General features: G+C 58.9%; 109 protein-coding genes and 1 tRNA gene (2 of these 110 cut by a window edge). 60 read left to right on the top strand and 50 right to left on the bottom strand.

From position 1 onward, the window contains the following. The 26 genes from BK659_RS26145 to recX form a co-directional block, all read left to right on the top strand. Nucleotides 1–416, top strand: the 3' portion of a protein-coding gene (locus BK659_RS26145; protein ID WP_123428433.1) for a phage tail assembly protein. It extends 172 nt beyond the left edge of the window; the window shows 416 of its 588 coding nt (coding positions 173–588); its start codon lies beyond the left edge, outside the window; the stop codon is at nucleotides 414–416. A gap of 128 nt (nucleotides 417–544) precedes the next feature. Next, nucleotides 545–2,746 (top strand): phage tail tape measure protein, encoded by a 2,202-nt coding sequence (locus tag BK659_RS26140; protein ID WP_123428431.1) that lies wholly within the window; start codon nucleotides 545–547, stop codon nucleotides 2,744–2,746. Continuing rightward, nucleotides 2,746–3,129 (top strand): phage tail protein, encoded by a 384-nt coding sequence (locus BK659_RS26135; protein WP_123428429.1) that lies wholly within the window; start codon nucleotides 2,746–2,748, stop codon nucleotides 3,127–3,129. The genes BK659_RS26140 and BK659_RS26135 overlap by 1 nt, the downstream gene beginning before the upstream one ends. Then, nucleotides 3,122–3,334, top strand: coding sequence for a tail protein X (locus tag BK659_RS26130; protein ID WP_123428427.1), 213 nt, complete (start codon nucleotides 3,122–3,124; stop codon nucleotides 3,332–3,334). The genes BK659_RS26135 and BK659_RS26130 overlap by 8 nt, the downstream gene beginning before the upstream one ends. Nucleotides 3,335–3,343: 9 nt before the next feature. Next, nucleotides 3,344–4,360 (top strand): contractile injection system protein, VgrG/Pvc8 family, encoded by a 1,017-nt coding sequence (locus tag BK659_RS26125; protein WP_123428424.1) that lies wholly within the window; start codon nucleotides 3,344–3,346, stop codon nucleotides 4,358–4,360. A 204-nt stretch (nucleotides 4,361–4,564) separates the two neighbouring features. Continuing rightward, entirely contained in the window at nucleotides 4,565–5,149 is a 585-nt protein-coding gene (locus tag BK659_RS26115; RefSeq protein WP_123428423.1) for a phage tail terminator protein, read from the top strand. Then, nucleotides 5,146–5,328 (top strand): DUF2635 domain-containing protein, encoded by a 183-nt coding sequence (locus BK659_RS26110; protein WP_054595951.1) that lies wholly within the window; start codon nucleotides 5,146–5,148, stop codon nucleotides 5,326–5,328. Before BK659_RS26115 ends, BK659_RS26110 begins: the two co-directional genes overlap by 4 nt. Continuing rightward, complete coding sequence (locus BK659_RS26105; protein WP_123428421.1) at nucleotides 5,328–6,824, top strand: phage tail sheath subtilisin-like domain-containing protein; 1,497 nt, start codon at nucleotides 5,328–5,330, stop codon at nucleotides 6,822–6,824. Before BK659_RS26110 ends, BK659_RS26105 begins: the two co-directional genes overlap by 1 nt. 66 nt (nucleotides 6,825–6,890) lie before the next feature. Beyond that, nucleotides 6,891–7,238 carry a phage tail tube protein gene (locus tag BK659_RS26100; RefSeq protein ID WP_123428419.1) on the top strand — a complete coding sequence of 116 codons (348 nt, stop codon included), beginning with the start codon at nucleotides 6,891–6,893 and terminating at the stop codon, nucleotides 7,236–7,238. After that, nucleotides 7,235–7,531, top strand: coding sequence for a phage tail assembly protein (locus BK659_RS26095; RefSeq protein ID WP_054595954.1), 297 nt, complete (start codon nucleotides 7,235–7,237; stop codon nucleotides 7,529–7,531). The genes BK659_RS26100 and BK659_RS26095 overlap by 4 nt, the downstream gene beginning before the upstream one ends. 130 nt (nucleotides 7,532–7,661) lie before the next feature. Then, the gene (locus BK659_RS26090) at nucleotides 7,662–9,425 is read left to right on the top strand and encodes a phage tail tape measure protein (RefSeq protein WP_123428417.1); all 1,764 of its coding nucleotides are present in this window, start codon (nucleotides 7,662–7,664) and stop codon (nucleotides 9,423–9,425) included. Beyond that, a complete protein-coding gene (locus BK659_RS26085; RefSeq protein WP_123428415.1) occupies nucleotides 9,412–10,650 on the top strand; it encodes a DNA circularization protein in 1,239 nt (412 codons plus the stop codon). Before BK659_RS26090 ends, BK659_RS26085 begins: the two co-directional genes overlap by 14 nt. 3 nt (nucleotides 10,651–10,653) lie before the next feature. Beyond that, nucleotides 10,654–11,694 carry a phage baseplate assembly protein gene (locus BK659_RS26080; RefSeq protein WP_123428413.1) on the top strand — a complete coding sequence of 347 codons (1,041 nt, stop codon included), beginning with the start codon at nucleotides 10,654–10,656 and terminating at the stop codon, nucleotides 11,692–11,694. Nucleotides 11,695–11,882: 188 nt separating this feature from the next. Beyond that, the gene (locus BK659_RS26075; RefSeq protein WP_123428411.1) at nucleotides 11,883–12,392 is read left to right on the top strand and encodes a phage baseplate assembly protein V; all 510 of its coding nucleotides are present in this window, start codon (nucleotides 11,883–11,885) and stop codon (nucleotides 12,390–12,392) included. Then, a complete protein-coding gene (locus BK659_RS26070) occupies nucleotides 12,392–12,790 on the top strand; it encodes a phage GP46 family protein (RefSeq protein WP_123428409.1) in 399 nt (132 codons plus the stop codon). Before BK659_RS26075 ends, BK659_RS26070 begins: the two co-directional genes overlap by 1 nt. Then, complete coding sequence (locus BK659_RS26065; RefSeq protein ID WP_123428407.1) at nucleotides 12,780–13,820, top strand: baseplate J/gp47 family protein; 1,041 nt, start codon at nucleotides 12,780–12,782, stop codon at nucleotides 13,818–13,820. The genes BK659_RS26070 and BK659_RS26065 overlap by 11 nt, the downstream gene beginning before the upstream one ends. After that, complete coding sequence (locus tag BK659_RS26060; protein WP_123428405.1) at nucleotides 13,808–14,407, top strand: YmfQ family protein; 600 nt, start codon at nucleotides 13,808–13,810, stop codon at nucleotides 14,405–14,407. The genes BK659_RS26065 and BK659_RS26060 overlap by 13 nt, the downstream gene beginning before the upstream one ends. Before the next feature lie 11 nt (nucleotides 14,408–14,418). Next, nucleotides 14,419–15,630, top strand: coding sequence for a carbohydrate-binding protein CenC (locus tag BK659_RS26055; protein ID WP_123428403.1), 1,212 nt, complete (start codon nucleotides 14,419–14,421; stop codon nucleotides 15,628–15,630). A gap of 12 nt (nucleotides 15,631–15,642) precedes the next feature. Continuing rightward, complete coding sequence (locus BK659_RS27840; RefSeq protein WP_185015474.1) at nucleotides 15,643–16,083, top strand: tail fiber assembly protein; 441 nt, start codon at nucleotides 15,643–15,645, stop codon at nucleotides 16,081–16,083. Between the two features lie 22 nt (nucleotides 16,084–16,105). Next, nucleotides 16,106–17,197: a phage tail protein gene (locus BK659_RS26045; protein WP_123428401.1), complete on the top strand. Its 1,092-nt coding sequence runs from the start codon at nucleotides 16,106–16,108 to the stop codon at nucleotides 17,195–17,197. A gap of 7 nt (nucleotides 17,198–17,204) precedes the next feature. Beyond that, complete coding sequence (locus tag BK659_RS26040; RefSeq protein ID WP_123428399.1) at nucleotides 17,205–17,813, top strand: tail fiber assembly protein; 609 nt, start codon at nucleotides 17,205–17,207, stop codon at nucleotides 17,811–17,813. A gap of 15 nt (nucleotides 17,814–17,828) precedes the next feature. Then, a complete protein-coding gene (locus BK659_RS26035; RefSeq protein WP_123428397.1) occupies nucleotides 17,829–18,392 on the top strand; it encodes a glycoside hydrolase family 19 protein in 564 nt (187 codons plus the stop codon). Beyond that, the gene (locus BK659_RS26030) at nucleotides 18,374–18,910 is read left to right on the top strand and encodes a lysis system spanin subunit (protein WP_123428395.1); all 537 of its coding nucleotides are present in this window, start codon (nucleotides 18,374–18,376) and stop codon (nucleotides 18,908–18,910) included. Before BK659_RS26035 ends, BK659_RS26030 begins: the two co-directional genes overlap by 19 nt. Nucleotides 18,911–18,992: 82 nt before the next feature. Then, nucleotides 18,993–19,493, top strand: a complete 501-nt coding sequence (locus tag BK659_RS26025) for a CinA family protein (RefSeq protein WP_123428393.1) — start codon at nucleotides 18,993–18,995, stop codon at nucleotides 19,491–19,493. Nucleotides 19,494–19,576: 83 nt separating this feature from the next. Then, nucleotides 19,577–20,629, top strand: a complete 1,053-nt coding sequence (gene recA / locus BK659_RS26020) for a recombinase RecA (protein ID WP_054595966.1) — start codon at nucleotides 19,577–19,579, stop codon at nucleotides 20,627–20,629. 8 nt (nucleotides 20,630–20,637) lie between these two features. Continuing rightward, entirely contained in the window at nucleotides 20,638–21,105 is a 468-nt protein-coding gene (gene recX, locus BK659_RS26015; protein ID WP_123428391.1) for a recombination regulator RecX, read from the top strand. A 42-nt stretch (nucleotides 21,106–21,147) separates the two neighbouring features. Here the strand turns inward: recX and BK659_RS26010 are convergent, their stop codons facing one another. Further along, nucleotides 21,148–22,266: an LOG family protein gene (locus BK659_RS26010; RefSeq protein ID WP_123428389.1), complete on the bottom strand. Its 1,119-nt coding sequence runs from the start codon at nucleotides 22,264–22,266 to the stop codon at nucleotides 21,148–21,150. A gap of 504 nt (nucleotides 22,267–22,770) precedes the next feature. Here BK659_RS26010 and BK659_RS26005 point away from each other — a divergent pair. Further along, nucleotides 22,771–22,965: a hypothetical protein gene (locus BK659_RS26005; RefSeq protein ID WP_123428388.1), complete on the top strand. Its 195-nt coding sequence runs from the start codon at nucleotides 22,771–22,773 to the stop codon at nucleotides 22,963–22,965. Nucleotides 22,966–22,977: 12 nt separating this feature from the next. Here the strand turns inward: BK659_RS26005 and BK659_RS26000 are convergent, their stop codons facing one another. Next, entirely contained in the window at nucleotides 22,978–23,403 is a 426-nt protein-coding gene (locus BK659_RS26000; RefSeq protein WP_071551585.1) for a PA3611 family quorum-sensing-regulated virulence factor, read from the bottom strand. A 189-nt stretch (nucleotides 23,404–23,592) separates the two neighbouring features. On the opposite strand from BK659_RS26000, the gene BK659_RS25995 reads away from it, so the two are divergent. The 4 genes from BK659_RS25995 to BK659_RS25985 all read left to right on the top strand — a co-directional run bounded on the left by BK659_RS25995 (nucleotide 23,593) and on the right by BK659_RS25985 (nucleotide 25,665). After that, complete coding sequence (locus BK659_RS25995) at nucleotides 23,593–24,351, top strand: tRNA-uridine aminocarboxypropyltransferase (protein ID WP_123428386.1); 759 nt, start codon at nucleotides 23,593–23,595, stop codon at nucleotides 24,349–24,351. A 38-nt stretch (nucleotides 24,352–24,389) separates the two neighbouring features. Next, nucleotides 24,390–24,536 (top strand): hypothetical protein, encoded by a 147-nt coding sequence (locus BK659_RS27835; protein ID WP_185015473.1) that lies wholly within the window; start codon nucleotides 24,390–24,392, stop codon nucleotides 24,534–24,536. A gap of 40 nt (nucleotides 24,537–24,576) precedes the next feature. Then, complete coding sequence (erdR, locus tag BK659_RS25990; protein ID WP_123428383.1) at nucleotides 24,577–25,227, top strand: response regulator transcription factor ErdR; 651 nt, start codon at nucleotides 24,577–24,579, stop codon at nucleotides 25,225–25,227. A 75-nt stretch (nucleotides 25,228–25,302) separates the two neighbouring features. After that, nucleotides 25,303–25,665 carry a diacylglycerol kinase gene (locus BK659_RS25985; protein ID WP_123428381.1) on the top strand — a complete coding sequence of 121 codons (363 nt, stop codon included), beginning with the start codon at nucleotides 25,303–25,305 and terminating at the stop codon, nucleotides 25,663–25,665. Here the strand turns inward: BK659_RS25985 and BK659_RS25980 are convergent. After that, entirely contained in the window at nucleotides 25,662–26,588 is a 927-nt protein-coding gene (locus BK659_RS25980; RefSeq protein ID WP_185015472.1) for a LysR family transcriptional regulator, read from the bottom strand. The genes BK659_RS25985 and BK659_RS25980 overlap by 4 nt on opposite strands. Before the next feature lie 149 nt (nucleotides 26,589–26,737). On the opposite strand from BK659_RS25980, the gene fpr reads away from it, so the two are divergent. Then, entirely contained in the window at nucleotides 26,738–27,517 is a 780-nt protein-coding gene (gene fpr, locus BK659_RS25975) for a ferredoxin-NADP reductase (RefSeq protein ID WP_003189055.1), read from the top strand. A 173-nt stretch (nucleotides 27,518–27,690) separates the two neighbouring features. Here the strand turns inward: fpr and tsaA are convergent, their stop codons facing one another. The 5 genes from tsaA to rimO all read right to left on the bottom strand — a co-directional run bounded on the left by tsaA (nucleotide 27,691) and on the right by rimO (nucleotide 32,025). Continuing rightward, the gene (tsaA, locus tag BK659_RS25970; protein WP_123428377.1) at nucleotides 27,691–28,389 is read right to left on the bottom strand and encodes a tRNA (N6-threonylcarbamoyladenosine(37)-N6)-methyltransferase TrmO; all 699 of its coding nucleotides are present in this window, start codon (nucleotides 28,387–28,389) and stop codon (nucleotides 27,691–27,693) included. Nucleotides 28,390–28,665: 276 nt separating this feature from the next. Beyond that, entirely contained in the window at nucleotides 28,666–29,133 is a 468-nt protein-coding gene (locus BK659_RS25965; RefSeq protein ID WP_123428375.1) for a YehS family protein, read from the bottom strand. 67 nt (nucleotides 29,134–29,200) lie between these two features. After that, the gene (locus tag BK659_RS25960; protein ID WP_123428373.1) at nucleotides 29,201–29,911 is read right to left on the bottom strand and encodes an rRNA pseudouridine synthase; all 711 of its coding nucleotides are present in this window, start codon (nucleotides 29,909–29,911) and stop codon (nucleotides 29,201–29,203) included. A gap of 190 nt (nucleotides 29,912–30,101) precedes the next feature. Then, entirely contained in the window at nucleotides 30,102–30,575 is a 474-nt protein-coding gene (locus tag BK659_RS25955; protein ID WP_123428371.1) for a GNAT family N-acetyltransferase, read from the bottom strand. Between the two features lie 115 nt (nucleotides 30,576–30,690). Beyond that, nucleotides 30,691–32,025, bottom strand: coding sequence for a 30S ribosomal protein S12 methylthiotransferase RimO (rimO, locus tag BK659_RS25950; RefSeq protein WP_123428369.1), 1,335 nt, complete (start codon nucleotides 32,023–32,025; stop codon nucleotides 30,691–30,693). A 323-nt stretch (nucleotides 32,026–32,348) separates the two neighbouring features. Between rimO and BK659_RS25940 the strand changes: the two genes are divergently transcribed. Further along, nucleotides 32,349–34,250, top strand: coding sequence for a potassium transporter Kup (locus BK659_RS25940; RefSeq protein ID WP_123428365.1), 1,902 nt, complete (start codon nucleotides 32,349–32,351; stop codon nucleotides 34,248–34,250). Nucleotides 34,251–34,405: 155 nt separating this feature from the next. Here the strand turns inward: BK659_RS25940 and BK659_RS25935 are convergent, their stop codons facing one another. The 4 genes from BK659_RS25935 to BK659_RS25920 form a co-directional block, all read right to left on the bottom strand. Next, complete coding sequence (locus BK659_RS25935; protein ID WP_123428363.1) at nucleotides 34,406–34,732, bottom strand: DUF3077 domain-containing protein; 327 nt, start codon at nucleotides 34,730–34,732, stop codon at nucleotides 34,406–34,408. A gap of 590 nt (nucleotides 34,733–35,322) precedes the next feature. Continuing rightward, a complete protein-coding gene (locus tag BK659_RS25930; protein WP_123428361.1) occupies nucleotides 35,323–36,618 on the bottom strand; it encodes a virulence factor family protein in 1,296 nt (431 codons plus the stop codon). After that, nucleotides 36,618–39,260 (bottom strand): bifunctional lysylphosphatidylglycerol flippase/synthetase MprF, encoded by a 2,643-nt coding sequence (gene mprF / locus BK659_RS25925; RefSeq protein ID WP_123428359.1) that lies wholly within the window; start codon nucleotides 39,258–39,260, stop codon nucleotides 36,618–36,620. The genes BK659_RS25930 and mprF overlap by 1 nt, the downstream gene beginning before the upstream one ends. Before the next feature lie 278 nt (nucleotides 39,261–39,538). Continuing rightward, nucleotides 39,539–39,615, bottom strand: a tRNA-Met gene (locus BK659_RS25920). Nucleotides 39,616–39,914: 299 nt separating this feature from the next. Between BK659_RS25920 and dinB the strand changes: the two genes are divergently transcribed. Then, nucleotides 39,915–40,976, top strand: coding sequence for a DNA polymerase IV (gene dinB / locus BK659_RS25915; RefSeq protein WP_123428357.1), 1,062 nt, complete (start codon nucleotides 39,915–39,917; stop codon nucleotides 40,974–40,976). Nucleotides 40,977–41,064: 88 nt separating this feature from the next. On the opposite strand, the gene BK659_RS25910 is transcribed toward dinB, so the two are convergent. The 5 genes from BK659_RS25910 to BK659_RS25890 form a co-directional block, all read right to left on the bottom strand. Further along, nucleotides 41,065–42,018, bottom strand: a complete 954-nt coding sequence (locus BK659_RS25910) for a hypothetical protein (RefSeq protein ID WP_123428355.1) — start codon at nucleotides 42,016–42,018, stop codon at nucleotides 41,065–41,067. A 17-nt stretch (nucleotides 42,019–42,035) separates the two neighbouring features. Beyond that, entirely contained in the window at nucleotides 42,036–43,751 is a 1,716-nt protein-coding gene (locus BK659_RS25905; protein ID WP_123428353.1) for a proline--tRNA ligase, read from the bottom strand. Between the two features lie 129 nt (nucleotides 43,752–43,880). Then, nucleotides 43,881–45,443: an AmpG family muropeptide MFS transporter gene (locus tag BK659_RS25900; RefSeq protein WP_123428351.1), complete on the bottom strand. Its 1,563-nt coding sequence runs from the start codon at nucleotides 45,441–45,443 to the stop codon at nucleotides 43,881–43,883. 43 nt (nucleotides 45,444–45,486) lie between these two features. Beyond that, a complete protein-coding gene (locus BK659_RS25895; RefSeq protein ID WP_259740077.1) occupies nucleotides 45,487–45,801 on the bottom strand; it encodes an MGMT family protein in 315 nt (104 codons plus the stop codon). 196 nt (nucleotides 45,802–45,997) lie between these two features. Then, complete coding sequence (locus tag BK659_RS25890) at nucleotides 45,998–46,207, bottom strand: cold-shock protein (protein WP_014336857.1); 210 nt, start codon at nucleotides 46,205–46,207, stop codon at nucleotides 45,998–46,000. Nucleotides 46,208–46,560: 353 nt separating this feature from the next. Here BK659_RS25890 and dcd point away from each other — a divergent pair, with 353 nt between their 5' ends. Further along, nucleotides 46,561–47,127: a dCTP deaminase gene (gene dcd, locus BK659_RS25885; protein ID WP_123428347.1), complete on the top strand. Its 567-nt coding sequence runs from the start codon at nucleotides 46,561–46,563 to the stop codon at nucleotides 47,125–47,127. Between the two features lie 107 nt (nucleotides 47,128–47,234). Beyond that, entirely contained in the window at nucleotides 47,235–47,453 is a 219-nt protein-coding gene (locus tag BK659_RS25880) for a hypothetical protein (RefSeq protein ID WP_071551564.1), read from the top strand. A 123-nt stretch (nucleotides 47,454–47,576) separates the two neighbouring features. Here the strand turns inward: BK659_RS25880 and BK659_RS25875 are convergent, their stop codons facing one another. From BK659_RS25875 to BK659_RS25850, 6 genes are all read right to left on the bottom strand, one after another. Continuing rightward, complete coding sequence (locus BK659_RS25875) at nucleotides 47,577–48,341, bottom strand: ABC transporter ATP-binding protein (protein ID WP_123428345.1); 765 nt, start codon at nucleotides 48,339–48,341, stop codon at nucleotides 47,577–47,579. A gap of 13 nt (nucleotides 48,342–48,354) precedes the next feature. Further along, the gene (locus BK659_RS25870) at nucleotides 48,355–49,473 is read right to left on the bottom strand and encodes a succinylglutamate desuccinylase/aspartoacylase family protein (protein ID WP_123428343.1); all 1,119 of its coding nucleotides are present in this window, start codon (nucleotides 49,471–49,473) and stop codon (nucleotides 48,355–48,357) included. A gap of 27 nt (nucleotides 49,474–49,500) precedes the next feature. Next, nucleotides 49,501–50,211, bottom strand: coding sequence for an ABC transporter permease (locus BK659_RS25865; RefSeq protein WP_019692153.1), 711 nt, complete (start codon nucleotides 50,209–50,211; stop codon nucleotides 49,501–49,503). Beyond that, nucleotides 50,208–50,936: an ABC transporter permease gene (locus BK659_RS25860; RefSeq protein ID WP_123428341.1), complete on the bottom strand. Its 729-nt coding sequence runs from the start codon at nucleotides 50,934–50,936 to the stop codon at nucleotides 50,208–50,210. Before BK659_RS25860 ends, BK659_RS25865 begins: the two co-directional genes overlap by 4 nt. 58 nt (nucleotides 50,937–50,994) lie before the next feature. Beyond that, a complete protein-coding gene (locus BK659_RS25855; RefSeq protein WP_019692155.1) occupies nucleotides 50,995–51,774 on the bottom strand; it encodes a transporter substrate-binding domain-containing protein in 780 nt (259 codons plus the stop codon). A 240-nt stretch (nucleotides 51,775–52,014) separates the two neighbouring features. Beyond that, a complete protein-coding gene (locus tag BK659_RS25850) occupies nucleotides 52,015–54,465 on the bottom strand; it encodes a penicillin acylase family protein (protein ID WP_123428339.1) in 2,451 nt (816 codons plus the stop codon). Nucleotides 54,466–54,870: 405 nt separating this feature from the next. On the opposite strand from BK659_RS25850, the gene BK659_RS25840 reads away from it, so the two are divergent. Further along, the gene (locus BK659_RS25840) at nucleotides 54,871–55,428 is read left to right on the top strand and encodes a cysteine hydrolase family protein (RefSeq protein WP_123428335.1); all 558 of its coding nucleotides are present in this window, start codon (nucleotides 54,871–54,873) and stop codon (nucleotides 55,426–55,428) included. A gap of 116 nt (nucleotides 55,429–55,544) precedes the next feature. Here the strand turns inward: BK659_RS25840 and BK659_RS25835 are convergent, their stop codons facing one another. The 4 genes from BK659_RS25835 to BK659_RS25820 all read right to left on the bottom strand — a co-directional run bounded on the left by BK659_RS25835 (nucleotide 55,545) and on the right by BK659_RS25820 (nucleotide 57,343). After that, on the bottom strand, nucleotides 55,545–55,754 hold the full coding sequence (locus BK659_RS25835; RefSeq protein ID WP_007906737.1) for an SEC-C metal-binding domain-containing protein: 210 nt from the start codon (nucleotides 55,752–55,754) through the stop codon (nucleotides 55,545–55,547). A gap of 5 nt (nucleotides 55,755–55,759) precedes the next feature. Then, a complete protein-coding gene (locus tag BK659_RS25830; RefSeq protein ID WP_123428334.1) occupies nucleotides 55,760–56,245 on the bottom strand; it encodes an LEA/WHy family protein in 486 nt (161 codons plus the stop codon). Between the two features lie 119 nt (nucleotides 56,246–56,364). Next, on the bottom strand, nucleotides 56,365–56,841 hold the full coding sequence (locus BK659_RS25825; RefSeq protein ID WP_123428332.1) for a YchJ family protein: 477 nt from the start codon (nucleotides 56,839–56,841) through the stop codon (nucleotides 56,365–56,367). 4 nt (nucleotides 56,842–56,845) lie between these two features. Next, nucleotides 56,846–57,343 carry a DUF6231 family protein gene (locus tag BK659_RS25820; protein WP_123428330.1) on the bottom strand — a complete coding sequence of 166 codons (498 nt, stop codon included), beginning with the start codon at nucleotides 57,341–57,343 and terminating at the stop codon, nucleotides 56,846–56,848. 251 nt (nucleotides 57,344–57,594) lie between these two features. Here BK659_RS25820 and BK659_RS25815 point away from each other — a divergent pair, with 251 nt between their 5' ends. Both BK659_RS25815 and BK659_RS25810 read left to right on the top strand, forming a co-directional pair. After that, nucleotides 57,595–57,873, top strand: a complete 279-nt coding sequence (locus BK659_RS25815; RefSeq protein ID WP_123428328.1) for a DUF1145 domain-containing protein — start codon at nucleotides 57,595–57,597, stop codon at nucleotides 57,871–57,873. Continuing rightward, a complete protein-coding gene (locus tag BK659_RS25810) occupies nucleotides 57,866–58,624 on the top strand; it encodes a collagen-like protein (protein ID WP_123428326.1) in 759 nt (252 codons plus the stop codon). The genes BK659_RS25815 and BK659_RS25810 overlap by 8 nt, the downstream gene beginning before the upstream one ends. Nucleotides 58,625–58,792: 168 nt before the next feature. Here BK659_RS25810 and BK659_RS25805 read toward each other — a convergent pair whose 3' ends face one another. Then, nucleotides 58,793–59,257, bottom strand: coding sequence for a CopD family protein (locus BK659_RS25805; protein ID WP_123428324.1), 465 nt, complete (start codon nucleotides 59,255–59,257; stop codon nucleotides 58,793–58,795). 99 nt (nucleotides 59,258–59,356) lie between these two features. On the opposite strand from BK659_RS25805, the gene dinG reads away from it, so the two are divergent. The 5 genes from dinG (at nucleotide 59,357) to pdxH (ending at nucleotide 67,132) form a co-directional block, all read left to right on the top strand. Then, nucleotides 59,357–61,501, top strand: a complete 2,145-nt coding sequence (gene dinG / locus BK659_RS25800) for an ATP-dependent DNA helicase DinG (protein ID WP_123428322.1) — start codon at nucleotides 59,357–59,359, stop codon at nucleotides 61,499–61,501. A 94-nt stretch (nucleotides 61,502–61,595) separates the two neighbouring features. Further along, nucleotides 61,596–63,968, top strand: coding sequence for a beta-galactosidase (locus BK659_RS25795; protein WP_123428321.1), 2,373 nt, complete (start codon nucleotides 61,596–61,598; stop codon nucleotides 63,966–63,968). A gap of 138 nt (nucleotides 63,969–64,106) precedes the next feature. Then, on the top strand, nucleotides 64,107–65,252 hold the full coding sequence (locus BK659_RS25790) for a serine hydrolase domain-containing protein (RefSeq protein ID WP_123428319.1): 1,146 nt from the start codon (nucleotides 64,107–64,109) through the stop codon (nucleotides 65,250–65,252). Nucleotides 65,253–65,397: 145 nt separating this feature from the next. After that, on the top strand, nucleotides 65,398–66,444 hold the full coding sequence (locus tag BK659_RS25785) for an OmpA family protein (RefSeq protein WP_123428317.1): 1,047 nt from the start codon (nucleotides 65,398–65,400) through the stop codon (nucleotides 66,442–66,444). A 40-nt stretch (nucleotides 66,445–66,484) separates the two neighbouring features. Then, the gene (pdxH, locus tag BK659_RS25780; protein ID WP_123428315.1) at nucleotides 66,485–67,132 is read left to right on the top strand and encodes a pyridoxamine 5'-phosphate oxidase; all 648 of its coding nucleotides are present in this window, start codon (nucleotides 66,485–66,487) and stop codon (nucleotides 67,130–67,132) included. 5 nt (nucleotides 67,133–67,137) lie between these two features. On the opposite strand, the gene BK659_RS25775 is transcribed toward pdxH, so the two are convergent. Further along, the gene (locus BK659_RS25775; protein ID WP_123428313.1) at nucleotides 67,138–67,374 is read right to left on the bottom strand and encodes a hypothetical protein; all 237 of its coding nucleotides are present in this window, start codon (nucleotides 67,372–67,374) and stop codon (nucleotides 67,138–67,140) included. A gap of 168 nt (nucleotides 67,375–67,542) precedes the next feature. On the opposite strand from BK659_RS25775, the gene BK659_RS25770 reads away from it, so the two are divergent. Further along, nucleotides 67,543–68,007, top strand: coding sequence for an outer membrane lipoprotein (locus BK659_RS25770; protein WP_123428311.1), 465 nt, complete (start codon nucleotides 67,543–67,545; stop codon nucleotides 68,005–68,007). 91 nt (nucleotides 68,008–68,098) lie between these two features. Here the strand turns inward: BK659_RS25770 and BK659_RS25765 are convergent, their stop codons facing one another. The 3 genes from BK659_RS25765 to nhaA all read right to left on the bottom strand — a co-directional run bounded on the left by BK659_RS25765 (nucleotide 68,099) and on the right by nhaA (nucleotide 70,895). Beyond that, nucleotides 68,099–68,353 (bottom strand): colicin E3-like toxin immunity protein, encoded by a 255-nt coding sequence (locus BK659_RS25765; protein WP_123428309.1) that lies wholly within the window; start codon nucleotides 68,351–68,353, stop codon nucleotides 68,099–68,101. Nucleotides 68,354–68,360: 7 nt separating this feature from the next. Further along, complete coding sequence (locus BK659_RS25760; protein WP_123428307.1) at nucleotides 68,361–69,584, bottom strand: colicin E3/pyocin S6 family cytotoxin; 1,224 nt, start codon at nucleotides 69,582–69,584, stop codon at nucleotides 68,361–68,363. Nucleotides 69,585–69,707: 123 nt separating this feature from the next. Continuing rightward, a complete protein-coding gene (gene nhaA / locus BK659_RS25755) occupies nucleotides 69,708–70,895 on the bottom strand; it encodes a Na+/H+ antiporter NhaA (RefSeq protein WP_123428305.1) in 1,188 nt (395 codons plus the stop codon). 283 nt (nucleotides 70,896–71,178) lie between these two features. On the opposite strand from nhaA, the gene BK659_RS25750 reads away from it, so the two are divergent. Continuing rightward, nucleotides 71,179–72,273: a PLP-dependent cysteine synthase family protein gene (locus tag BK659_RS25750; protein WP_123428303.1), complete on the top strand. Its 1,095-nt coding sequence runs from the start codon at nucleotides 71,179–71,181 to the stop codon at nucleotides 72,271–72,273. Nucleotides 72,274–72,396: 123 nt separating this feature from the next. Here BK659_RS25750 and BK659_RS25740 read toward each other — a convergent pair whose 3' ends face one another. The 3 genes from BK659_RS25740 to BK659_RS25730 form a co-directional block, all read right to left on the bottom strand. Further along, nucleotides 72,397–74,010 carry an NAD(P)/FAD-dependent oxidoreductase gene (locus tag BK659_RS25740; protein ID WP_123428301.1) on the bottom strand — a complete coding sequence of 538 codons (1,614 nt, stop codon included), beginning with the start codon at nucleotides 74,008–74,010 and terminating at the stop codon, nucleotides 72,397–72,399. A 111-nt stretch (nucleotides 74,011–74,121) separates the two neighbouring features. Then, on the bottom strand, nucleotides 74,122–74,796 hold the full coding sequence (locus tag BK659_RS25735; RefSeq protein WP_123428299.1) for a COG3650 family protein: 675 nt from the start codon (nucleotides 74,794–74,796) through the stop codon (nucleotides 74,122–74,124). 161 nt (nucleotides 74,797–74,957) lie between these two features. Beyond that, on the bottom strand, nucleotides 74,958–75,557 hold the full coding sequence (locus tag BK659_RS25730; RefSeq protein WP_123428298.1) for a short chain dehydrogenase: 600 nt from the start codon (nucleotides 75,555–75,557) through the stop codon (nucleotides 74,958–74,960). A gap of 104 nt (nucleotides 75,558–75,661) precedes the next feature. Between BK659_RS25730 and BK659_RS25725 the strand changes: the two genes are divergently transcribed. Beyond that, nucleotides 75,662–76,570, top strand: coding sequence for a LysR family transcriptional regulator (locus BK659_RS25725; protein WP_123428296.1), 909 nt, complete (start codon nucleotides 75,662–75,664; stop codon nucleotides 76,568–76,570). 139 nt (nucleotides 76,571–76,709) lie between these two features. Here the strand turns inward: BK659_RS25725 and BK659_RS25720 are convergent, their stop codons facing one another. The 10 genes from BK659_RS25720 to BK659_RS25675 form a co-directional block, all read right to left on the bottom strand. Next, on the bottom strand, nucleotides 76,710–77,222 hold the full coding sequence (locus BK659_RS25720; RefSeq protein WP_123428294.1) for a DoxX family protein: 513 nt from the start codon (nucleotides 77,220–77,222) through the stop codon (nucleotides 76,710–76,712). Further along, on the bottom strand, nucleotides 77,219–77,992 hold the full coding sequence (locus tag BK659_RS25715; RefSeq protein ID WP_123428292.1) for an HvfC/BufC N-terminal domain-containing protein: 774 nt from the start codon (nucleotides 77,990–77,992) through the stop codon (nucleotides 77,219–77,221). The genes BK659_RS25720 and BK659_RS25715 overlap by 4 nt, the downstream gene beginning before the upstream one ends. Beyond that, nucleotides 77,989–78,882: an MNIO family bufferin maturase gene (gene bufB, locus BK659_RS25710; RefSeq protein ID WP_185015471.1), complete on the bottom strand. Its 894-nt coding sequence runs from the start codon at nucleotides 78,880–78,882 to the stop codon at nucleotides 77,989–77,991. The genes BK659_RS25715 and bufB overlap by 4 nt, the downstream gene beginning before the upstream one ends. 22 nt (nucleotides 78,883–78,904) lie before the next feature. Further along, nucleotides 78,905–79,213 carry a BufA1 family periplasmic bufferin-type metallophore gene (locus BK659_RS25705; RefSeq protein WP_123428290.1) on the bottom strand — a complete coding sequence of 103 codons (309 nt, stop codon included), beginning with the start codon at nucleotides 79,211–79,213 and terminating at the stop codon, nucleotides 78,905–78,907. Between the two features lie 136 nt (nucleotides 79,214–79,349). Continuing rightward, nucleotides 79,350–84,608, bottom strand: coding sequence for a dermonecrotic toxin domain-containing protein (locus tag BK659_RS25700; protein ID WP_123428288.1), 5,259 nt, complete (start codon nucleotides 84,606–84,608; stop codon nucleotides 79,350–79,352). A gap of 204 nt (nucleotides 84,609–84,812) precedes the next feature. Continuing rightward, the gene (locus tag BK659_RS25695) at nucleotides 84,813–85,514 is read right to left on the bottom strand and encodes an ABC transporter ATP-binding protein (RefSeq protein ID WP_123428286.1); all 702 of its coding nucleotides are present in this window, start codon (nucleotides 85,512–85,514) and stop codon (nucleotides 84,813–84,815) included. Then, a complete protein-coding gene (gene livG / locus BK659_RS25690) occupies nucleotides 85,515–86,282 on the bottom strand; it encodes a high-affinity branched-chain amino acid ABC transporter ATP-binding protein LivG (protein ID WP_123428284.1) in 768 nt (255 codons plus the stop codon). It lies immediately after the preceding gene. Further along, nucleotides 86,279–87,535, bottom strand: coding sequence for a high-affinity branched-chain amino acid ABC transporter permease LivM (locus tag BK659_RS25685; protein ID WP_123428282.1), 1,257 nt, complete (start codon nucleotides 87,533–87,535; stop codon nucleotides 86,279–86,281). Before BK659_RS25685 ends, livG begins: the two co-directional genes overlap by 4 nt. Then, the gene (livH, locus tag BK659_RS25680) at nucleotides 87,532–88,455 is read right to left on the bottom strand and encodes a high-affinity branched-chain amino acid ABC transporter permease LivH (RefSeq protein ID WP_123428280.1); all 924 of its coding nucleotides are present in this window, start codon (nucleotides 88,453–88,455) and stop codon (nucleotides 87,532–87,534) included. Before livH ends, BK659_RS25685 begins: the two co-directional genes overlap by 4 nt. Before the next feature lie 231 nt (nucleotides 88,456–88,686). Then, nucleotides 88,687–89,814 (bottom strand): branched-chain amino acid ABC transporter substrate-binding protein, encoded by a 1,128-nt coding sequence (locus BK659_RS25675; RefSeq protein ID WP_123428278.1) that lies wholly within the window; start codon nucleotides 89,812–89,814, stop codon nucleotides 88,687–88,689. 348 nt (nucleotides 89,815–90,162) lie between these two features. On the opposite strand from BK659_RS25675, the gene BK659_RS25670 reads away from it, so the two are divergent. Further along, nucleotides 90,163–90,468, top strand: a complete 306-nt coding sequence (locus tag BK659_RS25670) for a DUF2288 domain-containing protein (RefSeq protein ID WP_123428277.1) — start codon at nucleotides 90,163–90,165, stop codon at nucleotides 90,466–90,468. A gap of 292 nt (nucleotides 90,469–90,760) precedes the next feature. Here BK659_RS25670 and BK659_RS25660 read toward each other — a convergent pair whose 3' ends face one another. After that, nucleotides 90,761–92,938: a hypothetical protein gene (locus BK659_RS25660; protein ID WP_123428273.1), complete on the bottom strand. Its 2,178-nt coding sequence runs from the start codon at nucleotides 92,936–92,938 to the stop codon at nucleotides 90,761–90,763. A gap of 195 nt (nucleotides 92,939–93,133) precedes the next feature. On the opposite strand from BK659_RS25660, the gene BK659_RS25655 reads away from it, so the two are divergent. Continuing rightward, nucleotides 93,134–94,030 (top strand): NAD(P)-dependent oxidoreductase, encoded by an 897-nt coding sequence (locus BK659_RS25655; RefSeq protein WP_123428271.1) that lies wholly within the window; start codon nucleotides 93,134–93,136, stop codon nucleotides 94,028–94,030. On the opposite strand, the gene BK659_RS25650 is transcribed toward BK659_RS25655, so the two are convergent. Continuing rightward, nucleotides 93,921–96,206, bottom strand: coding sequence for a putative bifunctional diguanylate cyclase/phosphodiesterase (locus BK659_RS25650; protein ID WP_123428269.1), 2,286 nt, complete (start codon nucleotides 96,204–96,206; stop codon nucleotides 93,921–93,923). The two genes, BK659_RS25655 and BK659_RS25650, sit on opposite strands and share 110 nt — an antisense overlap. A gap of 294 nt (nucleotides 96,207–96,500) precedes the next feature. Between BK659_RS25650 and BK659_RS25645 the strand changes: the two genes are divergently transcribed. Beyond that, nucleotides 96,501–97,850, top strand: coding sequence for a spinster family MFS transporter (locus BK659_RS25645; protein ID WP_123428267.1), 1,350 nt, complete (start codon nucleotides 96,501–96,503; stop codon nucleotides 97,848–97,850). A 188-nt stretch (nucleotides 97,851–98,038) separates the two neighbouring features. Here the strand turns inward: BK659_RS25645 and rapA are convergent, their stop codons facing one another. Then, nucleotides 98,039–100,885: an RNA polymerase-associated protein RapA gene (gene rapA / locus BK659_RS25640; RefSeq protein WP_123428265.1), complete on the bottom strand. Its 2,847-nt coding sequence runs from the start codon at nucleotides 100,883–100,885 to the stop codon at nucleotides 98,039–98,041. A gap of 229 nt (nucleotides 100,886–101,114) precedes the next feature. On the opposite strand from rapA, the gene BK659_RS25635 reads away from it, so the two are divergent. From BK659_RS25635 to ccoM, 3 genes are all read left to right on the top strand, one after another. Beyond that, nucleotides 101,115–101,456, top strand: coding sequence for an aspartate-semialdehyde dehydrogenase (locus BK659_RS25635; protein ID WP_123428264.1), 342 nt, complete (start codon nucleotides 101,115–101,117; stop codon nucleotides 101,454–101,456). Between the two features lie 147 nt (nucleotides 101,457–101,603). Then, nucleotides 101,604–101,765: a hypothetical protein gene (locus BK659_RS27830; RefSeq protein WP_007906621.1), complete on the top strand. Its 162-nt coding sequence runs from the start codon at nucleotides 101,604–101,606 to the stop codon at nucleotides 101,763–101,765. A 143-nt stretch (nucleotides 101,766–101,908) separates the two neighbouring features. Then, a complete protein-coding gene (ccoM, locus tag BK659_RS28190) occupies nucleotides 101,909–102,025 on the top strand; it encodes a cytochrome c oxidase subunit CcoM (protein ID WP_007926603.1) in 117 nt (38 codons plus the stop codon). A gap of 753 nt (nucleotides 102,026–102,778) precedes the next feature. On the opposite strand, the gene BK659_RS25630 is transcribed toward ccoM, so the two are convergent. After that, nucleotides 102,779–104,254, bottom strand: a complete 1,476-nt coding sequence (locus BK659_RS25630; RefSeq protein ID WP_123428262.1) for an inorganic phosphate transporter — start codon at nucleotides 104,252–104,254, stop codon at nucleotides 102,779–102,781. A gap of 377 nt (nucleotides 104,255–104,631) precedes the next feature. Further along, nucleotides 104,632–104,832 (bottom strand): hypothetical protein, encoded by a 201-nt coding sequence (locus BK659_RS25625; protein WP_071551521.1) that lies wholly within the window; start codon nucleotides 104,830–104,832, stop codon nucleotides 104,632–104,634. Between the two features lie 722 nt (nucleotides 104,833–105,554). On the opposite strand from BK659_RS25625, the gene pcaR reads away from it, so the two are divergent. The 7 genes from pcaR to pcaG form a co-directional block, all read left to right on the top strand. Then, the gene (gene pcaR, locus BK659_RS25620; protein ID WP_123428260.1) at nucleotides 105,555–106,397 is read left to right on the top strand and encodes a pca regulon transcriptional regulator PcaR; all 843 of its coding nucleotides are present in this window, start codon (nucleotides 105,555–105,557) and stop codon (nucleotides 106,395–106,397) included. Between the two features lie 186 nt (nucleotides 106,398–106,583). Then, nucleotides 106,584–107,930 carry a 4-hydroxybenzoate transporter PcaK gene (gene pcaK, locus BK659_RS25615; RefSeq protein ID WP_123428258.1) on the top strand — a complete coding sequence of 449 codons (1,347 nt, stop codon included), beginning with the start codon at nucleotides 106,584–106,586 and terminating at the stop codon, nucleotides 107,928–107,930. Nucleotides 107,931–108,124: 194 nt separating this feature from the next. Continuing rightward, nucleotides 108,125–108,982, top strand: coding sequence for a CoA transferase subunit A (locus BK659_RS25610; protein ID WP_123428256.1), 858 nt, complete (start codon nucleotides 108,125–108,127; stop codon nucleotides 108,980–108,982). Continuing rightward, complete coding sequence (locus BK659_RS25605; RefSeq protein ID WP_185015481.1) at nucleotides 108,979–109,761, top strand: CoA-transferase subunit beta; 783 nt, start codon at nucleotides 108,979–108,981, stop codon at nucleotides 109,759–109,761. The genes BK659_RS25610 and BK659_RS25605 overlap by 4 nt, the downstream gene beginning before the upstream one ends. Continuing rightward, nucleotides 109,758–110,963, top strand: a complete 1,206-nt coding sequence (gene pcaF, locus BK659_RS25600) for a 3-oxoadipyl-CoA thiolase (RefSeq protein WP_185015480.1) — start codon at nucleotides 109,758–109,760, stop codon at nucleotides 110,961–110,963. Before BK659_RS25605 ends, pcaF begins: the two co-directional genes overlap by 4 nt. Nucleotides 110,964–111,003: 40 nt before the next feature. Further along, a complete protein-coding gene (gene pcaH / locus BK659_RS25595; RefSeq protein ID WP_123428250.1) occupies nucleotides 111,004–111,708 on the top strand; it encodes a protocatechuate 3,4-dioxygenase subunit beta in 705 nt (234 codons plus the stop codon). Between the two features lies 1 nt (nucleotide 111,709). After that, nucleotides 111,710–112,219, top strand: partial view of a protocatechuate 3,4-dioxygenase subunit alpha gene (gene pcaG, locus BK659_RS25590; RefSeq protein ID WP_123428248.1) — the 5' portion only. Its footprint extends 57 nt past the window's final position; only the first 510 of its 567 coding nucleotides appear in the window; its start codon is at nucleotides 111,710–111,712; its stop codon lies off the right edge, out of view.

Raw genomic sequence — 112,219 nt, 5'->3', positions numbered from 1 at the left:
CGGGGTTGTCGGTCAAGGAACTGGACCAGCTCAAACGCCCGGACTACGTGAGCATTGCGCAGTACGTCCACGAAATGTCGACTCGCTCTGCTTCGTACTTTCTACAGCAGGCTACCGAGGCTGACGCAGCATCGGACGACGATCCCGATCAGGTACAACTGCTGCAACCGCTCAATGTGGCGGGCCGCAGCATGACTTCGCTGACCCTGGAAATTCCGGTGCTGCGCGCCACCAAGGCGATGAAAAAACTGAAAACAGCCAAGGAACGCGCCGAGTTCATCACCGCCCATTGCACCGGTCTGATGCTTCCCGACCTGGCCTCGCTGACCGTGCCCGACTGGACCCAGTTGCAGGTGCGCATCGACGATTTTTTAAACAAACCGGCGGACTTCTTTCGGAACGCGACATCGAAGTAATCCTCGATGTGGTGCCGCTCATTTACCCGGTAAGTGAGGCGGAAATTCTGGAGTGGGACGCTGGCAAGGCATTACGCCGCTACGACATCGCGATCACTCGCCTTGGCGTGAAACAGGAGTAGAGCGGGATGGCGGACGATAGATATTCGCTCAAATACGCGGCCCTCGACGACAGTGGGTTGGCGTTCGGTAATACCAGCCTGACTACGGCAGTCACCAGCGTTGCGTCAGCACAAGGTACGGGCACGTCCGCCAGGGATCAGATGTCTGGCCTCGGTCTGGCGCTGGAAAACGTCGGGCTCAAGCTCGGTCTGCTGACGACGGCTATCGAGTCGTTGACCTTGAAACTTTCGTCGCAACGATTGTTGTCCCAAACGATGGGCGCCGGTGCCAGGAGTGAGCCGGCCAGCGAGCAAAAGAGTGCGGGCAAGTCGGGTAGCAGTATCGAACCGCCGGACCTGCTCAAACCCGCGATAGCGATGGATTCGGCCATGGCCGATCTGAAGCAGGCAGCCCAATTTACCCCGCGCCAGAGCGAAGAGATGGCGCAGTCAACCCAGCACATCGCCAGCGCTCCGCTGGTGGCGGCCGGGGGGACCAAGGCGGTTGATTTGGTGAAGATTGAAAGTCTGGCTGCCAGGGCTGGAATCGTTAGCGATCTGCCCAATGCGTCGGACCGACAATTAGAGCTGCAGCGCTTCGCCAGTGACGCCGGCGTGGCCGCGTCGGCGTTCAAAATGCCGGCCATGGATGTCGCCGAGATGATGGTCGGCTGGCGCACCTCCATGAAGCTCAACGGTGCTCAGGCCTTTGACCTGGCGGATGCAACCAACCATCTGGGCAAGATACCCAATGGTGCGAAAGCGGCCGACATCGGTGCCGTCTTGCAGCGTGACGGTGCAGCGGCTACGGCGGCAGGTCTGTCCCCTGCGCAAGCAGCAGCGTTGACGGCGGCATTGCTCAATACCGGTACGCAAAAGGCTGATACCGGCGTAGCGCTAAAAAGCATCACCACGGTCATGGGCAAGGGGGATCAGGCCTCGGCATCTGAGCAAGCGGCCTGGAAGCAGCTGGGGCTGGAGCCGAAAGCGGTGGCGAGCGGCTTGCGTGACAAGGACGCAGCGCCTGGCACGGTGATGTCGGTGCTTGCGGCCTTGAACGCACAACCTGCCGAGCATCGCGCGACGCTTGCCTCCACGCTATTTGGCGATGGTGATAAGGCCGCGCTGAGCATGGCGCAAAACCTTACCGATGTGAATGGAGCCTTCTGGCAGGTAAAAGACAAAGCCCAGTACGCCACGTCGGAGCTGGGTGACAAGGGCTCGGTGAGGCAAGACGCACTCGCACTGTCGAAAACCCGGCAAGGTCAGTGGAACGTCTTGAGTGCAAGCAATGATCGTCTGTCGGTGGCCACGGGTAATGCTCTGGCGCCCGTGACGGATAGTTCGCTCCACTCGCTTGGTTCACTGGTGGACGGTTTGAGTGAATTGGCTGAAGCCTCCCCGAAAACTACCGCTGCAATTGTGCTGGTTGCAGCGGCGATCAAACCGCTGGTGGGGGCGCTGTTCAAAGCCATAGCGGATGAGCTGACCAATCGGATGGCCAAGCGAGTGTTGGGTGGGGTGGCCGCACGGCTCCCTGATCGATTGGGTGAGGCGATTTCCGACGATTTCAGAAACAAAGGTCGGACGGACAAACCGAATGCCAGCGAGACAAACAGGAGTCCAGAATCCAGAAATGGTCCGTCTGTACGTGTGAGTCCGCGAGGCTCGCGTGCGAGCACTCCTCGCTGGGGCGGCGTGACGGCCTCGATGCGTTCGATACCCCGCAAGCTTCCCGGCCCATTGAAAGGAGTCGGTGCCGTCGCTGATGTGGCCGAGGGTCTGCTTGTCGGCAACACCCGGATGGTGGGAGCAGGCCTGGGGGCTGCAGGTGGTGGCTGGGCGGGAGCTTCGGCCGGTGCGGCCGCGGGTGCCGCTTTGGGCAGTGTCGTTCCGCTGCTGGGTACAGCCATCGGTGGGCTTCTTGGCGGGCTGGTAGGCGGCTGGATGGGCAGTGAGTCAGGTGCCTGGCTGGGTGAAAAACTCGCAGCGCCTGCCGACAAACTCGCCGATCCGGAACAGGTCAGCAAAGACCTGACCAACGCCCAGACGAGCAATCAGCAGAACACGGTTAACGCGAACATCTACATCAATGGTCAGGATCAGGCCAGTGCCAGTCAGTTGGCGAACCTGGTTGTGCAACAGATTACGGGCCAATTCGGGCTAATGACCATGCCCAACTCACTCGCCATGCGAAGTGACGCGGCCCTGACCGACGGAGGTACGTAATGCGTCAGCAAATGGTGTTGGGCAGTTTTATTTTCGGCTTGTCCAGAAACTTCGCTTACCACAGCCTGGTGCGCACGTCGGACGGCGGCTGGAAGAGCATCGACATCCTCACCAGTAAACCCAAATCCAGTCAGATCGGCCAAGGCCTGCAAGGGCTGACGATAACGGGCAAGTCGATGTACGCGACCGCCATGGATCGGCTCGATGAGCTGCGTGCATTGCAGGCGCTGCGCATCCCTGTGCCGTTGGTTGACGGCATCGGCCGCAACTGGGGCCTGTGGCAGATCAGCAAGGTATCGGAGACCCAGAGTGACGTCATTGATGACGGCACCGCGATGGTGGTTGGCTGGGTGATCGAATTGACGGAGTTCGCCAATGCGTAGGGTTCGAAGTATTGCCGGTGATTCGGTAAATCTGTTGCTCTACCGCGAGCTCAATCGTTGCGACGATGCAGCCGAAGAGGCGCTGTGGCGCCTCAATCCGACGCTGGCCGAACCGGGCCCGGTATTGCCTGCGGGTGTCTGGGTGGTTCTACCGGAGCTTGAATCAAAACCCGCTGCGATCGTACCGATAACGGCCTGGGATTAAGGAGGCACCATGGCCCTGGGTTTCACGCCAGCAGTAGAGATTTACGGGGCGAATGCGGCCCTGATCAACGAACGACTGATCAACTGGACGCATATCGATGCCGCCGGTATCGAGTCCGATCAGCTGACGCTGACCCTCGATCTGGAAGGACTTGAAGGGCTGCCGAGTCTGGGTGGGAAAATCGGTTTGCGGGTCGGTTATCTGGAGTCGGGGTTGGTGGATAAAGGCGAGTTCGTCATTACCCGGCGCACGCCGACTCTGTTTCCCCTGCGTCTGACGCTGGTGGCCACGGCGGCGCCGTTCAGTGCTGCGGATCAGACCGGGTTCAAGCAGCGCCGCTCGGCCAGCCACGGTCCGACAACGCTGGGGGCGCTGTTTCGTCAGTTGACCTCCAGGCACGGTTTTTCCCCGCGTGTCGCCCCGGAACTGGCGCTGATCAAGATCGAACACATCGACCAGTCCAACGAAACCGACATGGGCTTTCTGACCCGACTGGCCTACCTGCACGACGCCGTCGCCAAACCGGTCAACGAGTTGTATGTGCTGGCGCGGCGTGGTCAGGCGAAATCGTTATCGGGCAAAGTTCTGCCGGACATAAAACTGTCAGTGACGACCAACAATCGTCCCGGCGATAACGCCTTTATCTCCGCCACCCTGGATGAAACCGCCCGGGCGAAATACCAGGGCTGCAAAACCAGTTGGTGGGACGCGGCGGCCGGCAAAGTGCGGGTGGAGGAGAGCGGCATCGCGCCGTTCAAGACTGTTCGTCAGCGCTACCAGAGCGCCGACGATGCCCGGGCCGCCGCTGAAGGCGAGGTGCGCCGGATGATGCGCGAAGCGCTCAAAGTGAAAATCGGCTGCCCCGGAAATCCGGGCCTGGCCGCCGAAGGGATCGTGCTGTTGGACCCCACCTGGCCGGACTTCATGCGCGGTCGCTGGTCGATTGACAAGGTCACCGCCAGCTGCGATCGCCAGAACAGCTATCGCTGCATGATCGAGGCGACCTGTCTGGACGCCAAGGCATAACCCCCCCCTTGTGGGAGCGAGCTTGCTCGCGAAAGCGATTTCATACTCAACGTTGATGTTGTTGGTTACTCCGCTATCGCGAGCAAGCTCGCTCCCACAGTTAACTCAACTTGACTGGCTGGCATTGAGGTATGCCCGAATGCGATCGGGTGGTTGCCGCCTGGGCCTCAATCGCACCTTTCATTCAATTCTGGAGCGCCTCCAATGAAGATCTCTCCGATCCTCACGCAACTGCGTGAGCAATGCCCCAGCTTTGCCAACCGTATCGCTGCCGGCATTGATCTCCAATCACTGCAAGCCAACACACCGCTGCAAACCCCTTGCGCCTACGTTGTCCCCATCGCCGATCTGGCGAGCAAGAGCGTGGCGCAAAACCTGTTGCTGCAACCGATCCGCGACCGTTTCGAAGTGACCCTGGTGCTCGACACCACGGACGCTACAGAAGCGCTGGATCTGTTGCACGACCTGCGCGCCGAACTTTGGCGGGCACTGGTGGGTTTCAAGCCTGGTAGCGCCTATGACGCCATCGCCTACGACGGCGGTGAACTGGTGTCCATCAATAGCAGCCGCGTGCTGTATCGCCTGCGTTTTTTTACCGAGTTTCAGCTCGGCCGCAATCTGCCAGGTCAGCCTGCGGAGAGCTGGCACGAGCGTGAACTGGACGGCTTGTCGTCCTTTACCGGGGTGACCGTGCGGGTCGATGCGATCGACCCGGCGGACCCCAACCTGAAACGTCCGGGGCCTGACGGGCGCCTGGAACTGACTTTCTCTGGAGACGTAAAGCAATGAGCAAACGCATCACTGTGCTGCCGGCCGAAGGCCGTGCCGTGCCCGACCCGGAAGCGGGCGATCTGTTGCCTCTCGAAGGCCGTGAAGTGCCGGACAACGCCTGGTGGCGTCGACGTTTGGCCGATGGCGATATCACTACCAAAGCCGTGGAAGCGGCAACACCACAGGGAGCCAAATAATGGCGATCGGATTCAGCAACATTCCTGCAGACATTCGTGTTCCGCTGTTCTACGCCGAGATGGACAATTCGGCAGCCAATAGCGCGTCGTCGGCCATGCGCCGGTTGATCGTCGCTCAGGTCAACGACAACGTTGCCGGCGCCGATGTCGGCAAACTGGTGCTGGTGTCCAGCGTGGCGCTAGCCAAAAGCATCGGCGGCCAAGGCTCGATGCTGGCCTCGATGTACGAGACCTGGCGCAAGACCGACCCGGTCGGCGAAATCTGGTGCCTGCCGGTGCACAACACCGTCGGCAGCATTGCCAAAGGCGTGCTGACTCTGACCGGCACTGCAACAGAAAGCGGTGTGCTCAACCTGTATGTCGGCGGCGTGCGCGTTCAAGCGGCCGTGGTCAACGCTGCAACAGCGGCTCAGGCCGCAACGGCACTGGCCTTGAAAATCAACGCCAGCGCCGATCTGCCGGTTACCGCCGCTGCGGTAGAAGGCGTGATCACCCTGACCGCCAAATGGACCGGTGACAGTGCCAACGACATCAGCCTGCAGTTCAATCGCCTGGGCAAGAGCAACGGCGAAGACACTCCGGCAGGTCTGACCACGGCTATCACCGCAATGGCCGGTGGCGCTGGCGTGCCGGATCAGGTGGCGGCCGTGGCTGCACTGGGTGATGAGCCATTCGAATTCATCTGCATGCCGTGGACTGACACTGCGACCCTCAATACCTGGCAAGCCGTCATGGATGACAGCGTCGGTCGTTGGTCGTGGGCCAAGCAATTGTTCGGTCACGTCTACACCGCCAAACGCGGCACCGTTGGCACCCTGGTGGCTGCCGGTCAAACCCGCAACGACCAGCACGTGACCATTCAGGCGCTGGAGTTGGGTGTCCCTCAACCGTTCTGGGTTCAGGCTGCCGCACTGGCTGCGCGCACCTCGGTGTTCATCTCTGCCGACGCCAGCCGTCCGACCCAAAGCGGCAGCCTGCCGGGTGTCGAGCCGGCTCCGGCCAGCGAGCGTTTCACCCTGACCGAGCGCCAGTCGCTGCTCAACTATGGCATCGCCACCGCGTACTACGAAGGCGGTTACGTGCGCATTCAGCGGGCGATCACCACCTATCAGAAAAACGCTTACGGCCAGGCAGACAACTCCTACCTGGACAGTGAAACCATGCACCAGTCGGCGTTTATCGTGCGTCGTCTGCAAAGCGTGATCACCAGCAAGTACGGTCGGCACAAACTGGCCGCTGACGGCACCCGTTTCGGCGCCGGCCAGCCAATCGTCACCCCGAGCACCATTCGCGGTGAACTGATCGCCCAGTACGCCAAGCTTGAACTGGAAGGCCACGTGGAGAATGCCGAGCTGTTCGCCGAGCACCTGATCGTCGAGCGCGACAGCCAGGACCCGAGCCGCGTCAACGTGCTGTTCCCGCCGGATTACATCAACGGCCTGCGTGTATTCGCGCTGCTTAACCAATTCCGTTTGCAGTACGACAACGCGGCTTGAATGCCGGGTTTCACTGTATGAGTTCAGCCCACCTCGCGTGGGCTTTTTATTGAAGGGAGAAACACCATGGGTCAACTGATTGCGGGCACCTGCTACGTCAAAGTGGACGGCGCTCAACTGACCATCAACGGTGGCTGCGAAGCGCCGCTGATGTCCACCAAACGCGAAACACTGGTGCCGGGTTTCTACAAGGAAACCGACATCACTCCATCGTTCAAGGTTACGGCGCTGCATACCCCGGACTTCCCGCTCAAGCAACTGATCGCCGGCACCGACATGACTGTCACCTGCGAATTCAGCAACGGCAAAGTCTTTGTGCTGGCCGGTGCCTACCTGATCGATGCGCCGATCTCCAAGGGCGATGACGCGTCCATCGCGTTGGTCTTCGAAGGCGTGAAGGGGACCTGGCAATGACTCAAGCCGTGAAGCTGCAAGTGGCCATCGAGGCCCACGGCGAGCCGCTGACCGAACTGACCCTGCGCCGTCCGACGGTGCAGGAAGTGCGGGCGATCAAGGCGCTGCCGTACAAGATCGACAAGAGCGAAGAAGTCAGCCTGGACATGGACGTCGCGGCCAAATACATCGCGGTTTGCGCCGGCATTCCGCCGTCGTCGGTCAACCAGTTGGACCTGGCTGACCTCAACGCGCTGAGCTGGGCTGTCGCGAGTTTTTTCATGAGTGCGGCATCGGCGCCATCACCGACCTGATCGCTGTCGCCTATGACCTGGCCTGGTTCTGGAAGGTTGACCCCGAACAGATGATGGCCAGGCCACTGGACGTGCTCCGCGAGTCACTGGAGCACGCGCAACGAATCAATGCGATGCAGCAGGTGCAGTGATGGCAGAGACAGAAAAGATTGAGAAAAAAGCGGTCTTGCTGACAGGCATCGATGAACTTTCACCCAAGCTCAAGGACCTTCGGGCGAAAGTCGATGGCTTCAAAAACAACCTTGAGCAGGCCGGCATGGGCAAGCTGGATATCAGCGGCTTGTTCAAGGGCGGCAACGTGGTCACGCCCTTCGTCGAAGGCATCAAGTCGGCGGCAGCGTTTCAGGGCAAATTGGCTGAGGTCGGTGAGACGGCAAAAAGCGTCGATATGCCGAGCGTGCCCAAAAGTGCTGCGCAAAGCCTGAACATTTTCAGCGCTTCGATGGACAAGGTCTCGGTCGCGGTTGACGCGGCGTTACTGCCTGCGGTCAGCGCGGTGGTGGTCGGTCTTGAACCGTTGCTCAATGGTGTCGGGGCGTTGCTCAACGACAACCCGGAGCTGGTCCAGGGCATTGCCGCGGGCGCTATTGCGTTCTCGGCGATTCAAACCGCGGTCACCGCCACCACGCAAGCGCTTGATCTGATGAGCACGGTGCTCAAGACCAGCCCGCTGATGCTGATTGCCATGGGCATTGCGTTGGTGGCCGGGGTGATCGTTGCGAACTGGAAGCCGATCTCGGGGTTTTTCGCCGGGCTCTGGCAAGAGATTGCGCCAGTGGTGATGCCGATGGTCGAGTTCTTCAAGACGATGTTCGCCTTCACGCCGCTGGGGATGATCATCAACAACTGGGGGCCGATCAGTCAGGTGTTCGCGGCGATCTGGGACGTTATCAAAGCAGCGGCTTCGCTGCTGTTCGATGCGTTCAAAGTGATTTTCAGCTGGACGCCGCTGGGGATGATCATTGCCAACTGGAGCCCGATCAGCGGGTTTTTCAGTTCGCTTTGGCAAGGGATCAAATCCGTTGCTGCGCCGGTTATCGACTTTTTCAAGACGCTGTTTTCCTGGTCCCCGATGGGGATGGTCGTTAACAACTGGCAACCGCTGATTGGATTGTTTTCAGCGATCTGGGATTTGCTTCGGGCACTGTCCGTGCCACTGGTCGACTTTTTCAAAGGGATGTTCGACTGGTCGCCAATGGCGGTAGTGGATGCTGCCTGGGCGCCGTTAAGTGGCTTTTTCTCTGGTGTGTGGCAGACCCTGGAGGTCATGGCGCAGCCGGTGGTGGACTTCTTTAAAAGTCTGTTCGACTGGTCGCCGATGGAAATGGTCAACACGGCCTGGGGACCACTGGGTGGATTCTTCTCTGGTTTGTGGGACTCGCTGACCAGTGTCACGGCCCCGGTCGGGGAACTGTTCAAAACGCTGTTCGACTGGTCACCGATGGAGATGATTACCGAGCACTGGACGCCGATCATCGCGTGGTTCAGTGGGCTGTGGGAAAAACTCAAGGCGATTATCGAGCCGATCAAGGAGATGTTCGGCGGCAGTTTCAGTGGCTTCATTGCGAAGATCACCGGCAAGGTCGAAGGCTTGACCGAGGCACAACGGAAAACCAACGCCGAGGGCAAAGGTGAACTGGCGCCAGCGTTTTTCGGTGCCAGTAACGATCAATCGTCGCTGCCGAGCGATTTGCCCAAAGGCTCCAACGCCCTGGTGCAACAAAGTGCGGCCAACAACCGTGCGCAACTGGAAGGTGGCCTGACCGTGCGCTTTGAAAATGCACCGGCCGGCATGCGTACCGATCCGCCGCAAACCAACCAACCGGGTCTGGCCCTGACGTCACAGATCGGCTATCGCTCACTTTCTCTCGGAGGCTCCAATGAGTTGGCGTGATCGTTTGTTGCCGGCGTCGTTTCGCGGCGTCGGATTCTGGGTCGATCAGGCGAAAACCCCGGTCGGCCAGAAAGGTCAGTTGCATGAGTATCCCCAGCGTGACCAACCGTTCTTCGAAGGCCTTGGCCAGCAGGCGAAGATCCACGACCTGACGGCCTTTATCGTCGGGCCGGATTGCCTGGAGCAGCGTGACAAACTGCTCAAGGCACTGGAGGAGGGCGCGGGTGAACTGGTTCACCCGTGGCTGGGGCGGATGCAGGTCAAGGTCGGTGAGTGCGAAATGACCCAGACCCGCCAGGACGGCGGGCTGGTGACGTTTGCTCTGAAGTTCTACCCCGACCAGCCGCTGCAGTTCCCCACCGCTCAGGTCAACACTCGCGAGCAATTGCTGGTGTCGGCCGACAGCTTGTTGGGATCGATGGTGCGGCGCTTCGAAGACGCCATGAGCGTCATCAAGGCAGCGCGGATCGGCATCAAAGAGCTGCGCGATAGCCTCAAGGAGGTCTACGAGGTTATCGAGCACGAGTTCAAGGCGCTGATCGAGACCTACAAGGAGCTCAGTTTGCTGGTCAAGGCCATCAAGGAATTGCCCCGCGAAGTGAGCGCCGAGTTCAAGGGTTTGCTCGGCGACATCAAGGAGCTCGGGGACTTTGCGCGTGAGGGTTACCGTGGCGTTCTCGCTAACGCCTCACAGCAGGTTGAAGCCGTGAAAAAGATCGACGCTCCCAAGCTCACTACCGGCAAGGACACGGTGGCGGCGGCTCAGGCCATGGCCAATCTGGTGCAGGACGCGTTGTTGGTGAAACTCGGCTATCAGGTGGCGTTGATGCCGGTGGCCACCCCAGTGGTCAAATTGAACTCGACGCCGTCCCTCGCCCAGCAAGCCGTACAACCGGTGCGACGGGTAGACGTGCCGGTGGCCGACGATGTGCTGGCCTTGCGTGAGGCGCTCAACGAAGCGATCTGGCAAGCCGCCCTCAAGGCGGACGCTGTGCATTATCAAGCGCTCAATGCGTTGCGCCAGCAACTGTTCGGGCATCTGACGGCCGTGGCGTCGTCCGGTGTGCGCTTGATTACCCTGTCTCCCAATCAGAGCATGCCGGCATTGGTGCTCACCTATCAGTACCTGGGGGATGCCACTCGGGTGGGTGAAGTGACACAGCGCAACGGTGTGATTCACTTTGGATTCCTGCCCCCGGGCGACCTGAAAATCGCCCAGGAGTAAGCCATGACCGAACTTGCAAATGCCGTCAGCCTGACCGTTGACGGTCTGGATTATGGCGGCTGGAAAAGCGTTGAAATCAGTGCGGACCTGGAGCGTCAGTTCCGCACCTTCAGACTCAACATCACCTGGCAATGGCCGGGGCAAACCCTGGCGGTGCCGATCAAACCCGGTTCGCGTTGTCAGGTGCGGATCGGTTGCGATCTGGTACTCACCGGGCACGTCTACAAGGCGCCGATCAGTTACGACGGCAAGCAGATCAGCCTGAGTATCGCGGGCAGTTCGCTGACCCAGGACCTGGTGGATTGCGCGGCGATCAACCGTCCGAGCCAATGGCAGGAACAAAGCGTGCTGAGCATCGTCCAGGCCTTGGCATCGCCTTATGGCGTGGGCGTGGTCAGCGAGATTCCACAAACCGCTAAGCTGAACAAACACAGCATCGTTCCGGGAGAAACGGTGTTTCAGTCCATCGACCGTTTGCTGACGCTGTACCGGGTGTTCTCCACCGACGATGCCGAAGGCCGGGTGCTGTTGGCGAAACCGGGCAGCGGCGGGCGCGCCAGCGATGTGCTGGAACTGGGCAAAAACATCCTATCGGCCAACGCGCCGATGGATTTCAGCCAGGTGTTTTCCGAATACCGGGTGATCGGTCAGCACAAGGGCAGCGACACCAAAAGCGGTAGCGCGGTGAGCGAGGTGTCGGGTGTGGCAACCGACGCCACGGCCCAACGCAAACGGGTCACGGTGATCAGCGAAAGCGCTCAACTGACGCCAGAGCTGGCGCAGCAACGCGCCGACTGGGAAAGCGCCACCCGCACCGGCAAAGCCCTGACGACGACCTACCGCGTGCAAGGCTGGCGGCAAGCCAACGGTGATTTGTGGCGGCACAACACCTTGGTACGGGTGATCGACAAGGTGCTGGGCTTTGATCAGGACATGCTGATCTCCAAGGTCACTTACTCGCTCTCTGAACAGGGCTCCATCACCACCCTGCAAGTGGCGCCGCCGCATACCTTCGACGCCAACCCGGTGCTACCAAAATCCTGAGTTCACATTAATTCGTAGCAGCTGGCGAAGCCTGCGTTCGGCTGCGCAGCAGTCGTGAAATCAGGCGCTGCGGTACTTCAGGTTAATCGTCGATACAGGTTTCACGGCCGCTACGCGCCCGAACGCAGCCTTCGGCAGCTGCTACAGGGTATCGCCATGCCGGGCCTCAGATATCCAAGGAAAATCCAATGAGTCTACTGACACGCCTCTTGGCGCGCGGCACTGTCGTGCTCGCCAATTCGGCTACCAAACTGCAATCGCTGCAAATGCGCCTGACCGCTGGCGAAGTGAACGACGACATGGAGCACTTCGAACCCTACGGTTTCACCAGCAACCCGCTGGCCGGTGCCGAGGGTATCGCGACCTTTCTCGGCGGGGATCGCTCTCACGCCGTGGTACTGGTGGTCGCCGACCGCCGCTATCGCCTCAAGGCACTCGCCCCCGGTGAAGTGGCGATCTACACCGACGAAGGTGACAAGGTCCACTTCAAGCGTGGACGGATCATCGACATCGAAACCAGTACGCTGAATATCCGCGCCAGCACCGCTGTGAACATCGACACGCCGACCCTGACCCAGACCGGCAAGATCGTCTCTCAGGGCGACCAGATCGCCGGCGGTATCAGCCAGATCAAGCACGTGCACCCAGGCGTCCAGCCGGGCAACGGCCAGACCGCTGCACCGGCAGGAGGTCAGTGATGTTTATCAGTCGTGACCTCAAATCCGCGCTGACTCGTTCGGTGCTGATCAGCCTCTTCACCTGGCGCCGCGCCGCCGACGATGACTTCCTCGATGACGAGGAGCGCTTCGGTTGGTGGGGCGACAGTTTTCCCACGGTGGCCGACGACCGCATAGGCTCGCGGTTGTGGTTGCTGCGCCGGGTCAAGCTGACCCGGCAGACCCAGCTCGACGCCGAATTTTATGCCCGCGAAGCTCTGCAATGGCTGATCGACGACGGCCATTGCAGCGCCATCGAGATCCTCAGCGAACGCCTCGACGACCAGCGCTTGAACCTGCGCACGGTACTGACGCTGGCCGACGGTGAGCGTCTGGACATCAACCCTGAACACAGTTGGCAGGTGACCTATGCCGTTTGAAACGCCTTCGCTGCCGGTGCTGATTTCGCGCACCCAAAGCGACCTGGCCAGCGATTCGCTGCGCCAGTCCGATGCGCAAGTTCTGGCCCGAACCCTCGGTGGTGCAGCCTTTGGCCTGTATGGCTATCTGGACTGGATCGCCGAGCAGATTCTGCCGGACAAGGCCGATGAACCGACCCTGGAACGCATCGCCGCGCTACGCCTCAACCAGCCGCGTAAAGCGGCGCAATCAGCTCGCGGAGCCGTCAGCTTCAGCGCCACGGCGGGCGCGGTGCTGGATGTCGATACTCTGCTGCAATCGAGCGACGGTCGCACCTACAAAGTGACCGCCGCGCGCACCACCAGTAACGGCCTCAACAGCACCACCATTGCCGCGCTGGATGCCGGATCTCTCGGCAATGCCGACGCGGGCATGACGCTGATCCCGGTGCAACCGATCCAGGGCATCGGCGGAACCTTCACCGTGCTGGAGCCGGGGTTGACCGGCGGCATTGCCCGCGAAAGCGTCGAATCGCTGCGTTCGCGGGTCATCCGCTCGTACCGGATTATCCCTCACGGCGGTTCGGCGCAAGACTATGAAACCTGGGCGCTGGAGTGCCCGGGAATCACCCGCGCCTGGTGTCGCGGAAGCTATCTGGGGCCAGGCACGGTCGGTTTGTTCGTCATGCGTGACGACGACCCGCAACCGGTTCCGGACGCGACACAACTGGCGTTGGTCCAGGCGCACATCGAGCCTTTGCGCCCGGTGACCGCCGAGCTGCATGTGCTGGCGCCGGTGCAGTTGCCGGTGACCTACAGTCTGCGCCTGACCCCCGACACCAGCGCCGTGCGCGCCGCCGTCGAAGCGCAGTTGCGCGACTTGCACAACCGCGAGGCCGGGCTCGGTGAAACCTTGCTGCTGACTCACATCGCCGAAGCCATCAGCAGCGCCACCGGCGAGAGCGATCACAAACTGGTCGCGCCAGCCGCCGACGTTACGGCCGCGAGCAATCAGCTGCTGACGTTCGGAGGCTGCGTATGGCTGCCATAAGAACCGCCGAGCAATACCAGGCCCAACTGCGCAGCCTGCTGCCCAGCGGTCCGGCCTGGGACCCGGAGCGAGTGCCGGAACTGGAACACGTCCTGGAAGACGTTTCCCAAGAACTGGCCCGCCTCGATGCCCGCGCCGCCGACCTGCTCAACGAAATGGACCCGGCCGGCGTCAGCGAACTGGTGCCGGACTGGGAACGGGTGATGAACCTGCCCGACCCGTGTCTGGGACTGACCCCGCTGTTCGACGACCGCCGCCTCGCTGTACGCCGACGACTGCTCGCGGTCGGCAGCCAAGCGATCAGCTACTACGTCGAAATCGCCCGTACCCAAGGCTACCCGAACGCCACCATCACCGAACTCGAATCGCCACGTATGGGGCGCTCGCGTTTCGGTGCGGCGCATTTCGGCACCTGGCAGGCGCAATTCATGTGGACCCTCAACACCGGTGGCCGCTTGCTGCTGGGCCGGCGATTCGGCGCCAGCTACTGGGGCGAACGCTTCGGCATGAACCCGGGCTCCGCGCTGGAGTGCCTGATACATCGCAGCGCACCGGCGCATACGTTGGTGCACATCAATTATGACTAGAGAATAGAGAAATGGATTATCCGAAGAGTGTGCCCAGCGCCGGGTTGGTAAATGGAAAGTTTGTAGATGAAAACCCCGTGGCTGGTACACCGGGCTCGTTGATTCCGGCAAGTTGGGGTAACGCGGTAACACAGGAGATTGTGAGTGCGATCAGCGCGGCGGGAATGGTGCCAGCAGAAAATCAAACCAATCAGCTGACATTGGCTATCAAGGAACTGGCAAAACTTGATCCACAGCAGCGTTTCCCGGTTCAGGTTTATCGCAAGAATCTTCTGATTAACGGGAGTTTTGATGTCTGGCAGCGTGGTGTTACCAATCTCGCTCCCAATACGGGTGCCTTTATTGCTGACCGCTTTCGTTGTGATTGGAATGGTAACGCAGGTGTCAATATTTCCCGGCAGAACTTTGTATTAGGCCAGACGGAAGTTCCCAATGAACCTCGGTATTTCCTGCGCTGGCAGCAAATTACCGCGGGTGCGGGAGCTAATACACACAAGATCTCACAGACTATTGAATCGGTCAGAACCTTGGCAGGGAAGTTGGCAACAGTAACGTTCTGGGCAAAAGCGGATTCCGCACGTCAGGTAACTGTAACGGTGGCGCAGTTTTTTGGCGGTGGCTCGGAGCCTGTTGTGACGACTGTAGGGAACTTTCAATTAACCAGTTCCTGGGCTCGATACAGTGCGACTGTTCAGGTTCCTTCCATTGCTGGCAAGACGCAGGGAGGGACCGGTAATGATTGTCTCAGGCTAGCGTTCGACCTCCCATTGAATGTGTTGCAGACAATCGACCTGGCTCAGGTTCAACTTGAAGAAGGCCCAGTGTCCACGCCCTTTGAGTTTCGTACTCCGGCAGACGAGTTGATGCTTTGTCAGCGTTATTACGAAAAAACCTTCAACCAGGATGTTCAACCGGGAGACACAACAGGCTCGATAGCCGGAGCCCTTATATCGACGGTCAAGATGGGCCAGACCACCTTTGCCTCTCAGCCGTTAGCGCAGTGGCCTTTCAAGGTTGAAAAAAGAACAACTCCAAGCATTAGCCTATACAAGCCCATGTCGAACGGAACACCGGGGCAATGGCGATCGGGCAGCGATCAGGTTTCATCTGCCAATGCTCGGCCCTATGCAGTGTCTACGCGAGGTGCATGGGTGGATAACTCCGATGTGGCAGTCGTCACCCAGTCTTATTACATCCACGCTACGGCTGATGCTGAAATTTAGGAGTAACGCAAGATGCGCTATCAATTAATGACGAGCGGAGTTTTTCGTCTCGCTGACTCGGTTTTTATTCCTGAAGATCCAGCCAATCGTGACTGGATTGTTTATCAGGAGTGGCTGAGTCACGGCGGCGAATCACTCCCGATGAACGCTAATCCTGGACAGGAAGAGGCTGAACGCGCGTGGCGTGACTCCGAACTGTTTTTAACCGATGGTTTGGTTGCGAGGCATCGTGACGAGTTGGAGGCGGGGGTTGCAACGACGTTATCCGCTGCAGAGTACGAAAGCCTGCAAACCTATCGCCGTGACTTACGCAATTGGCCGGCTACCGAAGCGTTTCCCGAACTGACAGGGCGGCCGGTGCTGCTTGCTCCTGTCAGCGTTATGGCTGCTCCCGTTAGAAAAACACGGGTCAGGAAATCTGTGAAACCGGTAGACGCCTCCATTACTCAATAGAAAATGTATAAGGAGTGGAACATTGGACTATCCAAAGAGTGTGCCCGGCATAGGGCTGGTGAATGGCAAGTTTGTTGATGAAAACGTAGTTTCCGGGACGCCGGGATCGTTGATTCCCGCGACATGGGGTAACAGTGTTACCCAGGAACTGCTGGCGGTTATTACGAGTGTCGGTTTGGCACCGTCTGAGGCGGACAATAGTCAGCTGCTCAAGGCGTTGCAAATGATCACGGCAAAGTCGAGCCCCATGCGTTCGTTAGTGACCAGTGTCTCCGGTTCCAAAGCATTGCTGGCCGAGGAGTTGGGGCTTGTGTTGGTCAGTGCCGGGTCGGATGCAGCCACCTTGCTGCTGCCTGCCGCCGATGTAGCGCTGGGTGTACGTGACGTCATCGTGAGGCGACTGGATAACAGCGGCAACCGGCTGACAGTTCAGTGCATGGGGACGGACACGATCAAGTTTCATACCCACCTTCGTCCTGCCGGCTATCCATTTCTGGTGTTGATGGGGGCGGGAGACTGGTGGCATTTGCGCAGTGATGGTCTCGGTAGCTGGTGGCCCGTTGGGCGGTTCGATGGTGTTCCGCTGGGACGACCCTTCTTTGAAACGACGACTGTCCTGAGCCCAGGTGGGTACGGTGCGCTAAACGGTTCTGTGTTGAGTCGAGCTGAATGGCCATGGCTGTGGGATCACGCCCAGCAGTCCGGGATGCTGAAAACCGAGGCGAGTCGGCTCGGTAATGAAGGCGGATGGACCACCGGTGATGGTGCGCTGACATTCCGCGGACCTGAAGGGCGAGGGGAGTTTTTGCGAATACTGTCCGAGGGGCGAACTGTCGATACCGGACGTGTACCGGGATCGTCTCAGTCCGGTACTTACCACTCCTATGCTTTTGGCGCTCAGGGCGCGGGTGCCATCGGGTCTCGATGGTCTGACAGTCTCGCATTGGTTGGTGCGGATACGCAGGAAGAAGTGCGCAATTTTGCAGTCGTCAATGGTGGGCCTACTTTTCCTGTAGGAACTGCCTATCAGATGGATACCGCTAATACCTTGCTCTACTCCTTTAAGTCCCGGCCGCGAAATATTGCTTATCCAGGTCGAATCAAGATTATCTGAGGTGCCCATGTTTCATTATTTAATTGACGACTCAGGCGGTTTGATCGGTCCGGTAAAACTGTTTGTCACGCCGGGTCTTGGTGTGCAACTACCGAGTAATGCCGTCGAGTTACCTGACGAGCTCGCCGAACCCGAAAGCGGATTTGTATGGGCCTGGGTGAATGGCATTCCCGAGGCATTACGTGACCGCCGCGGCACCATATTTCAAACGCAAACAGGCGCATCGACCACCTGGGAACAGTTGGGTGAACTGCCGGATGGTTTCACCGATAAACCCTGGCCCGGCCAGTATTACGTTTGGTTCGATGGCGACTGGCAACTTGATCAATCGGCGAAAGCCGCGGCTGAACTGGCAAGTGTTCTGAAAGAGCGAGACAGCCGCCTGCGCGACGCTGCCATGCGCATCGCGCCCCTTCAATATGCCGTCGATCTGGGCGATGCCACCCAACAGGAGCAATCCGCGCTGCTGGACTGGAAACGCTACTGCATTGCCTTGAACCGCATCGAACAGCAAGCCGGTTATCCCCTTGCAGTCGAGTGGCCGATATTGACGTTTTCTGAACCCAAGGAACCGACCCATTCACTGCTCTCGCTCTTCGGCCTTAAACAAAAGTAACCAAGGGACATCCTCATGCCTGTAACAGAAGGGCAATTGCTCAAGATCATGCCCAACGCCCGCCCTCAAGCGGGCGTTTTCGTTTCTGCCCTTAACACCGCAATGACCCACCACAACATCAACACCCCGAAACGCATCGCCGCTTTCCTCGCACAAGTCGGTCATGAGTCGGGGCAGTTGCGTTACGTGCGTGAACTGGGCAACGACCAGTACCTCAGCAAGTACGACACCGGCGCGCTGGCCCTCCGCTTGGGCAACACGCCTGAAGCTGACGGTGATGGTCAGCGCTATCGCGGGCGCGGGCTGATTCAGATTACCGGTCACGACAACTATCGCCGATGCAGCCTCGCGTTGTTTGGCGATGAGCGTTTGCTGGCTCTGCCGGAGTTGCTGGAGCAGCCGCAATGGGCCGCCGAATCGGCAGCCTGGTTCTGGCAGCAGAACGGCTTGAACGAACTGGCCGATCGTGACCAGTTCAACAGCATTACTCGCCGGATCAACGGCGGGTTGAATGGGCTGGAAGAACGTTTGCAACTCTGGGCACGGGCGAGGGCGGTGTTATGCCAGCCTTCGGTCTGATGCCGGTTTCTTACCGGGTTATCGCTGTCGCTGTACTGCTGGCCATTGTGGCTGGCGGTGCCGCGGCAGTGTCCTGGCACATTCAGGACTGGCGCTACGGCCAGCAACTGGCGGAACAAGCCAGGTTGCACGGCGAGGCGCTGAACCAACTGACCCTGGCGGCGGCGAATCAACAGCGCGCCGAACAGGATAAACGCCTGGCCCTGGAGCAACGGCTCCAGGCCAGCGATCAAACTTACTCGAAGGCTTTGAGCGATGCGCAACGTGATCAAGGTCGCCTGCGCGACCGTCTTGCCACTGCTGATTTGCGGCTGTCAGTCCTTATCGACCCCAGTGATGCCGGCACCGGTTCTGGTGTGTCAGCCGCCTCCGGCACCGGCGGCATGGTTCATGGAGCCTTACGAGCCCGACTTGAGCCGGCGCATGCTCAACGAATTATCGGCATCACCGACGCAGGCGACCGCGGACTGATTGCCTTGCAGGCCTGTCAGGCCTATGTCAGAGCGCTTGCTCGCTAACATTTTGATCTAGCCTGCGTCTTGCAAGCGTGATTCGCTCGTGTACGGTAGAGCGCATGCCCGCCTGATCAAGGAGAGAGTCGTGAACGAAATCACCCAGCTTGCCGCGCAACTAGGCCGGCGTTTGCAGGTTCTCAATGCCCATGTCAGCACGGCCGAGTCCTGCACGGGCGGCGGGATCGCCGAAGCGATCACCCGGATTGCCGGCAGCTCGGCGTGGTTCGAGGCCGGCTATGTCACCTATTCCAATCGTCAGAAGACCCTGCAACTGAATGTGCCCGCCGAGTTATTCACTGAGGTCGGGGCGGTCAGCCGTGAAGTGGTCGAAGCCATGGTGCGTGGCGCCCAGCACAATAGTCGCGCGCGTTTTACTGTGGCGGTCAGCGGTATTGCGGGGCCGGACGGCGGTACGCCGAACAAACCGGTAGGCACCGTCTGGCTGGCCTGGGGTGTCGGAGATGCAGTGTATTCGGAGCGCCGACACTTTCCCGGTAGCCGCGATGAAGTCCGCCGACAAACGGTGAAGGCCGCGCTAGAGGGGTTGCTGCAGTATGCCGCCGGAGAAATCTCAAATCAGGGGTAGGCGATCCGGAAACGCTGTGGAATAATACTGGCTACTTATACAGGTGTTGGCCGTCAGGCCTTATTGATTACGTGAGGACTTTAATGGACGACAACAAGAAGAAAGCCTTGGCTGCGGCCCTGGGTCAGATCGAACGTCAATTCGGCAAGGGTGCCGTAATGCGTATGGGCGATCAGGACCGTCAGGCGATCCCGGCTATTTCCACTGGCTCTCTGGGTCTGGACATCGCACTTGGCATTGGCGGTCTGCCAAAAGGCCGTATCGTTGAAATCTACGGTCCTGAATCCTCCGGTAAAACCACGCTGACACTGTCCGTGATCGCCCAGGCTCAAAAAGCCGGCGCGACCTGCGCATTCGTCGACGCCGAGCACGCACTGGACCCGGAATACGCCGGCAAACTGGGCGTCAATGTCGACGACCTGCTGGTTTCCCAGCCGGACACCGGTGAGCAAGCCCTGGAAATCACCGACATGCTGGTGCGTTCCAACGCGGTTGACGTGATCATCGTCGACTCCGTGGCGGCCCTGGTACCGAAGGCTGAAATCGAAGGCGAAATGGGTGACATGCACGTGGGCCTGCAAGCCCGTCTGATGTCCCAGGCGCTGCGTAAAATCACCGGTAACATCAAGAACGCCAACTGCCTGGTGATCTTCATCAACCAGATCCGGATGAAAATCGGCGTGATGTTCGGCAGCCCCGAAACCACCACCGGTGGTAACGCGCTGAAGTTCTACGCTTCGGTTCGTCTGGACATCCGCCGCACCGGCGCGGTGAAAGAAGGCGACGAAGTAGTTGGCAGCGAAACCCGCGTCAAAGTCGTCAAGAACAAGGTGGCTTCGCCGTTCCGTCAGGCCGAGTTCCAGATTCTTTACGGCAAGGGCATTTACCTCAACGGTGAGATGATCGACCTCGGCGTACTGCACGGCTTCGTTGAGAAGTCCGGTGCCTGGTATGCCTACAACGGCAGCAAGATCGGTCAGGGCAAAGCCAACTCGGCCAAGTTCCTGCAGGACAACCCGGACATTGCTGCCACCCTTGAGAAGCAGATTCGCGACAAGCTGCTGACGCCGACTCCAGACGTCAAAGCTTCGCCGGTCAAAGAGACCGCCGATGATCTGGCTGACGCTGATATCTGATTGATCCGATGACCGCCGTACTCGATACCCTCGTCGCGGTGCGGCGAACCGCAATGGACCTGCTCGCGCGACGCGAGCATGGTCGAGTCGAGCTGACGCGTAAACTGCGTCAGCGCGGTGCTCCAGATGAGCTGATCGACACAGCACTCGACCGTCTGACGGAAGAGGGGCTGCTGTCCGAATCCCGATACCTCGAAAGCTTTGTTTCCTACCGTGCCCGTTCCGGCTATGGCCCTTTGCGCATCCGCGAAGAGTTGAGCCAGCGTGGCTTGCAACGTGCCGATATTGAACTCGCCCTGCGTGAAAGCGGAATCAGCTGGCAAGAAAACCTGGAAGACACCTGGCGACGCAAGTTTGCCGGGCATTTGCCGATAGACGCCCGTGAGCGCGCCAAGCAAGGGCGCTTCCTCGCCTATCGGGGATATTCCATGGAAATGATTGGCCGGCTGTTCAGCGGCCGAGGAATGGATGACTGACTGAAAAGGCTCGACTATTGAAATAGTCGAGCCTTTTTTTGATCAGGTAACCTTGATCTGTTCCCGATTGCGCTGCGGCGTCGTGGGTTGAGCCGTGGCCCAGTTTTCCGGCAGGTTGATGTAGTTGACCAGCTCACGCAGGCGTCCGTGATCACGGGCGTTGAAGGTGAAGGCCAGTCGCGCCAGGTGACTGAATTGAGCCTCGTCGTGCTCCTCGCCACTGTAAGTATGTTGATGAAAATGATCGCTCAGGCACAGGTCGGCAAAGGCCTCCTGCATATGCTCGAGCGCTTGGTCGTTGAGTGTGTGATTCATACGGATCACGAACTGATGTTTCAGCCAGCGGCTGGAGTGGAAGTTGCTGTAGAACTGATTGATCTCCTCAACGGCTTCATCGACGTTGTACACCAGACGAATCAGCTTCAGGTCGCTCGGCAAGATGTAACGGTTGGCCTCCAGTTGATTGCGGATGAAGTCCAGCGCCCCTTCCCAGAAAGTGCCGCCGGGAGCATCCAGCAACACCACGGGAACCAGCGGGCTTTTGCCGGTCTGGATCAGGGTCAGCACCTCCAGGGCTTCGTCCAGTGTGCCGAAGCCGCCTGGGCAGAGCACCAGCGCGTCGGCCTCTTTGACGAAAAACAGTTTGCGGGTAAAGAAAAAGTGGAAGGGCAGCAGGTTGGCGGTGCCGTCTACGGTCGGGTTCGCATGCTGCTCGAAGGGCAGGGTGATATTGAACCCAAGGCTGTGATCCCGGCCTGCACCTTCATGGGCGGCGGCCATGATGCCGCCACCGGCACCGGTGATGACCATCAGGTTCGACTGAGCGAGTTTTTCGCCCAGTTCCCGGGCCAGGGCGTACAGCGGATGTTCGACCGGCGTACGTGCCGAGCCGAAAACGGTCACTTTACGCCGTCCCTTGAACTGCTCCAGCACACGGAAGGCGTGCTCCAGTTCGCGCAGGGCTTGCAGCGTGATCTTGGCGTTCCAGCGATTGTGGTCCTCTTGCGCCATGCGCAAGACAGTCAACATCATGTCGCGATAAATCGGAATATTCGGGCTGTTGGGTGAAACCAGGTTGAGTTGCTCTTCGATCTTGCTGGTGAGATCGACGCCGATGCTTTGAAAATGACGCACCAGAAGGTCATTCGGTTGGTAAGGCATTCAACTTCTCCTTCTACACAGAACCTTCGGCTCGAACGAGAAATTCGCCTGAGCCGCGACACTGCTTGTGTCGCTGTCAGCCCGCAAGAGGGCTGGGTACTACACCCGACTCGACATCGCCATGAAGCGTTGCAGTGGCGGTCGAGTCATCCAGACGGGTTCTGTTTATCCCTTGGATGAAAGAAACGTTCGCACTACAGGACTCTGAATGGGCAGCCCCTTTTCTGCCTCGAACATTTAACACCAATACACTGAATCTAGACGTTCGCGGTGAGTTGCGCTGACTTGATCATGGTCCTCGAAAGTCTTCGCTGGCAATAACTTATTACGGGTTTGCAATTGGCTTTCACCGCCCGTCAGAACCTCTGCTGGATGGCCAGAGCTCTGATTTACTAAGTTACAGACACAACAAGACAGCATTGCGTCCAGGGCAAGGCGCAACGCTTCAGGAGCTGTGGGGAATCATCGCGCAATCATTGGCGATCAAGTGCAAGGAGGCTGGCAATGAGTCTGGTGATTCTAGAGGTCGATACGCAACTGTATCGATTGCTGCAGTCGGCGGCCGAACGCAATCACGTGAGCCTCGAAGAGGAGTGTCGTCGGCGCCTGGAAGGGCAAGAGTGGCGCTCGCCTTATTTGCAGGCGCTGGTGGCAGAATTGCGCGCCGATGATGAGCAACGACGCGCTGGCTCGCAGTGATTAGCGCAGTGATTACTTTTTCTTTTGCGCAGTCTGCGCAGGGCAATCCGATTCCTGGTAGCTGGCCGAGCCTACAGGCCGATTGGTTTTGTTTTCCGAGAAGTCGTAACGCATGATTGCGCCCTTGGCCATCAGCTTGCGGTAGTTCGCGTTGCGGCAAACGCTGGCGCCCAGTTGCAGATAAACCGCTTTCGGATTGGCACGCATTTCGTCGGCATAACCTGATTGCACGCTGATATGGTCGATCAGCTGTTTGCCTTCAACCGTATAGCCTTGGTCGAGAAGGTTCTCATTGATTTCCCGAGGCAAGCCGACGTTGCTTTCCGCAGCAACCTTTTCCAGCATCTTGCCCAGATTCAAGTCATTCAAAGAGGCCGCTTGAGCGCTGAAGGGCAGGGCCAGCAGAAGGGCAGCGGTGGGAACGATAAGGCGCAGCATGAAACTCTCCTGGTTCAGTGACTGGTGCTTCGACCAGCCACATGGCGGTGCGTTCAGTGGCGGCGGATTATAGGCGAGCGGGGGTAGGTGGTACAGGTTTGGGCGGCCCGCTCTGGTAAACTGCCACGACTTTCTGTCCTGCCGAGTGTGTTTCGTGTCGATTTTCCTTCCTTGCCGGTGCTGCCTGCGATGAGCAATGCAGCCTCACGTTTTGCCATGAACGCCGTAGCCCGTCTGCGTGATGAGCGCGAAGAGGAAAGTACCAAGCCTTTTCTGGCTCGCGGTTCACGGGCACCCCGTTGCCATACGTGCCGGGTGATTGAGAGTCACTGCCTGTGTAACTGGCGTCCCCAGGTCGAGTCGCGAGCGGGCGTGTGCCTGATCATGACCAGGAAGGAAGTGTTCAAGCCGAGCAACACCGGCTGGCTGATCGCCGACGTGGTAAGGGACAACTTTGCCTTTATCTGGTCGCGTACCGAAGTCGACCCCGAACTGATCAAGCTTTTATCCGACCCGCAGTGGCAGCCTTACCTGGTCTTTCCCGGCGAATACGTTGCTCCCGAACGCGTGACTCATGCGGTTGAGGTTACTGGCGAGAAGCGCCCGCTGTTCATCCTGCTGGATGCGACCTGGACCGAGGCGAGAAAGATTTTTCGCAAAAGCCCTTATTTCGATGGGTTTCCGATTCTGAGCCTGCTCCCCGAAAAGCTCTCACGGTATCGCTTGCGAAGGTCTACCCGGAGCGAGCACCTGTGCACCGCCGAAGTGGCTGCGTTGTGCCTGGATCTGGCGGGGGATGTAGCGGCTGCATCGGCGCTGGACGCCTATTTCGATGTGTTCAGCCAGCATTACCTCGATGCCAAACATCAGCTGGAATTGAATGTCTCGACCCCTGCTCATACAGAACTGCTGCCATTCGTTGAGCACACGGCACCGGTCATGTCCTGATAGTCACCCATACTGACAGGCAACCACGGGTTTGCGGCTTGACCACCCAGGCTTCGCTGGGCATCCTTGGCGCCGATTGGGTGCGGCCGAAGATTGAAACGCCGGTTTTATGGGCTCTTGGCGTTGAACGTGCCCTGTTGGTGCCGCTGTCTGGCGGTACCTCGAGTTGCCTTGGCGAAACCTGAATGCATCGGGTCTGCCATAAAAAACAGGATCATTTGAAAAATGGCCACATACGAAATCCTGATTGCCGATGACCACCCGCTCTTTCGCAGCGCGCTGCATCAGGCCGTGACCCTGGGCCTTGGCCCGGAGGTTCGTCTGGTGGAGGTGGCGAGCATTGCCGAGCTGGAAACCCGTCTGACCGAAAAGGCTGACTGGGATCTGGTGCTGCTGGATCTCAATATGCCGGGCGCGTACGGTTTTTCCGGGCTGGTGCTGTTGCGCGGTCAATACCCGCAGATCCCGGTGGTGATGGTCTCGGCTCAGGAAGAAGCATCGATCATGGTGCGTTCCCGTGAATTCGGGGCCAGCGGTTTCATCCCTAAATCCAGTTCGCTGGAAGTGATTCAGCAAGCCGTGCGCACGGTACTGGATGGCGACGTCTTCTGGCCGCCGCAGGCATTCGAAGCGGTCAGCGTTTCGGACGAGGCCAAGGCAGCCAGCGAAGGCTTGGCCAGTCTGACACCACAGCAGTTTCGTGTATTGACCATGGTCTGCGAAGGTTTGCTGAACAAGCAGATAGCCTACGAACTGAGTGTTTCAGAGGCAACGATCAAGGCGCACGTGACGGCGATTTTCCGCAAGTTAGGTGTGCGTACCCGGACTCAGGCGGCGTTGCTCTTGCAACAACTTGAGTCAATATCTAGCCATTAAAGGCGCTTCCATTCACGCTTTTTTAACTTTAGTTGATCTAGCTTTCCCACTCCTTTTGGTTCAGTTGCTTACTCTATGTCGCCTTTCAAAGGTCAAACCGGTCTCAAGCGCATTCTCAATGCAGGTGGTTATTCTCTTGACGGTCTGCGTGCAGCCTTCACCGGTGAAGCCGCTTTTCGTCAGCTGGTCCTGCTGAATGTCATCCTGATTCCGCTAGCATTTGTGCTGAACGTCAGCCACGTCGAACGTGCCTTGCTGATTGCCGTCTGTATGCTGGCGCTGATCGTCGAGTTGCTCAATTCGGCCGTGGAAGCCGCGATTGACCGGATTTCCCTCGAACGGCACCCGCTGTCGAAAAATGCCAAGGACATGGGCAGCGCTGCTCAGTTAGTGGCGCTGAGCATGATTGCGTTGGTGTGGGCGGTGATTCTGCTTTAAGCAATCGTCGGCAGAACGATCTCGTCGCTGCGCTGAACCCCGGCGGTGAAAGCGCGGCACAGTTCGAGAAACTCGCGCATGGCCGATGTCTGATATTTCTGTTTGTGCCAGATGAAATAGAACTGCCGCGCCAGATCCAGATCCGGCGTTTCCACCGCCACCAGACTGCCGCGGCGGAATGCGTCGCGTAGCGCCAACCGCGAAATACAGCCAATTCCCAAGCCGGACTCCACTGCGCGTTTGATCGCTTCGGTGTGTTCCAGCTCAAGCCGGATATTCAACGCGCTGCGGTGATGACGCATGGCCTGGTCAAAGGTCAGGCGCGTGCCGGAACCCTGTTCGCGAAGGATCCACGCCTCATGGGTCAGTTCCTCCATGGTCGCCTGGCCACGGGCGGCCAGCGGGTGTTGCGGGGCACAAAACACCACCAGCTCATCCTCGACCCAGCTTTGTACCTCGATGTCCGGGTGGCTGCAGTCGCCTTCGATTAGACCCAGATCAATTTCATAGTGGGCGACTTGTTGCACGATGTTGGCAGTGTTCTGCACGTGCAGCTTCACCTGGCTTTCCGGATGGCGCTGCATGAAGCTGCCGATCAGCAAAGTCGCCAGGTAGTTGCCGATGGTGAGGGTGGCACCGACCGCCAGCGAGCCGAAACCGGACTTGCCGTTGAGCAGGTCTTCGATTTCCTTGGCCTGGTCGAGCAAGGCCACCGCCTGTGGCAACAGTTGTTTGCCCATGGCGTTGAGGCTCAGCCGCTTGCCGGCGCGGTCGAACAATTGGCAACTGGATTGGCGTTCGAGCTCGGTGATCGAGGTGCTGGCCGCCGACTGCGAAAGATTGAGCAGACCCGCAGCACGAGACACACTCTCTTGCTGAGCGACGGCGACGAAGACTTGAAGTTGACGTAGAGTAAATCGCATATCGATATAACCGATAACCCTTATCTTAATAATCCAGTTAACAGATATTGTCGCCGCCATTAGAATGCTATGCAATTGCGCTCGGCAGCTCATTTTTTGCAGGGCAGGCGCAGAGCATGCGCAGACAAATCTCCAGGAGTCCCCCGTACATGAGCAACATGAACCACGAGCGTGTCCTCAGTGTTCATCACTGGAACGACACTCTGTTCAGCTTCAAGTGCACCCGCGATCCGGGCCTGCGCTTCGAGAACGGCCAGTTCGTGATGATCGGCCTGCAACAGCCCAATGGCCGCCCGCTTATGCGCGCTTACTCGATTGCCAGCCCGAACTGGGAAGAGCATCTGGAGTTCTTCAGCATCAAGGTTCCCGATGGTCCGCTGACTTCCCAGTTGCAGCATCTGAAGGAAGGCGATGAGATTATCATCAGCAAAAAACCGACCGGCACTCTGGTGCTGGACGATTTGAAGCCTGGTAAACATTTGTACCTGCTCAGCACCGGCACTGGTCTGGCGCCGTTCATGAGCGTCATCCAGGATCCGGAAACCTACGAGCGTTTCGAAAAAGTGATCCTGTGCCACGGCGTACGTTACGTCAACGAAGTCGCTTACCGCGAATTCATCACCGAGCACCTGCCGCAGAACGAATTCTTCGGCGAGGCTCTGCGTGACAAGTTGATCTACTACCCGACCGTGACTCGCGAGCCGTTCGAAAACGAAGGTCGTCTGACCGACCTGATGCGCAGCGGCAAGTTGTTCAGCGATATCGGCCTGCCGCCGATCAATCCTGAAGACGACCGCGCCATGCTTTGCGGCAGCCCGAGCATGCTCGACGAAACCAGTGAAGTGCTCAACAGCTTCGGTCTGAAAGTTTCGCCACGTATGCGTGAGCCGGGTGACTACCTGATCGAGCGCGCGTTCGTCGAGAAGTAAGCCTTTTCCTTTGGGATAGGGCTTTTGTGGGAGCGAGCTTGCTCGCGATGGCGATGTATCAGTCGACATTGATGCTGAATGTCTGACTGTAATCGCGAGCAAGCTCGCTCCCACATAAAAGCAAAAGCCCGCGTTGCCTGAGAAGGCAGCGCGGGCTTTTGCGTTTCTGGTGTTCAGGTTTTCGCGGGGATGACTTCCAGGACGCGGATCAGCCCGGCTTCCGGGTAATGCCAGCGCACGTCCAGGTCCCAGAACTGGGCACCGTATTCGCGTTCGGGTGCAGGCGTCTGGTAGGCCGGGCGTGGGTCTTGCGCCAGACATTGCTCGATCAGCTCGACCAAGGGCTCTTCAAGGCGCTGAGCGTGCGTATGAGCTTGTTGCAGTGCTGCGTCTGCCCACCGCACCGGAATCAGCTGCGGCGCGGCGCTGGCGATCTCGTTGGATGCGCCCGGGATGATATCGGCGTAGGGCACGTAGGGTTTTATGTCGAGAATCGGCGTGCCGTCCAGCAGGTCAATGCCGGAGATCCACAGGCGATTGGCTTCAACCTTGTCCAGCTTGACCACCGATTGCCCAATGCCATTGGGCCGATGGGTCGCACGCGTGGCAAACACGCCCATGGACTTGTTGCCGCCCAAGCGCGGTGGGCGGACCTTGAGTCGCGGTTTGTCTTCCAGCGCCTGATGAAACAGGAACAGCAGCCAGACATGGCTGACCTGCTCCAGGCCTTGCACTGCATCACCCTGATCGAATGGCGCCACCAGTTCCAGAATGCCGCGAGCGGCTGGAGCCAGTTGCGGCTGACGCGGAATGGCGAACTTCTCCTTGAAGCAGGAACGCACGAAGCCGATCGGGGAAACGCTGTAGGTCATGGTTTGGGGTCGAGGCGGGAAAGAGGTGGGCATGATAACCCGAGCAACCGCTGGATCGGTGGCGCCTGTTAGTCCGCCATCGCGAGCAAGCTCGCTCCCACATGTGATCTGTTGTGCTTACACATTCTGTATTCACAGAAGATCCAGTGTGGGAGCGAGCTTGCTCGCGATGGCCGCACAGCCGATTTCAGAGACTGAAGCTGCCATCCAGTGCAATGATGTTTCCGTTCATGCGTACCTGCGATGACCGAGGCGATCACCGCACGTCAGGGGGGATCAGCCGCGAACGCGCAGGGTCAAGCCCTTGAGAAAGTTGCGCAGCAACTGGTCGCCGCATGGGCGGTAGTTGGTGTGGCCGAACTTGCGAAACAGCGCGCTCAGCTCCGGCTTGGAGACCGGGAACTCGGCTGCCTTGAGAATCGCGTGCATGTCGTCTTCTTTCAGTTCGAAGGCCACACGCAGTTTCTTCAGGATGATGTTGTTGGTGATCGGTAGCTCGATCGGCTGCGGCGGACGGCTTTCGTCCTTGCCGCGCTTGAAGAACACCAGGCCATCGAGGAAATGCGCCATGACGTCATCCGGGCAGCGTACGAAGCCTTCCTCGTCTTCTTCTTTCTTGTCGAGGTACGTCACCAGGTCGGGCAGGGTGACATCCATACCGCCGAGCTTGATGATCTCGATGACTTTCTTGTCGCTGATGTCGAGCATGTAGCGCACGCTGCGCAGTACGTCGTTATGAATCATGTGTGCAGTCCTGATCATTCAGCTGTGGGCGTTGCCGGTAACGGCGACGCCGAAATGTGTGGCCGCCTTAGAATTTCTCTTTGGCAGACAGATAGCGCCATTGCCCCAACGGCACTTTGCCGATGGAAACACCGCCGATGCGGATGCGGCGGATGGCGACGACCTTCAGGCCGACGGCCTGGCAGAACAGGGCAATCACGCCCGGTTGTGGGTTTTTCATCGCAAAGCGCAGGCGATTTTCGTTCTGCCAGCTGGCTTTGACCGGCGGCAGTTCCTTGCCCTTGTAGGTCAGGCCGTGGTTCAAGCGGTTGAGGCCGTGAGCCACCATCTCGCCTTCAACCTCGACGACATACTCTTGCTCGATCTTGGTGGAGTCGGCGGTGAGCTTGCGCAGGATCTTCCAGTCCTGGGTAAACACCAGCAACCCGCTGGCATTGGCCTGCAGGTCGGTACTGGCGGTCAGCCGCAGGAAGTGGCCCTTGAGCGGACGTTTGCTGAAGCGGTGTTCTTCGCTCAGGGTCTCGGCGCTGATGGTTGCCATGGCAGTTTCTGCGTCCATGCCAACAGGGACGTTTAGCAGGATGGTCACGGGTTCCGGCGCGGTGGCCTTGGCTTCGGGGTCGAGTTCGACTTTCTGGGTGTCGACCTTGAACTGTGGCTCATCGATGACTTCGCCGTCCACGGTGACCCAGCCGCCCTCAATGAACAGCTCAGCCTCCCGACGGGAGCAGCCGACGAGCTCGATGAGGCGTTTGGAGAGACGAATCGGGTCAGTCATGACAGGGGCCGTTACAAAAGGGGGGAGGCATTGTACCTGCCTCGCGCCGGTTAATCGCGGGTCCATTTCAGTACTGTGGCTTTTTGTGGGAGCGGGCTTGCTCGCGAAAGCGGTTTGTCAGTCAGCATTGATGTTGAATCTGATGGCCTCTTCGCGAGCAAGCTCGCTCCCACATTTGTTCCGTGTTGTGTCAGCGATGCTGTGAACATTGCTGGTTTTGACGCAAACGCATGTGCAGCAGCGGATAAGGCTGGCCCATGCCATCGACCTCCGAGCGTCCGATGACTTCGAAACCCTGTTTGAAATAAAACCCCAAGGCTTGCGGGTTTTGTTCGTTGACGTCCAGTTGATCGGCGTTGAGGTGTTCCATGGCGTAGTGCAGCAGTTGTTTGCCCAGGCCCTCGCCACGGTGTTCGGGGGCGATAAAGAGCATTTCGATCTTGCCTGCCGCAACGCCGGCGAACCCGGTAATGTGCTGGCGGCGGTCGCGGGTGCAGATCAGCATGACGGCATCCAGATAGCGGGTGAGCACCAGGTTTTTCAGCAGCTCGATGTAACTGTCCGGCAAAAAGTCATGCGTGGCGCGTACCGATGCCTCCCAGACCCGGGTCAGTTCTTCGTAGTCGCTGTGTTTCGGTGTATGGATGACCGAGTGATGGCGCATTCCCGCCTGCCCCTTGTGATGTGCGTGAGGTGAAATCCTCTTGCTGAACAAAACGATAGACGTAAAAAAGCCCCGCATCTCGTGAAGAGAGCGGGGCTTTTCATATTTTTTACGTTTAGATCTGTTCAGCCCACAGGTCGTATTCGTCGGCGTCGGTCACTTTGCACCAGACCTTGTCGCCCGGCTTGAGGTTGCTGCCGTTGTCGATGAACACGTTACCGTCGATTTCCGGGGCATCGAAGAAGCAACGGCCAACCGCGCCTTGCTCGTCGACTTCATCGACCAGCACTTCGATTTCACGGCCGATGCGCATTTGCAGGCGCGCCGAGCTGATGGCCTGCTGGTGCGCCATGAAGCGATCCCAACGGTCTTGCTTGACGTCATCCGGAACGATGTCCAGGTCCAGATCGTTGGCCGGTGCGCCTTCAACCGGCGAGTACTGGAAGCAGCCGACGCGGTCGAGCTGGGCTTCGGTCAGCCAGTTCAGCAGGTACTGGAAGTCTTCTTCGGTTTCGCCGGGGAAGCCGACGATGAAGGTCGAACGGATGATCAGGTCCGGGCAGATCTCGCGCCAGTTCTTGATGCGCGCCAGGGTCTTGTCTTCGAACGCCGGGCGTTTCATCGCCTTGAGGACTTTCGGGCTGGCGTGCTGGAACGGGATGTCCAGGTACGGCAGGATTTTCCCGGCGGCCATCAGCGGGATCAGCTCGTCGACGTGCGGGTACGGGTAAACGTAGTGCAGACGAACCCAGACGCCCAGGGTGCTGAGCGCTTCGCAAAGTTCGGTCATGCGGGTTTTCACCGGCGCGCCGTTCCAGAAGCCGGTGCGGTACTTGACGTCAACGCCGTAGGCGCTGGTGTCCTGGGAAATTACCAGCAGCTCTTTGACGCCGGATTTGACCAGACGCTGGGCTTCGTCGAGCACATCGCCCACCGGACGGCTGACCAGTTTGCCGCGCATCGACGGGATGATGCAGAAGCTGCAGCTGTGGTTGCAGCCTTCGGAAATCTTCAGGTAGGCGTAGTGACGCGGCGTCAGCTTGATGCCTTGCGGCGGCACCAGGTCGATCAGCGGGTTGTGATCCTTGCGCGGCGGCACGACGTCGTGCACGGCGTTGACCACTTGCTCGTACTGCTGCGGACCGGTCACGGCCAGCACGCTCGGGTGCACGTTACGGATGGTGCCTTCTTCGACGCCCATGCAGCCGGTGACGATGACCTTGCCGTTTTCCTTGATGGCTTCGCCGATCACCTCAAGGGATTCGGCCTTGGCCGAGTCGATGAAGCCGCAGGTGTTGACCACCACGACATCGGCGTCCTGATAGGTGGACACGACGTCATAGCCTTCCATGCGCAGTTGGGTAAGGATGCGCTCGGAGTCGACCAGTGCTTTCGGGCAACCCAGGGATACGAAACCAACTTTAGGGTTGGCCGGCGTTGTGGTGGACATGTCTAACCTCGGTGTTTTGTGACGCCTCCAGCCGAAGACGGCAAGGCGACAGATGGGCACTTGAAGTGCCTCTGATCAAAAAGTGCGCAATTCTAGCGATGGTCAGCGCACTTGACCAGCTTTATGCAGGGAAATACGACGAGTGCTGCGCTATGCTTCGCGCCGTTACACCCAGGCGTATTTTTTCAGTCAACAAATCGTCTGTATCAATAAGTAAAACGGTGCATGCTGCACAGCAGTCTGCGCAGGTTGGCAAAGCGTAGGCGCTTGCTCGACGTCGTGCTTTTTATATGAAGCCCCGGTCTTGGTGGCAGGAGTGGTTGATGGGTCAGGCAAGTAGTCAGGCAGTAGGCTCAGGGCATTCCGGGGCAAAGCCCTTGGGGATGTTGGTAGCGGCGGTCGGGGTGGTTTATGGCGATATCGGTACCAGCCCGCTGTACACCCTCAAAGAGGTGTTTACCGGTGGCTATGGGGTACAAGCCAACCATGACGGGGTGTTCGGGATTCTGGCGCTGATCTTCTGGTCGCTGGTCTGGGTGGTCTCGATCAAGTACGTGTTGTTCATTCTGCGTGCCGACAACCAGGGCGAAGGCGGGATCATGGCCCTGACCGCGCTGGCGCGGCGAGCCTCGGCATCGTATCCGCGGCTGCAGTCGGTGCTGGTGATCCTTGGCCTGATCGGCGCGGCGCTGTTCTACGGCGACAGCATGATCACCCCGGCGATTTCCGTATTGTCGGCGGTGGAAGGTCTGGAACTGGCATTCGACGGCCTCGAACGCTGGGTCGTGCCGTTGTCGCTGATCGTGCTGGTAGGGTTGTTCCTGATCCAGAAACACGGCACTGACCGCATCGGCAAGTTGTTCGGCCCGGTGATGGTGTTGTGGTTCGTGGTGCTGGGTGTACTGGGTGCGCATGGCATCTCCCAGCATCCGGAAGTGCTGCAAGCGCTGAACCCGGCCTGGGGCGTACGCTTCTTCGTCGTTCACCCAGGCATGGGCATCGCGATTCTCGGCGCTGTGGTGCTGGCGCTGACCGGTGCCGAAGCGCTGTACGCAGACATGGGCCACTTCGGTCGCAAGCCGATTGCCCGTGCCTGGTTCGCCTTGGTGCTGCCGGCGCTGGTGCTCAACTATTTCGGTCAGGGCGCCTTGCTGCTGGAAAACCCGGAAGCAGCGCGTAACCCGTTCTACCTGCTGGCGCCGGGCTGGGCGTTGATTCCATTGGTCGTGCTGTCGACGTTGGCGACGGTGATCGCCTCTCAGGCGGTGATTTCCGGTGCGTTCTCCCTGACTCGTCAGGCGATTCAGCTCGGTTACATCCCACGTATGTACATTCAGCACACGTCCAGTGCTGAGCAGGGCCAGATCTACATCGGTGCGGTGAACTGGGCGCTGATGGTCGGGGTGATTTTGCTGGTGATCGGTTTCGGCTCCTCCAACGCGCTGGCCTCGGCTTACGGTGTGGCGGTGACCGGGACCATGCTGATCACCAGCATTCTGGTGGCGGCGGTGATGCTGTTGCTGTGGAAATGGTCGCCGGTCCTGACGGTGCCGATCCTGATCGGCTTCCTGCTGGTGGACGGGCTGTACTTCGCCGCCAACGTGCCTAAAATCGTGCAGGGCGGTGCATTTCCGGTATTGGCGGGGATTGTGCTGTTTATCCTGATGACGACCTGGAAACGCGGTAAAGAGCTGTTGGTGGACCGGCTGGATGAGGGCGGGCTACCGCTGCCGATTTTTATCAACAGTATTCGCGTGCAGCCTCCGCATCGGGTCCAGGGCACGGCGGTGTTCCTCACGGCACGGGCGGATGCGGTGCCTCATGCGTTGTTGCACAACTTGCTGCACAACCAGGTGCTGCATGAGCGGGTGGTGCTGCTGACCGTGGTTTACGAGGATATTCCGCGGGTGCCGAAGCAGCGGCGGTTCGAGGTCGAATCCTACGGTGAAGGCTTCTATCGGGTGATCCTGCATTTCGGCTTTACGGACGAACCGGATGTGCCGCAAGCGCTGAAGCTGTGTCCTCTCGATGAGCTGGACTTCAGTCCGATGCGTACGACGTATTTCCTCAGTCGCGAGACGGTCATCACCTCCAAGCTCGTCGGCATGGCCCGTTGGCGCGAAGCGTTGTTCGCCTTCATGCTGAAAAACGCCAACGGCAACCTGCGGTTCTTCAAGTTGCCGGTGAACCGGGTGATTGAGCTGGGTACACAGGTAGAAATGTAAGCCTCACAAAAAGATCGCAGCCTTCGGCAGCTCCTACAGAAAGTCGCGGGTTTCGCGTAGGAGCTGGCGCAGCCTGCGATCTTTTGATCTTGCCGCTTCCAGCAAAAAAGCCCCCGTCACCGCAAGGTAACGGGGGCTTTTTCGTCTCTGTGCCTTTAGTTGCTTTCAGGCTGCGGGTCTTCAGATTGGGTGTTTGTCCGGGCAGGTCGCGGGGTCAGGACCTTCACCACATCATCGATCACGGCCTTACTCATTGCCGTCAGATAATGCGCGGCCCAGGCGTGGCGGTCGGTGTCTTTTGTGAACGCGGCATCCTGAGCAAATGATCGGGCGAGGAACAGCAGATCGGAGGCCTGAGACAATGCATCAACGATGGGGACGCCGGCGCGGACGTTGAATAACGCCTGATCCGAGCAGTAGATGAGAGGGGTCAAGCCGATGGTTTTCAGTTCTGAAGGTGAAGACGTATCTGTTTTGGTCATAGTCTTGCTCCCAGGTTCGAGGAGCTGCCTTTTTCGTTACCACACGAAAAGGTGGCAGCTGTACGCAGGGTGGTAAACCGGGAACCAAGGAAACCGGCACGCCCGAGGGCGTCCCACGCACAGCCGCCATAACTCGAGATCACAGACAAAAAAATGCCTGTGTTCGTGATGAAGGCGCTGTTGCGCTGGTTTCGCCGGGTTACCACACCCGATCGCTGAATGGTCAGCGACGTCCGGAGAGTATCCCGTCGAAGAAAAGCGCAACAAGGCATCAAAGTGCCCAAACGCAAGATTCGGAGTGTGCCTACAAGGTCTGCGGCCGTCATCCTATATTGCGACACCTTAAGTAAACGAAAGTAAACGCGGCTTCTTTGGGCGAATGCATAACCTCAAGGCAATGGATATCCAATGTGGGAGCGAGCTTGCTCGCGAAAGCGGTGTGTCAGTCGACATCAATGGTGGATGTCAGTCCGTCTTCGCGAGCAAGCTCGCTCCCACAGGTGAACTGTGTCGTCCGGTCGAGCCGGGTGTGGCATGAAAAAGCCCCCGTTACCTTGGGTAGCGGGGGCTTTTTTTGAGCTTGGCTCAGGTCACTGTTCGGCGACCTTGTCCTTGCTCTGGCGCTGCTTGATGGCGTCGACCAGGCGTTGGGCCAGAGCCGGGTAGTTCTCGTCGAAGTGGTGGCCGCCTGGCAGCTTCATGGTTTCGCCAACAGCGGTCTTGTCGGTGCAGCCACTCTCGGCGATTTCTTCTGCGCCGTAGATGCACAGCACCTTATCGGCCGGCAGCTTGGCCATTTCCGGGCCAGTGGCAGCTTCTTTACCGGCATTGCCGAGCCAGCCGTCGACCTGAATTTCAAAGCTGCCGGTGCGGGCGAAGGCCAGCAGGATGATTGCATCGACCCGTTGTTGCTCACTTTCCGGCATGCGGTTGTAGATCGCCGGCAAGACGTCAGCGCCGAACGAGTAACCCGTCAGGATGAAGCGTTTGGTGCCCCACTTCTGGCGGTAGTGCTGCATTAGTTCGGCAAGGTCGATGGCGCTTTGCTCGGGGCTCTTGTGCTGCCAGTAGTAGCGCAGGGTGTCGATGCCGACCACCGGGTAGCCGATCTTCGCCATTTCACCGGCCACGTCACGGTCCAGGTCGCGCCAGCCGCCGTCACCGGAGAGGAACAGGGTGACGGTGTCCTTGGCCTGGCCGGCAGGTACTTCGACCACCGGGATGTTCAGACCGCCGTTGCCCTTGTCGGCGCCGACGAGGATCTTGCGCAGTTCGTTGTTGAGGACTTGCGGCAGGTTGATGTCGTAGTCGCTGATGCTGGTTTCGGCATTGGGTTGATCGCGTACGAAACCGGCGCTGGTGTCGTCCGGGTTATCGTTCCAGGCGACCAGCCAATGACCGTGGGCTGCGCTTTTTGGCAGCAAGTGGGTGCAGCCGGGTTTTTCCAGCGCCAGGTCGACTGAAACGGCCTGGGACTTGTCGTCTTTTTGCTCGGCCAGCCAGCGCCAGGCCAGGACGGCACCCGGGCCGATACCGCTGACCAGGGTCGCAGGGCCTTTGAGCTGTTGGAAGGCCGCTTGCAGGGCATTACCTTGCTGCGTGCAGTCCGTGGGCAGGACCACCTGAACGATTTGCGCGGCACCGCCACGGCTCAGGGTCATCAGTTGCTTGTCGCTGAGCTTCTGCTCTTCGTTCACCGCGACCACTACCTGGGCGCGCGGTGTGGTGCCGGGAATGACCCGGGTCATCGCCGGGCCATCGGTCGGCGTCAGCAGTTCAAGCGTGGGCTCTGGTGCTGGGCGGTTCCAGTACCAGTAACCACCACCGAGGATCACAGCCAGCACCACCAGAGTGGCCAATACATACCGCCAGGAGCGTTGAATCATCAGCGTTTCACCAATCCAGTCAAGCCGCCCGCAATCAGGGCGGCGGTATCGGCCAGCGCCACCAGCGGATCGAGTCCGGCGGGCACGGCCATGTAACGTGGTTCCCAGTCAGGCTGGAATTTGTCTTTGAAGCGGCGCAGTCCCTGGAAGTTATAGAGCTGCTCGCCACGGCGAAACACCATCGAGCCGAGGCGTTGGGTCAGTGGCGCGCCACGGCGGGGTTGCAGACCCGACAGCGGCACCATGCCCAGACTGAAGCGTGTGTATCCATGATTTTTATAATGTTGAATCAGGCCGACCATCATGAACTCCATGGTCAGCTTTGGGGCGTCCGGATGTGCACGCATCAGGTCGAGGCTGGCCAGGTCATGGCTATACGTCTCGAGCAGGTTGGCGAACGCCACCGGGCGACCTTCAAAGTGAATGATCGCGATCCGGAAGTGCTTGAGGTAATCGTCGCTGAAACGGCCGAGGGAGAAGCCTTTCTCGCGAACGTTCTTGCCGGTCAACCAGGCATCGGAAATGACCTTCAGCTCATCCATTGGCGCGTGACCCGGTTCGTAGATTTCCAGCGACAGGCCATCGCGGGTGCCACGGTTCCAGGTGTAACGCAGGTCCTTCATCTCCTTGCCCTTGGCTTCGAGATCAAAACGCAGCAGGTCGACCCGGGCTTCTTCGCCCAGCTTGATTGCGGTCAGACCGATGTCCATATAGTAGGGCAGGTTTTCGGCACGTACCTGATAGAACACCGGACGGGCGTGATGAAGATCGCACAGGTCGCGGAACTGCCAGATCATCTCCGCGCGTTGCTGGGTCGGGCCGATCGGGTCGTACAGGGCCACCAGGCTGCGGCCACGACGCGCATACATCAAGAACGCTTCGTCGTTAGGGTGAAACAGCAGCGCCTTGTCACCGGTCAGGGCGAGGCCGCCGTCCGGTTGTGATGAGGACATCAGAATCTTCAGCGCCTTATCCAGCTCTTCGGTGTCTGGCAGGTGAATGATCGGGCGCGCGGTGCGCAGCAGCCAGGTCAGTGACACCACCACCAGCAAGACCGCCGCGCCGAGCAGCGAGCGCAGGCCGCGTGGGGCATCGGAGTCCAGGGTGAACTGCCACCACAGTTGATGGCTGTACGGCACATCCTGATAGGCGAACAGCAGCAGCCAGATCGAGGCGCCCAATACGCACAGGCTGGCCACCAGGTACAGCGGCGAGAACGGCACTTCGGTCAAACGGCTTGGACGGTAGAAGGAGCGACGGAAGATCGCCAGCAGGCTGGCGGTCAGGATCATCAGGCAGGACTCTTCCCAGTCGAACCCTTTGAGCAGCGAGAGCACGGCGCCGATCATCAGCAGAATGGTGGTCAGCATCCAGGCGGCCGAGAGACGACGACGCAGGCCTTGGGCCAGCAGCAGGCAGAGCACGCCGATCAGGCTGGCACCGAAGTGCGAGGCATCGACCAGGCGATGGGGAATCAAAAAGCCGATGTGTTCCAGGCGAGTGTCGATTTCCGGTGTCGCGCCGGAGAACAGCAACACGACGCCAGACAGGAACACCAGTATCGCCAGCACCGGCGCGGCCATGCCCGAGGCGGCGCGCAACGATTGACGGGTGTTGAACAGGCGTTGCGCTTCATTGATCAGCAGCAGGATGCAGGCCACCAAGAGCGGCAGAACCACGTAGATCAGGCGATACAGCAGCAGGGCGGCGGCCAGTGGCGCCGCTCCGAGTTTGTCGGCAAAGGCCGCCAGCAGAATCGCTTCGAATACCCCGACACCGCCCGGTACGTGGCTGAGCACCCCAGCGGCCAGCGCGATCAGATAGACCAGCAGGAAGGCGCCGAACGGTGGCGCTTCTGGCAGCAGCAGATAAAGCACGGTTGCAGCCGCTGCCACGTCCAGCGCGGTAATCACCAATTGCAGGAAGGTCAGGCGGCGACCCGGCAGGCGCAGCGTGCGTCGACCGGCGCGAACCAGCAAGTTATCCGGATAAGGTTGATCCGGCAGGCGACGACGGTAAATGCCAATGGTCAACACAGCGCAGAGCACCAGCACGGCAATCGCGATCCCGCCCAGCAACGACTGTGACAAATTCAGCGCAGCGGAGGCGGCAGGCAGGTCGCTGAGCGTCGCCAGGGCAGCGAGCGGCGGCAAGGCGCAACCCAATGACAGGCTGGCAAATAGCGTCATGCGGGCGACTTCCGACGCCCCGAGGCCGTGACGTGCGTACAGGCGGTAACGCACCGAACCGCCGGATAGCAGGGAAAGGCCAATGGCGTTGCCGATCGCGAATGCGGTGAAACCACCCAGAATCATGGTACGAGGCGGCAAATTCACGCCAGCGTAACGAGTGGCCGACCATTCATAGCCGAGCAATATGATGAAGCCGGCAATGGTTGCGCCCAATGCACCGAGCAGGGCCGGTCTCGGCACTTCCAGAATCGAGTCGTGCAGCGCGTAGAGATCGAGTTCGCTTAATAGATGGCGACAGGCAATCAGCGCGATAGCGAACAATAGCAACGTGACCGCCAGGCCGATGGGCTGACGGTACTTGCTGACCAGATCCAGCCAATGAAGACGTGTGGCAGTGATCGGTTGTGTCGCTGTGACGGTGTCTTGTGAATCAGACGAGTTGGCGCGCATCAATCACCTCTTGGATTGTGCGCGACAGGATGGAGGTATCCAGCCAAGTTACCAATCCCTGTAGAAAAAAATAATGACAAATATTAACGCGTATCACCGAGCATCGGGGATTACGCACATTCAATCGTAGAGGGGCTTGCCTGCGACTCAGCATAGCCTGATCTGGTGGACCCTGAAGAGTGCCAAAGGTTCGTAGCACGTTGCCAGATCATTGTTGCGAAAGGACTTTTCTACAGATACAAAAAAGGCCACTCTTTCGAGCAGCCTTTTTTGATGTTTGGTTGCGGGAGCCGGATTTGAACCGACGACCTTCGGGTTATGAGCCCGACGAGCTACCAGACTGCTCCATCCCGCGTCTGTGTGTCGGCATTCTACAGCGGATCGCTGGGCTGTCAATTGCTAATTCAGAAAAATCTGTTCCTGTTCAATCGCTTAGCGTATCAGGCAGGCGCTCGAATAGGGCTGTAGGGCTTGCTGCACAAGGCTTTCAGCTCTATTGGCGGGTTGGTTTCGATTGAAAAAATAAATCCAGTGAAGGCGTTTCCTACCGCGAGTAGAGAAGAATCAAAGCACTGGTGCTATATACAGTTGTCGGTGAGATACTGGCGATTCGTTTCCAGATAACCCCTTTTCCTTCATTGAACACCGCCTTATATGACGCAGCGCAAAATCATCCACGTCGATTGTGACTGCTTCTATGCCGCCATCGAGATGCGTGACGACCCGACTCTGGCGAGCAAACCGCTGGCAGTGGGTGGCTCCGCGGACCGGCGTGGTGTTATCGCGACCTGCAACTATGAAGCGCGGGCTTATGGGGTGCGCTCGGCGATGTCATCACGGCATGCCTTGAAGCTGTGTCTGGACCTGGTCATCGTCAAGCCGCGCATGGATGCTTATAGAGAAGCGTCGAAAGAGATTCAGACGATTTTTCGGGATTACACCGACCTGATCGAGCCTTTGTCGCTGGATGAGGCGTACCTCGATGTGTCCGAAAGCACGCATTTCGCCGGCAGTGCCACGCGAATTGCCCAGGACATCCGGCGCCGGGTCTCCAATCAGTTGCATATCACCGTCTCGGCGGGTGTGGCGCCGAACAAGTTTCTCGCGAAAATCGCCAGTGACTGGAAAAAGCCCAACGGGTTGTTTGTGATCACGCCGGATCAGGTCGAAGACTTTGTCTCACAGTTGCCAGTAAGCAAGCTGCATGGCGTCGGCAAAGTCACGGCCGACAAGCTGGCCAGGCTCGGGATTGTCGATTGCCTTCAATTGCGCGACTGGAACAAGTTGGCGCTGGTGCGCGAATTTGGCAGTTTTGGCGAGCGTCTGTGGAGTCTGGCGCGTGGGATTGATGATCGGCAGGTGCAGAACGACAGTCGCCGGCAATCGGTGAGTGTCGAAAATACCTACGATGTGGACCTGCCGGACCTGATCAGTTGCCTGGATAAGTTGCCCCAGCTGCTGGACACCCTGAACGAGCGTATGGCGCGGATCGATAGCAGCTACCGTCCGGGCAAGCCGTTCGTCAAAGTGAAGTTCCATGATTTTACCCAGACCACGCTGGAGCAAGCCGGGGCAGGGCGGGATCTTGGCAGTTATCAGCTGTTGCTGACTCAGGCTTTCAATCGGGGTGGCAAACCCGTGCGTTTGTTGGGGATTGGTGTGCGCCTGGAGGATTTGCGCGGCGGCTTCGAGCAGTTGGATTTGTTTGAGCGTTGATCGTTAAAGCTAAAGATCGCAGCCTGCGGCAGCTCCTACGCAAGCGAAGTACGTAGGAGCTGCCGCAGGCTGCGATCTTTTTAAGCCATCAATTGGCGCCCGGATCCGCCACCAAGCGCCCTGCATCCTTGGTCAGCGACTTGAGAAACTCGCTTTGCAACTCGGGATCGTTGCGGGTCAGTTCGATCAGGCTTTGTTCCAGCTCGCTGGCTTCTTCTTCCAGACCCAACTCCGACAAGCGTTTGACCCGGTGCACCCACTGGCTCACTTCGTCGTCTTCGAGGTCGTCGTAAATCAGTTTGTGAGCTTCCAGCAGCTTGCTGCGCAAGGTGCTGCTGATCGTCAGGGATGAATCGATATGCACATCGTCCTGAGCGTCTTCGACGGTGATTTGCAGTTTGCCGATGCGGCTCAGGTCCTGCTCTGCGAAGGGGCTGTCGAGCAGATTCAAGCGCAACACGCCGTTACGGTCGGTGGTGAGCTCGAAGGTCTGCTTGCCGGCCTTGACCTCTACCGGGCGCTCGTTCCATGGCAGGCTCGAGTATTCCATGCGTTTATCGCGCTGGACTTCATCGATGCCAGCCAGGTTCTGTTGTGCGCGACCGCGGGACTGCACGTTCATGAACGGGTTGAGCCCGTCAATGCCAGTGCGGACCCAGTCCCTTGTCATGCTGTCTGGCAGATTACCGAGGGCGAACACGTTGGCGATGTTCGCACCGACGCCAGCCACCAAAGCCACCGCACCCAGCGGGATCTCGTAGACCTTGCGCCAGGGTTGGTACGGCGTGTAGCGATCGTAGCGGCGGGTGACGTCGTATTCGGTGACTTCGAAGGTCTTCTGCTCGTGAATCCGTACCCGGCGTTGCGGCAGCTCAAGCACCTTAGGCTCGCCGACATCGATCTGCAGGCTGTGATCGAGCAGTTTGCGCTCGACGCGCTCCTCGTGCTCGCTGCGTTGCGACATCTGATTGGCGCAGCCGCTGAGCAACAGGGTGCCGCACAGGGCGGCACCACCGAGGCTTAAGGTGTTTCGCTTGAACATGACTTCTCTATCTGGTGTCAGCGGCGGATACGAGCCTGGAGGAAAGACAGTACGTCAGCGACCGGCAGTGCTTGTGGCTCGGCCTCGGTACGGCTCTTGTATTCCAGGTTGCCGTCGGCGAGGCCGCGGTCACTGACCACGATCCGGTGAGGAATGCCGATCAGCTCCATGTCCGCGAACTTGATGCCCGGGCTGGTTTTCTTGTCGCGATCGTCCAGCAGCACTTCGAAGCCGGCCGCAGTCAGTTCTGCGTAGAGCTTGTCGGTGGCTTCGCGAACCAGGTCGGTCTCGTAGCGCAACGGCACCAGAGCGATCTGGAATGGCGCGAGGCTGTCGCTCCAAATGATGCCTTTCTCGTCGTTGTTCTGCTCGATGGCAGCCGCCACCACGCGGGAAACGCCGATGCCGTAGCAGCCCATGGTCAGAGTGACTGGCTTGCCGTTCTCACCGAGCACCTGGCATTTCATCGCTTCGCTGTACTTGGTGCCCAGCTGGAAGATGTGCCCGACTTCGATGCCACGTTTGATTTCCAGAGTGCCTTTACCATCCGGGCTTGGGTCGCCGCTGACAACGTTGCGCAGGTCGGCAACGGTCGGAACCGGCAGGTCGCGCTCCCAGTTGACGCCGAAGTAGTGCTTGTCGTCGATGTTGGCGCCGATACCGAAGTCGCTCATCAGCTCGACCGAACGGTCGATGATGATTGGCAGCGGCAGGTTCAGCGGGCCAAGGGAGCCAGCACCGGCGCCGATGGCGTCACGCAGTTCGGCTTCGGAGGCCATGACCAGTGGGCTGGCAACGCCAGGCTGGTTAGCGGCCTTGATTTCGTTGAGCTCGTGGTCGCCACGAATGATCAGCGCGATCAGCTTGCCGGCTTCTTCGGCGTGAACCACCAGGGTCTTGATGGTTTTTTCGATCGGCAGATTGAAGCCTTCCACCAGTTGCGCGATGGTTTTCGCGTTCGGGGTGTCGACCAGGCGCAGTTCTTCGGCAGGTGCAGGGCGAGAAGTCTCGCGTGGCACGGCTTCGGCTTTCTCGATGTTCGCTGCGTAGTCGGAACCGTTGCTGAAGACGATGTCGTCTTCGCCGGATTCGGCCAGTACGTGGAATTCGTGGGAGCCAGCGCCACCGATGGAGCCGTTATCGGCTTCAACCGGGCGGAATTTCAGGCCCAGACGGGTGAACACGTTGCAGTAGGCCAGGTGCATGCGGTCGTAAGTGGCCTGCAGCGATGCCTGGTCAGCGTGGAAGGAGTAGGCGTCCTTCATGATGAACTCGCGACCGCGCATCAAGCCGAAGCGTGGGCGGATTTCATCGCGGAATTTGGTCTGGATCTGGTACAGGTTGATCGGCAGCTGTTTGTAGCTGCTCAACTCGTTGCGCATCAGGTCGGTAATCACTTCTTCGTGAGTCGGGCCGGCGCAGAAGTCGCGACCGTGGCGATCCTTGAAGCGCAGCAGTTCAGGGCCGTACTCTTCCCAACGGCCGGATTCCTGCCACAGCTCAGCCGGCTGAGTGCTCGGCATCAACACTTCGAGAGAGCCGGCGGCGTTCATTTCTTCGCGAACGATGGCTTCAACCTTGCGCATGACTCGCAGGCCCATCGGCAGCCAGGTGTACAGGCCGGACGCGAGTTTGCGGATCATGCCGGCGCGCAGCATCAGCTGATGGCTGATGACGACCGCATCGGAAGGCGTTTCTTTCTGTGTGGCGAGCAAATATTGACTGGTACGCATGGTAGGCCGTTGTCGGTTGCTGAAGACTAGAAATGACGGAGCATTGTACGGGCGAGATTTGCTGGCGTACAGGATTGCGGCCGGCGGCGTGGCTCGAAGGCGGGGAAACTCCCGCGCCTTCGGGGGTTCTTACGATTCTTCTACGGCGGTAGCAGTCTGGGCTGGCTCGGGTGTGGGTGTCGGACCTTCGCGGCGATTTTCCTGGAACCAGTGCAGGGCAATCAGCAGCAGCGTTGGCACGCCAAGCAGCGCCGTGATGATGAAGAAGTTGTGATAACCGTATTTCTCCACCATGACCCCCGAGTAACCGCCGATCAAGCGTGGCAACAGCAGCATGATCGAGCTGAGCAGGGCGTACTGGGTGGCGGAGAACTTGAGGTTGGTCAGGCTCGACAGGTAGGCGACGAAAGCCGAGGTGGCCATGCCCGAACTGAAGTTGTCCAGGGAGATGGTGACGATCAGCATCTCCAGGTTGGCGCCCATGTCCGCGAGCATCACAAACAGCAGGTTGGTGGCGGCTGAAGCGAAGCCACCGATGAACAGAATCGGCAGGATCCCGAAACGCACGATCAGCAGGCCGCCCATGCCGGCACCTATCAGGGTCATGATCAGACCGAAAATCTTGCTGACACCGGCGATCTGATCCTTGGTGAAGCCCAGGTCGATGTAAAACACATTGGCCATTACGCCCATGACGGTGTCGGACATTCGATAGGTGGCGATCAGGCCCAGCAGCAGAAAGGCCTGCCAGCGGTAGCGTACAACGAAGTCGTTTACCGGAGTCAGTACCGGGGCCAGGCCGCGCCGGCCCATGGTCGAGAGGCACAGGCTGGTCAGGATGATGTAGAGCAGCGCCCGCAGAAAGGCTCGATCTTCCAGCAGCAGATCCAATGGGCTCATGGCGCCCGAGATCACGCTGGCAAAATCTGTGTTGTAGAGCTGGGTAAACATCGCGGGCACGGACACCAGCAAAACGATGAGTACAAATACCGACGCCAGTTGGTGCACAAAGCTGTAGCGGCCAGCGGACAGCTGGGTACGCAGCGGCACGGGAGGCTCACGCATGAACAGGGTGGTCAGCAGCGCCGGGATCATCAGCAGGCCGAACAGCGCGTAGGTGCCGGTCCAGGCAGAGTGCTTGTAATTGAAACCTGTGGAACCGAAGCCCTCGGCAATGAACAGTGCGCCCGCTGTCGCCAGGAGGGCAGCGACCCGGTAGCCGGACATATAGGCGGCAGCCAGTGCAGCCTGGCGTGTATCGTCGACAATTTCCAGGCGATAGGCATCGACGGCAATGTCTTGGGTGGCGGAGGCGAATGCGACCAGAACGGCAATCGCAATCAGCCACGACAGGTGTTTTTGCGGGTCGCAGAAACCCATGCCGATCAGGCCGAGGACCAACAGTACCTGCGCCAGGACCAACCAGGAGCGTCGTCGGCCGAGTTTGCCAAGCAATGGCAGGCGCCATTGGTCGAGAAGTGGCGACCATACCCATTTGAATGCGTAGGCCAGCCCGATCAGGCTGGCATAGCCAATCGTTTCACGGGCCACGCCGGCCTCACGCAGCCAGACGGACAGCGTTGAGAACACCAGCATATAGGGCAAGCCAGCGGCGAAACCCAGCAGCAACAGTACGAGTGTCGAGGGGCTGGCATAAGCGGCGAGCGCGGCGCGCCAGGTTTTACGGGGCATGGGCTGGAGTCTGCCTCAAAATTGCGAAAACAAAGCGCGCACTCTAACCGCTGTGCTCTACCGGACGCCAGCCATGACGCTGAATATCAACACGATTGTTCAGGATACTGACACCTTCCATGCGCAAGCGTGCCCGCTGTTCATCGCCTGAAGGGCTGCCCACTGGCAAACTGAGGCGACCGCCGGCACCCAATACGCGGTGCCAGGGCAGTTTGGTATCGCCGGGCAACTGACTCAGTGTGCGGCCCACCCAGCGCGCGGCCCGCCCCAGGCCTGCCAGTTCGGCGAGCTGACCGTAACTCACCACTTTGCCTTCCGGGACCTGAGCCAGGGTCAAATAAAGCGTGGTTCGGCGCATCTGTGCCGGGGTTTCGGTTTCGCTGTTGGGGTCAGTCACGTTGCCGCTTCCTGATGAGGGTGTTGAGGCTTTCTCTAGAGTAAATCTTCAGTGGGCGAATGAGAATCTCGCCAAATTTGGTGTGGTCCGGTAAAAACACTCGGGCACAAAAAAGCCCCGCTTTTGAGGGCGGGGCTTTTTACTAAATCAGGACAAGTTAGATAACTTGAACTTCTTCAGCTTGCATGCCTTTCTGACCGCGGGTAGCGACGAAAGAAACCTGTTGGCCTTCTTTCAGGCTTTTGAAGCCGTCGGATTGGATAGCTTTGAAGTGAACGAACAGGTCGTCACCGGATTGTGGAGTGATGAAGCCGAAGCCTTTTTCATCGTTGAACCACTTAACGGTACCGGTTTGGCGATTAGACATGGTGTAACTCCTTGAACAAAGATAACTGCGACTCAGGAAGAACCCTGGCCGAGACTGAGTGCAAAGAGCAGGAAAAATTCTTGTAGATGGTTGGATCGAAATTCAACATATCGTGTAGAGATTCTCAGTGACACAAGCAGCACAGTGACGCCACCTTAACCCTTTTTCCTGAACGTGCCAATGGTCTTTGCGAAGGTTTCTCTGTTTTCATGACTGACGGTGCGCTGTATTGCCGCGAAGGCCCGGTAGTCGTGGGGGATCGGCGAGAATTGTACCCCGGACTTTGAACCGGCGGCGCGCCCCGGTAAGATGCCGGACAGAATTTTTCCACCTCGCTATTCAGGACACCCGCCATGAGCATCAAATCGGACAAGTGGATTCGCCGCATGGCGCAAGAGCACGGCATGATCGAGCCCTTCGTAGAGCGCCAGATGCGTGGCGAAGGCTCCGACCGGCTGATTTCCTACGGCGTATCGAGCTACGGCTATGACGTGCGTTGCGCCGATGAATTCAAGGTGTTCACCAACATCAATTCGGCAACTGTCGATCCGAAAAACTTCGACGAGAAGAGCTTCGTCGACGTCAAAAGCGATGTGTGCATCATCCCGCCAAACTCTTTCGCGCTGGCCCGTACCGTCGAATTCTTCCGTATTCCGCGCAACGTGCTGACGATCTGCCTGGGCAAGAGCACCTACGCTCGCTGCGGCATCATCGTTAACGTCACGCCGCTGGAACCGGAGTGGGAAGGTCACGTGACCCTGGAATTCTCGAACACCACCACGTTGCCGGCGAAGATCTACGCCAACGAAGGCGTAGCACAAATGCTGTTCTTCGAATCTGACGAAGAATGTGAAGTGTCTTACAAGGACCGTGGCGGCAAATACCAGGGCCAGCGTGGCGTGACCCTGCCGCGCGCCTGAGTCAGCCGTCTGACAAACCGTTGGAATTCCTGAGCGGGCGTACACTCTATGGGGTGTACTGCTCCGATGCGCGCAAGGCGCATCGGGCCATCGCTCAGGAGTGCTTCATGAAGATCGATCCGCGAATAAGTGCCGAACTGGCAAGGCTTGAGCCCAATCAAGTGGGCCTGCTGGCCTGGTCATTGCTGGCCCATCCGCCTGTCACGCTGGCTGGCGGAATCCCAGGTCAACCCGACCCCGATACCCCGAACGAACAACCGACCGAACCTGGCGAGCCTGGCGAACCGACCTTGCCGGATAAGCCGCCTCCCGCGCCGGTTGCCTGACGAAAAGCGATTTTCCTGTAGGAGCTGCCGCAGGCTGCGATCTTTTGATCTTGATGTTCGGTATTCCCGGCACCGCCAAAAGATCGCAGGCTTCGCCAGCTCCTACACAGAGCTGGGCCGGTGTTACTTGAGATTGCCGCTGAGGAATTGCTTCAGCCGTTCGCTTTTCGGGTTGCCGAGCACGTCTTCGGGTGCTCCTTCTTCCTCCACCAGTCCCTGATGCAGGAACAGCACCTGATTGGATACCTTGCGGGCAAAGCTCATTTCATGGGTCACCATGATCATGGTTCGGCCTTCTTCGGCCAGCCCCTGGATCACCTTGAGCACTTCGCCCACCAGTTCCGGGTCCAGCGCCGAGGTCGGTTCGTCGAACAGCATGACTTCCGGCTCCATTGCCAATGCGCGGGCAATGGCGACACGCTGTTGCTGACCGCCTGACAGAAATGCCGGGTACTGATCCGCCACACGGGCCGCGAGGCCAACTTTGTCCAGATAACGCCGGGCGCGATCTTCTGCGTCCTTCTTGCTGACACCCAGCACCCGGCGCGGGGCCATGGTGATGTTTTCCAGCACCGTCATGTGGCTCCACAGGTTGAAGTGCTGGAACACCATCGCCAGTCGGGTGCGGATCCGTTGCAACTCGGATTCGTCGGCCACCCGCATGCCGTGGTGATCCTTGATCATACGGATCGCTTGACCGTCCAGGCTCATGGCGCCGTCGTTGGGTTGTTCGAGAAAGTTGATGCAGCGCAAAAAGGTACTTTTGCCCGAGCCACTGGCGCCGATCAGGCTGATCACGTCACCGGTCTTGGCCTTGAGCGAAACACCCTTGAGCACTTCATGGGTGCCGTAGCATTTATGCAGGCCTTCGATGGTCAGTTTGTACATGGGGCATGCATCCTCAAGGCGAAAGTAGGTAGCCGGTGCGATAGGCTTCGAGGCCTGCAACATGGGCGATCACCATGCCGGCGGTGGCCATCCGGCGGGTCGAGCGGGCATAGAGCAGGCCGGCGTTGGCGCAATGAACCGGGGTCACACGGTCGCCGATCGGGTCGATGATTTCGGCGATCAGCTGTCCCGCCTCCAGATACTCGCCGGGTAGCACGCGGTACACCAGCAAACCGCCGACCGGGGTTGCAACCGGCTCTACCGCGGCCAGCGGAGTGGCAGGGTAGGGCAGTTCGGGCAAGGGCGCGGCTTCACCTTCGATGGCACCAAAATGAATCAGATAGTCGATCAACGCCTGGCAGTCGAGGCTGGCCAGTGGATGATTGACGTCGCCTTGACCACGCAATTCGACGGTCACCGAGAAGCTGCCCAGCGGAATGTCGAAGTGCTCACCGAAGCGCTCCTGCATTTGCCACCAGACCAGGGTGAAACATTCGTCGAACGAATGACCGCCGGAGTCGGTGGCCAGCAGGCTGGCTTCTGCACCGATATAGCGTGCCAGTGGCTCGACCTGTGGCCAGGCCTCGGGCGTGGTGTACAGGTGCGCGACGGCTTCGAAATCACAATGCAGGTCCAGCACCATGTCGGCATCGCAGGCCAGTGCTTGCAAGGTCAAGCGCTGGGATTGCAGTTGAGTGCTGGCGGTTTGCCGAGCCAGCGCATTGCGCAGGCTGCTGCGGATCAGCTCAAGGTTGTGCTGCGGGTCGTCGTTCAGTTGCCCTTCGATCTCGTTGCCGATCTCTTCACCGAGGTCCACGAACCAGCGGTTGAAGTTCTGTCCGCTTTCCAGCTCGTAGCGGCCCAGTGGCACGTCCATCACTACCTGTTCGAGGCCAATCGGGTTGGCCACCGGCACCAGCACGATCTCGCTGCGCAGACGGCCGGCGGCTTCGAGTTCCGCCAGACGCAGCTTGAGGTGCCAGGCCACCAGCATGCCGGGCATTTCGTCGGCGTGCAGCGAAGACTGGATGTAGATCTTGCCTTTGGCCTGGGTTGGGCCGAAGTGGAAACTGTGGATTTGTCGTGCAGTGCCCGGCAGCGGGGCTAGCAGGTCATGGATCTGGTGGCGCATTTGCTTTTGTGTCCTGAAGCTGGAGAGCTAGTGAGTCGGCCCAAGGAACGCCAGCCATCGGCGTTCGGCGAGTCGGAACAGGCCGACCAGCGCAAAGGTGACGGTCAGGTAAATCAGCGCGGCAATGCCGAACGACTGGAAGGTCAGGAAGGTCGCCGAGTTGGCGTCGCGAGCGACTTTCAAAATGTCCGGGACGGTGGCGGTGAAGGCCACGGTGGTCGAATGCAGCATCAGGATCACTTCGTTGCTGTAGTAGGGCAACGAGCGACGCAGGGCCGACGGCATGATCACGTAGGCATACAGCTTCCAGCCCGTCAGACCGTAGGCCTTCGCGGCTTCGACTTCGCCGTGGGCCATGCTGCGAATCGCCCCGGCGAAAATCTCCGTGGTGTAGGCGCAGGTGTTCAAGGCAAACGCGAGGATGGTGCAGTTCATCGCATCGCGAAAGAACGCATCGAGCACCGGTTGCGCACGGACCGCGGCCAGGCTGTAGATCCCGGTGTAGCAAATCAACAGTTGGATATACAGCGGCGTGCCGCGAAACAGGTAGGTGTAGAACTGCACCGGCCAGCGCACATAAAGTTTGGATGAAACCCGGGCAATGGACAGCGGAATAGACACCAGGAAGCCGATGAAGATCGAGGCGCTGAGCAGCCACATGGTCATGGCCAGACCGGTGATGTGGTAACCGTCGGTGTAAAGGAACGGTCTCCAGTAGTCCTGCAGTAGTTCGATCATCGTACGGCCTCCCGGGCACCGGCGGCATAACGGCGTTCAAGCCTGCGCAGGACATAATTCGACGCGCTGGTGATCAGCAGGTAGATCAACGCCGCCAGCACCAGGAAATAGAACAGTTGATAGGAGCTTTTACCGGCGTCCTGAGCGGCTTTGACCAGATCGGCGAGGCCGATGATCGACACCAGCGCGGTGGCCTTGAGCATCACCATCCAGTTGTTACCGATGCCCGGCAGGGCGAAACGCATCATTTGCGGGAACACCACGAAGCGGAACCGCTGGCCGCGTTTGAGGCCGTAGGCAGTGGCGGCTTCGACTTGACCCCGGGGCACGGCAAGGATCGCGCCGCGAAAGGTTTCAGTGAAGTACGCGCCATAAATGAAGCCCAGGGTGATGACCCCGGCGCTGAACGGGTTGATTTCGATGTATTCCCATTCCATCAAGTCGGTCAGGGAGGTCAGCCAGGTTTGCAGGCTGTAGAAAATCAGCAGCATCAACACCAGGTCCGGTACGCCGCGAATCAGTGTGGTGTAGACCTGGGCCGGAACCCGCAGCAGTTTGACGCTGGAGAGTTTGGCAGTGGCGCCGAGCAGGCCGAGCAGCACGGCCACCAGCAGCGACAACACCGATAATTTGATGGTCATCCAAGTGCCTTGCATCAGCAGCGGGCCAAAGCCCTTCAAGCTGAAGGCAGAAAGCCCCAGGTTTTGTAACAGCTCTTCGAACATAAAATCTGCGACCTGATAACGTGAAAAAAGCGCCCATCACGAGGATGGGCGCCGGGCATTATTTGCCGCTGTACAGATTCAGATCACCAAAGTGTTTCTTTTGAATGGTCGCGTAGGTGCCATCATCGTGTAACGCTTTGATACCTTTATCGAGAAGGGCTTTGAGCTCTTTGTTACCTTTCGAGATACCGACAGCCGTTTTGGCTGGCAGCAAAGGATCGTTGACCGGCTTGCTGACTTCGTAAGCAGCGCCTTGTGGCGACTTCAAAAAGCCCAGTTCGGCTTGCAGCATGTCCTGGATCGAGGCATCCAGACGACCGGAAGTCAGGTCGGCGTAGACCTGGTCCTGGTTGGCGTAGGCCTGAGTGGTCACGCCAGCCTTGTCCAGCACGGCCTTGGCGTAGGCTTCCTGGATGGTGCCTTGCTCGTAGCCGACCTTTTTACCCTTGAGCGAGGCTACGTCAGAAACGCCGGAGCCTTTCTTGTAGACCAGTGCGGTAGGGCCGGAGAACAGCTCGCTGGAGAAGTCGATGACTTTTTCGCGGGCTTCGGTGACGGTCATGGAAGAGATCACACCGTCGAATTTATTGGCCTTGAGGCCCGGAATCATGCCGTCGAAATCGCTTTCGACCCATTTGCACTTGACCTTCAGCTCGGCGCAGATCGCGTTGCCCAGATCGATGTCGAAGCCCACCAGGCTGCCGTCGGCTGCTTTGGACTCGAACGGAGCGTAGGAAGGGTCAACACCAAAACGCAGTTCTTTGTATTCCTTGGCCAGTGCGGAACCAGCGGCCATGCACAACGCCAGTGCAGAAAGGGTCAGCAATGCTTTTTTCATTATTCAATCCCTAAGAACCAATTTGAGCGCTTGTGGCGCGGAATTATTGTTACTGGAAAGCGTAAGACCTTATGAAAGTAGCAATTTCCGAACCAGAGTCCCGAACAAGCGTTTTAAAAGATGATTCAAGACACGTCTGGAGAGGAATCGTGCCCGAAAACGGGCGTGAACAATTTGCCGCACCAAAGTAGAGCGATCTGTGGCAAGGAAGCAAGTTCCCTTGCCACAGATCCCATCGCATTACTTGCCCGGCACCAGCGTCAGCCGCGTTTTGCCATACGCCTTGTCGAAGTTCTGCGGTTGCATCGGCAAGCTCATGTATTGGCCTTTGAGCCACGGGTCGATGCTGTCTATATAGTTCGGGCTGGCCGGGTTGCCGGATTGACCGGTGCCGTTCTGGCCCATCAGCGGTTCGGCCTGACCAAAGTCGACAATGAAGCGCATCGCCGGCACCAGTGTCACGTTGAAATCCTGACCCCAGGTGTAGGCGGCAGCGTTCAACGTGGTGTGGTCACCTCCGGCAGATATGGCACCGCGCACGGTCTGGCCACGGGTGTTTTTCCATTCGTAGTGGTGCAATTTGCCCCACTGCCAGGCTTTGTGGTCGGCGCCCATCTGGCTCTCGCCGGCCGTGATGGCCGCGGCCAGGCTGCGGGCGAGAATCGCCGGTTTGTCTTCTTTCTGCGGCGTGCGGATGTCATCCCAGAACGGGCTGTCTTCGCGACCCAGCAAATGGTCGGCCTGGGCCGAGTAGGACAATTTTCCGTTGGCGACGAAGGCCTTCCACGTCGGGCTGGATTCCGGGCCGAGTTCGTCGAGGAAGATCTGCTTCATGCTCTCTTGCAGGAACAACTCGTAAATCGCGGCATCGGTCGAGGTCGGGCCGAGTTTGCCGTCGAACGCCATCAAGCGGTCGAACGCCTCGCGCGCTTTGCCGGCTTCAGCGGCTGGCAACGCGTTGATTGCCTGTTTGAGTGGCTGGGACATACCCGGTGCTTCAAACATCTTTTTCAGTTTGGCGGCGAACAGCGTGGTCTGGTCGTACTGCATGGCAATCATGCTGCGGCTGTCGTGCTTGCCGGCACCCGCCAGCTCGGCGATACGCTCGCCGCGCTCAGGTGCGGCCCAGGAATTGGACAGCTGCATGCCGTAACCGTGGGGGATGACCCGCTGGTTGGCAGTACCGACCCAGCCCTGGGCCGGGTCCTGGTCGTAAGGGTGAAGCATCGGGTCGGCATAGCCGTCCCAGTCGTAACGACCTTCCCAGCCGGGCGATGGCAGCAAACCTTCACCTTCGCGGCGGTTCGGGAAACGCCCGGTGACTTGCCAGCCGATGTGGCTGGCGTCGGCGAATACCATGTTCAAGGCAATGGCGCGGATCTCACGGCTGGCGTCCGAGGCTTTTTCAACACTTTGTGCCCGGGACAGGTCGAAGAAGGCGTCCAGGCTCTTGTCGTCCGTTAAACTCGGCATCTGCAATGCCAGACCGAAACCATTGCCCAGTGCACTGCCTTGGGCACTGTTGAGCAGTGGGCCATGGCGGGTTTCGTACACGACTTCGCGAATCGGCCGCTGACCTTTGACGAAGTAGGTTTCGTTGCGAACCATCGCCGGTTGCCATTTGCCTGCGACTTCGTAGGCAAGGCCATTGCCCTGACGCTTGAGCTTTTCGAGGAACAGGTCTTGGTTATCGCCCATGACCGCGGTCATGCTCCAGGCCACCTTGCCGTTGAATCCGCCAAGGACCATCGGAATACCGGCAATGGAAACTCCGGCAGCCTGGTACTTAGGCGCACGAATTTGTACGTAGCTCCACAGCGACGGCACGCCAATCGGGAATTGGCTGTCGCTGGCCAGCAAGCTTTTGCCGCTACGGCTGCGCTGCGGGGCAATCGCCCAGTTGTTCGACGCCGTGGCGCCGAGCAGATTCAGCGCGGACAACTGGTCGCCGGCTTTGCTGAGTTCGGTCAGGCCCGGAATCGTACCGTTGAGCTTCACGCCTTTAAGCTTTTCAGCTTCGGCCAGTGGCAGCTTTTCATCCGGATAGGACGGCGACAGCCACGCGAGTTTGTCAGTGCTGACGGTTTGCGCCAGCACCAGCGAGGCGATTTCTTGCGGCAGGTTGGCCGACTGGCTGAAGTTCAGCAGGCAGAACATCAGCGCCGAATCTTCCGGTTTCCAGTATTCCGGCTTGTAGCCAGTGGCGGCCAGGTCTGACGGCAGCTTGTCGCGATAACGGAACAGGTAGGCGTTGACTCCGCGTGCATAGACTTCGAAGAAGCGTTGCAGGCGGGGTGAGGACGCTTTGTAGAGCTCGTCGGCGCTTTTCTTCAGGTTGACTGCGCGCATGTAGCGGTCAGCGTCGAGCATTTCTGCGCCGGACATTTCCGACAGGCGACCCTGGGCCAGCAGGCGCAGGGTGACCATCTGGCTGATGCGATCACTGGCGTGTACGTAACCGAGGGTGAACAGCGCGTCGTGGAAGGTGTTGCTCTCGATCAGCGGCATGCCCATGGCATTGCGGCGCACTGACACATTCTGCGCCAGCCCTTTGAGCGGTTGCACACCGGAGGTAGGTGGCAGGCTGTCCTGGGTATTCCAGGTCTGGCAACCGGTGAGGCTGAGCACACTGGCCACTGCTGCGGCAACGCCGAACCGGGGAAGAAAAGATGTAAGGGCTGGCGAGGCCATGGCAAAGCTCCTGCGGGGGTCGTACCGATAAAGGCGCTACGTTAGAGAGCAGGAGAAGGCCGCGCAAGCGGGTGCCAATCTTATTTCAAGGTTTGTCCGATAAATCACAGAAAATGACGCTGTACCTGTGGCGAGGGGGCTGTCAGTTAAGCGCAATCCATGTGGGAGCGAGCCTGCTCGCGATGACGGCATCACATTCAACATCAATGTTGACTGACCCACCGCTATCGCGAGCAGGCTCGCTCCCACAGATTTGTGCCTTAACTGACCGGCATTGGGGCATGCCCCCTCGCTACAGGTAACTGTGCTGTTTTCTGGGGATTGGCGATCACGATGACTTGCCTATCGAAAGCGGTGATGCTCAAGTGTGGAAAAATCAATGACTCGTGCAAGAGAAAACTCGCCATGGAACTTCAGGCAAACGCAGCGCTTATCCTTATCGATCAGCAAAAAGGCATTCACCACCCCAAACTGGGACCGCGCAACAACCCAGACGCTGAAGAGCACATGGCACAGTTGCTAAGCGAATGGCGGCGCATGGCGCGGCCAGTGATTCATGTGCAGCATTTGTCCCGCTCGCCAGAGTCGGTGTTCTGGCCGCAGCAGTCGGGTGTCGAGTTTCAGGTGCGGTTCGAGCCGCTATCGGGCGAGCAGGTGATTCAGAAACAGGTCCCTGATGCGTTCAGTGGGACGATGCTTGCGGCGAGTTTGCGTGAGGCGGGGATCGAGCAACTGATCATTGTCGGCGTGGCGACCCACAACTCGGTCGAGTCCACAGCGCGTACGGCGGGCAATCTGGGGTTTGAAACCTGGGTGGCGGAAGACGCCTGCTACACCTTCGACAAGGTCGACTTCTTCGGCAAGATGCATTCGGCGCAGGAGGTGCATGCCATGTCGCTGGGCAATCTGCACGGGGAATATGCGACGGTGGTTCGCACTGCCGAGATTCTGATGGCTGATTAAACCCTGTAGGAGCAAGGCTTGCCCGCGATAGGGGCACCTCGGTATCTGAGGCATTGCGCGTCATCGTTCATCGCTGGCAAGCCATGCTCCTACAAAGCGCACGTTTGGCTAACGCATCAAGCGCCGTGGCACTTCTTGAATTTCTTGCCATTGCCGCATGGGCAAGGGTCGTTGCGGCCAACGTCTTTCAGCGCATTGCGTACCGGCTCCTGGTGAGCGTGGCCGCAGTTCGGGCCGTGGACATGGCCATGGTCGTGATCATGGTGGTCGTGATGGTCATGATCGTGATTGCAGTCAGGGCCATGGACATGGGGTTGCTGGGTCATCGAGGTTACTCCGGAATAAAATCGCCGGGAATTATCTCGCCATAACGTGCCTGGTGCACGTCATTGCCGAACAATAATCCGGTTTTCAACTCTCCTTCCAGGCGATAGGGGATTGGCTGGTCGGGTTTCTTCAGCATTTTCACCACGTCGCGCAGGTGCTGCCAGAGGTTGGTACGAATCGGCACCTGAAAATAGCTGCTGCTTTTCGGATCGACGGTGAACCAATTGCTGGACTCGCCTTCGGCCAGCAGGAACTCGCTCAAATGAATCCGGTACACCAGGCCGCGAACCGTCAGGTCGGAGTCGTTGGGGTTGTCGACGCGAAAATACAGCATGAATTTCTGCTCAAGGAGTTTGGCGCGCACCACTTCGACTTTGAGCAGATGGACTTGCGGGTCGAGGGTCTCGTCAGCGAACCAGGATGCGCAGCCGCCGAGGCTCAGGGCGATGAACAGGGTGAGGGTTTGTAGGGCGCGCCGCTGATGGGTCATGGTGGTATTTCTCCTTGAACCCCAGTTTAGCCGCAAAAGATCGCAGCCTGCGGCAGCTCCTGCGACGGATGCATTCCCCTGTAGGAGCTGCCGAAGGCTGCGATCTTTTAGAACTCACCTCAAGCAGTGAAATAACTCGCGCAGCATTTCTTGAATTTCTGCCCGCTGGCACAGGGGCATGCATCATTGCGCCCGACCTTGAGCTGCACGGTCGGGTCGATGAAGTACCAGCGCCCGGTGTTTTGCACAAAGGATGAACGTTCGCGGTGGCCATGCTCGCCGGTGCTGTCGTGCCAGCGTGCGGTGAAGGTGACGAACGCATGTTCGGGCTGGCCGCCGAACACCTCGGAACTTTCCACTTCAAGGCCGAGCCAGGTGCTTTGCGCGCTCCAGTCGCTGATCGACTGGCGATCCAGGCCTGCCTGTTGGGCGGGCAGGGTGGTAGCCACCAGATAGTCGATCAGGCCCAGCACATAGGCGCTGTAGCGCGAACGCATCAAGGCTTCGGCGCACGGCGCCGGGTGGCCGGCGTGGTAGTGGCCGCAGCAGGCATCCAGCGGGGTGCCGCTGCCGCACGGGCAAATGGACGTACTCATCGTGTTACCACCAGTATTTTCCGAAATTTTCCGGATTGGCCCAGAACCGTGAATTGAGCCAGTCGGGTACTTGTTTGTAGTCAAGCAGATCGTAGGTAAACAGTGTCAGGACCTGTTCGTCGCGCTGGAAGCGTTCGCTGGATTGCAGTGCCAGGGAAAAGAAGTCGGTTTCTTGCCAGCCACAGGCTTTCAGATCTGCGAGCACGGCAATGCGGCTGGCGTTGAGGTTGCGAATCCCGCCGAGCAGGTTCAGGCCATCGCGTTTGGGCAGATGCTCAAGGCAATCGAGCGCCAGTGCCAGGTCAAAGCGCTGGGCCGCGAACTCGGCTGGCAGCGGACCGGGTGCGACCTGAGCGACGCAGGCATCCGGGTGCGCGAGCTTGAAGGCTTCCAGCGCCGGGAAGTCGCTGGCGCCGATCAGCAACAAACGTTGTGGCGCATAACGGTCGAGCAAGGCGGCGAGGGCTTGCTGGGGCGTGCGCGAAGAAATACCTGCGGTCATCGAAGATCCTCAATCAGATAGGCGAAGACTAGCCTGCCCGAACGTCCGGGCCTAGGGGCTGCTGCAGGTAATGGCGGGATCTGCCGTAAATACGCGGCGAAAAGCCGTCGGGTCGAACGGGTTATGGGCCGCTGATCGACAGTTGCGACGCTCTAAACCGCCCGTTCAGAAGAATTTTCGCTGGCCTCTGGCTTATTCCTTGCAGAAGTCGGTACTGTGCGCGCAAAGAACAATGATCTGCGGGGGCGTACATGAAGGTGCTTTGGGGCTTGGGGAAGGGATTGACCCTGTTGTTCTGGCTGGTGGTGCTGGTCAATCTGATCAGCCCGTTGATCAGTCCGTTTCATCTAATGGTCAATCTGGCCGGTAGCCTGTTGCTGATGACCCATCTTGTGGAACTGGTGCTCTATCACCGCAACCTCAGCGCGCGTGCTCATCCGTGGCGTGATCGCTTGCAGATTCTCGTCGTCGGTATCTTCCATTTGCAAACCATTGCGACCCCTTCGGCTGCGGAGGTTCGTCATGCGTAAGCTCTGCCTGCTGACGGTCTTGATCAGCCCCTTGGCGATGGCCCAAGTGGTTACGGTCGAAACCAACTCGCTGCTGCGTTTGCCCAATACCGCCAGTACCTTGCAACTGGAGCGCCTGGAAGTAGCCGACTATGGCACGCTGCTGATCCCCTCCAATGTGACCGAATTGAACGTTGGCGAGTTGCGTCTGGGGCGCGAGGCGCGGATCGCCATCGTCCCGAGTGAACAAAGCCTGCAACTGAAGATCAACTGTGCGCAGCTTTCCAGTGGCAGTCAGATCACCTCGCGAGGTGCGCCGGGCACCTATCTCAAGGCCGCCGGCGCCGGGCGCAGCCTGAATTTGCGGATTGCTTCGCTGAACGCTCCCGAGTTGTCAGTGGATGCACGCGGCGGTGCTGGTGCACCGGGTTACGTCGGGCTCGATGGGGGCAACGGCGAGGAACCAGGCTGTACATGGGGCCAGGCCGGACAGGGTGCTGATGGCGACAACGGCGGTGATGGTCATGCCGGGGCACCGGGCGCGCAGGTGCGTGTGGAATTGCCGCGTGATTACCCGGCGCAGCAGATCAAGGTGCTGGTCGACGGTGGTGCCGGAGGAGTGGCCGGTGCCGGTGGCAAACCGGGTGCGGGCGGCAAGGCCAAAGGTTGCTTCGTCTACCGTACCGACGGCGGCAAGAGTGGCCGGCCGGGTGTGCAAGGCCAGCCAGGCCCTGCCGGAGCGGCAGGTGCGGTGACGCTGCAGCGGTTGTAAGCACTGGCGAGGGGGCAGCACGATCCGTAGCAGCTGGCGAAGCCTGCGTTCGGCTGCGCAGCAGTCGTAAAATCAGGCACCACGTTTTTTCAGGTTAACCGTGGAGGCAGGATTTACGGCCGCTTCGCAGCCGAACGCAGGCTTCGCCAGCTGCTACGGAGGAAACCTCTAGAACATCGGCCGAGCCGAAGCCACTGCCACCAGCAACAACCCCAGCAACAGATTGATCCCTACCAAGCGCCGAATCTTGCCCAGGGTCGCCGCACCCGTCGGCCAATCCTCGGCCAGTACGGCGTTACGCAACTCCGGCAGTTTCAACGCCTGAATGCGGATAAACAGCGCGGTCATCACCAGATACAACCCCATCATGATCTGCACATAACGCGGCGCGGTTTCAAAACCGCTGAAGCGCAGATGAATCAGCCCGACGCCACTGATCGGCAAGATCACCACGGCGATCCAGACCCAGACAAAAAAACCTTGAAACACTTCTACCCACAGCTTCAGTCGCGCAGGCCCCTCAAGTGCCTTCATCGCGGCGGGGCGCAGGACCATCCAGGCGAAAAACATGCCGCCGACCCAGATCAGGGCGGCCAGCACATGCAGGGTATAAATGAGGGCGAAAGGTGTCATCGGGGTACTCCGTTCTGCGCGGGATTAATTAGCGGGGTATGATAGCGGCCGAACCGAACCACTGAAAATTTATCCAGCGTTTTTTGCGCCCGACAATCCATGATCAGCACCGAACTCAAAACCACGATCCAGGGCGCCTACTCGCGTTTTCTCGAAGCCAAGAGCCTCAAGCCGCGCTACGGCCAACGCCTGATGATCGCCGAAATTGCCAAGGTCCTCGGTGACATCGACACCGACGACGAAGGCCGGCGCAGTGGCGACCCCGCGATTGTCGCGGTGGAAGCCGGCACCGGTACCGGGAAAACCGTGGCCTACAGCCTGGCGGCGATTCCGACCGCCAAGGCCGCCGGCAAACGCCTGGTGATTGCCACCGCGACCGTCGCCCTGCAAGAACAGATTGTCTACAAGGACCTGCCGGACCTGATGCGCAACAGCGGGCTGAATTTCAGCTTCGCGCTGGCCAAGGGCCGTGGCCGCTACATGTGCCTGTCCAAGCTCGACATGCTGTTGCAGGAAGGCCACGCGCAAACCGCTACCGCGCAGCTATTCGAAGAAGAAGGCTTCAAGATCGAGGTCGATGAGGCCAGCCAGAAGCTTTTTACCAGCATGATCGAAAAGCTTGCCGGCAATAAGTGGGACGGCGACCGCGACAGTTGGTCCACCGCTCTTGAAGATGCGGACTGGGCACGCCTGACCACTGATCACAGCCAGTGCACCAACCGTCATTGCCCCAACTTCGGTCAGTGCGCCTTCTACAAGGCCCGCGAAGGCATGGGCAAGGTCGACGTGATCGTCACCAACCACGACATGGTCCTGGCCGACCTGGCATTGGGCGGCGGCGCCGTCCTGCCCGATCCGCGCGATACGATTTACGTGTTCGACGAAGGCCATCACCTGCCAGACAAGGCGATCGGCCACTTCGCCCATTACACGCGCCTGCGTTCCACCGCCGACTGGCTGGAAGCGACGGCCAAGAACCTCACCAAGTTGCTGGCCCAGCACCCGCTGCCCGGCGATCTGGGCAAGTTGATCGAGCAAGTGCCGGAGCTGGCCCGGGAGATCAAGACCCAGCAGCAGTTCATGTTTACCGCCTGTGAACAGGTTGCCGATTTCAAGCCCGGCGAAGACGTCGAAGGTCGTGAGCGGCCGCGTCATCGCTTCGTCGGCGGGGTGATTCCCGAGCATATGCGCGAGATGGGTATCGAGCTGAAGAAAGGCTTTTCACGCCTGACCGATGTCTTTACCCGGCTCACCGAGCTGCTCAAGGAAGGCATGGATGGCGAGGTCAACATTGGCATCGCCAGCAATCAGGCCGAAGAATGGTACCCGCTGTTTGGCAGCCTGCTGTCCCGTTCTCAAGGCAACTGGGAGCTGTGGACTGCATTCACCGCCGAGGACCCGGAAGACAACCCGCCGATGGCGCGCTGGCTGACCCTGGCCGAAAGCGGTTCGCTGTTCGACATCGAGGTTAACGCCAGCCCGATCCTCGCGGCGGAAATGCTCCGACGTAACCTGTGGAATGTGGCATACGGTGCGCTGGTGACTTCGGCCACCTTGACCGCACTCGGCACTTTCGACCGTTTCCGCATGCGCGCCGGTCTGCCGAAAAAAGCCGTGACAGCGGTGGTGCCAAGCCCGTTCCACCATGCCGACGCCGGCGTGCTACGGGTTCCGGACCTGCGCGCCGATCCGCGGGACGCACCGGCTCATACCGCAGCAATCATTCGTGATCTGCCGGAACTGGTCGAAGGCTCGCGCGGTACGCTGGTGCTGTTCTCTTCGCGTAAACAGATGCAGGACGTGTTCGATGGCCTGGACCGTGACTGGCGCAAGCAAGTGTTCATTCAAGGCAACCTGTCGAAACAGGAAACCCTGAACAAGCACAAGGCGCGCGTTGATGGCGGTGACTCCAGCGTGCTGTTCGGTCTGGCGAGTTTCGCCGAGGGGGTCGACTTGCCGGGTGCTTACTGCGAGCACGTGGTGATCGCCAAGATCCCGTTCTCGGTCCCGGACGATCCGGTCGAAGCCGCGCTGGCGGAATGGATCGAAGCCCGGGGCGGCAATCCGTTCATGGAAATCTCTGTGCCGGACGCCTCGCTCAAGCTGGTTCAGGCCTGCGGGCGCCTGCTGCGCACCGAAGAAGACCGCGGCACTATCACCTTGCTTGACCGGCGTCTGGTCACGCAACGCTACGGCAAAGCGATCCTCAATGCGCTGCCGCCGTTTCGCCGCGAAATATCTTGAGACACGGTGGGCGAAATCGCCCACTTCGTTGTCTATCCCCCGTCACCGATTCCACACAGGCCGTTCACTGGTCGTTAGGGAGAACCTGGTTCATATGATTCGCCGTTCGTTACCCGCTGTTTTTGCCTTGATGTTCGCTGCGCCACTGCTGGCGGCTCCGGCCGGACAACAGACGTTGTTCAACTTTGTCCGCCCCGCCGATGTGGTCCAGGTGGCGACCCAGGACGCCAGCCTGCCGCAATCCAATGCAGAGCAAACAGCTGAGGGTGAAGTGCTGCGTCGGGTGACCTTTAATCCGGCGGCGCAACCGAATCTGCGCCTGACCCCGCAAACCGGCGCCTGGGACTGGTCGCAGTCCAGTGTCATGAGCTTGCGGATCCAGAGCGCGATGAACTGGGCGGTGACGCTCTACGTGAAAATCCAGAGCAACGACGGCAAGACCCTGGTCAGCCGTATTGATCTGCCGGCCGGCCCTGCGCAAACCTTGCTGGTGCCGCTGATACCGAGTTCGCCGCTGAGCCAGGGCATGAAAGCCGGGCCGCCGATGCCGATGACCGTCGAAGGCCAGCGCGTATTGCTGGCCAGCAGCGTGGGTGAACTGGATCGCAGCCAGGTGGTGTCGGTCACGTTGTCGATGGATCAGCCAAAAGTCGCCCAGAGCATCATGCTTGAGCGCTTTGGCGTGCAGGACGGCGAGGCGGTATTCAAAGCCGTCTACGGCTCGTTAGTGGACGCTTATGGTCAGTCCACTCGTGCGAAATGGCCAGAAAAAGTCGCCAGCGACGAGCAGCTCAAAGCCGCTGCGAATAAAGAACAACAGCAACTGAAAACCTGGCTGGCCGAGCGCGAGCGTTCGTCTTTGGACAAGTTCGGTGGTTGGAGTAAAGGTCCGGCCTTCAAGGCCAGTGGCTTCTTCCGCACTGAAAAGCGTGACGGTCGCTGGTATCTGGTGACTCCAGAGGGCCACCCGTTCTATTCCCTGGGGGTCAATACGGTCACGGCCGATACCAGCCAGACCTACGTCGCCGGGCGCGAAGCCATGTTCGAGTCGTTGCCAAAAAACGACGAGCCGTTAGCCAGTAATTACGGTGAAGGTAACAACCGAAGTGGCAATGGTGCCGATCAGGGGCGTGGGTTCAATGCCGGTCGCTGGTATGACTTCTATGGTGCCAACCTGCAGCGCACTTATAGCCAGCCGTGTGCGGTTGTGAGTGAAAACAAGGCTGATGAAGCCAACGCTGACAGCGCCACAACGCCGTGCTCTCCCCATAAGTTCGACGAAAAACGCTGGACCAGCCATACCCTCGACCGCCTGCAAGCCTGGGGTTTCAATACCATCGGCGACTGGAGCGCCCCGGCATTGGGCCTGAATGACCGTGTGCCCTACACCTTGCCGCTGTCCATCGTCGGCGATTACGCGAGCATCAGCACCGGCACCGACTGGTGGGGCGGCATGCCCGATCCGTTCGACCCGCGCTTCGCCATGGCCACCGAACGTGCCGTGGCCATTGCTGCACGCGACCACCGCGACGACCCATGGCTGATCGGTTACTTCGCCGATAACGAACTGGCCTGGGCCGGTCCCGGCGATGACCCGAAGGCCCGTTATGCGTTGGCGTACGGCACTTTGAAAATGACCACCGACGTGCCGGCCAAACGGGCGTTCCTCAAGCAATTGCGCGACAAGTACCGTAACCAGGAAGGGCTGTCGAAAGCCTGGGGCATTGATCTGCCAGCCTGGGAGTTGATGGAGGACCCGGGCTTCGTGCCGCCGCTGCCAAGTCCTGAGCACCCGGAGATCGAAGCCGATTTCAAATATTTCCAGAAAGTCTTCGCCGATACCTACTTCAAGACCATTGCCGATTCGCTGAAATGGCACGCGCCCAACCACCTGCTGCTGGGTGGTCGGTTTGCCATCAGCACCCCTGAGGCTGTTGAGTCCTGCGCGCAGTATTGCGATGTCCTGAGCTTCAATCTGTACACGCTCAAACCTCAGGACGGTTATGACTTCGCCAAGCTACAGGCGTTGGACAAGCCGGTGCTGATCACCGAATTCAACTTCGGCTCGCGTGATCGCGGCCCGTTCTGGGGCGGTGTGACGGAACTGGCGAAGGAAGAGGACCGTGGGCCGGCCTACGCCAATTTCGTCAAGCAAGCGGTGAGTGAGCCGTCGATTGTCGGCGTGCATTGGTTCCAGTACCTCGATCAACCGGCAACCGGCCGTCTGCTGGACGGTGAAAACGGTCATTTCGGTCTGGTCGGAATCACCGATCTGCCGTTCCAGGGCTTTGTCGAGAGTGTGCGCAAGGCCAACTTGGAGGCCGTCGATCAGCTCGGCAAAGCAGCCGAGAAGGCCAAGGCTGCAGCGGATAAAGCCGACAGTGCCAGTCATGACGACGCTGGAGGGAAAAAAGGCCACGACAGCAAGGGTGCAGGTGCGGGCGGACATTCCGCCAATGGCCACTAAAGCCCGCAGCCTCCGATCTTTTGATCGTTGACCGATCAACGATTACAGCAACCGCCGAGCCCGCCCCTGTTCCCAAATCCCTCAAGGGCTGGAACAATGCAGGTCATTGTGTCGAAACGTTTTTCTGGAGAGTTACGGGTGCTGATTCAGGGTCATTACGAGCTTAAATTCGAAGCCGTGCGCGAAGCCTTCGCTGCGCTCTTCGACGATCCCCAGGAACGCGGCGCGGCATTGTGCATTCAAATCGGTGGCGAAACCGTTGTCGACCTCTGGGGCGGTACCGCCGACAAGGACGGTTGCGAGGCCTGGCACAGCGATACTATCGCCAACCTGTTCTCCTGCACCAAGACGTTTACTGCCGTCACCGCTCTGCAACTGGTCGCCGAAGGCAAGTTGCAGCTCGACGCACCGGTCGCCAGGTACTGGCCGGAGTTCGCCGCTGCCGGCAAGGACGCGGTCACCTTGCGCCAGTTGCTCTGCCATCAGGCCGGTCTGCCGGCCTTGCGCGAGTTGCTGCCACCAGAGGCCCTCTACAACTGGCAAACCATGGTTGACGCGCTAGCCGCTGAAGCCCCTTGGTGGACGCCGGGCGAAGGCCATGGTTATGCGGCGATCACCTATGGCTGGCTGGTCGGGGAGTTGCTGCGTCGCGCCGATGGCCGTGGTCCGGGCGAGTCGATCGTGGCACGTGTTGCACGGCCGCTGGGGCTGGATTTCCATGTCGGCCTGGCGGATGAAGAGTTTCATCGCGTGGCACACATTGCGCGCGGCAAGGGCAATGTCGGCGATGCAGCGGCGCAGCGCTTGCTGCAAGTAACCCTGCGTGAACCGACGGCCATGACCACTCGGGCTTTTACCAACCCGCCGTCGATCATGACCAGCACTAACAAGCCGGAATGGCGTCGAATGCAACAGCCGGCGGCGAATGGCCACGGTAATGCTCGCAGCCTGGCCGGGTTTTACAGTGGCCTGCTCGATGGCAGCCTGCTTGAAAGCGAGATGCTCCAGGAACTGACTCGCGAGCACAGCCTGGGCGAAGACAAGACTTTACTGACCCGGACCCGTTTCGGTCTGGGTTGCATGCTCGATCAACCGGACGTACCCAACGCGACCTTTGGCCTCGGCCCTCGAGCGTTTGGTCATCCGGGTGCTGGCGGCTCCATCGGTTTCGCTGACCCGGAACACGATGTGGCCTTCGGTTTTGTGACCAATACCCTTGGGCCATACGTGTTGATGGACCCGCGTGCGCAGAAGCTTGTGCGGGTTTTGGCCGCTTGTCTGTAAAGGGTGGCTGTAAGGCATTTTTTCGAAAAAAACTTGCCCAATGGTCGCAGGACGGAACCCTGTGGCTTCTATAGTTTCATAGCGTCTGTTTTATACGGGTCGTAGTGACCCACAGCTTTCTATCTCATTTTGTGGATATCCCCCCATGTCACCGAACAAATCTCTAGCCTTGGCACTGTGTCTCAGCATTACCGGTTGCGCACAGACCCCACAAAATGATGCCGACGGTGGCCACTGGTGGTCATTCGGTTCCGGTTCGGACAAGGTGGCGAGCAAAGACGCCACCAAACCGGACGTTAAACCGGATGCCAAGGCGGCTGAAGCCGCTGCCGCCGCCAAGGCCAAATCGACCGCAAGTGCTGCTGCGCCAGCTACCCCGGCAGCAGTTCCAGGCTCCTCGGCTGCCGCAGCCGCCAAAGCTGATAGTGAAAGCAAATGGTGGTGGCCGTTTGGCGACCAGCCAAAGGCCATAACCAAGGCCGATATCAAAGACGTGCCAATGCCTGATCCGAAAATCACCCAGGCCTGGCTGGACAGCCACGAGCCAGGCTTGCGGGCTGTGGTCCAGGACGGCCACTCGACAGTGGAACGTCGCGAGAACGTGCTGGTGGTGGTCGTGCCAGTGGATGACGCTTTCAACCCGAAACGTCCAGCCATGTTGCTGCCGTCGGCCTTGGGTCAGTTCACCAAGATCGCCAAGCTGGTTGAGAATGACCCCCAGACTTCCATCCTGGTACTCGGCCACGGCGACACTACGGGCACAGCGTCTGAGACTCAGCAGCTGAGCAAGGACCGTGCGACTTCCGTTGCGTCGATCTTCAGCCTCAGTGGCTTGAAGCGTGATCGTCTGATGTTGCGTGGTATGGGTGACTTGATGCCGCGTGCCGCGAACGACAGTGCCCAAGGCCGTGCCTTGAACCGTCGTGTGGAAATCATGCTGACCCCGCGCACCACCATGCTGGCATTGCTGAACAAGTACAGCCAGCCGACCCCACCACCGGTGGAAGTGGTTGCAGCGCAGGCCGCGAAGCCGGCAGCACCGGCCGCGACCGAGAAAAAAGCGACTTCGAAGAAGAAAGGCGCCGCCTCGAAAAAGGCTCCGGCGAAAAAAGCGCCAGCCAAAAAACATCCGGCCAAAAAGCCTGCTGCAGACAAAGCGGATACAGCGGCAAAAAGCACCAGCGGCCAGTAATCAGGCCAGGAACTGATTGATCAAGCACAAGGAAAACGCCATGACCCGGGCTCTGGCCGATATGCGTCGTGACTACACTCGCGACGGTTTGACCGAGGCTCACGCCCCGAGCGAGCCGTTCGCACTGTTTCATCAGTGGTTCGCCGAAGCGGTGAAAACCGAACAACCTCCGGTCGAGGCCAATGCCATGACCCTGGCCACTGTTGATCCGGACGGTCGCCCGCATTGCCGGATCCTGTTGCTCAAGGGGCTTGATGAGCAGGGGTTTACCTTCTTCACCAACTACGACAGTGCCAAGGGTCAGCAACTGGCGGCAAATCCGTTTGCTGCCATGACCTTCTTCTGGCCGACCCTGGAACGCCAGGTGCGCATTGAAGGACGGGTGGTGAAGGTCACGCCGCAAGAATCCGATGCCTATTTCCAGGTGCGGCCTTTGGGCAGTCGCCTGGGGGCCTGGGCGTCACCGCAGAGTCAGGTGATTGCCGATCGTGCCGAGCTGGAAGGGTTGCTCAAGACTACCGAGCAGCGCTTTAGCGATAGTCAGCCGCATTGCCCTGAACACTGGGGCGGCTATCGTTTGCTGCCAGAACGCATCGAGTTCTGGCAAGGTCGAGCGAGCCGTTTGCATGACCGTCTGAACTATCGTCTGCAAGGCGCCGACTGGAGTCGCGAGCGCCTGGCGCCGTAAACCGGTTACACAGTGGGGTAGGCGGCAGCAGCCGCCTCCAGCCACTGTGGCAGGTCCCTGCGTTTGATATTCTGCTGCCGGGCACTGGCCAGTTGTTGCAGCATGAATGCCTTTTTCCGCTCATCATTGCCGGCAAGTGCCAGCGCCAGATCACGGTCCATCCAGCGTTTGATCCGCACGTACAGCCACCAATGGAAGTACAGTCCGGCAACGGTAGTGACGACAATGATAAAGTAATCCATGGAAATCCTTGGGGCGGTGGCGCAGGTTCTGTAATTTGGCGCTACTGTGTGATGAGTTCTCAAGTGCGACTGTACTGCACCTGAATCAAACCAATTTTATCCGGGCGGTGCCGTGACAGGCGTCAAGCTGCGGAGTTTAATGAATACCTGTCCTTTGGAGTTGATGCTATGCGTAAGTCTGTTTTGCTGGTTGCTTCTTTTTCTACGATGGCGATGTTGCTCACTGGTTGCCAATCGAGCCTGACCGGTGACTCCTACTCCCGTGACGAAGCACGTCGGGTGCAGACGATCCGTATGGGTACCATCGAATCCCTGCGTCCGGTGAAAATCGAAGGCACCAAAACCCCGATCGGCGGCGCAGCCGGTGCGGTCGTTGGCGGCGTCGCCGGTAGCTCCGTGGGTGGTGGCAAAGGCAGCATCGTCGCTGCCGTGATCGGCGCAGTGGCCGGCGGTCTGGCGGGTTCTGCCATCGAAGAAGGCGCGACCCGTACCCAAGGCGTGGAAATCACCGTTCGCGAAGACGACGGCAGCATGCGCGCCTACGTTCAAGAGGTTCAGCCAAACGAAGTATTCCGTGTTGGCGAGCGTGTGCGCATTTCCACCGTCGGTGGCACCAGCCGCGTTTCGCACTAAGTTTTACACGGCTAAAGCAAAACCCCGATCAGGTGACTGGTCGGGGTTTTGTGTTTTTTGACGCTAAGAAACAATCAATAAATCTAATGAGTCACCATGTTTGTCGATACCGAAATGCGATCTGGTAGTCAAAGACAGAGCTATCAATGTGATGATTGAACAGAGGTTGAAGCTTCGGTATCCAAGCTGCGACAACATCAAAGCCGCCGTCATAAATCTCATTTTCAGACATCAAGCCTAGAGTGTCGATTATTGAACCATCGTCTCCCAGGTCAGCAGAGTATTCCTTGCCTTCTGCAATTTCTGTTTTCTTGTCATACCAATCCAACCTGATTTTCAGACCCATGCAGTCCTCACAAGTACTTTTTAATGCTGCGGTTTTTCTTGGGTGGGTCAATTTGCTCGCCAGTTAAATGGTCGAATGAACCCAGGTGGCTGCCATCACTTGCACGGTAAGCTTCAAGCTCGCCGTGCAGTGAGTCCCACTCATAAATTGTGCGACCTTTGCTATCGATCCAACGCTCTCGAAGTCCGCCACCTCCTTGTCGTGGGGTTTTCTTCTTCGCTGCTTTCAAACCAGAAAATCCAGTGATCTCCTCAGTTTCAGGTGCAGAGTGGTAGTCGTGATCTGGGTTGGGAATCCGTCTTCCAGCTACATTCACCACAATATAAACCGGCAACACCCCCGAGTCCGCCGGGAACACAAGAATGAAGTCCTTGTACTCAGGCGGATATACCGGGTCGACGATGATGCTGTCGGCGGCGGGTGTTGGCGGGTAGACCCAGATGTGCGGTGCCCGGGGGGCGGCTTCCAGGGCCGGGATGCCAAGGATGTCCGAGGGATCCATGGCCGGGGTCCAGATCAGCTCTATACCATCACCCAGGTCGGCGACCTGCTGAGAGCCGTGCAGTTTGAACTGCACGACATCGACCATTTCCCAGTCGCGGTTCTTGCCGGTGTAAAAACCGTAACCCTTGAGGCTGCCGTCGGTTTGTTGCTCGACGCGCAGACGAACCCGGGTGCGGGCCTGTTTGAGGCCGAGTAACTGATCTTCGGTGTAAAGCGAGCTGTCACCGAGGTTTGATGGCCAGACCAACGCCACTAACCCGGCCAGTGCGCCGGCAACGACACCGCCAGTCGCTACCGATACGGAACCAAGAGCAGAGCCACCAAGGGCCAGGCTGCCAATGCCGGCTGGTATTGCGCCGCCACTGATTTTCTGAAGGGGTACCCGGCCGGATTCATCCGCCTCGCGCGCGCCGAGAAGGATCAGCTCGCCGTAGTCTTTCAGGCTGTCGGTGGGCACCATTCCCGAAGGATTCGAGTAGTCGATGATGGCATTCGGTAGCTTGCAGGACTTGGCGAAGACGCATCCTGCGCGGACCGAATTGAGTTTTTTTACAGAGTCTTGACGACCCCGTTCGAAGGCTGCTTGCCTTGCGAGCATGTCGTCGTAGGATTTTTGTCGTGCATCACGCTCTGCCAGCTCGGTGGCCGTCATATACCGTTCGGTGACGTGGTGTCCATCGCCTGACGGTGGGTTGCGAACCTTGGGAATGTCCTTGTTGCCAGCCACTGATTATCCTTGTTCGGTTCGTCCATCGGCAGCCCCGTGAGAGGGGCTGCGCGACGTTATCGAACGTGGCTAATCGTGGCTGTAGGACGAGTCTTGAATGTTCCTAGGCGCTTTCTCTGCTGTTTATGAGGCGAGCGCCGCGTTCTTGCGACTGGCCCCAGCCATCAAGGCGTAGCCGATCAATGCGGCGAGGATCGAACCGGTGAGGATGCCCATGCGGTCCATGCCGGCGTATTCGCTGCTGCCCGGCACAAAGGCCAGGGAACCGACAAACAGGCTCATGGTGAAACCGATACCGCAGAGAACCGCCACACCGAGTATCTGACCCCAATTGGCGCCAGCGGGGAGGGTTGCGATACCTATTTTGACGGCCAGCCAGGTCAGGCCGAAGACACCGACGGTCTTGCCCAGCAGCAGGCCGATGGCGATACCCATTGGCACGTGGTGAGTGAAGCTTTCGACGGTCACACCGGTCAGCGACAGGCCGGCGTTGGCAAAGGCAAACAGCGGCAGGATGCCAAAGGCTACCCAAGGATGCAGCGCGTGCTCCAGGGTTAGCAGCGGTGACGGTTCGGCGTTTTTGGTGCGCAACGGAATGCAGAACGCCAGGGTTACACCAGCCAATGTGGCGTGGACACCGCTCTTGAGCACGCAGACCCAGAGGATCAGGCCGATGATCATGTACGGCCCGAGCTTGACCACGCCGAGGCGGTTCATCGCCACCAGTGCGACAATGCAGGCGGCGGCCAGCATCAGCGACAAGGTCGACAGTTCGCCCGAGTAGAAAATTGCGATGACGATGATTGCACCCAGGTCATCGATGATTGCCAGGGTCATCAAAAACAGCTTCAGCGAGACGGGCACACGCTTGCCCAGCAAGGCGAGCACGCCCAATGCAAAAGCGATGTCAGTAGCCATCGGAATGGCCCAGCCGCTCAGGGCTGGCGGGTTGTCCTTGTTGAGGAACCAGTAGATCAGCGCCGGCACGACCATGCCGCCGATGGCCGCCGCACCCGGCAGGACGATCTGCGATGGTTTGGACAGATGGCCTTCAAGGATCTCGCGTTTGACCTCGAGGCCGATCAGCAGGAAAAACATCGCCATCAGACCGTCGTTGATCCATAACAACAGGGGCTTGGCGATTTTCAGGGCGCCGATCTGGGCGACCACGGGAGTGTCCAGCAGGCCGTTGTAGAGCCAGGACAGCGGTGAGTTGTTGATGATCAGGGCAAGAGCTGCGGCGGCAATCAATAACAGACCGCTGGCAGCTTCCAACTGAAAGAAACGCGTGAAAGTGCTACGCAGAGGCAAGGTCGCTCTCCATCTATCGATTCAAAAGGTGGACCACCCTAACCCGTACGGTTAGTTGTTAAAACAAAAGTTATATTCTTTTTTGTTATATGTCGTTACAACGATGACTGCCGGACCCGGACTGAGCCTAGCAGTTGGCTGGCGTATTGAGTCTCAGCTGTACCTGTGCGTTATGCAGGTTTTTTCCTAAGCTTACTGATTGAGCCTTTCGACAAGGTCAATCCGTTGCCTGTTGTCACCGCCAGGTTTCCTTACGCCTAATCGATTCAACGAGAAAAAGACCATGAGCGACAACCGTCAGTGGGCCCGCGAAGCCATCCGGATCATTGAAGCCGACTTCCAGCGCAGCGCCGATACGCACCTGATCCCTTTGCCACTGCCGGGATTGCCGGGCATCGAATTGTACTTCAAGGATGAATCCAGTCACCCCACCGGTAGCCTCAAACATCGACTGGCGCGTTCGTTGTTTCTCTATGCGCTGTGTAACGGCTGGCTCAAGCCGGGGGCGCCGGTGATCGAGGCGTCCAGCGGTTCGACGGCGATTTCCGAAGCGTATTTCGCCCGCTTGCTCGGCTTGCCGTTCATTGCCGTGATGCCGGCCACGACCTCCCGGGAAAAAATTGCGCAAATCGAGTTCTACGGCGGCAAAAGCCATCTGGTGCAGGATCCGACGCAGATCTACGCCGAGTCCGAGCGTCTGGCCCGGGAGCACGACGGCCATTTCATCGACCAGTTCACCTATGCCGAACGCGCCACTGACTGGCGAGCCAACAACAACATTGCCGAATCGATTTTTCAGCAAATGCGTTTTGAACGTCATCCTGAACCGAGCTGGCTGATTTCCAGCCCTGGAACCGGCGGCACCACCGCGACCTTGGGGCGCTACGTGCGTTATCGCCAGCATTGCACTCGTGTGTTGTGCGCCGACGCCGAGCGTTCGGTGTTCTTCGAGTACTACCAGACCGGTGATGCGAGCTTGCGTCTGGACTGCGGTTCGCGGATCGAAGGCATTGGCCGGCCGCGGGTCGAGGCATCGTTCTTGCCAAAGGTCATCGATGCGATGGTCAAGGTGCCGGACGCGCTGTCGCTGGCGGCCATGCATTACCTGGCTCAGCGTCTGGGCCGGCACGTGGGCGGTTCCAGCGGGACCAATCTGATCGGGGCCCTGATGGCTGCCCAGCAGATGATTGCAGCAGGAGAGAGTGGCTCGATCGTGGCGATTCTGTGTGATAGCGGCGAACGCTACGCGACCACCTATTACGATCAGGACTGGCTGAAGGCTCAGGGGTATGAGTTGAGTGGTCTGATCGCGGCCGTTGCGGCCAGTGTCGAACGCGGCGAGCCGCTGCCGGCCAGCGTGTTGCGCGCCAATATCTGAGATCGCTCAGACGCTGAACATTCCTGTGGGAGCGAGCTTGCTCGCGATAGCGGCGGATCAGTCAACATCTCTGTTGAATGTTAATCCGTCATCGCGAGCAAGCTCGCTCCCACAGGGTTTCGGTCAGGCCTCGATACCGAGGATGTCTCGCGCCACCGCTTCGGCAATACGAATCCCGTCGACACCCGCCGACAGAATCCCACCGGCATAACCGGCGCCTTCACCCGCCGGGAACAGGCCTTTGACGTTCAGGCTCTGCATCGACTCGTTACGGGTAATGCGCAGCGGCGAAGAGGTGCGGGTCTCGATCCCGGTCAGCACCGCGTCGTGCAGCGAGTAGCCGCGGATCTGCTTCTCGAAGGCTGGCAAGGCTTCACGAATGGCGTCGATGGCAAACGCCGGCAAGGCCAGCGCCAGATCACCCAGCGCAACCCCGGGTTTGTAGGACGGTTCGACGCTGCCCAAGGCGGTCGACGGCTTGCCTGCGATGAAATCACCGACCAGTTGCGCCGGTGCTTCGTAGTTGCTGCCGCCCAGCACAAAGGCGTGGGACTCCAGACGCTCCTGCAACTCGATCCCGGCCAGCGGGCCGCCCGGATAGTCGACTTCCGGGGTGATGCCCACAACAATCCCGGAGTTCGCGTTACGTTCGTTACGCGAGTACTGGCTCATGCCGTTGGTGACCACACGGTTTGGCTCGGAAGTCGCCGCCACCACGGTGCCGCCCGGGCACATGCAGAAGCTGTAGACCGAGCGACCGTTCTTGGCGTGGTGCACCAGTTTGTAGTCGGCGGCACCGAGTTTCGGGTGACCGGCGTATTTGCCCAGACGCGCGCTGTCGATCAGCGATTGCGGGTGTTCGATACGGAAACCCACCGAAAACGGCTTGGCTTCCATGAACACACCACGACCGTGGAGCATGCGGAAGGTATCGCGGGCGCTGTGGCCGAGGGCGAGGATCACGTGTTTCGAGTGAATCTGTTCGCCGCTGGCGAGCTCGATACCGGTCAGTTGACCGTCTTCGATCAGCACGTCGGTGACGCGTTGCTGGAAACGTACTTCACCGCCCAGCGCACGAATCTGCTCACGCATGTTTTCGACGACGCCGGTCAGACGGAACGTACCGATGTGCGGCTTGCTGACGTAGAGGATCTCTTCCGGCGCGCCGGCTTTGACGAATTCGTGCAGGACTTTACGGCCGTGGTGCCTGGGGTCCTTGATCTGGCTGTACAGCTTGCCGTCAGAGAATGTCCCCGCGCCACCTTCACCGAATTGCACGTTGGACTCAGGATTCAGCACGCTTTTGCGCCACAGCCCCCAGGTGTCTTTGGTGCGCTGACGTACTTCCGTGCCGCGCTCGAGAATGATCGGCTTGAAGCCCATCTGCGCCAGCAGCAGCCCGGCGAAAATCCCGCACGGGCCGAAACCGACCACGATCGGCCGTTGGCTCAAATCCGTCGGGGCCTGGCCAACGACCTTGTAGCTGACATCCGGTGCCGCATTGACGTTACGGTCGTCGGCGAACGTGTGCAGCAACTTCGCCTCGTCGCGCACGCGGAGGTCGATGGTGTAGATGAAGCACAGTTCGGAAGATTTTTTGCGCGCATCGTAGCTGCGCTTGAACAAGGTGAAATCGAGCAGGTCATCACTGGCGATGCCCAGGCGCTGCACGATGGCAGGCCGCAGGTCTTCTTCGGGATGGTCGATCGGCAACTTGAGTTCGGTGATTCGTAACATGACGGGATCCGGTTCGCGGGGGCGCACAACTGCGCCAAAGGCGTTTCACAAACCGGCGATTATAAGCCTCAACGGCCCGTTCCGGTGAGGCTAAAACAGCATCCTGTCGAATCAGTCGTTACGTGAACCGCCGAAATACGCGCAGCCACGTTGTACCTGGCCGTTGACCCGCAGTTCGGCGCTCATGAATTGAACGCTGCCACGGGTGCTGTCGACGCAGCGTTGTGGTGCGATCCAGAGTTCAACGTGTTGGTCATTGGCTTCGCTACTGAGGCTGAAACGCCCGTCACCGAGTTGTTCTTCCAAAAACGGCAAAGCCAGCGCTGGCTGGCCGGCGCGCTCGACCACCATGCCCTTGGTGTTGACCTTGACGTTCCAGTCAGGCGTGCTGCCGCTGGCGCGCAGGATCAGCCGCTGGAAGTTGGGGTCTTCACAGGCCGTGCCCGAACGTTCGACACGGTATAACTGCTGTACGTCGAACTGGGCACTGGTGTCAGAGGATTTGCCAGCGGCAACCCGACCACGCACATCGGCGAAAATCTTGTGCTGTGCGCCCGCCAGTGTTGCGGCTTCCTGCAGGATGCTGGTGCTGCCGGCGTCATTGACGACATACAGCTTGTTTTCCTGGCACGGCTGAAACATCAGCTTGCCGTTGGCCATGCTGAGTTCGCCCTGCATGCGGGTCTGGCCCGCCGTGGACGGTTTCTCAGGCTGGCTCTGCAGCAACTGGCAACCGGCGAATACAGGAAGCAGGGCGACAAACATCAGGGAACGGGCAGCACGCATCGTTGGGTCTCCAGACAAGTGCCGCCACGTTACTCAGCCTGACCGTTCATCACAACCCTGCAATGCGCCGGCGTTCTGTAGGAGCTGCCGCAGGCTGCGATCTTTTGATCTTCGGTATTAAAGATCGCAGCCTGCGGCAGCTCCTACAAACCGTGTTGGTCTTAGCTGACGTTGTAGGTCTGGCCGGTCTGCAAGCCTTCGACACTTTTCGCGTAGGCCAGCGCCACATCGGCGGCCGGAACCGGTTTGAATCCACGGAAGTACGGCGCGTAGCTGCCCATGGCTTCAACCAGCACGTTCGGGCTCACCGAATTGATCCGCAGACCGCGCGGCAATTCAATAGCCGCCGCTTTAACGAAGCTGTCCAGGGCACCATTGACCATGGCTGCCGAGCTGCCGGTACGAATCGGGTCGTGGCTGAGAATGCCGGTGGTGAAGGTGAATGATGCACCGTCATTGGCGAATTCACGGCCGATCAGCAGCAGGTTGACCTGGCCCATCAGTTTGTCCCGCAAACCCAGCTCGAAGTCTTTTTCGGTCATGGTGGCCAGCGGCACGAAGTTGACGCTGCCGGCGGCGCAGATCAGCGCATCGAAGCTACCGGTCTGTTCGAACAGTTTGCGGATTGACTTGCTGTCACTGATATCCACCTGAAAGTCACCGCTCTTGCGGCCAATGCGGATGATTTCGTGGCGCGGTGCCAGTTCGCGATCAATGGCTGAGCCCACAGTACCGCTGGCGCCAATCAGTAGAATTTTCATCGTGCTGCTCCTTAATGGGTTGGACTAAGTTTCAGTTTAGTGTGGTTTTTTTCGTTGATAAGCGCGCTAATGGGCAACCTTTGGTTTTCAAATGGAAACAATCCATGAGCGAAATGGATGATCTGGCGGCGTTCGCAGTGTTGATCGAGGCAGGGAGTTTCACGCTGGCAGCGCAGCAATTGGGGTGTAGCAAGGGGCAGCTGTCCAAGCGCATCAGCCTGTTGGAAGCACGCTTCAGCGTGGTGCTGTTGCAGCGCACCACCCGACGCCTGAGCCTGACGGCGGCTGGTGCGGCGTTGTTGCCGCAAGCTCAGGCGCTGGTGATTCAGGTTGAGCGTGCGCGTCAGGCCCTGGCACGGCTGAAGGACGATATGGCGGGGCCCGTGCGAATGACGGTGCCGGTGTCGTTGGGAGAAACTTTTTTCGATGGGCTACTGATGGAGTTTTCCCGGGAGTATCCCGAGGTGCAGATCGAACTTGAGCTCAATAACAGCTACCGCGACTTGTCACGAGATGGTTTCGATCTGGCGATTCGTTCAGAAGTGGCCAACGACGAGCGATTGGTGGCCAGGCCGCTGTTGGCCTGGCACGAGATGACCTGCGCCAGCCCGGCGTATCTTGAACAGTTTGGTGAGCCGCAGACACCTGCGGACCTGATCAATCATCGTTGCCTGCTCAACAGTCATTACAGCGGCCGGGAAGAGTGGCTCTATCACCAGCAACATGAGCTGTTGCGGGTGCGGGTCTCGGGGCCGTTTGCCAGCAACCACTACAACCTCTTGAAGAAGGCCGCGCTTGTCCATGCGGGAATCGCACGCCTGCCTTCTTACTTGCTCCAGGCTGAACTGGCCGATGGTCGTTTGCGCTGGCTGCTGCGCGACTATCAGACCCGCAGCATGCCGATGTATCTGGTGCACCCGTATCAGGGCGGTTTGCCCAAACGCACGCAAGTGTTGGCCGACTACCTGATAGGTTGGTTCAAGCGCAGCGGCGAAGCGCTGGATCGGCTGTAGCAGCTGCCGAGCTGGCGAGGCTGCGTCCGAGGACGAAGTCCTCGCAAATCCGGAATATGCCGTTTACCTGATAGAGCGTGTCGCCTGATGTACGAGCGCTTCGCACTCGAACGCAGCCTTCGGCAGCTGCTACAAGGGCTTAGCGTTTGGCGGTGTAACGTTTGGCGATCAGATGATCGATCGACAGCACGCCCGGACCTCTGGCCATCAAGTACAACAGAATTGCCGCCCAGGTGCCGTGAGTCGGGTAGGCGTCAGGGTAGACAAAGGTCTGAATGGTCAGGGTCATGCCCAGCAGTGCCAGGGCCGAGAAGCGTGTGGCGAAGCCGACGAGGATCAGGATCGGGAAGCAGTGCTCGGCAAAGGCCGCCATGTGCGCCGCCAGCTCCGGGGACAGCAGCGGAACGTGGTATTCGCTCTGGAACAACGGAATGGTCGAGTCTGCCAGGCGCGGCATCCCCAACTCGAAGGTCCCGGAAATCAGGTCCACGGCAAAGCCCTCGACCTTGGTCTGGCCGGACTTCCAGAACACCGCCGCAATGGAGAAACGTGCAACGAAGGCAATCAGGCTGTGAGGGATCATCTCGAAAAGTTCGATGATCCGTTCGATCAGGCGGGCGATGGCGTTTGGCTGTTCGGTGCGCGCGTTCATGGCGATTCCTTGTCGTGATGTAAGCGGGTAATGGCGTTGTGGCCAATCAGCAGCGCCAGGCACTGGCTCAGGTCAAACGTCGGTGCGGCGTTCAGGGCGTCGGCCACGGCCTGTCCCAGAGGATGGTTGTTTTGCAGGCTATGGATGAAGGTCGTGGTGCCGACATCGATGGCAAAGACCTCGACCGCAAGACCGTTGCGTAGCACCAGCGCGCTTTGCGGGTGATACGGCTCAAGGTTCCGGGGCGGGTCGTCAGCCTGATGGGCCGCCCATAGCGCAACCACGGCATACGCCGAGTTCAGCGTGAACGTTGAGGGATGCAAATGAATGTGTAGTGTTGCGAGCGTTTCGGGCTCGCTCATGGCCGCAGCAATTCGCGCGGGTTCGACGGTGCTTGCATCCGCCGCGTGATAGGCCCTGACTCGCAAGCGCTCTAACCGTGCAACGTCCGCGAGATACGGCACTGATGCGGCCGGTGCAAAGTGCTCAATGAAACTGGCGAAGTCGCTGCCGTAGTCGTTGATCAGCGCACTGGTCGGTGGGAAATCCCGCACATGGAGCTGGGCCATGGCCCGGAAGAACTCATCGCCGACCAACTGCGAAACCACCGGGTAACTGTCGGCCAAAGCGTTGATCAACGAACTCCGCACGTTATTGCGATACACCGCGAAACGGCTATCCGGATCAGCCCCGTTGGCGCTGAACAATCCGTCAGGGCAGGGCCGTTGAGGATCAAGCAGGGCGGCGGCGAAATCGGCTTGAGTGCTCATCGACGAACCCCGGTGTAACCCAGCAACTCATCGGCCTGACGGGCCTCGGCGTGCAGCACGGAAAATGCAGGTATCTGATTGTCGCGCTCAATCAGCGTGGCCACCGGGCCAATGCGTTCCAGAACACGCACGTACAACGCCCACACAGCGTTATCGATGGCTGCGCCGTGATCGTCGATCAGCAGGCGATCGCCGAGGCTGTCGGTGTCTTCGGCAAATCCGGCCAGATGAATCTCACCCACGGCGTGCAGCGGCAATGCGTCGAGGTAGGCCAGCGGATCGCGCTGATGATTGATGCAGGAGACGTAGACGTTGTTCACATCCAGCAGCAAGCCGCAGCCAGTACGGCGAATGACTTCGGCGATGAAGCTGGCTTCTTCCATGCTGGAGCGCTGGAATTGCAGATAAGTCGCCGGGTTTTCCAGCAGCATGGGGCGTTTCAGACTGTGCTGGACCTGATCGATATGCTTGCAGACACGCTGCAGTGTCGATTGGTCATAGGCCAGCGGTAGCAGGTCATTGAGAAACACCGGGCCGTGGCTCGACCAGGCCAGGTGTTCGGAAAAGGACTGGGGTTGATAGCGCTCGATCAGTTTGGCGAGCCGGGCAAGATGCTCGGTATCCAACGGGCCTTCGGCGCCAATCGACAGGCCGACGCCATGCAGCGACAGCGGATACTGCTCGCGGATCAATCCTAGGTAGTGATGAAACGGGCCGCCGGCCACCATGTAGTTTTCGGCGTGGACTTCGAAGAAACCGATGTCCGGGCGGGTGCCGAGTACTTCACCGAAGTGCCCGGTCTTGAGCCCCAGCCCCGCGCGCGGCGGGAGCTCGGACGCCAATGCCTGAGTGTGAGGATGTACGTTGTGCAGCGATGAAGTGGTCATCATCAACACTCAGGCAGAGGTGGGGTTACGACTTGGCTTTGTAGGCGGCCAGTTGACCGAAGCCGGTCGGTGAGGTTGGGCTGGCAGTCTTCTCGCAAGTGCCTTTAGGCACCAGTTTGAAGTGGTTGCTCTCGTAGTCGACTTTCGAGGTGCCGGCACAGGTGGTGCCTGCGCCTGCGGCGCAATCGTTCTTGCCTTTCATGGCGACGCCAAAGCATTTTTCCATGTCGGTGGCTGCGGCATGGGCGGTGGTTGGAAGAGCCGCGATGCTCAGGGCAGAACCCATGGCCAGGGCGAGGGCGGCGGCGGACAGGGTGCGAGTGGTAGCAGTCATGATGTTTCTCCAGTTGTGGGCGTGGTCAAGAAAGCGTATGCGCTTGCTTACCCTAGTAGAGATGGGGCATTCGGGTTCGTTACAGCCCTTCCCAAACATTTTTTTTGCGATTTTTGCTGGAGGCGCTGCGGGAAGTCTAGGGAGTCGATATTCCGCCTAGAGCCTCTTCCAGGCTACCGGTCGGGCTAGGTATCGATTCAAGCCGTCGCCCCATTTTGCTGATCAGCAAGGCGACGGAATCAGCATTGCCGAGAATGATCTCGACCCGTTTCAGCGGATCGGTTCGAAATATTCTGCGGGCATCGTCCAGGGTTTGCCCCTCGGTTATACCCAGTACGCGATTCAATATCATTTGGGAGGCGCTGCCAATCAGGGGATCGGTTTTGAGCCCTGTAATCAAATTAGTGACCTGAAAGAGCTCATTGCGAGGCGTGCTGAGGGACAGCGCATTACGCTGATCCTCTTGTAAACCGGCCTTCACCAGCCTGCCGAAAGGTGTGCTGTCATTGATCAGATCGAGGTGGGGATGGCAAGCGTTCAAATAGGTAATGTCTTCAGTTTGGCAAACCTGATGCGTGAGCTCATGAATCAGTGTGACTGCTCGGGCGTGTGCGTCAACGTTGAAGGGGGCCGTCAACAGGTTTTCGTAGCCCAGTTCCGGTTTGAAAAATGACCTTGTCAAGTACAACAGTTGTTCACTATCAGGAATGAGTGTGAACGCCATAATCTCCCCTTTTGTGTGACGAGAAGAGTGCCGCTGATAACCTATGGCAAATCGCTTTGAGGTGGGTGAGTTGAGTGAGGGGGCAATCAGGGCAGAGAGTACATCGTCGATAACTTTCTTGATCTTTTCGATATGCACGGACTCTACGATCCGTAGATCAAAAAACTCCTTGATGAATTTTAGCGTTTGGGTATTGGGTGGGGAGCCCGGTACTAACAACCGCAAATTGTCCTTGCTGTTTTTGGCGTAACGAGTCGCTAAATTCAGTGCCTCAGTAATCATTGAGGCTTTATGCCGGTAGAGTCGCCGAATGGCTCCCATTCCGCTGGCATGTATGTTAAAGCCGCGCCGGGCAACGGGGTTTGAATAGAGACGATTGGTGATTCTTGACACGACTCTTGCGCCAAGGATAAGAGGATTCCTGGTGCTCCATTGCAGTCTGGCGTTTTTATAAACAATGGGTCCAGCTTCGTGTTCATTAGTGATTTTCCACTGCTCACCGTGTTTCTCGATACGAAAGACTTTGCCTTCTACCGGCGCATATTGACGACGTGTGATGGGGTCACGATAGAGGGCGAGGCTGGAATCTTCATGCAGGTCTTGCAACGCGATATCAGTCACTTCATGGGACTGCAGTTCGGTTCGTTGCTCTGCTGTTATATCGATGTTTGGCCAGCTGGACTCAGCGTCAACGGTGGGCGGTGAAGGTGAAGGCGAGGGAAGAGGTGTCACTGCAGCCGAGGTATCTGAAACACCTTCAGGTGTTTCGGGCATTGATTGCCTGAGCATCACCATTTGCGCGGCGCCCTTTACGAAGTCGCCAATCCCCCTGCGCCAGTGATGTTCTTGCAGCGCTTCAGCAGAGCTCTTGAACAGCTTGAAACTGTTCCAGACTACCAATGGATAGGCCAGCTTTCCGGGGATGAATTGCAAGGCGCTGTTCACCCCCGATGTGAATGCATGTTTTACAGCGTTCCAGGCCTCATGGGCTTTTGCGGCGGATTGGCATCCAAGCAGCTTGAACAGCACCTCGATGTTTTCGCTGAACAGTTGCTTGAACAGATGACCTTTAACGGGATTGGACGCAAGGCTGATTGATGGCGTCGTGCCGGCTGGGGAAGCGAACAAGGGAGCAAACGTTGCTCGCGCAGCGTCCGGGAGGCTGCGAAGCACCCACTGCTGCAATGCTCCGGGGGCGGTCAGTTCCGCCAGCAAAGCGGCCTCGTCTTTGTACTCCTTGAGGTGATGGCTTTGGCTGTAGGGGGCATACAGGACCTGCGGTCCCTGGGTGCCAGGCTGCGGACCAATCAAGTACAGCCCGAGGGCTTTGACCGCCGTAGCGCCGCTGGAGGCAACCAGTTCGAGTGGCCGAATAATGGCCTTCGCATTGTTGACGGCCGCGCGAGCGATTGCGTCGGGCATGTCCATGATTTGTTGGATAAAGCTGAACGCACCTCCCGTAAGGCGTTTTTGCAGCATTTCGGTATGGGCGTGCTGCATGAGCTGCCAGGGGAGTTGCCTGGCGAATCGCTGCTGACGTTCTGTCAGACCTTGGCTGTTAGGGGCTAATAAGGTTTGTAGGTGCTTAAGGTACTCAGCCCCGATGTTCAGCCGTTTAACCTGCCGTGTCAGCGTTTCTGCGAGCATCTCTGGCGGGAGCGCCAGTGCTGTTCTGGATTCAACTTTAAGGTTTGTCCCTTCCATGTCGTCGTGATGAGACAGTGCATATTCAGCCAGGGACAACTGTAGCGGGGTAGAGGTATTGGCAGGTGTTAGCGTGATCTTGATGTCGTCAGGCGCGTGAATGCTCGGGTTATAGGTGGTCCGTAACAGTGTTGAGAGCTTCTCCTGTGCAAAGTCAGTCAGGGAGCGGATACCGTGCAAGTAGTCCTTGTCCGCTTCCACGTTGTTTCGGTACTGCTCCAGCAATTCGATCTGCAATTGTTGGTCTTGCACAGGCGCCATGCCAAACCAGCCGGGTAATGAGTGCTGAGTGATCAGCGCCTGGGCTATCTCCATGGCTCGCTGTAGATTGGTGGGAGGGATACTTTGCGTCATCCGGATTTGCCAAAGGTTTTGAAACTGGCTGCTCGACAGTTTTGAGCCAAGCACTTGCTCAAGTTCCGCCTTCCGTAATTCTGCATAGGACTGCTGTCGATGCTCAAGCAAGTTGCCGACGATGGGCTCCAGTGAGTTGAGGGAATAATCTTGATGATATGAGCGCTCGGATCGTTTGAGGTTCTCCAGGAGGGCAGGACGTTCGTCTGGACTGCGCAAGCGTCGATTGAGTTCGGTTTTGATATGGCTCAAGGAACTGAAGGCTTCAAATCCCTGCGCAGGCGTCCAAAGTATGGCACGGCCGGAATGCTCAGGATCCAGGCCACCGCGTTCTGTCAGAAGGAAGCAGTTGGCCAGACTGGCCAGTGTGTTCGTTCCGGCGGCTTTCAGCGTCAGGAAGAAAGCCCCTGGCAAAAAACCGTTCAAACTATGCCGGGTATGATGTTCAAGGCTATTGAGCACAGTCTCGACAACGGCCTGGTCAGCGGCTCGGATCGTCTGATTCAATGCCCTGAGTTGGAGCTCCGTGCGCAGCCCGGCCAGCATCGCTGTCACGAGGGCGGGTTTCATGTTAGGGAACGCATTCTGGACCTGACGCAGATGTTCGGGAAAGTCTGTCAGTGCATCGTCGACCAGAGTGTTGACAGTCTGCACGTTCAGACCTGGAAACTTTAACGAAAGGCCGGCAGAAGGCGCTGCAAAAAAGCCGACATTCGGCGAGTCATCGATAGGGTTGGTTCGCTCGCTGAAGCGTGCGAGGAAGTGCTCGACCAGGCCGAGTGATGATCCTGGCGGGCGGGCCTCCGACTCGTCTGGTGGACTGCTATAGCGGTTTACATAAATATTTGATGCCAAAAGATGCCCGAGGTTTAGCGTTGCCAGTCCGCTGTTCAGCATGGCCGTGGCTGAACGTTGGATTGTGGGTTGGCTGGACATTCTTTTTACGATGTCGGTATGCAGGATTTCGAGTTGCTGTAAGGATTGCCTGGCTGACTCAAGAACGGATGTCGCAGGCTTGGAGGTGTTCTCTGCGGCGGACGACTCTCTCCAGGATGGCGCCAGGCATGTACTCCAGCGATCGTGTGAGTTGAGCGCCAACAATTGGTTGTCAATCATGGCTCGAACGTCGAGCACATTATCGAACAAGGCATCGATATCGATTGCGCCCTTGCCGCGGCGATAGAGACCCAGGACATAGTCCAGGTTCAGTAGCTGTTTTTTGGCGATGTCCTGCTGCATGTCGCGAAAGACCAGGCCGCTGAGGGGAGTGGTTTCTATGCTTGGCGAGCTGAAGCCCAGCAGGATTGTGCGCTCGTTTCGCGCTACAGAGTTCAGTAGGTCGTCTCGTTTGCTTATCGTTTTGAGCGTGTCCAGCAGATCGGCTTTCACCTCGGCATGGTTCGGGAAAACCCGTAGACCTTGAGCCTGGGTGTACAGAAACGTATCGGATTGCGGTTCGTCCGGGTTGCTGATGATAAGGGTGTTACAGAGGTCTGTGGACTGTTTGCCCAGTTCAGTGAGACGAATCTTTTCAACCCGCGGCGGGGTGGATGACGGTCCGCTTGTCGTGGCGTCGTTTATCAGCAACGTCATCAGTGTTTGGTATTGCTGTGCAGAGATATTGATTTGTTGTCGTTGATCGAGCAGGCTCGCCGCGTACTTGTCACGTATGGCTTGTGCAAAGAAGTCTTGTCGCGATTGGCCTGTTGTGACCTTGTGTTGCCAAAAGGCATTGAGCTGGCCTTTCAAATGCTCTGTCAGTCCAGCGGCAAGCCCGGGTATGGACCTCTCCCAGAGCAGGTTGTCGTTAACTTTTCTGCTGGTAGTGTCAGGTTCCAGTGTTCTTTTAGGGTTGGTGAACTCTCTGGTTTGCCCAACCGGCCAGGCATTGCTGATGTAGTAGGCAAGAACTGTCTCGCTCAACGATTGCGTGGACACTCGTCGAACGCTCGATACGCTGGCGCTTGATGCATCAGAAATTCTCTCTGTGACAAAGCTGTTTACCCGGGTTTCTCGCTGATCCACACCGGGGAAGCTTTCGGCTAGCTTGACGTTCAGGTACTGCTCGATCATCGACGTACAAGAGGGGAGCTCGACGAGTTCGTTCAGCAGGCCTTGGGCGTTCTGGAGTTGGTTCTGGGTGATGATGCGCTGTTGCTCTTCGAACACGGCGCCATCGATTACCCGCGCATCAAGCGTAAATTCGTCGGCAGGATTGAACTGGTTGCGCTGGGCGATGGAAAGGTAACGCAGTAACCCGGTCGCCTGTGCCGGGATTTTCAACCACTTGCTCAGCTCGAATTTTAATAATTGTTGGCTATCGAATTTTTCCAGACCACGGGACGGTGTGTAGAGAAAGGCACCTGCGCCTGGAGCGGGGCTCATGATAAAAGCGCCGGCAAGTTCTATGGCGGCCTGGCCTTTGGGCTTTAGAACAATAGATTCAACGGTCATCGGTGCATCAAGGGTGGTGCGGGCCGTATGGTTGGCGAGGTACACCGCATCCAGCCAGTCGAGATCCGAAAGCGTGAAGTTGCGTGCCAGTTGGCGCTCTGTCAGTTGTTCTCTGAGAATCAGGGTTTCGGGGAGGAAATACGGTAAGGAAGTGCTCATGACTGTGACCTCAAGGGGTGTCGCCGCTGTTGTTGGCGGCAGAGCAGACGACACTAAAGAGAGGTGGGCAGGTGCGGGCGGTAAATAGATATTGCTCTGAATCAAGAAGCTGTCAGCCCAAAAGCAAACGCCCCGAACAAGTCGGGGCGTTTGACTGGACTGCCTTCAGTAATCTGCGCAGGCCGTTTTTTGTTGCCGCCGTGCTTAGCCGCCCAGGTACGCGTCGCGCACTTTAGGGTCGTTCAGCAGCGCTTCACCGGTACCTTGCATCACCACCCGGCCGTTTTCCAACACGTAGGCGCGGTCAGCGATTTTCAATGCCTGGTTGGCGTTCTGCTCCACCAGGAACACCGTTACACCATCCCTGCGCAGCTGTTCGATGATGTCGAAGATCTGCTGGATGATGATGGGTGCCAGACCCAGCGACGGCTCGTCGAGCAGCAGCAGCTTGGGTTTGCTCATCAGCGCCCGGCCGATGGCGAGCATTTGCTGCTCGCCGCCCGACATGGTGCCGCCGCGCTGGGCGAAGCGTTCCTTGAGTCGCGGGAACAACCCCAGGACCTTGTCCATTTGTTCCTGGTAATCGCCCTTGTCGGTGAAGAACCCGCCCATGGCGAGGTTTTCTTCCACGGTCAGACGGGCAAACACCCGACGACCTTCCGGGACCACGGCGATGCTTTTACGCATGATCTGAGCGGACTCCTGGCCGACCAGTTCTTCGCCCATGTAGCGGATACTGCCGCTATGGGCCTGCGGCGAACCGCACAGGGTCATCAGCAGGGTGGACTTGCCGGCGCCGTTGGCACCGATCAGCGTGACGATCTCGCCCTGACGGACTTCGACGTTGACGCTGTGCAGGGCCTGGATCTTGCCGTAGAAAGTGGAAACGTTTTCGAACTGCAGCATTTACGCTTCCCCCAGGTAGGCTTTGATCACTTCAGGATTGTCGCGGATCTGTTCCGGCGTACCGTTGGCCAGAGGCGTGCCCTGGTTGATCACGAAGATGTGGTCGGAGATGCTCATGACCAGTTTCATGTCGTGTTCGATCAGCAGCACGGTGACGTTATGCTCTTCACGCAGGGTGCCGATCAACGCCTTGAGGTCGTCGGTTTCCCGCGGGTTGAGGCCGGCGGCCGGTTCATCGAGCATGAGGATGCTTGGACGGGTCATCATGCAGCGGGCGATTTCCAGGCGGCGCTGCTGACCATAGGCCAGGGTGCCGGCCGGACGGTTGGCGAACTCCTTGAGGTTGACCTTGTCGAGCCAGAACTCGGCGTAATCCATGGCCTCGCGTTCGCTGCGGCGAAACGCCGGAGTCTTGAACAGACCGGCCAGGAAGTTGGTGTTCAGGTGCCGGTGCTGAGCAATCAGCAGGTTTTCCACGGCGGTCATATCCTTGAACAATCGCACGTTCTGGAAGGTCCGCACTACGCCTTTACCGGCGATCTTGTGACCGGGCAGGCCTTCGATCGCTTCACCGTTGAGCTGGATGGTGCCGGCGGTGGGCTGGTAGAAACCGGTCAGGCAGTTGAACACGGTGGTCTTGCCGGCGCCGTTAGGGCCGATCATCGAGACCACCTGTTTCTCTTTCACGCTCAGGGCCACGTTATTGACCGCCAGCAAGCCGCCGAAGCGCATGCTCAGGCCATCTACTTTCAGGATCTCTCTGCTCATTTACGCAGCTCCATGTGAGGACGTTGCATGGGCAGCAGACCTTGTGGACGCCAGATCATCATCAGCACCATCAAGGCGCCGAACATCAACATGCGGTATTCGCTGAAGTCACGCATCAGCTCGGGCAACAGGATCATCACGACTGCTGCGAGGACCACGCCCAACTGTGAGCCCATGCCGCCCAATACCACGATGGCGAGGATGGTCGCCGACTCGATGAAGGTGAACGACTCCGGCGTCACCAGCCCCTGCCGTGCGGCGAAGAAGCTGCCGGCGAAACCGGCGAAGCAGGCACCCAGGGTGAAGGCCGACAGCTTGATCACGGTCGGGTTCAGGCCCAGTGCACGGCAGGCGATTTCGTCTTCACGCAGCGCTTCCCAGGCACGGCCGATCGGCATGCGCAGCAGACGGTTGATCACGAACAGTGCGAACAGCGCCAGCAACAGCGCCACCAGGTAGAGGAAAACCACCTTGCTGACCGGGTTGTACGTCAGGCCGAAGAACTCGTGGAAGGTCTGCATGCCTTCGGCGGCCGTTCTGTCGAAGCTCAGGCCGAACAGCGTCGGTTTGGGAATGTTGCTGATGCCGTTCGGTCCGCCCGTGAGGCCGGTCAGGTTACGCAGGAACAGCCGGATGATCTCACCGAAGCCCAGGGTCACGATCGCCAGATAGTCACCGCGCAGACGCAGCACCGGGAAGCCCAGCAGGAAGCCGAAGGTCGCCGACATCAAGCCGGCGATGGGCAGGCAGATCCAGAAGCTCAGGCCGAAGTAGTGCGACAGCAGCGCATAGCTGTAGGCGCCCACCGCGTAGAAACCGACGTAGCCCAGGTCGAGCAGACCCGCCAGGCCGACCACGATGTTCAGGCCCAGGCCGAGCAGCACATAGATCAGAATCAGCGTGGCGATATCCACCGCACCGCGCGAGCCGAAGAACGGCCAGACCAGAGCGACGACGATCAATCCCATGATGACCCAGCGCTGGGTGCTGGGCAGGGTCAGGAACTGGCTCGCGCCGGCCGGGATCAATTTACCTTTGGGCACGGAGCGCATGGCGGTCGTGTATTGGCGGTCGAATATCACCCGCAGGAACATCAGCACCGAACAGACGGCGATGATGATCAGCGTGGAAGTGCTGGCACCTTGAACTTCGAGGTTGATGCCGGCGATGGACAGTTTCAGACCGAGTACCGGGTACGCCACAGCCCAAACCAATAGCGCGCTGAAAAGCGCCTGTCTAAGATTCCGAATCATACTTTCTCAACCTCCGGACGGCCCAACAGGCCGGTTGGCCGGAATAACAACACCAGAACCAGAAGGCCGAAAGCCACCACGTCCTTGTACTGGTCACCGAATATATCGGCGCCGAATGCTTCGGCCACCCCCAGCACCAGACCACCGAGCATGGCGCCCGGAATGCTCCCGATGCCACCCAGAACCGCTGCGGTAAAGGCCTTGAGGCCCACCAGAAATCCGGCGTTCGGGTTGATCACGCCATACTGCATGCTGAGCAGTACAGCCGCCACGGCCGCCAGGGCGGCACCGATGACGAAGGTCAGGGCGATGATGTTGTTGGTGTTGATGCCCAGCAGGTTGGCCATCTTGATGTCTTCGGCACAGGCGCGGCAGGCACGTCCCAGACGCGAGCGCGAGATGAACTGGGTGAGGCAGAGCATCACCACCAGGGTCACGACGAACACCAGGATCTGCATGTAGGAGATCAGCACTTCCTGTGCGCCGCCTGGACCGAAGGTGAAGCTGCCCGGAATCAGGTTGGGGATCGATTTGTCCTTGGAGTCCTGCGAGAGCAGTACGGTGTTTTGCAGGAAGATCGACATGCCGATGGCCGAGATCAGCGGGATCAGGCGGTTACTGCCCCGCAGAGGGCGGTAGGCGATCCGTTCGATACTGTAGCCGTAGGCACTGGTAACAACGATGGTCGCCAGGAATGCGGCGGTCATCAACAGCGGTAGAGAATGGATACCCAGCATGGCCAGTCCGGCAAGGACGATGAAGGCCACATAGGAACCAATCATGTAGACCTCGCCATGGGCGAAGTTAATCATTCCAATGATGCCGTAAACCATCGTATAGCCGATGGCGATCAGGGCATATGTGCTGCCAATGGTCAGACCATTAACCAGCTGTTGGAAAAAGTGATAGATCTCAGGCATTACAGCGCTCCTAAAAACCTGATACGCATTTCACTGGTGGAGTCATTTTCCCGCTCAGGCCCCGTGGATCTGCATCCACTTCGAACGTGAGGTTTGCCAGCGAACCGCTGATGACGGTTTTGAGATTTTCAGGTGGGGAGGCTTCCGGATCACGGAGGCACGGCCCATTACCTCGTAAAACAAAGCCCACGGCACGCCGTGGGCTTTATTGGCAGTCAGTCAGGCAGCGCCTTACTGAGGCGAAACTTCGGTTTTAGGTTTGCCAAAGTGCCACTGGTAGACCACGAACTTGAAGTTCTTCAGGTCGCCCTTCGAGTCGAACGACAGGTCGCCGGTCGGGGTCTTGAAGGTGCCAGCGCGGATAGCCGCGGCCACTTTGGTGGTGTCTTCGCTCTTCGCTGCCTTGATGCCTTCAGCGATCACTTCGACTGCCGAGTAGGCCGGGAACACGAACGGACCGCTCGGGTCCTGCTTCTTGGCGGCGAACGCGTCAACCAGTGCCTTGTTGGCCGGATCCTGGTCGAAAGATTTCGGCAAGGTCACCAGCAGGCCTTCGGAAGCGTCCTGGGCGATCTGCGAGATGGAGTCGTTGCCGACGCCTTCCGGCCCCATGAACTTGGCGTTCAGGCCTTTTTCCTTGGACTGACGCAGGATCAGGCCCAGTTCCGGGTGGTAGCCGCCGTAGTAGACGAAGTCGACGTTGGCTTGCTTGAGTTTCTGGATGATCGAGGAGAAGTCCTTGTCGCCGGCGTTGAGGCCTTCGAACACGGCAACCTTGACGCCTTTGGCTTCGAGGGTTTTCTTCACGGCGGTGGCGATGCCTTCACCGTATTGCTGTTTGTCATGCAGAACAGCAACGATTTTCGGTTTTACGTGATCGGCGATGTAGTTACCGGCGGCAGGGCCCTGCGCGCTGTCCAGGCCGATGGTGCGGAACACCATTTTGTAGCCACGGTTGGTGATGTCCGGGCTGGTGGCGGCTGGGGTGATCATGATCACGCCTTCGTCTTCGTAGATGTCGGACGCTGGCTGAGTGGAGCTGGAGCAGAGGTGACCGACCACGAACTTGACGCCGTCGTTGACCACTTTGTTGGCGACGGCAACGGCCTGTTTAGGGTCGCAGGCGTCATCGTATTCTTTGGCTTCGAGCATCTTGCCGTCGACACCGCCCTTGGCGTTGATCTGCTCGATGGCCATTTTAGCGCCGGTGAACTGCATGTCACCGTACTGGGTCACTGGACCGGTTTTAGGGCCGGCGATGCCGATCTTGATGGTGTCAGCTGCGAACGAATGGCTGGCGACTCCGGCCAGAACCATAGCGGCAAACAGTTTGGAAATCTGCTTAGTAGCCTTATTCATAGTGCTCCACTCTTACTGTTGTAATTTTTATAGTCCTGGCGGCCAGAGCCACAGAACCGGATCGATATACTGGATATCCTCCGGAAATGCCCCCCGGCAACTGTACCGGTACAGTGTAGAGCGCCGGTTGTTCGCTTGGAAAGCTGGCGCTCAGGGGCAAAACCTGAGGGTGTCGCATTTTTGAAAGAAAAAGACAGAATTGCGGCGGGATTTTGGCTGGGTAGTGGCCCGATTCAGCGGCTATCCTTGCTTTCCTGCAGTTCTCGATCAATGACTCTATTGCATCCGGGTTTTTCTGCCAGGGCACCGACGTTATGATTGCGCCGATTTCTTTTCCGGACAGGGCCCATGACTCAAGAACCTAGCACCCTCTATGCCAAGCTGCTTGGTGAAACCGCATCTATTACCTGGAAGGAACTCGAACCGTTCTTTGCCAAGGGTGCCCTATTGTGGGTCGAGGCCGATCTGGATTTGATCGAAGCAGCCGAAGCCGTGGCCGAGGATCAGGGCGAGAAAGTGGCTGCCTGGCTGGCTGCCGAGAAGGTTGCCAAGGTGTCTGCGACGCGGGCGCTGGATTTGGTCGAACGTGATCCGCAGCTCTGGGCGGTGGTGGTTTCGCCGTGGATTCTGATCCAGGAAAGGGCGCAGATCTGACGGCTTGCACCGATTTGGTGCTGGCTGCGCTCAGGCAAAAGTGTGTAGCCGAGTAGCGTGATGGCAGGTTGCCGTAGAGAAATGCCACAGGCTGGCGGGGGGAAGGTTACGTAAACGTAACGGGAACAGTTGAGAGAGCAGCCGAACGGCTGCTTAATTGTTTCTGGATGTTGGAGATGTGCTGGATGTGAGGACGCCATCGCGAGCAAGCTCGCTCCCACAGGTGACAGAGTTCTTCAAAAGAAAGCGGTCAAATGTGGGAGCGAGCTTGCTCGCGATGGCCGTGACGCGGTCAGACCGTCTTGCCCGTATGGTTATTCAGCGAGATGACCTTGGTCTTGCCGATGCGGTGACGGTAGATCTCGCGCAGGTACTTGATGGCTTTTTTCACGCAGTCGCGCGACAGGCGGATGTCGTTGATCGAGACGAATTTGTCTTTGTCGTTGATCAGCTCGCGGTACTTCTTCTCGTACATCGGCTTGATCGCGTACCAGTTGGTGTCGAGGATCTTCGCCGGGTTTTCGAACTCGTTGAGCAGTTCGTCGATTCTGGCCTCGTCGAAGTCTTCATGAATGATGAAGTCGAGGATCGAGTTGTCCAGCGTTTCGTCGAAACGGTACGGGTTGCGTGCAAAGCAGCGTTTGATGAAGGCCACGATCAAGGTCAGGAAATCGTCTGACAGGCACGGGCTCTTGGCGATCAGGGTGGTCAGCGAGAGGTTGGCCGAGGCGCCGATCACCAGTGCATAACGCTTGAGCGTGGTGTTGGGGAACAGGCTGTTGAGGTGGGTCTTCAACCGGTTCAGGTCCATGTAGGACAGCTTGTAATCCTTGGGCAGCGAGACGATCGACACGACCGACGAGCAGTTCTTGAAGAAGTGCAGGTCATGCAGGGCAGCAGCGTCATAACCCGAGTTCTTGTATTGCTCCAGCGATGCGCGATAACGCTTGGACTCGATCGGCAACAGGCTGATGCCTTCGATGGCCTGGGTCACCTTGTTGAAGTGCGGCAGGTCGATGGAGCGGAAGAACAGGTCGTCGATGTTCAGGCGCTGCGGCTCTTTGTCGAACACCTTGAACTTGTCACTGCTCGGTGCCGGTTGCTCTGGCACCACCGATTCGGCGTAGGCAATCGCCACTGGCCCGGCCAGACTCATGAACAGGTCGTTGGCGTCCAGGCGGATGGTTTCGCCGATATCGATACCGGCCCGACGGAAGTAGTTCTGGTCGTAGTCGGTAGTGACGGCCTGGGCCGTCAGAATGTTGAAGATCTGCTGCGAGATGTACTGGTTGGCGTGCTTTTCCATGGCATTGACATCAATGTTCTGGATATTGCCGTCATCGTTCTCTTCGGCGTAACGCATGATGTCGTTGGAGATCAGCATCATCGCGTTCCATGGGCGGATACGGCCCATGACGCTGGCTTCGCTGCTGTCTTCGTTGGCGAAGTTGTACGAAAAATCCCATTCTTCCGACAGGTACTTGCACAGCAGGCGACCGGCGTTGATGTGCAGTGCCTCAGACATTTCGCTGCGGTGATCGGAAATGTTCGGCAGTACGCAAATGCCGCTGGTGAAGATCGGCTCGAAAACGAAGGAGTGGCCGCTCTTGCTGTCGTGCTCGTCCACCGGTTTGGTGTCGAACGTCTTGTTCATGTACGAGTGCTGCTGGGCCAGGCCGAACTCCGAGGCCATGCCCGAACCGGTACCGCCGCCGGCGCTGAAGATCGAGAAGTACAGGCGCGACTGGTTGGCCTTGATGCCACAGCTGTCGATCAGGTACGAATGAATCATCTTCCAGTCGGGGCTGGAGAAACGCTGTGTGTCCTTGTTCAGGATGATCTTCGCCAGGTACTGGCCGAGGATCGGCGCGTTACCGGCGCCACCGGCGTGGACTTCCGAGAGGTCCATGATCTTCATTTTGCTGTAGTCGCGCAGGAAGCCGCTTTTTTCGCCCTTGCGCGAGAAGCGGATACGTCCGGCGATGTCTTTGTCCAGGTCGCCGAGCATCACCAGCGGTTCGACCAGGAACACCGGTTTGGTGGCTTTGCCGGCACCCAGTTTCAGGTTGTTGCGAATCCATTGCGCAGGGCTGTAGCCCTTTTCAGCATAGGGCTTGTCTTCGTTGTTGAACTCGTTGAGGTAGAACTTGCGGGCGTTGTACACCAGCTCCGCGACGTCCAGCGCAATGTTCGAACCGCAGCGACCCAGACCGATCAGGCAAACCGAGGGGAACTCCTGCTGATGCAGTTCGTGGGTGTCTTCCAGGTGCGGCGGCTTGGGGAACACCAGATCGCGCAGGCCGTCGAGGTTGTCGAGGATACGATCGGTGTTGGTCTCGGTGAAATACAGATACTGCTGAGTCGCAAGCGCTCGTGTGCTGGTCAATGGCTTCGGGACTGGAGGTTTATCCGTGGCGGCGGTGAGCGTCAGTTCGGATACCGCAGGGGCAGGATTATTTTTAGAAGTCATTGTGCGCCATGTGCCTGGACTGGTTGGTTTGGCGGCGAGATATCATCAAGCCATCACGAATAAAGAACTCGCGACTTTACATCGCGATAGTGTCCCCAGCGATAGGGCTTTACCTGAGCGTCGCTAGGGGGAATCCTTTCCTGATTGATGATGAATCGGCCAATATTTGGCGATCTTTAATCGAACAGAGGCAAATTGATGGCAACGTTACCTTCACTCGCGTTCGCTGGAATCGGCTTGATGGGTTTGCCGATGTGTCGGCGCCTATTGGCGGCGGGTTACTCACTGACGGTGTGGAATCGTGATCCGGTCAAGTGCGCACCGTTGGTCGAGGCCGGGGCGCGACAAGTGGCCACGCCTGCCGAGCTGTGTCAGCACGCCGATCTGGTGATGTTGTGCCTGGCCAATACCGAGGTGGTGCGCGAGGTGGTGTTCGGGGCGGCAGGCGTTGCGTTTGGCGCGAAAACCGGTCAGCTGCTGGTGGATTTTTCCAGTCTGGAACCCACGGCGACGCGGGAAATGGCTGCCGAGCTGGCCAGCCGTACCGGCATGGGTTGGCTGGATGCACCGGTATCCGGTGGTGTAGCGGGTGCCGAAGCCGCCAGCCTGGCGATCATGGTCGGCGGCACATCTGCGGATGTTGAGCGAGTGCGCCCGGTGCTGTTGAGCCTCGGTCAACGGGTCACGCACATGGGCGCGGTCGGCGCAGGGCAGGTGACCAAGGCCTGCAACCAGATGATTGTTGCCTGCAATGCGTTGGTCATTGCTGAAGTGGTGGCGCTGGCTGAACGCTCAGGCGTGGATGCGAGCCTGCTGGCCGAAGCATTGAGCGGCGGGTTTGCCGACTCGAAACCCTTGCAGATACTTGCCCCGCAAATGGCCGAGAGCCGTTTCGAACCCATAAAGTGGCATGTTCGGACGCTGCTCAAGGACCTGGATGGTGCAGTGAAGTTTTCCCGCGAGCAGGGCTCGGCGACGCCGATCAGTGGACTGGCCGCACAGTTGATGCGCCTGCATGGTGGTCAGGGCTTTCTGGAAAAAGATCCCGCGACACTAATCCATCTATACCGCGAACCAGACTCAAAGGACTGACAGGGTGTGGGTGTTTACGCTGGTTGATCTCGTTCAGTACCGGGCGCAATTCAGCCAGCGGTACCGGGCGGCTCAACAAGTAACCCTGAACAAAATCGCAACCGAAGCGTTCGAGAAACTGGTATTGCTCCAGGGTTTCGACCCCTTCGGTGACCACCTGCAAATGCAGGGTATGGGCCATGACGATAATAGCCTGGACGATCTCCATGTCCTGGGTGGCCTTGGGAATGTCCAGGATAAACGAACGGTCGATTTTCAGGGTGTTCAGCGGCAAACGCTTGAGGTAGGCCAGCGACGAGTAACCGGTGCCAAAATCGTCTATCGACAGCGAAACACCGAGTGCACGAATTTTGCGCAACAGCACCAGCGTATTGGCGATGTTGCCCATCAGAGCGTTTTCCGTAACCTCCAGCTCCAGCCTCTGCGGCGCGACGCCGGCCGCTCGCAGCGCACTTTCGACTTCTTCGGCGAGCTCTTCGCGAGCGAGATTGAGGGGAGAGCAGTTCACGGCGATTTTCAACGACTCGCCGCCGTGCCTGGACAGCTCGCTCAGGTCTTCGCAGGCTTTGCGCAGCACCCAGTTGTCGAGTTCGGCGATCAAGCCATTGGCTTCGGCAATTGGGATGAAGCGGTCGGGTGCGAGTAAACCGTGCACCGGGTGCTGCCAGCGAACCAGTGCTTCGAGTTTGGTTACCTGGCCGCTTTTGAGGTCGTAAATCGGTTGGTAATAAAGCAACAGCCCGTTTTCGTCACGTAAGGCATTGCGCAGTTCTTCTTCGAGTTGCAGCTCCATTGTCGCCTTGGTTTTCAGGTTGGGGCTGAAAAAGTGCAGGCCGTTACGGCCATTGCCCTTGGATTGGTACAGCGCCAGATCGGCGTTTTTCAGCAGTTCTTCGCAGCTCTTGCCGTCGTCGGGAAATACGCTGATACCGATGCTGGTGGTCATGACCATGCGTCGACCGGCCAACTCAATCGGTTCCTTCATCTTATGCATGATGCGCTGGGCCATGTGCCGGGCTTCGTCGCGCTCACGCAGGTTGATCAGAATGCAGAACTCATCGCCGCCAAACCGCGCGACCACATCGTCATGGCTGCGGGTCGAGCCTTTGATGTGTCCGGCAAGGACTTTCAGCAGTTCGTCACCGGCATCATGGCCCAGACTGTCGTTGATCCGCTTGAAATGATCGATGTCCAGAAACATCACTGCCAGCATGCCGCCATGAGTGCTTTTCTCGATGAGCTTTTCGGCGAAGATCTGGTTGAAGCCGCGGCGATTGATCAGGTTGGTCAGGGCGTCATAGTGCGCCACTTGTTGCAGCGACATGCGTGCCTGATCCAGTTGGCTGAGCAGGGTATTGACCCGGCGCAGGTCGTGTTCCTTGTGTTGCAGCTTTTTGTCGGCCAGGGCCGCGCTGATGCTGCTGCCGATGACCAACAGCGCAATCACGGCAATCGTCAGCCCCAGTTGCAGGTGGTCGTTGTCGACTGACAGTTGCGCAGAAACTCCGGCTGGCAACATCAGACTCATGGACTGCATACCGGTGAAGTGCATGCTCACGATGCCTGCACCCAGCACCAGGCTGGCGGTGTATTTGAGCATCTGATGGGCGATGCCGCTGCCGTTGCGCAGAACGTGCGACAGCAGCAAGGCAATTGCGCTGGCGCCGATGGCGATCAGGATCGACACGCCGAACAATGTTGGCTGGTAGTGGGGCACGGCGTTCGAGCGCATGGCGGCCATGCCCACGTAATGCATGGCGGAGATGCCCAGGCCGATGCAGATCGAGGTTTGCACGTATTGCCGGGCGTTCAGTTGTGCATTGCTCAGGGTGTTCATCGCCACAAAGGCTGCAATAAAGGCGATCAGCAGGGAAAGGAAGGTGGTCGGTAAATCGTAATGGATGTCGATGGGGGCCTGGAACGCCAGCATGCCGATGAAGTGCATGGCCCAAATACCGCCCGACAGGCAGCACGCACCGACCCAGCGCCAGAGCCGTTGAGAGGCAGGGTTTTCGGCATGACCGACGCGTTCGGCCATGTCCAGCGTGGCAAAGCTGGCCGCGCAGGCGACCAGGTAGGCCAACAGCACCAGAAAGGGATTATGACTGCAACTGAGTACTACTTGCCCGCTGCTCTCTGGCAGCTCGGTAATGAAATGCAAACCAAGCCACTCCATAGCATGCCCCGTCTCTGAGTCATCCAGCACCGGCGCCATGAACGCTGGCGAATGCCTGGAGTATAGAGGTCATGCGCAGAGTGCAAGGGATGATGGCATATTGATTCTAACCATTTCGCAATAAGCCCAAGAACGTTTGGAAATAAATCGTCACGCGCGGGGGCTGACCGTCATGGGCGGGTATCAGCCTGACGAATAATGACAGACAGCGGCCATGGCGCTGACTAGATTGCGGGTTCCGGGCTCGAATGCCGTCGGCAGTGAAGCCCTCATGACAATAAAAGAGACGGACTCATGCAGAACTCGACCCAAGCGGCGAATGCCTGGCGCATTCTGTTCCTGCTGTTCCTGGCCAATCTGTTCAACTTCTTCGACCGTACGATCCCGGCGATCATCATCGAGCCGATTCGTATGGAATGGCACCTCAGCGACTTTCAGCTGGGGATTATCGGGACTGCGTTCACCATCGTTTATGCCGTTGCCGGTCTGCCGTTAGGGCGCATGGCCGACACGGGTTCGCGCAGCAAGCTGATGGGCTGGGGGTTGGCGGTATGGAGCGGGCTGACGGCGGTGAACGGTCTGGTGGGGAGTTTCTGGAGTTTCCTGATCGTGCGCATGGGGATCGGCATCGGTGAGGCCAGCTATGCGCCGGCCGCCAATTCGCTGATCGGTGATCTGTTCCCGGCGCACCGTCGGGCGCGGGCCATGGGTATCTTCATGTTGGGGTTGCCGCTGGGCCTGTTGCTGGCGTTCTTCACCATCGGCGCGATGGTCAAGGCGTTCGACAGCTGGCGTGCGCCGTTTTTCATCGCGGCGATACCGGGTTTGATTCTGGCGATCTTCATGTTCTTCATCAAAGAGCCCAAGCGCGGCGCGGCGGAATCGGTGCAAGTGTCCCAGGAGCGGGTGGATCGGCCGATTCGCCGGGTGCTGGCGATTCCGACCTTCCTCTGGCTGGTAATGGCGGGGCTGTGTTTCAACTTCGCCACCTATGCGTGCAACTCGTTTCTGGTGCCGATGTTGCAGCGCTATTTTCAGATGCCGTTGCAGCAAGCTGCGGTAGCGACCGGGGTAATCGTCGGCGTGACCGGCTTGTTCGGTCTGACGCTGGGCGGTTGGGTGGCCGACAAGATTCACCAGCGCGTGGCCAACGGTCGACTGCTGTTTGCCGCGTTCAGTCTGATCATCTCGACCTTGTGCACGGCTTGGGCACTGCACGCCGGACGGATTGAAATCGGTGTGTTCGTCGTGGCGTTCAGCATCGGTTGGTTGTTTGCCTACAACTTTTATACCTGCGTTTACACGGCTATTCAGGACGTGGTCGAGCCGCGCCTGCGTGCCACGGCGATGGCGTTGTTTTTTGCCGGTTTGTATTTGCTGGGCGGCGGTCTTGGGCCGGTAGTGGTGGGCGCTTTGTCCGATCATTTCGCCCATGCCGCGATGCTGGCGGCGGGTGCCGGGCAAATGAGCGAGGCGTTCAAAGCGGTGGGGCTGCATGATGCGATGTACCTGATTCCGGTGGCATTGTTTTTCACCATGGTGTTTCTGTTCCTGGCTTCGCGGTGTTTTGTGAGGGATGCGAAGCGGATGAAGGAAGGGCTGGTTGCTGTGGTTGAGCCTGGAGTTTCTGCGGCGACTGCATGATCGCCATCGCGAGCAAGCTCGCTCCCACAGGGGGGGCGTCGTCGAGCACAAATGTTGCGTCATTGAAAATCAACTGTGGGAGCGAGCTTGCTCGCGATGAGGTCATCAGCAACAACACAACAATCAAGTATAAAAAAAGGCCCGCATCGCTGCGGGCCTTCTTTGTTTTAGCGATGGAAGAGGAGGGCTTAACCCGCCACCAGCACCCGGATCGCTTCCAGTCGCAGCGCCGCTTTGTCGAGCATGGCCAGGCCTTGCTCGCGCTGCTGACGCAGGGCAACCAGTTCGCTGTCGCGTACCGTCGGGTTGACGGCTTGCAGGGCGGTCAGGCGCGCCAGTTCTTCTTCGGTGTCAGCGGCCAGACGGCGCTGCGCTTCGGCCACACGTTCGGCGTGGCGTGGGGTGATTTTCTCTTCACCGGCATTGATGCGCGGGGTCAGTTGATCACGCTGGGCCTGGACAAACTTGTTGGCGCTGGCGCGTGGCACGCTTTCGAGCTGGTCGTTGAGGGTTTCGAACGAGACGCGGCCCGACAGGTCGTTGCCGTTGGCGTCGAGCAGGCAGCGCAGCGCGGCCGGCGGCAGGTAACGGCCCAGTTGCAGCGAGCGCGGAGCAACCACTTCGCTGACATAGAGCAGTTCCAGCAACACGGTGCCAGGCTTGAGTGCCTTGTTCTTGATCAGCGCGACGGCGGTGTTGCCCATCGAGCCGGACAGGACCAGGTCCATACCGCCCTGAACCATCGGGTGCTCCCAAGTGATGAATTGCATGTCTTCGCGAGACAGCGCCTGGTTGCGGTCGTAGGTGATGGTCACGCCTTCGTCGTCGCCCAGCGGGAAGCTGGCGTCGAGCATTTTTTCGCTCGGCTTGAGGATCAGTGCGTTTTCCGAATGGTCTTCGCTGTCGATGCCGAACGCGTCGAACAGGGTTTCCATGTAGATCGGCAGGGCGAACTGATCGTCTTGCTCAAGGATCGCCTCAACCAGCGCGTCACCTTCGCCTGCACCACCGGAGTTGAGTTCCAGCAGGCGGTCACGGCCGCTGTGCAACTCGGCTTCGAGGTTTTCACGGGTGGTACGGGCTTCATCGATCAGCGCTTGCCACTCGCCGTCATCAGCGTTTTCCAGCAGCGGCAGCAGGCGTGGGCCGAACTGATGCTGCAAGGCGTTGCCGGTCGGGCAGGTGTTGAGGAACGCGTTCAGCGCTTCGTGGTACCACTGGAACAGGCGCTCTTGCGGGCTGGTTTCCAGGTACGGCACGTGCAGTTCGATGATGTGCTTCTGGCCGATCCGGTCCAGACGACCGATGCGCTGTTCCAGCAGGTCGGGGTGCGATGGCAGATCGAACAGCACCAGGTGGTGGGAGAACTGGAAGTTGCGACCTTCGCTGCCGATTTCCGAGCAGATCAGCACTTGCGCGCCGAACTCTTCGTCGGCGAAGTAAGCGGCGGCGCGGTCACGTTCAAGGATGTTCATGCCTTCGTGGAACACCGTGGCCGGGATGCCGGAACGCACGCGCAGGGCGTCTTCCAGGTCCATCGCGGTTTCGGCGTGGGCGCAGATCACCAGCACTTTGGTGCGCTTGAGCATTTTCAGCTGATCGATCAGCCACTCGACCCGTGGGTCGAAGCGCCACCAGCGTTGTTCTTCATCTATATCCGGTTGCGCCTGGAAGCTGACTTCCGGGTACAGCTCGGCGTGTTCGCCCAGCGGCAATTCCAGGTATTCGTCCGGGCACGGCAGCGGGTACGGATGCAGTTTGCGTTCCGGGAAGCCTTGCACCGCAGCGCGGGTGTTACGGAACAGCACGCGGCCAGTGCCGTGGCGGTCCAGCAATTCGCGCACCAGACGGGCGCTGGCTTCAGCGTCACCCTCGTTGACGGCGGTCAACAGCGCTTCGCCTTCGTCACCGAGGAAACCCTGGATGGTTTTGTGTGCGGCCGGGGACAAACGCCCCTGGTCCATCAGTTCCTGAACGGCTTCGGCTACCGGGCGATAGTTCTCGCTCTCGGCGCGGAAGGCTTTCAGGTCGTGGAAACGGTTTGGGTCGAGCAGGCGCAGACGGGCGAAGTGGCTGTCCTGACCCAGTTGCTCTGGGGTCGCGGTCAGCAGCAGTACGCCGGGAATGGTTTCTGCGAGCTGTTCGACCAGCGAGTACTCAGGGCTGACCTGATCTTCGTGCCACACCAGGTGGTGCGCTTCGTCGACCACCAGCAGGTCCCAGCCGGCAGCGAACAGCGCGTCCTGGGCTTTTTCGTCGTCCACCAGCCATTCCAGAGCGACCAGCGCGAGCTGGGTGTCTTCGAACGGGTTGCTGGCATCGCTTTCGATGAAGCGTTCTTCGTCGAACAGCGCGACTTGCAGGTTGAAACGACGGCGCATCTCCACCAGCCACTGGTGCTGGAGGTTTTCCGGAACCAGAATCAGCACGCGGTTGGCGCGACCCGAGAGCAGTTGGCGATGGATCACCAGACCGGCTTCGATGGTTTTACCCAGACCGACTTCGTCCGCCAACAGAACCCGCGGTGCGATACGATCCGCGACTTCACGGGCGATGTGCAATTGGTGGGCGATTGGCTGCGCACGCACGCCACCCAGGCCCCAGAGCGAGGATTGCAACTGGCGGCTGGTGTGTTCCAGGGTGTGGTAACGCAGGGAGAACCAGGCCAACGGGTCGATCTGCCCGGCGAACAGACGGTCGCTGGCCAGACGGAACTGGATGAAGTTCGAGAGTTGGGTCTCGGGCAGGGTTACTACTTCGTTCTGCGCGTTGAGCCCGTGGTAGACCAGCAGGCCGTCGATGTCGTCGACTTCGCGCACGGTCATTTTCCAGCCTTCGAAGTGAGTGATCATGTCACCCGGCGAAAACCTCACACGAGTGAGGGGCGCATTCCGTAGCGCGTACTGGCGAGTGTCGCCAGTGGCCGGATAGAGCACGGTCAGCAAGCGACCGTCCTGTGCCAGAACGGTGCCTAAACCTAGCTCGGCTTCGCTGTCACTAATCCAGCGTTGCCCCGGTTGATACTGCTGCGCCATGCTGCCTGACTCCCGCCTTGAAAAAGCCGACTATATTAACGGATGCAGGTGCCGAGGCCAAAGGGTTACTCGCGTAGGAGCTGCCGAAGGCTGCGATCTTTTCAGGCCTTGAAGATCAAAAGATCGCAGCCTTCGGCAGCTCCTACGTGTGTGTTGAGCTGCAGTTTGCGACCGGTGGCTCAAGTCGCCTCCTCAGCAGCCGACAGCCTGCCGTCAGGAGACTAATACTATGCTGCCACCGATGCTCCCCTTGAGTGCCGTGCCGATCACTTCCCAGCAGGACCCGATTCGCCAGCGGCCGGATATTCCGCCGGTGGTGCCGGTGGAGGCGAGCTCCAGCGAAAGCACGATCGACCTGCACAAGCGCCATGCCGAAGAGTCGGCGCTGTTGTTGCGCGAAGAGCAGCGGCGTCAGCAGGAACGCGACAGGCGTCGTCGCGAAGCCGAAGAGGATCCTGAGGAGCACCTGGCCGTGCCGGGTGACGAGTTGAACGCCGACAATACGGTGCCGGTGGTCCCGTTGATGGACGATCAGCCGCGTCAGGGGTTGTGGGTCGATATCGAGGTCTGACGCTTGCACACTTTTTGTTGCGCTCTGATGCTGCGGGCGGCTGGTCAGCGCCAGCCATTGGCCGCATTATTGGCAAACCTTGAGCGGGCAGGGTGACGGTGGTCGCTGTGCTTCGCCTGTATTGACCTTGAAGATGTAAGCCACGCCATGAGCCAAGACGACAAGCTGATCGACCTCAACACAGAGCGTGCCAAGCGCGTGCATGACCTCAATGAAAAGCGCCTGAACGAAGTGCGTCAGGCTTTCGAGCAGGCCATGCCTTTGGGCAAAGCCAAGAAAAAGCCAAAAAACAAACCGAAAAAGCGTTGAGCCCCCTGCATCTGTTGATGCAGGTCAGTTATTTCCCTTCCTTTACGCCCTGTCTTGGGCAGTATTGATCCCGGTCAATTTTCTTTCGTGCCTGATTGGTTAACTTAGCCCTATCGCAACAGGGCAAGTGCAGGAGGCCAGTCATGTTTTTCGATAATGTGGTGATCGCCGGAGTGCTGACTGTCGGCCTCATGGTTCTGTTTTTTGCCGGGTTTGGATTCTTTATCTGGAAAGACGCACATAAGCGTAAAAAACCTTAGGTCTTTCTGGAAGCACGAGCACGCAAGGCATTTTGGGCGACTTCGGTCGCCCTTTTTTTTGCCCGCAATTCCCCGTAGGAGCTGCCGCAGGCTGCGATCTTCTGATCTTGGCGGCCTGATAGCCGGCCAATCTCGGATGTACACCAATCAAAACTGTGGGAGCGAGCCTGCTCGCGATGGCGGCCTGACAGCCGACCTGTCTTTTACAGGTGTACATATCCGTTTCTGCGGTAACGGCCACTTAGGGTTTCGCCCTTACGGCGCCTCACTTTTTTTACAAGCGCCTAAAAAAAGTAAGCAAAAAAACGCTCGCCCCAAGCGTACGGCACCTCGCTTAGGCTCGGCGTTCCCTCGCTCCGGCATTCATCAGGGGGCATCGCCTACGGTCTGCTGCGCGACGACCTCCTCTCGATGTGTCCGGCTGCGCCGTACGGCGCTGCGCGCCCACCCCCTGATGAACACCTCCACTCGGCCTCCCAAAGGGGCGGGCAGATCAAAAGCAAAGCACGGCGGCCTGACAGCCGGCCTGAGTGGTAAAGGCGCGCCGCTGGTGATGATCTTCGTAGGAGCTGCCGCAGGCTGCGATCTTTTGACCCTGGCGGCCTGACAGTTGGCCTGATTGGTTTGGGCGCGTCACTGCATTGTGGGTGGGAATCCCCGTAGGAGCTGCCGAAGGCTGCGATCTTTTGGGACGCGCGGGCATAAAAAAAGCGCGACCTACGGGAGGGCGCGCCTTTTTTGTACGGCTATGAATCAGCTACCAAGGGCCTTCGATGCCAGCCAGAACAAGCCGGCCGACAGGGCCACCGTCGCCGGCAGGGTCAGGACCCAGGCCAGCAGGATGGTTTTCACGGTGCCGCCTTGCAGGCCGCTTTTGTTGGCGATCATGGTCCCGGCCACACCCGAAGACAGTACGTGGGTGGTTGATACCGGCAGGCTGAAGATGTTCGCCAGACCGATCATGCCCGCAGTGGTGATCTGCGCCGACATGCCCTGAGCGTAGGTCATGCCTTGCTTGCCGATCTTCTCGCCGATGGTCAGTACCACGCGTTTCCAGCCGACCATGGTGCCCAGGCCGAGCGCCAGGGCGACCGCCAGAATCACCCAGAACGGGGCGTATTCAGTGGTGGTGGTCAGGTCTTTACGCAGCTTGTCCAAGTCAGCCTTTTCGCGGGCTTCGAGGCCAGGCAACTTACCGACTTTCTTCGCCGTGTCGTCCAGGCAGAGCAGGTAGCGACGCACTTCGATGCGGCTTTCCTGCGACAGCGAGTGGTAGTCCGCTACACCCTTGAGGGTGCCGAGCAGGGCGGAAATAGTTGGTTCGGTCTGTTGCGGGTTGCAGCGGAATTTTTCCGGCAAATCGCCATCCAGGCTTTTGCCCAGCGCCAGGAATTCACCCAGAGTATCGGCATTGCGCTTATAGAACTGGCTCAGGTGCAGGGTCGCATCGCGAGTCCGTTCGATCTGGTAAGTAGTGCTGCTCAGGTCGAGTACGAACTGTGCCGGTACGATACCGATCAATACCAGCATGATCAGGCCGATGCCTTTCTGGCCATCGTTGGAACCGTGTACGAAGCTCACCGCCATCGCCGAGATCACCAGAACCAGACGGTTCCAGAACGGCGGGTGTTTCTTGTCATCAACCTTGCGGCGCTGGTCCGGTGTCTTGTGCATCTTGGACAGTGGACGCCACCATTTCAGGCCAATCAGCACCAACGCGGCCACCAGGAAACCGGCTATTGGCGAGAACACCAAGGATGCGCCGATATCGATCGCTTTCTGCCAGTTAACACCGTCAGCCAATGGAATGTCGTTGATCAGCGCGTTCGCCAGACCCACACCCAGGATCGAACCGATCAGGGTATGAGAGCTGGAGGCCGGGATACCGAAGTACCAGGTCCCCAGGTTCCAGGTGATGGCCGCAGCGAGCAACGAGAACACCATTGCTAGCCCGTGGCCGGTATTCACATTGATCAGCAGCTCTACCGGCAGCAGGTGGACGATGGCATACGCCACGCCAACGCCGCCCAGCAACACGCCGAGGAAATTGAACACACCGGAAAAGAACACTGCCAGATGAGGCGGCATGGCTTTGGTGTAGATAACAGTGGCAACCGCGTTAGCGGTGTCATGAAAGCCGTTGATGAACTCGAAGGCGAGGACAAAGGCCAGGGCGAGCAAGAGGCTCACAAGCACCCAAGCATCCAGTCCGCTGAATAAATCGATCATGAAGGTTTTCTGACCCGGTCATAAGGGGGCGCGATTATGCCAGAAAACCCTGCTAATCAATGCACTTGCTGCTCATCGGTTACATTCTTCAACGATTTAGTGTGTAACAGGGCCCTAAACCCCAGCGTTGTCGTAGGCTTTTCAAGCCTTTGATTTCATTGGTGGTTGTGGCGCATGTCGGCATTTCAGTTGCTTCGACGGGAAGCTGAAATGGGTGTGTGAAATATCTGTAAGGAGGGCCAGCCAAGCGCCATTTACCTCATTCGGTGGGAATGAGGTGGCAATCGCCCGCTTTTAGCAGGCGCGATATGGAGCGCCAATCCACTCAGCGTGTGGCTGAAGGCGACGCAGGCCCGGAAGATCTCAAACCGGAGCGATTACGGCTCTTCGGCTTTGAGTTCTTTTTCCATCTTCTGCAGTTCCTGGGTAAAGGCCTGATCGAGGATGCTGGCGCGTTTACGCCAAGGTTTACGTTCCGGGTCAGGTTGAGCGGCGTAGGTGGTGACTTCCCCGCCGTAAACTTCCTTGTAACGTTGTTCCTGGCGCTCAAGTTCCGCGCGCAGTTCGTCTTTCGTCACAGTGTTACCTAATTGAGTTGAGATAAATTCTGGTGATACGCACTGCTTTCGTTGTGTCGGTCACAAGCGTCTCGAGCAGAGTGTCCGGCAAGACACCCATTCTGACAGCGTTGTGCTTGACAGCTTCCTTCTTGCAGGCGGCCACGGCACCAGAGCAGAACCACTGACGTAGCATCAGTTTTCTTGTTTTTTGCAAACGCATTGGCCGGGCATTCGAAATGAGCGTCAAGCGCTTACGAGCAGGAAGCGGGGTTGAAACCTCGCACTGCCTGAGTGATTGGATCCGGTAGTTGCAAAAAAACGCGGTCATCACTGAAGTGCATTATAGCGGCCGATCGGCAGAACACTATCTCGAATAACTTAAAAGTGCTTCGTCCTGTGAATTTGTTTTGTTGCCCGCAAGTTTTGTGCGCAAGTGCACAGTTTGGCAATGTCTTTACAGACCCGTTTCCTGGCGCCATTAAGTCGTCCACATTGAGTGGATTAGAACGCGGCTGTTATTCAGTGTCAGCAAAAGTGTGAAAATCTGTAATGAAAGATTCCGTGCTTTATAGGAAACGTACACACGGTCGCCCCTAGCCCTCATCCTATATAGCCCTCCAGTCAGTTGATTGCGATTATCGATTAATGGTTCGATAATCGCCCAACCTTGGCTGCTCATGCTTGTGCTTGCGATCCGGAGCAGCTTGTAATAGCTGTCGAACTCTGGGGAATGACCTGAAATGAACGATCAATTGCGTAATTCCTTTGCTTCAGTGGCGCCGCCGATCGTTGCCTCGCCAGCCAAGCGAATTCAGGCGTTCACCGGCGATCCGGACTTCATGACTTCCCTGGCCCGTGGCCTGGCGGTGGTGCAAGCCTTCCAGGAGCGCAAGCGGCATTTGACCATCGCACAGATTAGCCATCGCACGGAAATTCCCCGCGCCGCCGTACGTCGTTGCCTGCATACGCTGATCAAACTCGGTTATGCGACCACCGACGGTCGAACCTATTCGCTGTTGCCCAAAGTCCTGACCCTCGGCCATGCCTATCTGTCCTCGACGCCGTTGGCGGTGTCGGCCCAGCCGTACCTGGACCGCATGAGCGAGCAGCTGCACGAGGCTTGCAACATGGCCACGCTGGAAGGTGATGACATCTTGTACATCGCCCGTTCGGCAACGACCCAGCGTTTGATTTCCGTCGACCTGTCGGTGGGCGGGCGTTTACCGGCTTATTGCACCTCCATGGGTCGGATCCTTCTGGCAGCACTGGACGATGCTTCGCTGCACGACTACCTCGAACATGCCGAACTGCAGGCCAAGACCAGCCGCACCCTGCATACGCGCGAGTCGTTGTTCGAATGTCTTCAGGAGGTTCGGCAGCAAGGCTGGTGCATTGTCGACCAGGAGCTTGAGCAAGGCCTGCGCTCGATTGCCGTTCCGGTGTACGACGCATCCGGTCAGGTGCTGGCTGCGCTGAACGTCAGCACGCATGCCGGGCGTGTCAGCCGCAACGAACTGGAGCAGCGTTTTTTGCCAGGATTGTTGAGCGCCAGTCGGGAGTTGAGTGCTCAGCTGTTTGCGTAAGCTGTTCGATAAACGCACAGACTCGCGTTTGGCGAATTGACGCTGTTTCCCTTCCCTCATTAATGTCGCGGCAGCGTCATCCGCTGCTGTTGGCCACACAGCCAGGCGCCGGATAACGACCCAATAATAATGAAGCGGCGATTGCCAGCACGTGTTCGCCTGCGTTTCTTGCCTGGAATAAAAATAATGAACCAGCCTCAATCCGCTGTCGGGAATTGCCTCGATGTGCAGTCCTTTATCAATGCCCAACCGCTGTCGCGCTATCAATGGCGGGTGGTGATCCTGTGTTTCCTGATTGTGTTTCTCGATGGTCTGGACACAGCGGCCATGGGGTTTATCGCTCCGGCGCTGTCTCAGGATTGGGGCATCGACCGCGCCAGCCTCGGCCCGGTGATGAGTGCGGCGCTGATCGGCATGGTCTTCGGCGCACTGGGCTCTGGACCGCTGGCTGACCGTTTTGGACGAAAAGTCGTATTGGTCGGCGCAGTGCTGTTGTTCGGTGCTTTCAGTCTGGCCTCGGCTTACAGCACTAACGTCGATCAGTTGCTGGTGCTGCGCTTCCTGACCGGACTCGGCCTGGGCGCCGGTATGCCGAACGCCACTACGCTGCTGTCGGAATACACCCCGGAACGCAAAAAGTCCCTGTTGGTGACCAGCATGTTTTGCGGCTTCAACCTGGGCATGGCTGGCGGCGGTTTCATTTCGGCCAAGCTGATCCCGGCGTTCGGCTGGCACAGCCTGTTGCTGATTGGCGGGATTCTGCCGTTGATCCTCGGGGTGGTGCTGTTGCTGTGGTTGCCGGAGTCGGCGCGTTACCTGGTGGTGCGCAATCGTGGAACCGACAAGGTGCGCAAGGCGCTGGCGCCGATTGACCCGGCGGTTGTCGCCCAGGCATCGAGTTTCAGCGTGCCCGAACAGAAAACCGTAAAGGCCCGCAACGTGTTCGCAGTGATTTTCTCCGGCACCTATAGCACCGGGACGTTGTTGCTGTGGCTGACCTATTTCATGGGGCTGGTCATCGTCTATCTGCTGACCAGCTGGTTGCCGACCCTGATGCGTGACAGCGGCGCGAGCATGGAGCAGGCGGCGTTCATTGGCGCGCTGTTCCAGTTTGGCGGCGTATTGAGTGCGGTGGCGGTGGGTTGGGCGATGGACCGGTTCAATCCGCACAAGGTGATCGGCACTTTCTACTTGTTGGCTGGGGTGTTTGCCTACGCTGTAGGGCAGAGCCTGGGCAACATCACGCTGCTGGCAACGTTGGTGCTGGTCGCCGGGATGTGCGTCAACGGCGCGCAATCGGGGATGCCGTCGCTGGCGGCGCGCTTCTATCCGACTCAAGGCCGGGCGACTGGCGTGTCGTGGATGCTCGGGATCGGCCGTTTCGGGGCGATTCTCGGCGCCTGGATGGGCGCTACGTTGTTGGGCCTGGGCTGGAACTTCGAACAGGTACTGACCGCGTTGGTGATTCCGGCGGCATTGGCCACCACGGCGGTGGTGATCAAAGGCATGGTCAGCCATGCGGATGCGACGTAGGAGCTGCCGGAGGCTGCGATCTTTTGGGGGAGTACGGAACCGATAGCCTGACAACAATCTGTTCGATAAACGAACGCTTAGTCGATTATCGGATTGTTTGGGCTTTTTCGGCGGCTTAATCTTCAGTCATTCCGGCGCTGCTCATCGCGCCTTGTCCTCCACATCGGTTTACTGAGAATCGGGAGTCCAACCCCATGGCTGAAATCCTTTCGCTGCACGACGCGGTGAAGCAATTCGTCAACGACGGCGATACCGTCGCGCTCGAAGGCTTCACTCACTTGATTCCGACCGCAGCGGGTCATGAAATCATTCGTCAGGGCAAGAAAGACCTGACGCTGGTGCGCATGACCCCTGATCTGGTCTACGACCAACTGATCGGTGCCGGTTGCGCTCGCAAGCTGATTTTCTCCTGGGGCGGTAACCCGGGCGTGGGTTCGCTGCACCGTCTGCGCGATGCCGTCGAAAAACAATGGCCGCATGCGCTGGAAATCGAAGAACACAGCCACGCCGACCTGGCCAATGCCTACGTTGCCGGCGCCTCCGGCCTGCCGTTTGCAGTGCTGCGGGCTTACGCCGGTTCCGACTTGCCGAAGGTCAACCCGTTGATCAAAAGCGTGACCTGCCCGTTCACCGGTGAAGTGCTGGCGGCGGTGCCATCGGTGCGCCCGGACGTCACGGTGATCCACGCGCAGAAGGCCGATCGCAAGGGCAATGTCTTGCTCTGGGGCATTCTCGGTGTGCAGAAGGAAGCCGCATTGGCCGCCAAGCGTTGCATCGTCACGGTTGAAGAAATCGTCGACGACCTGAACGCGCCGATGAATGCCTGCGTCTTGCCAACCTGGGCCTTGAGTGCGGTTTGCCATGTTCCTGGCGGCGCGCATCCGTCCTACGCCCACGGTTACACCGAGCGCGACAACCGCTTCTATCAGGCCTGGGACCCAATTGCCCGCGACCGTGAAACCTTCACTGCGTGGATCAACGAATACATCCACGGCAGCGCTGACTTCAGTGAATTCCAGGCCAAGCTGGCCGCTGCAATGGAGGCTCAATAATGGCTTACTCCACCAATGAAATGATGACCGTCGCCGCCGCTCGCCGACTGAAGAATGGCTCGGTGTGCTTCGTCGGCATCGGCCTGCCGTCGAAAGCGGCCAACCTGGCACGCCTGACTTCCTCTCCAGACGTAGTCCTGATCTACGAATCGGGTCCGATCGGTGCCAAGCCGACGGTATTGCCGCTGTCGATCGGTGACGGCGAGCTGGCGGAAACCGCTGACACCGTAGTCCCGACCGGTGAGATTTTTCGCTACTGGCTGCAAGGCGGGCGCATTGATGTCGGTTTTCTCGGTGCCGCTCAGGTCGACCGTTTTGGCAACATCAACACCACCGTGGTCGGCGATTACCATCAGCCGAAAGTCCGTCTGCCGGGTGCCGGCGGTGCACCGGAGATTGCTGGCTCGGCGAAAAGCGTGTTGATCATCCTCAAGCAGTCGGCTCGTTCGTTTGTCGACAAACTCGACTTCATTACCTCGGTCGGTCATGGCGAAGGCGGCGACTCGCGCAAGCGTCTCGGCCTGCCGGGCGCCGGTCCCGTGGGGATCATCACTGACCTGTGCATCATGGAACCGGAAGCCGGCAGCAACGAATTCGTGGTCACCGCACTGCACCCAGGCGTGACCCGCGAGCAAGTGATCGCCGCCACCGGTTGGGCCATCCGCTTTGCCGATCAGGTGGAGTACACCGCTGAACCGACCGACATCGAGTTGGCCGCGCTGCGCGATCTTGAAGCGCGTACCGCTGCCGCCCATGGCCAAGCACCGGGAGAAGCCTGATGCGCGAGGTTTATATCTGCGATGCGATTCGCACCCCCATCGGCCGTTTTGGCGGTGGTTTGTCGACGGTTCGCGCTGACGATCTGGCCGCCGTGCCGATCAAGGCACTGATGGAGCGCAACCCGAGCGTCGATTGGAGCGCAGTGGACGAGGTGTTCCTCGGTTGCGCCAACCAGGCCGGCGAGGACAACCGCAACGTGGCGCGCATGGCATTGCTGCTGGCCGGGTTGCCGGAAAGCATTCCCGGCGTGACCCTCAATCGACTGTGTGCCTCGGGCATGGACGCCATCGGCACGGCGTTCCGGGCGATTGCCAGCGGTGAGATGGAGCTGGCGATTGCTGGCGGCGTCGAGTCGATGTCTCGCGCACCGTTCGTGATGGGCAAGGCCGATGCGGCGTTCTCGCGCAACATGAAACTGGAAGACACCACCATCGGCTGGCGCTTCATCAACCCGTTGATGAAAGCTCAGTACGGCGTCGATGCGATGCCGCAGACCGGCGATAACGTGGCCGACGATTACGCGGTTTCCCGCGCGGATCAGGACGCTTTCGCGCTGCGCAGTCAGCAACGGACGGCGGCCGCGCAAGCAGCAGGCTATTTCGCCGAAGAAATCGTTCCGGTGCGCATTGCCCACAAGAAGGGTGAAAGCGTGGTCGAGCAGGACGAGCATCCACGCGCCGACACCACCCTGGAAACCCTGAGCAAACTCAAACCGGTCAATGGCCCGGACAAGACCGTCACGGCTGGCAATGCCTCGGGCGTGAACGACGGTGCGGCAGCGCTGATACTCGCGTCCGCCGAAGCCGTGAAAAAACACGGTCTGACTGCCCGTGCTCGGGTATTGGGCATGGCCAGCGCCGGCGTCGCGCCGCGGGTGATGGGCATCGGCCCGGTGCCGGCGGTACGCAAGTTGACCGAACGCCTGGGCGTGGCGGTCAGTGATTTTGATGTGATCGAACTCAATGAAGCCTTTGCCAGCCAGGGCCTTGCGGTGTTGCGTGAACTCGGTCTGGCCGACGACGCGGCGCAGGTCAACCCGAACGGTGGCGCCATCGCTTTGGGCCATCCGTTGGGCATGAGCGGTGCGCGGTTGGTGCTGACGGCGCTGCATCAGTTGGAAAAGACCGGTGGCAAGAAAGCGCTGGCGACCATGTGCGTTGGCGTTGGCCAAGGTCTGGCACTGGCAATCGAACGGGTCTGACGCGCACCAGCGCTATCGAACAAGAAAAGAGGACAGTTTCATGACTGACAAGCCTGGTTATCGTCGTCCGCAAGCGGGCACTCAGCCGGAATATTTGCACCCAGCCTATCAATCGACCAACCGTCGTTCGCCGTCCAGGCCGCTGGTATTTTTGCCTCACTCATTGTCGGAAATCACCGGTCCGACTATCGGCGCCGAGTTCCTGCAAGAGCGGGACAACGACCTGACCGCCCAACATCAGGGCGAGCCTTTGGGTGAGCGGATCATCATTCACGGCCGCGTGCTGGATGAGAACGGCTTGCCAGTGCCGGGGATTTTGCTGGAGATCTGGCAGGCCAACGCCGCCGGTCGCTACAACCATGACCGTGATCTGCATGACGCGCCGCTGGACCCGAACTTCACCGGTACCGGTCGCACCGTGACCGACGCCGATGGCTGGTACCAGTTCCAGACCATCAAGCCTGGCGCTTACCCGTGGGGCAATCACCACAACGCCTGGCGCCCGGCGCATATCCATTTCTCACTGTTCGGGCCGAGCATACTGACCCGGCTGGTCACCCAGATGTACTTCCCGGGTGATCCGCTGCTGGCCTACGACCCGATTTACAACTGCGTGCCGGATACCAGCGCCAAAGAACGCTTGATCGCCAGTTTCGACCTGGAAAAAACCATTCCGTCCTACGCCCTCGGTTATCGCTGGGACATCGTTTTGCGCGGCCGCGATGCCACGCCGATGGAGAAATAAGATGACGCTGAACGCGACGACGTCCCACACGGTCGGGCCGTATTACCACATCGGTCTGACCTGGTTGAACCGCGAAAATCTGACCAACGAAGAAACGCTTGGCAAGCGTGTAACGATCACCGGGCAGGTGGTCGATGGCAACGGCGATTTCGTCAACGACGCGATGCTGGAAGTCTGGCAGGCCAACGCCGCTGGCAAGTATGACCATCCAGAAGACGCGCAGGACAAACCGCTGGACCCGAATTTCGAAGGGTTTGGCCGGGTGCCGGTAGACGCAGAAGGACGGTTCCGTTTCACCACCATCAAACCGGGGACGGTGCCAGGGCTCAAGGGCAGCACACAAGCGCCGCATCTGGTGGTACTGGTTTTTGCCCGAGGCCTGGTCAAGCACTTGCTGACGCGAATCTACTTTGACGGTGAACCGGCCAACGCCAGCGACCCGCTGCTGGCTTGTGTGCCGGAAGAGCGTCGCACGACCTTGATGGCGAAAGCCGATGGGACGGGCACGTTG

This window comes from Pseudomonas brassicacearum (assembly GCF_003732225.1).
In the GTDB taxonomy this organism is placed as follows: domain Bacteria; phylum Pseudomonadota; class Gammaproteobacteria; order Pseudomonadales; family Pseudomonadaceae; genus Aquipseudomonas; species Aquipseudomonas brassicacearum_E.
This window is presented reverse-complemented; position numbering and strand designations above follow the sequence as displayed.

What these genes read in the sequence shown, in the direction of transcription:
- BK659_RS25635 (WP_123428264.1), top strand. Translation starts at nt 101,115, where the DNA reads ATGCTGCCACCGATGCTCCCCTTGAGTGCCGTGCCGATCACTTCCCAG.
- BK659_RS25985 (WP_123428381.1), top strand. Translation starts at nt 25,303, where the DNA reads ATGTCGCCTTTCAAAGGTCAAACCGGTCTCAAGCGCATTCTCAATGCA.
- BK659_RS26060 (WP_123428405.1), top strand. Translation starts at nt 13,808, where the DNA reads ATGGCTGCCATAAGAACCGCCGAGCAATACCAGGCCCAACTGCGCAGC.
- BK659_RS25840 (WP_123428335.1), top strand. Translation starts at nt 54,871, where the DNA reads ATGGAACTTCAGGCAAACGCAGCGCTTATCCTTATCGATCAGCAAAAA.
- BK659_RS25715 (WP_123428292.1), bottom strand. Translation starts at nt 77,992, where the DNA reads ATGAGCACTCAAGCCGATTTCGCCGCCGCCCTGCTTGATCCTCAACGG.
- bufB (WP_185015471.1), bottom strand. Translation starts at nt 78,882, where the DNA reads ATGATGACCACTTCATCGCTGCACAACGTACATCCTCACACTCAGGCA.
- BK659_RS25960 (WP_123428373.1), bottom strand. Translation starts at nt 29,911, where the DNA reads ATGACTGACCCGATTCGTCTCTCCAAACGCCTCATCGAGCTCGTCGGC.
- dinG (WP_123428322.1), top strand. Translation starts at nt 59,357, where the DNA reads ATGATCAGCACCGAACTCAAAACCACGATCCAGGGCGCCTACTCGCGT.
- BK659_RS26065 (WP_123428407.1), top strand. Translation starts at nt 12,780, where the DNA reads ATGCCGTTTGAAACGCCTTCGCTGCCGGTGCTGATTTCGCGCACCCAA.
- BK659_RS26140 (WP_123428431.1), top strand. Translation starts at nt 545, where the DNA reads ATGGCGGACGATAGATATTCGCTCAAATACGCGGCCCTCGACGACAGT.
- BK659_RS25955 (WP_123428371.1), bottom strand. Translation starts at nt 30,575, where the DNA reads ATGCGCCATCACTCGGTCATCCATACACCGAAACACAGCGACTACGAA.
- BK659_RS25770 (WP_123428311.1), top strand. Translation starts at nt 67,543, where the DNA reads ATGCGTAAGTCTGTTTTGCTGGTTGCTTCTTTTTCTACGATGGCGATG.
- BK659_RS25930 (WP_123428361.1), bottom strand. Translation starts at nt 36,618, where the DNA reads ATGATTCAACGCTCCTGGCGGTATGTATTGGCCACTCTGGTGGTGCTG.
- BK659_RS25995 (WP_123428386.1), top strand. Translation starts at nt 23,593, where the DNA reads ATGAGCAATGCAGCCTCACGTTTTGCCATGAACGCCGTAGCCCGTCTG.
- BK659_RS25700 (WP_123428288.1), bottom strand. Translation starts at nt 84,608, where the DNA reads ATGAGCACTTCCTTACCGTATTTCCTCCCCGAAACCCTGATTCTCAGA.
- BK659_RS25750 (WP_123428303.1), top strand. Translation starts at nt 71,179, where the DNA reads ATGAGCGACAACCGTCAGTGGGCCCGCGAAGCCATCCGGATCATTGAA.
- pcaK (WP_123428258.1), top strand. Translation starts at nt 106,584, where the DNA reads ATGAACCAGCCTCAATCCGCTGTCGGGAATTGCCTCGATGTGCAGTCC.
- BK659_RS25895 (WP_259740077.1), bottom strand. Translation starts at nt 45,801, where the DNA reads ATGCGCCGAACCACGCTTTATTTGACCCTGGCTCAGGTCCCGGAAGGC.
- livH (WP_123428280.1), bottom strand. Translation starts at nt 88,455, where the DNA reads ATGCCTGAGATCTATCACTTTTTCCAACAGCTGGTTAATGGTCTGACC.
- dinB (WP_123428357.1), top strand. Translation starts at nt 39,915, where the DNA reads ATGACGCAGCGCAAAATCATCCACGTCGATTGTGACTGCTTCTATGCC.
- tsaA (WP_123428377.1), bottom strand. Translation starts at nt 28,389, where the DNA reads ATGACCTACAGCGTTTCCCCGATCGGCTTCGTGCGTTCCTGCTTCAAG.
- BK659_RS25935 (WP_123428363.1), bottom strand. Translation starts at nt 34,732, where the DNA reads ATGACCAAAACAGATACGTCTTCACCTTCAGAACTGAAAACCATCGGC.
- BK659_RS25860 (WP_123428341.1), bottom strand. Translation starts at nt 50,936, where the DNA reads ATGTTCGAAGAGCTGTTACAAAACCTGGGGCTTTCTGCCTTCAGCTTG.
- livG (WP_123428284.1), bottom strand. Translation starts at nt 86,282, where the DNA reads ATGAGCAGAGAGATCCTGAAAGTAGATGGCCTGAGCATGCGCTTCGGC.
- BK659_RS26125 (WP_123428424.1), top strand. Translation starts at nt 3,344, where the DNA reads ATGGCCCTGGGTTTCACGCCAGCAGTAGAGATTTACGGGGCGAATGCG.
- dcd (WP_123428347.1), top strand. Translation starts at nt 46,561, where the DNA reads ATGAGCATCAAATCGGACAAGTGGATTCGCCGCATGGCGCAAGAGCAC.
- rimO (WP_123428369.1), bottom strand. Translation starts at nt 32,025, where the DNA reads ATGTCCACCACAACGCCGGCCAACCCTAAAGTTGGTTTCGTATCCCTG.
- BK659_RS25980 (WP_185015472.1), bottom strand. Translation starts at nt 26,588, where the DNA reads ATGCGATTTACTCTACGTCAACTTCAAGTCTTCGTCGCCGTCGCTCAG.
- BK659_RS25855 (WP_019692155.1), bottom strand. Translation starts at nt 51,774, where the DNA reads ATGAAAAAAGCATTGCTGACCCTTTCTGCACTGGCGTTGTGCATGGCC.
- pcaR (WP_123428260.1), top strand. Translation starts at nt 105,555, where the DNA reads ATGAACGATCAATTGCGTAATTCCTTTGCTTCAGTGGCGCCGCCGATC.
- BK659_RS25685 (WP_123428282.1), bottom strand. Translation starts at nt 87,535, where the DNA reads ATGATTCGGAATCTTAGACAGGCGCTTTTCAGCGCGCTATTGGTTTGG.
- BK659_RS25805 (WP_123428324.1), bottom strand. Translation starts at nt 59,257, where the DNA reads ATGACACCTTTCGCCCTCATTTATACCCTGCATGTGCTGGCCGCCCTG.
- BK659_RS25740 (WP_123428301.1), bottom strand. Translation starts at nt 74,010, where the DNA reads ATGTTACGAATCACCGAACTCAAGTTGCCGATCGACCATCCCGAAGAA.
- BK659_RS25820 (WP_123428330.1), bottom strand. Translation starts at nt 57,343, where the DNA reads ATGACCGCAGGTATTTCTTCGCGCACGCCCCAGCAAGCCCTCGCCGCC.
- BK659_RS25940 (WP_123428365.1), top strand. Translation starts at nt 32,349, where the DNA reads ATGGGTCAGGCAAGTAGTCAGGCAGTAGGCTCAGGGCATTCCGGGGCA.
- BK659_RS25775 (WP_123428313.1), bottom strand. Translation starts at nt 67,374, where the DNA reads ATGGATTACTTTATCATTGTCGTCACTACCGTTGCCGGACTGTACTTC.
- erdR (WP_123428383.1), top strand. Translation starts at nt 24,577, where the DNA reads ATGGCCACATACGAAATCCTGATTGCCGATGACCACCCGCTCTTTCGC.
- ccoM (WP_007926603.1), top strand. Translation starts at nt 101,909, where the DNA reads ATGTTTTTCGATAATGTGGTGATCGCCGGAGTGCTGACTGTCGGCCTC.
- BK659_RS25910 (WP_123428355.1), bottom strand. Translation starts at nt 42,018, where the DNA reads ATGTTCAAGCGAAACACCTTAAGCCTCGGTGGTGCCGCCCTGTGCGGC.
- BK659_RS25720 (WP_123428294.1), bottom strand. Translation starts at nt 77,222, where the DNA reads ATGAACGCGCGCACCGAACAGCCAAACGCCATCGCCCGCCTGATCGAA.
- BK659_RS26095 (WP_054595954.1), top strand. Translation starts at nt 7,235, where the DNA reads ATGACTCAAGCCGTGAAGCTGCAAGTGGCCATCGAGGCCCACGGCGAG.
- BK659_RS25705 (WP_123428290.1), bottom strand. Translation starts at nt 79,213, where the DNA reads ATGACTGCTACCACTCGCACCCTGTCCGCCGCCGCCCTCGCCCTGGCC.
- BK659_RS26115 (WP_123428423.1), top strand. Translation starts at nt 4,565, where the DNA reads ATGAAGATCTCTCCGATCCTCACGCAACTGCGTGAGCAATGCCCCAGC.
- BK659_RS26000 (WP_071551585.1), bottom strand. Translation starts at nt 23,403, where the DNA reads ATGCTGCGCCTTATCGTTCCCACCGCTGCCCTTCTGCTGGCCCTGCCC.
- BK659_RS25870 (WP_123428343.1), bottom strand. Translation starts at nt 49,473, where the DNA reads ATGCGCCACCAGATCCATGACCTGCTAGCCCCGCTGCCGGGCACTGCA.
- BK659_RS25675 (WP_123428278.1), bottom strand. Translation starts at nt 89,814, where the DNA reads ATGAATAAGGCTACTAAGCAGATTTCCAAACTGTTTGCCGCTATGGTT.
- BK659_RS25630 (WP_123428262.1), bottom strand. Translation starts at nt 104,254, where the DNA reads ATGATCGATTTATTCAGCGGACTGGATGCTTGGGTGCTTGTGAGCCTC.
- BK659_RS26055 (WP_123428403.1), top strand. Translation starts at nt 14,419, where the DNA reads ATGGATTATCCGAAGAGTGTGCCCAGCGCCGGGTTGGTAAATGGAAAG.
- BK659_RS25850 (WP_123428339.1), bottom strand. Translation starts at nt 54,465, where the DNA reads ATGGCCTCGCCAGCCCTTACATCTTTTCTTCCCCGGTTCGGCGTTGCC.
- BK659_RS26005 (WP_123428388.1), top strand. Translation starts at nt 22,771, where the DNA reads ATGAGTCTGGTGATTCTAGAGGTCGATACGCAACTGTATCGATTGCTG.
- BK659_RS25670 (WP_123428277.1), top strand. Translation starts at nt 90,163, where the DNA reads ATGACTCAAGAACCTAGCACCCTCTATGCCAAGCTGCTTGGTGAAACC.
- BK659_RS25865 (WP_019692153.1), bottom strand. Translation starts at nt 50,211, where the DNA reads ATGATCGAACTACTGCAGGACTACTGGAGACCGTTCCTTTACACCGAC.
- BK659_RS25730 (WP_123428298.1), bottom strand. Translation starts at nt 75,557, where the DNA reads ATGAAAATTCTACTGATTGGCGCCAGCGGTACTGTGGGCTCAGCCATT.
- pcaH (WP_123428250.1), top strand. Translation starts at nt 111,004, where the DNA reads ATGACTGACAAGCCTGGTTATCGTCGTCCGCAAGCGGGCACTCAGCCG.
- BK659_RS26010 (WP_123428389.1), bottom strand. Translation starts at nt 22,266, where the DNA reads ATGCCTTACCAACCGAATGACCTTCTGGTGCGTCATTTTCAAAGCATC.
- BK659_RS26075 (WP_123428411.1), top strand. Translation starts at nt 11,883, where the DNA reads ATGAGTCTACTGACACGCCTCTTGGCGCGCGGCACTGTCGTGCTCGCC.
- BK659_RS25785 (WP_123428317.1), top strand. Translation starts at nt 65,398, where the DNA reads ATGTCACCGAACAAATCTCTAGCCTTGGCACTGTGTCTCAGCATTACC.
- BK659_RS26135 (WP_123428429.1), top strand. Translation starts at nt 2,746, where the DNA reads ATGCGTCAGCAAATGGTGTTGGGCAGTTTTATTTTCGGCTTGTCCAGA.
- fpr (WP_003189055.1), top strand. Translation starts at nt 26,738, where the DNA reads ATGAGCAACATGAACCACGAGCGTGTCCTCAGTGTTCATCACTGGAAC.
- BK659_RS26040 (WP_123428399.1), top strand. Translation starts at nt 17,205, where the DNA reads ATGTTTCATTATTTAATTGACGACTCAGGCGGTTTGATCGGTCCGGTA.
- BK659_RS26110 (WP_054595951.1), top strand. Translation starts at nt 5,146, where the DNA reads ATGAGCAAACGCATCACTGTGCTGCCGGCCGAAGGCCGTGCCGTGCCC.
- BK659_RS25610 (WP_123428256.1), top strand. Translation starts at nt 108,125, where the DNA reads ATGGCTGAAATCCTTTCGCTGCACGACGCGGTGAAGCAATTCGTCAAC.
- BK659_RS26035 (WP_123428397.1), top strand. Translation starts at nt 17,829, where the DNA reads ATGCCTGTAACAGAAGGGCAATTGCTCAAGATCATGCCCAACGCCCGC.
- BK659_RS26030 (WP_123428395.1), top strand. Translation starts at nt 18,374, where the DNA reads ATGCCAGCCTTCGGTCTGATGCCGGTTTCTTACCGGGTTATCGCTGTC.
- BK659_RS25660 (WP_123428273.1), bottom strand. Translation starts at nt 92,938, where the DNA reads ATGACTTCTAAAAATAATCCTGCCCCTGCGGTATCCGAACTGACGCTC.
- BK659_RS25650 (WP_123428269.1), bottom strand. Translation starts at nt 96,206, where the DNA reads ATGGAGTGGCTTGGTTTGCATTTCATTACCGAGCTGCCAGAGAGCAGC.
- BK659_RS25880 (WP_071551564.1), top strand. Translation starts at nt 47,235, where the DNA reads ATGAAGATCGATCCGCGAATAAGTGCCGAACTGGCAAGGCTTGAGCCC.
- BK659_RS25900 (WP_123428351.1), bottom strand. Translation starts at nt 45,443, where the DNA reads ATGCCCCGTAAAACCTGGCGCGCCGCGCTCGCCGCTTATGCCAGCCCC.
- BK659_RS26085 (WP_123428415.1), top strand. Translation starts at nt 9,412, where the DNA reads ATGAGTTGGCGTGATCGTTTGTTGCCGGCGTCGTTTCGCGGCGTCGGA.
- BK659_RS26090 (WP_123428417.1), top strand. Translation starts at nt 7,662, where the DNA reads ATGGCAGAGACAGAAAAGATTGAGAAAAAAGCGGTCTTGCTGACAGGC.
- BK659_RS25965 (WP_123428375.1), bottom strand. Translation starts at nt 29,133, where the DNA reads ATGATTCATAACGACGTACTGCGCAGCGTGCGCTACATGCTCGACATC.
- BK659_RS25875 (WP_123428345.1), bottom strand. Translation starts at nt 48,341, where the DNA reads ATGTACAAACTGACCATCGAAGGCCTGCATAAATGCTACGGCACCCAT.
- BK659_RS25765 (WP_123428309.1), bottom strand. Translation starts at nt 68,353, where the DNA reads ATGGGTCTGAAAATCAGGTTGGATTGGTATGACAAGAAAACAGAAATT.
- BK659_RS25735 (WP_123428299.1), bottom strand. Translation starts at nt 74,796, where the DNA reads ATGCGTGCTGCCCGTTCCCTGATGTTTGTCGCCCTGCTTCCTGTATTC.
- BK659_RS25795 (WP_123428321.1), top strand. Translation starts at nt 61,596, where the DNA reads ATGATTCGCCGTTCGTTACCCGCTGTTTTTGCCTTGATGTTCGCTGCG.
- BK659_RS26130 (WP_123428427.1), top strand. Translation starts at nt 3,122, where the DNA reads ATGCGTAGGGTTCGAAGTATTGCCGGTGATTCGGTAAATCTGTTGCTC.
- BK659_RS25835 (WP_007906737.1), bottom strand. Translation starts at nt 55,754, where the DNA reads ATGACCCAGCAACCCCATGTCCATGGCCCTGACTGCAATCACGATCAT.
- mprF (WP_123428359.1), bottom strand. Translation starts at nt 39,260, where the DNA reads ATGCGCGCCAACTCGTCTGATTCACAAGACACCGTCACAGCGACACAA.
- BK659_RS25645 (WP_123428267.1), top strand. Translation starts at nt 96,501, where the DNA reads ATGCAGAACTCGACCCAAGCGGCGAATGCCTGGCGCATTCTGTTCCTG.
- BK659_RS27840 (WP_185015474.1), top strand. Translation starts at nt 15,643, where the DNA reads ATGCGCTATCAATTAATGACGAGCGGAGTTTTTCGTCTCGCTGACTCG.
- BK659_RS26105 (WP_123428421.1), top strand. Translation starts at nt 5,328, where the DNA reads ATGGCGATCGGATTCAGCAACATTCCTGCAGACATTCGTGTTCCGCTG.
- BK659_RS25825 (WP_123428332.1), bottom strand. Translation starts at nt 56,841, where the DNA reads ATGAGTACGTCCATTTGCCCGTGCGGCAGCGGCACCCCGCTGGATGCC.
- BK659_RS25830 (WP_123428334.1), bottom strand. Translation starts at nt 56,245, where the DNA reads ATGACCCATCAGCGGCGCGCCCTACAAACCCTCACCCTGTTCATCGCC.
- BK659_RS26100 (WP_123428419.1), top strand. Translation starts at nt 6,891, where the DNA reads ATGGGTCAACTGATTGCGGGCACCTGCTACGTCAAAGTGGACGGCGCT.
- recA (WP_054595966.1), top strand. Translation starts at nt 19,577, where the DNA reads ATGGACGACAACAAGAAGAAAGCCTTGGCTGCGGCCCTGGGTCAGATC.
- BK659_RS25815 (WP_123428328.1), top strand. Translation starts at nt 57,595, where the DNA reads ATGAAGGTGCTTTGGGGCTTGGGGAAGGGATTGACCCTGTTGTTCTGG.
- BK659_RS26080 (WP_123428413.1), top strand. Translation starts at nt 10,654, where the DNA reads ATGACCGAACTTGCAAATGCCGTCAGCCTGACCGTTGACGGTCTGGAT.
- BK659_RS25695 (WP_123428286.1), bottom strand. Translation starts at nt 85,514, where the DNA reads ATGCTGCAGTTCGAAAACGTTTCCACTTTCTACGGCAAGATCCAGGCC.
- BK659_RS26070 (WP_123428409.1), top strand. Translation starts at nt 12,392, where the DNA reads ATGTTTATCAGTCGTGACCTCAAATCCGCGCTGACTCGTTCGGTGCTG.
- BK659_RS25810 (WP_123428326.1), top strand. Translation starts at nt 57,866, where the DNA reads ATGCGTAAGCTCTGCCTGCTGACGGTCTTGATCAGCCCCTTGGCGATG.
- recX (WP_123428391.1), top strand. Translation starts at nt 20,638, where the DNA reads ATGACCGCCGTACTCGATACCCTCGTCGCGGTGCGGCGAACCGCAATG.
- BK659_RS25890 (WP_014336857.1), bottom strand. Translation starts at nt 46,207, where the DNA reads ATGTCTAATCGCCAAACCGGTACCGTTAAGTGGTTCAACGATGAAAAA.
- BK659_RS25905 (WP_123428353.1), bottom strand. Translation starts at nt 43,751, where the DNA reads ATGCGTACCAGTCAATATTTGCTCGCCACACAGAAAGAAACGCCTTCC.
- pdxH (WP_123428315.1), top strand. Translation starts at nt 66,485, where the DNA reads ATGACCCGGGCTCTGGCCGATATGCGTCGTGACTACACTCGCGACGGT.
- BK659_RS25725 (WP_123428296.1), top strand. Translation starts at nt 75,662, where the DNA reads ATGAGCGAAATGGATGATCTGGCGGCGTTCGCAGTGTTGATCGAGGCA.
- rapA (WP_123428265.1), bottom strand. Translation starts at nt 100,885, where the DNA reads ATGGCGCAGCAGTATCAACCGGGGCAACGCTGGATTAGTGACAGCGAA.
- BK659_RS27830 (WP_007906621.1), top strand. Translation starts at nt 101,604, where the DNA reads ATGAGCCAAGACGACAAGCTGATCGACCTCAACACAGAGCGTGCCAAG.